Genomic DNA, 115,343 nt, shown 5'->3' with positions numbered 1-115,343 from the left:
AGCGTGATCGCTTCCACCAGATCCTCATTCAGGCAAAGATTGCGCGCGATCGAACGACCGATTTGCGCGACCTCCAGGCTGTGTGTCAGGCGCGTGCGGAACAGGTCTCCTTCATGGTTCACGAATACCTGGGTTTTATATTCCAGGCGGCGGAATGCTTTTGAATGGATAATGCGGTCACGATCACGCTGAAACTCTCCACGGCCCGTCGGCGGCGGTTCTTTAAATATGCGACCGCGGGAATTTTTTTCAGATACCGCGTAGGACGCCAGCTCATTCATGCGTCATACAGGCGTTCAGTGTCTCGGTGATAAGCTCAGGCGGGATATCCGCGCGCATGACGGCCTCGCCGATACGATTCAACACAATAAAACGTGTCTTTCCGGCGGAAACTTTTTTGTCCAGCGCCATCAGTTCAAGATATTTTTCCGGCTCGAGCCTGGGAGCACTGACCGGCAAACCGGCCTGCTGAAAAATCGCATGAATACGCGCAACGTCGGTATCGTTAATTAATTTCATCCGCCTGGATAAGTCGGCTGCCAGCACCGTACCGGCAGCCACAGCCTCACCATGCAACCAGATACCGTATCCCATACCGTTTTCGATGGCATGGCCAAAGGTATGCCCCAGATTCAACAAGGCACGCACGCCACTCTCTTTTTCGTCAGCAGCGACTATTTCCGCCTTATTTTCGCAGCTGCGTTGAATCGCATCGTTAAGTATTGCCGGATCGCGCGACAGCAACCGTTGCATATTTTTTTCCAGCCATTCAAAAAACGCGGGGTCGCGGATTAAACCATATTTTATAATTTCCGCAATACCGGCGCGCAATTCTCTGTCCGGTAAAGAATCCAGCGTTGCGCTGTCGGCGATCACCATTCGCGGTTGATAAAACGCACCAATCATATTCTTTCCTAACGCATGATTGATACCGGTTTTACCGCCGACAGAAGAATCCACCTGCGCCAGTAATGTGGTCGGTATCTGAATAAACGGGACGCCCCGTAAATATGTGGCGGCCGCAAATCCGGTCAGATCGCCGATCACGCCCCCGCCCAGCGCCAGTACGGTTGTAGTGCGTTCGCAATGATTTTTCAGCAGTGCATCAAAGATCTGATTCAGTGTTTCCCAGTTCTTATAAACTTCGCCATCCGGCAGAATAATCGGTATCGACTGCACGCCGTTCTTTTCCAGCGCGGTGCGCAGTTTCTCCAGGTACAGCGGCGCAACTGTCGTATTGCTGACAATGGCTACGCGTTTTTGCTTGAGACACGCGGTAATGCGTTCAGTCTGGTCTAAAATGCCGTTGCCGATATGAATGGGATAACTCCGTGTTTCGGCAGATGATGAGAATTCAACCGTAATGGTTTGCATATGTTTGTAAATATGTGTTGTTGATTGCGTTTGTTTAATCGCCGCCAGTCGCTTGACCAGTTCCCTGACCAGAAGACGGATATTCTGCCGGGTTGTATTCACGATGATGTGCGCTGTTTGCTGATAAAATTTGTCCCGCTGCTGGTACAATTGTGTCAGTTTTTCACGCGGATTATCCGTCTTCAGCAATGGCCGGTTTTTATCATGACGCGTTCGGCGGTACAAATCATTAACCGATGCCCTTAAATAGACAACAATCCCGCTTTGTTTCAGCACAGTGCGGTTTTCATGACTGAGTACTGCGCCACCACCGGTTGCCAGGACAATATTGTTTTTGCTTACAAGTTTTTTTAACGTCTGCGTTTCGCGTCTGCGGAACCCTTCTTCCCCTTCAATTTCAAAAATAACCGGAATTTTTACGCCGGTGCATTTTTGAATTTCATGATCGCAATCAAAAAACTGCTTACCCGTATAACTGGCCAGCGCCTTGCCGATTGTCGTTTTACCCGCGCCCATCATACCAACCAGTATAATATTGCTGTCGCCCAAAAAATGTACGCTTTTTGTATCGGAAACAGCAATTTTTTTACTTCTGTTCATAACCGGATTATAACAAACCCGTTACAGGTAACTGCACAGGACTTGCTCATTGATGTCATACCAAAAAACTTCAGGTCAGTCAGTCTTTGCAGTTTGCACCGCCTTTTGGACAGGTTTATAGTGTAAGCCATCTGTTTTTTTCTGCGCATGTTTTCGCCAGCGCAACGCTGAATGCAGCGGTTTATGTTTCGATACGAACCACGAGAAAAACAATGGAACAAATACAGTGGCGACAAATGCAGCCAGAATCATGCCGCCAAAAACGCCTGTCCCCATGGATTGCCGTGCGGCCGAACCCGCGCCGGTAGCAATCACCAATGGCACCACACCCAGGATAAACGCCATTGATGTCATTACAATGGGGCGAAAACGCAGATACGCAGATTCTACCGCCGCGCGCTTGGCGTCCATACCCGCCTTCATTTTCTGGTTGGCAAATTCAACTAATAATATCGCATTTTTAGCCGCCAATCCGATTAACGTCACCATACCAATCTGAAAATAAATATCATTGGGCATATCCCGCAACAGTACAGCGATCAATGCGCCGGCCATGGCAAATGGCACTGCCATGATCACCGCCAGCGGCAAAGCCCAGGTTTCAAATTGAGCGGCCAGAATTAAAAACACCATGATAATCGCCAGGCTGAACGCAAACACTGCTGCCGCACCGGTTCTTTTTTCCTGAAAATCCTTGCCCGTCCAGGCGACTTGATAACCGTCCGGCAAAACCTGATCAGCTACCTGCTCAATCAGCGTAATCGCCTCGCCCGAACTCAGTCCCGGCACCCCGCTGCCAATAACTTTGGCCGACAGTAAACCGTTGAAGCGTTCCAATTGTTCTGCGCCGACAATATGTTTGATCCGTACCAGCGCAGACAACGGCACCATCAATCCCGTACTCGAACGTACATATACCTTACCGATGTCTTCCGGCTTCATACGGTAAGCGGCTTCAGCCTGCAGTTGCACGCGGTAGGTACGCCCAGAACGGTTAAAATCGTTCACATAAAGCGACCCCATCGTACTTTGCAGTGTCTCGTAGATATGCGCAATGGCAACACCTTGAGAAACCGCTTTGGCCTCATCGACCGACACATAAAACTGCGGCACTTTGGAACGGTAAAACGTATTGGCCGTTGCCAGTTTGGGTTCCTGCTTCAGTGCCCGCATAAAATCATCTACAACCCTGGCAAGCTGCTGCGGATCCGTGTTTGTTCGGCTTTGTACGTAAAGCTCGAAGCCCCCGGTGCTGCCAAGTCCACGGATTGCAGGCGGATTGAATGCAACGGCCATACCGTCGGTTTGCTGCGCGCCCACGGCAAATAATTCATTGACCAGATCATCGGCGGTCGTTTCCCGCTCAGACCAATCTGTCATTCGTGTAAAAACAGTCGCCACATTTGTTTTATTGCCGCCACCGATAAAATCCAGCCCGTTTACAGCGAACTGAAAAGCAACATCCGGGTTTTTTGCAATTTCGACACGGATCGCATCACTCGTGGCGATGGTGCGCGGCAGCGCGGCGCTGTCCGGCAAAATAACCGCCGTAATCACATAACCCTGGTCTTCCGAAGGCACAAGACTGCCCGGTATGATTTTTAACAAAAAGCTCACGCCCCCTATAAAGGCAAGAAACACCAGCACACTGATGAGAACATGGCGTATCGCAGCATCAACCATGCTGACATAAAAATTTCGTAATCGGCTGAATGCGCGATTGAACCAGTCAAAAAATGCAGCATGCCGCTGAGTAGAGTGCAGCAGCATGGCGCACAAAGTCGGCGTCAGTGTCAGCGCGACAATCCCGGAAATCACACCTGCCACAGCGACGCTGACGGCAAACTGGCGGTACAGTTCACCAGCCATGCCGCCAAGAAATGCAACCGGCACAAAAACCGCCACCAACACGAGCGTCATCGCAACCACGGCGCTGGAAACCTGCTGCATGGCCTTGATTGCTGCGTTAACCGGCGCCAGTTTTTCTTCGGAGATCAGCCGTTCGATATTTTCCAGTACGACAATGGCATCATCCACGACAATACCAATTGACAGCACCATGGCAAACAGCGTCATGGTGTTGATTGAATAACCCAACAGCCACAGCCCTGCAAACGTACCGATGAGAGAAATCGGCACGGCTATAATCGGAATAATCGTTGCGCGCCAGCTTTGCAGAAAAACATAGACAACCAGCACAACCAGCACCATTGCCTCCAGCAGCGTCTTGACAACCTCCCATATCGACGCCTTGACAAATTCGCTGGTGTCATACGGCAAAACATACTGCATGCCGTCCGGAAACGTTGGCTGCAGCGCAGCCATTTTGGATTTGATCGCGGCCGCCGTATCCAGCGCATTCGCCCCGGTCTGTAAAAAAATTCCAATACCGACGCCTGGTTCACCGTTCAGAAGGTTTTGAATATTATATTCCTGCGCGCCCAGTTCGATGCGCGCAACGTCTTTGAGATACAACACGCCGCGCTGACCATCGGCGCGCAAAATAATATTGCCGAAATCCTCTGTTTCAGCCAGCCTGCCTTTTGCGGTGACGGTATAAACCAGTTGCTGATCAGCCAGAGCCGGTTCCTGGCCGATTTTTCCGGCAGCATACTGCGCGTTTTGCGCACGGATCGCATCGGCAATATCACTGGTCGTAATATCCAGTTGCGCCATTTTGTCCGGCTGCAGCCAGATACGCATGGAATAGTCCTGCGTTCCAAAAATGCGTGCTTCTCCAACGCCGCCGGTTCGTTTGAGCTCGTCAAGAAAATGATTGGTAATATAATTACCCAGGAATAACGGCGTATGCGCCTCATTCGTTGACGTGACTGCGAACACGAGCAGCAAATCATTGGCACGTTTTTGTATGGTTATGCCGGATCGTCTGACCTCGTCGGGCAGACGCGGCAGAGCGATATTGACCCGGTTGCTGATATTGAACGTCGCAAGGTCGATATCCGTACCGATTTCGAATGTAACGGTAATGGTCAGCTGACCGCTTGAATCGGCGCTTGAATTGAAATACAGCAAATCATCCACGCCGCTCAACTGTTCCTCAATCGGCGCAGCTACCGTTTTAATCAGCGTCTCTGCGCTGGCACCGGGAAACCGTGCTGTTACCTGAACAACGGGCGGTGTGATTTGAGGATACTGCGCTATCGGCAACTGAAACGCCGCAGCGATACCGGCGAGTACGATAATAATTGACAGTACCGACGCAAAGATAGGGCGTGTAATAAAAAACTTGGTCATACTGTCTTAAGGGGTGTCGTCATGTGTTATGTGCACTTATGCGCGTGCGGATTTTGATGAATGTTTGGAAAAACGTGCAGAGTATATTCAAGGCGCAAAAACGACGAGAATTTTGTTCGAAAAACAAACAGAATCGCACATAACAGCATGACGACACTCCCTAAGATCGTTTATGCCGGCGCACAATGACTATACTCATTTGCGTCCGGAAGACAAAACTTCCGAAGCATCGAGTAATTCGGGATTGACAGTCATTCCGGAACTCAACCGGATCAGATTATTGACAACGACCCGATCACCTGCCTGCAGGCCTTCCAGAATAATCCAGTCTTTGCCGACCCATTCGCCAACAGTAATCTGGCGTGTGGTGGTGACATTGTTATTATCGACCACATAGACATACCGGCCCAGGTCGGACGTCATCACAGCCACTTGCGGCAACAGAAATACGTCGTCAGTTTCACCTGAAATCACACGGACACGCACAAACTGTCCCGGCAACAACCTGCGGTCCGGATTATCGAATGTTGCCCTGAGCTGCTGTGTGCCGATCAGCGGATCAATTTCACTTGCGGCAAAATTGATTGCACCGCTGACGGAATATTCAGTACCGTCAGGCAAAATCAGAATAACCTCTTCTACATTACCTTCGTTTAGCCGGCCGTTAAAACGGACAAGTTCGTTATCGGAAAAACTAAAACGCACCCAGATTGGTGATATTTGCGCCATCGTGGTTAATACACTGCTGTTTGCAGCCACCAACGTTCCTTCAGAAATCTGTGAACGCCCTGCGATGCCGTCAATTGGCGCTCTGACCGTGGCATAGGACAAATCCAGTTCAGCCTGTTGCACACGTGCTTTTAACGCATGCAATGCGGCTTCGGCGATCATCAGATCTGCAACCGCGTTATCGTACGACCGTTGACTGACAAAATTTTCAGCAACCAGTTTTTCCTGCCGCTCCTTTTCGGTTTTGGCTTTTTTTGCCTGTATGCTCTGTTCAAGGAATTCTGCCTGAACTTCAGCCAGAACTTTCCGGAATGGCGCCGGATCAATCAAATACATCGGTTCACCGGCTTTGACTGCCATTCCTTCATGATAGTGGCGTTTGAGCACAATGCCCCCTACTCTGGGACGAATTTCAATTTCTTTGGCACCTTCAGTCTGGGCGATTGTTTCCGCGCTCAGGCGCACATTGACCGGCTCTATTTGCAACACGCCAACGCGCAAAACTTCAGAGGACATTTTGCGCTCAGCAGTTTCGCTGCTGCAGGCAAATAATAACAGTGAAACAGCAAACACCGATATTGAAACGGTAATTATTCTCATTATCAATGATTCGTTATTTGATTTATTTCTTTGTGCAACATACACAACATAGATCTATCTATTGCGCCCGGACACTCTAACTATTTGGCAAAAAATACACCGGTGACTGATGACGCTCAAGAAAAGCTTACATGGCCGAATGGGTTATGTATAATAAAAAAATTTGTATCGGCAATACACGCTGACCTTTGCATGTACGGGTGCACACAATATCAAATTTCCGCAACAAAATGATACAAATTAATCATAATTTTTAAAACCTTTTAATAAATAGGGAATCCAAGGATTGGATTAAGAGTAAGAGTCAAGAGAGAGTTCCAAGAAATTTTTAACAATCGACACTTTCTGGTAAAAAGGTACTATTGAATCCAGAATTGTATCGATTAAATAATTATAACCATTGTTAGATAAAATCAACTCAAAAGGTGCGTAAAAAAATGCCGACCCGTTGTTATTTAATGGCCATTCTGGCAGCTTGCAGCATTGCTTTACCATTGAATGCGCAGGCTTCATTGAAATTGCCTGAAACTGTAAAAGTGAACCCTGCAGCATTAAACTCGGAACCCATTTGCGATCCTAAAATTTCCCCATCATGGCGGAAAGCACAAGTCATCGAAGGTGTTAAAATTCGCGAGTCAAAAGTTTGCGATCCTGATAATCCGGCTTTGATTGCCGCTGCCGTGAAAGGGACCAATAATATTTCCATGGCAACGCTGATGGAAACAGATTTATCGCCTGATACGATTATCAAAACCGACGACATCGACGGCGATGGCGATCCGGACCGTATCACAATTAAACTGGAAGTCATTGAGTTGAATGGCCGCACCCCTGACTTCGAAGGCCTGATACCGACATTTGATATTGCACCAGGCATTCAACCCGGCGCGTGGGTGTTCGCGCCCAAGACAAGCGGCATGTCGACAGAAAATTTTGAAAGTATCAGAGCCAATTCATTGTTGCGGCTGCCATCGCCCGTGATACGCGTCGAAGTCGGCGACATTGTACAAATCGTTTTGGAAAACACACATTACCTGCCACACACCATCCATCTGCATGGTGTGGACCATCCTTTTACACATGCTGATGGACATGTAGCCGGTGGCGACGGCGTACCGCAAACCAGCGAGATGTTTTTAATGCCAGGAGAAAGCCGCGTTTATGAATTTCAACCGCGCCAGACCGGCACCATGCTTTATCACTGTCATGTGCAAACGCATACTCACCTTGCCATGGGGTTGGTTGGCATGATTATCATTGAAGAAAACCGCCCTAATAACTGGTTACAAACATTGAATGTTGGCGGTGGGCATGTACGCTATCCATCTGTGGCAATACAGGAAGAATTCGACGAGGAATTTGACTTGCATTTCCATGCGATGGATAAAGAACTGCATGAAATTATCCAAAAATATAATGATCCTCGATTGATTGCAAGGGACATGAATCGTTTATATGACATCACCGATTCAACGGAAGATTATTTCATCCTGAATGGTATGTCGTTTCCATATACTCTAAGGGAATCTATAATTTTTGCTGAACCGGATCAAAAAATCAAACTACGTGTAGCCAATTCGGCAAGTGAAATGCTCGCGTTGCATACCCACGGACATAAAGCAACCATAACGCATTATGATGGCGTAGAACATAACCCGGCGGCACAAATTACACGTGATGTTTATGCTCTGGCTCCTGCGCAGCGGCTTGATCTGACGTTAAACACGACAAATGACGGTCTCCATAGTTATGGAGAGGGCATCTGGCTTTTTCATGACCATAGGGAAAAAGGAATCACCACTGACGGCATGAATCCTGGCGGTAATGTAAGCGCTATCGTGTACAAGAAATATTTGAATGAAATTGGTCTGCCCAAAGGAATGGGTGTTGATGTCAGCAAATATTTCACCCAAGAATTCCACGCACGAAAACTGCCTATCTGGCAGGATCTGGATGAAAGCGGCAGTCTGGGCGCGCCAGGTGTGCGTTCAGGCATTGATCCAGAAACGCAGGAAACCGTTACCAACCTGTTAATCGGGTTCGTTTTTGGTCTTTTGATTTATTTAATCATTGCCAAAAAACAGCAAGTCAGAGGAGCCATGACAGGTGCGCTCACCAAGCTTAGAGGCTCAAAAGGGAGTAAAGCCAATGATTAAGCAGCTCTTTACCATATTAATTTGCATGACTGCATTCGGCTCTCATGCGTTTGCGCAGGATAGTGCCGATCACAGTCAGCATGAAACGATGCAGCATGACGCACATGAACACGACGATGATGCACATGAACACGACGATCATGACCATGATACAGATCACGATGATCATACTGACCATAGCGCACATGATCACAGCGAACATGACATGGATCACAGCGCGCATGATCATAGCAAGCATGAAATGGATCACAGCGACCATGATCATAGCGGCATGACCCATGGCGACGGCCATATGATGGATGCACCCGGCGACCATTCAATGTTGCATGGTGAAGATGACGCACACGCACATCATCACGGCGACCACCATCACCATCATGACGGCCATCTCATGGATCATGAAGGCACCCATATTATGGGACAGAATTTTGACAAGCTGCCGAGCAGTTGTACCAGCATTTCAGAAGAAATTGAGATTACCGTTCGAGGTGGCACCAAATATGCCAAAAAATTTCCGGGAGTTACATTTGCTTTTGACCAGCAGGAATGGCGCGTCAAGCCCTGTTCCAGGATTACCTGGCATTTTATCAATGAAGACAATATCCGTCACCAGTTCATGATGCACGGACTGCCACGCTATTTATACAACCTCGGGATGTTTCATCTCGAAAATACCGGCCCGAGAAAAGTTTCAGGCACAATGATTGTACCTGCAGCGGATGAAACGTATCTGGTACACTGCGATATCTCCCAACATATGGAAAATGGCATGAAGGCGCAACTTGTCGTCGGTAACGGTGGAGAGGATATTCCAAGCATTCCCGGTTTGACGCCTTATGTAATCAACGACAAATACGAAGCTGAAGATCTGCCTCAAGTCCCCGATACGGACAATGGCAAAGAAAAAGATTCATTGACAAAACAAGTCACCGATTTTTTCAACGATAATGTCCCTATTGCGGGCATCTCATTCGTTGGGTTATTGTTTGGTCTGGTTTGTGCACCATTATTTGTCAGAATGATCGCACTTAGAAAAAGAAAACCAGAGGAAGACACAGTTTAATACAAATTTTAATACGCGTTCAGCGAAGGCTGGACTGTTTAGAATCATTTCATACAAGCCCGGCGATATTAAAATTAATATTGCAATATTGCCGGCATTGCCATTCAGTATCTGTCCTTACGATGTCCTTACGATTTAACACCATAGACCTGAAACGGACTAACCCCGGTATCACACCAGTACACTGGATTTTGGTCTGTAATTATGATGCCTGTTGGTTTTCGTGGACTCTAACGGAAGTACGGTTTGTACCCGCAGACTCACTTGCCGGTTTTTAACTTGCCCTGTCTTGAATTGAACGCACATGCGCCCCATGCAGCAAAATAACTACGCCTGCGATCGCGGACACGCTCAATTCAAAACAGTTCAGCGTTTAAATTCCAGCAACTGATGCAATATCCATTGGGTTAAACTCCGGTATGTAAAAAAGGCTGATTGATTGATAATTGTTCCTATCCGTAATATAGTTATACCCATTAATAATCAGCTACCCAATTTCATTTATTGGCAATCATATGCAAATTTCAAGCTTTAAATCAGGTTACGTTACATTATCTTTATTCGCCGCGCTCTCTTTCTTTATGGCTAATCCGGTTCACGCAGAACAGGTCGTTGTTTACTCAGCCAGAATTGAACAGCTTATCAAACCCATGTTTGATTTATTTACTGAAAAAACGGGTATTCAGGTCAAATTCACCACGGATAAAGAAGGCGCTTTGCTTGCCCGGTTGCAAGCGGAAGGCAAAAATACGCCGGCTGACTTGCTGATTACAACAGACGCCGGTAATTTATGGGCCGCCGCGCAAGCCGGATTATTCAGGCCTTATGATTCGCAAGTGCTCAAATCCAATATACCCGAACATTTACGCGATCCCGATAATGAATGGTTCGGGTTATCCATTCGGGCACGCACGATTGTTTACAATACTGACAAAGTCGACCCGGACGATTTGTCCACTTACGAAGATCTTGCCGACCCCAAATGGAAAAACCGGTTATGTCTGCGCACGTCAAAAAAGATCTACAACCAGTCACTGGTCGCAATGATGATTGCCGAGCATGGCGAAGCCGAAACGGAAAATATTGTTAAAGGCTGGGTATCCAATCTGGCAACTGACCCGCTATCCGACGATACGCGCGCGATGGAATTCGTGGCAGCCGGCCGCTGTGACGTGACAATCGTCAACAGTTATTATTACGGGCGTCTAATGCAGAAGAATCCGGACCTGCCGCTGGGGATTTTCTGGCCAAATCAGAAAAGCGAACATATCGGCGGCGTCCATGTCAACATATCCGGAGCCGGCCTGACTCGTTATGGTAAACATCCGCAAGCTGCGGAGCAGCTGCTGGAATTTCTGTCATCCATTCAGGCGCAAAAGCTGTTCACGGATGTCAACATGGAATATCCGGTCAACCCGAATATTGTACCCGACCCCATTGTTTCCTCCTGGGGACGCTTTAAGCAAAGCAGCCTTAACCTGGCTAAAGCCGGAGAGCTGCAGGCAGCAGCAGTCAAGCTTATGGATCGTGCAGGCTATCGATAAACCCCAAAACTGCATTTCTGATTTTTTAAAAAACCAAGGGACATGTGATTGCTGGCTGGCGACTGATTCCCTTTTTAGCCGCAATACTGGTCATGATACCAGTCGGTGCAGTCATGTCGTCATTGCTCGCACCGGCCGGCGACATCTGGGAACATCTGGTAGAGAATACCTTGCCGCTGCTGTTAACGAACACCTTCTGGCTGACGCTGGGTGTTTTGTTCGGAACGGGCCTGCTGGGTGTCAGCCTAGCCTGGATTACCGCAGTATACGAATTTCCCGGACGCGGTTTTTTTACCTGGGCACTGCTTTTGCCACTCGCGATTCCCGCCTATGTCACCGCCTTTGTCGCACTGGGACTGTTTGATTTTACCGGACCCGTTCAAACTTTCCTGCGCGCCTGGCTGGATTCCGAACTGCGCTGGTTTCCGGATATCCGCAGCCGCACGGGGGTCATCGTTGTCATGTCGCTTGCCTTTTATCCTTATGTATACCTGCTCGCACGCAATGCTTTCGTGAGCCAGGGAAAGCGTTCGCTGGAAGTTGCGCAGTCACTGGGCTTTACACGCCGCGCAGGTTTTTATAAAGTCGCGCTGCCGATGGCGCGTCCATGGATTGCCGGTGGTCTGATGCTGGTTTTAATGGAAACACTGGCTGATTTCGGTACGGTCGCGGTGTTCAATTACGACACGTTCACCACAGCAATTTATAAAGCATGGTTCAGTCTGTTTTCGCTAACAGCAGCTTCACAGCTGGCATCACTGCTTATATTAATCGTTTTCGTTATTATCGTGCTTGAACAGCAGTTCCGCTCGCGCATGCGCTATGCTGAAACCAGAAAAAGCCAGCGCGCTAACCGGATTTATTTGACCGCACGTTACCGGTGGAGCATTACCGGTTTTATTGCGGCTGTCTGGTCTTTTGCATTCCTGTTACCGGTCACGCAGCTGATACTCTGGACAATCGAATCTGTCACATCAGAATTTGATGTGCACCGCTACCTTGAATTTCTTTGGCATTCGGTATCGCTTTCCGGCATGGCAGCCATGATTACCTGCCTTATTGTCATCATGATCGTCTATGCTGCACGCCGTTTTCCAGGTCGCGCCATGCAGTTTGCTGTACGTACCGCCACCATCGGTTATGCATTACCCGGCGCAGTACTTGCTATCGGCATTTTTATACCGCTAAGCTGGCTTGATTCCCGGCTCGGTGAACTGGTTTTTACATTATTTGAAGTTGAAACAGGCCTTTTAATCCAGGGCACGCTCATCATTATGCTGCTGGCATATTTGATACGCTTTATGGCCGTCAGTCACTACCCGATTAACGGTGCCATGCAACGGATTACCCCCAGTATAGAAGAAGCGGCTATGTGCATGGGTCTGCACGGCTGGACCATGATCCGTAAGATTCATCTGCCTATGCTCAAATCAGGCATTTTCACCGGCGCGGCACTGGTATTCGTTGATGTAATGAAAGAAATGCCCATCACTTTGATGACCCGTCCTTTCGGATGGGATACGCTTGCAGTGCGCATTTTTGAAATGACCTCAGAGGGGGAATGGGAACAGGCTGCTCTGCCCGCGTTAACGCTGGTGCTGGCCGGCTTAATCCCCATACTGTTTTTTATGCGCCAGACCGAGCAATGAGACCGGCTGTCTTTCCGTTATGTCATCCTCCCGGGATTTGAAAGCAAGCCTCATGATTTCTGTGAAAAAAGGACAGTGCGGACATGCCAGCTAATAATGTCCAACATGGCATGGCCATGCGCGACCTCGCCATGTCGACACACAAAGGAACGCACTCAAGCAAAAAAACAGCAGCGTGCCGGCGATTCCAGAGACGTATTTATCAATATCAATCAAAGTAAGTGCGCCTTACTTCAATAACATTGGCACGCCGGGTATTCAGTGCACTCACATTTGCGACTGTAAATAATTCTGCAGCCCGACTTTTTCAATCAAACCAAGCTGTTTTTCCAGCCAGTATGCGTGATCTTCTTCGGTATCGGCCAGCAACGCTTCAAGGATTTCCCGGGTCTGGTAATCCTGCTCCTGTTCACAAGCCGCAATCGCAGTGCGCAGCGCATCAATGACTTCACGTTCGCGCTCCAGATCGTTCTTTAACATAGCTGGTACAGCTTGGCCAATTTTGAGCGGACTGCGGTTGCCCACGGCAGGCGCGCCTTCCAAAAAAAGAATGCGTTTAATCAACAGGTCCGCATGTTGTTTTTCATCATTCATTTCATGATCGATACGCTCAAAAAGCTTACTGAATCCCCAGTCCTCATACATGCGCGAATGTGTAAAATACTGATCCATAGAGGTCAATTCAGCCGCCAGCAGTTTATTCAATGTATCGATGATTTTAACGTTCCCTTTCATATTGACTCTCCTTAAGAAAATATACATGCAGCCGTTTTTGTTCCCGTCATTTTTGATCAGCGCACCCGTCAGGCGGCACGATATCAACCTGTTTTTCTTTGTTCTACACTTCATGTTTATAGCGCAAAAACGGCGCCGGCAAATGACTAGACGCAGGTTTAAATAGCGAACAACAACTGTATTATAATCGTCATCGGTCACAATGACAAAATAACCTATTGATTAAAAATCATAATTATTATCGTCATTGTTTTTTATTCTATTCGTGTCAGCACCTTGGCGAGTAAGCCAGCAGGTACTTTATTGGAGCGGGTTCTATCTCGTTGTTGTGCGTAGTCGCAGAAATCTGATGATAATCCACTAAATCAAGCTGCAGCAGACACTCGAAACGGCGATTTAAACAAACAATCCATGAGTATTTGATTCATGAAATTCACGCTTAAAGGCTATCATTCCAGCTGCAAACAATCAGAAAATTGCCTGGAGGCTGGCCTGATTCTTGCGTAGAATACGCGGCTGGCAACCTTCCTGGATTGATGCAGGATTTTCAAAACCAGCCATCAAACTTTTTACGATAACTGTATTGAAGCGAGAACACGACGATGTGTGGAATAGTAGGTCTGTTTGATACGCGCGGCAGCAATGAAATCGACCGGCAACAACTGGTAGCAATGAACCAGACCCAGGTGCACCGTGGCCCGGACGAAGGCGAAGTGTACATCGAGCCAGGTCTCGGGCTGGGTCATCGCCGCCTGTCTATCATGGATGTCGCCAGCGGGCAGCAGCCGCTGTTCAATGAGGACGGCAGCGTGGTGGTCGTGTTCAACGGCGAAATCTACAACTTCCGGAAACTTGCCAGTCAGTTGACCGAAGCCGGGCATCAATTCAAAACGCATTGCGACACTGAAGTAATCGTGCACGCCTGGGAGGAGTGGGGCGAACAGTGCGTTAACCACTTCCGCGGCATGTTCGCGTTCGGCCTGTGGGACCGGAATCAGGAAACACTGTTTCTGGCGCGCGACCGCCTCGGCATCAAACCGCTGTACTACGCGCTGCTGGATAACGGCCAGTTTGTTTTTTCTTCCGAACTCAAGGCACTGGTCGCGCACCCAGCATTAAGCCGGGAAATGGATCCCTGCGCGGTTGAAGACTATTTTGCCTATGGCTATATTCCGGAACCGAAAACCATCTTCAAGCAGGCTCGAAAACTGTCGCCGGGGTTCACGCTAAAAGTGCAACGGGGGCAAGCCGACCTGCAACCGCGGCAATACTGGGACGTGCCATTTAACCGGCAGGACGTAATCGATGAATCCGAAGCCCAGGAAGCGCTGATCGCCAAACTGCGCGAATCGGTCGACATCCACCTGATGACGGAAGTACCGCTCGGCGCGTTTCTATCCGGCGGCGTCGATTCAAGTGCGGTAGTGGCAATGATGAGCGGTATCATGAACGGGCCCGTCAACACCTGCTCGATATCGTTCGGCGATCCGGCGTTCAATGAATCGCGTTACGCGCAGGAAGTCGCCGACCGTTACCATACCCGCCACCATGTCAAACAGGTCGAGCACGACGATTTCGATCTCATCGACAAACTGGCGCTGTTGTACGACGAGCCGTATGCCGACAGCTCCGCGCTGCCCACCTACCGCGTCTGTGAACTGGCGCGCGAACGCGTCACCGTGGTGCTGTCCGGCGACGGCGGCGATGAAAACTTTGCCGGCTACCGGCGCTACCGCTGGCATATGATTGAAGAAAGAATGCGCAACAGGTTACCGCTGGCCATTCGCAAACCGTTATTCGGCCTGCTCGGCCATATTTACCCCAAGGCCGACTGGGCGCCGCGCATGTTCCGCGCCAAGGCCACATTCGAAGCGCTCGCGCGCGACGCCGTCGAAGGTTATTTTCACAGCGTCTCGATCATGAGCGACGCCATGCGCCGGCGTCTGTTTGCACCTGCGTTCAGAAGCGATCTGCAGGCGTATCAGGCGGCTGATGTGCTGCGATCCTACGCCGACCAGTGCCCTACAGACGACGCGCTGTCGCGCGTGCAATATCTCGATATGAAAACCTATCTGGTCGGCGATATCCTGACCAAGGTCGACCGCGCCAGCATGGCGCACGCACTCGAAGTCAGGGTGCCGCTGCTCGACCATGAACTGGTCGAATGGGTTTCCACCCTGCCCGCTTCCATCAAACTTAAAGATGGCGAAGGCAAATATATCTTTAAAAAATCGCTCGAGCCGTATCTGTCCGGCAATATTCTTTACCGCAACAAAATGGGATTTTCGGTGCCGCTTGCCGACTGGTTCCGCGGCCCCTTGCGCCAGCGCGTGCGCGACGCCGTTTTAGGCCCGGTGCTGGCGGAAACCGGTATCTTCAACCGCGCTTATCTTGAAGAACTGGTCGACCATCACCAGTCCGGCAGGCGCGACTACAGCGCATCGCTGTGGACGCTGCTGATGTTCGAATCGTTCGTGCGCAACATCGTCAAGGGCGAAGGCAAGTTTGTATATGAGAGAAAACAAACCGCGGCATAATAGACGGTCAATTCATCGATGAACACATCAAAACTTCATACCCGACAAACCCTTCTCAAATCCCGTAGGATGCGCTGACGCAGGAAGCGCATCAACTGATGCACCGATACAGGAAGCGCATCAACCGATGTGCCGGCACATGAGACACACCACCCCGTTATTCAATAACGTCTATCTCGCCATGCGCAACAGTTCCCCAGTCTTCCGGATAAACACCTTGTTTCACGTGCCGGTGAAAACTGGAATACGGCCAATCACGCACCTTTTCGACCCACCCATGCTTAACGGGATTCCAATGAATATAATCCGCATGCCGGTTAAAGTCGTTCTGATCACGCAGCAAATGCTCCCAGAAGCGGCGCTGCCATATGCCTCTTTCGCGCCGGGATTGGCGGCTCGCAGAGATAGACTCGCCTGTTTCGATATGACGTGAGAAATATCCTTTGATCATATTCCACCGGGTGGAAAAATCTGCATCCGATGGCGGCAATGTCCAGATGCAATGCAGATGATCCGGCAAAATCACCACGGCGTCGATACGAAACGCGCGGCGCTGTTTGACAGTATCAAACGCTTCGCGCAATAAATCAATGTTGTCGACCAGCAGCCGGTTGTTTTTTCGCGCAGCAAGATTGACGGTAAAAAACCAGGAAGCACCGGGTGCATGAATACGCCGGTATGCGGTCATGGGTTTATTTCTCCGTCATCATAGGGCTTCTCAATCAGCATCAATGAATACGCTCTCTTTATTGCACATCGGTTGATGCGCTTTCTTTGTCGGCACATCAGTTGATGCGCTTCCTGCGTCAGCACATCCTACACGATGTTCATCCGGCAGGCTTGACCCGTAACATCATTGATATTACGGCATTAGAACCGCATCAATGCTGTTCCGACGCATTGCCGCCATCCGCCATTTGTCCTTCCGCGCGCTCCGACGCACGGTTGCCAAGTGGCGGCTGACGGCAAACCCTGTCTGACTTGCCTGTCTTGAGCTCAATGACCTAGGGCAAGACGGAAACCAAGACCGTTGCCACGCCCGTCAGGGCCGTACCTGCCGCGGAGAGCAGAACGAACGAGCCAGCCGTCGTAGTTCCAGGAACCACCGCGGATAACACGCCCCGCGCCGCTATCGACCGCTTCCCGGCCGTCATCGGCACGGTACGGATAAGCCTGATAGTGACTGTCGGTCCATTCCCAGACGTTGCCCGGCAAATCCGCAATACCGGCCTCTGATGCCGGCGCCGGTGTATCGCCGGCTGGAAAAATACCAACCGGGGTTACGCGCCGCAACCGGGTTTCGATCGTATTGCACATTGTTGCATCGAATGTATCGCCCCACGGATAGCGTCTGCCCGCTTTGCCGCCTGCTGCGGCTTCCCATTCCGCCTCGGCCGGTAAGCGGTAATTTTGTCCTGTTTGCGCACTGAGCCAGTCGCAATACGCACGCGCTTCGAACCAGCAAATCCCGACAACCGGTTGCGCAGGCGCATTATATTTGGGATCGTTCCAAAGCTGTGGCAACATAAAACGCTGGTGGGGCCATTGATCTTCCAACAACGCTTCAAAGGCTTCATCGGTCATGCCAATGTACCCTTTCCATTGCTGGATGCTTTCTTCAGTCCAGGCTTGTTCATCGGCGAGTTGCTTAAAATATGCCGCATCGCTTTTAAACTGGTTACGGAAGTAACGCCAGTTTACCCGGCCTGCTTCACCTGTACTTTCGCCGCGTTGCCAGCGCTGCGCCTGCGGCGTGTCCCACCAGCATTCATCGTCGTAACCACCGGCATCGATAAAACATTTGAATTCCGCGTTGGTGACCGGAAACTGGCCCAGCGCAAACGGCGTTAGCTCGACGTCATGCCGCGGTGATTCATCGTCTTCGATGCCTTCATCGCTGCCAATGCTGTAGATTCCACCTTCGACTTCAACCATCGGCGGCAACAAATAACGGCCATATTTACCCTGACGCGGTTCAAAACGCGGGTCGCCCAACCGGCCGAGCGCGTCACCGGCATGGATGCGTGCGCGCAAATCAACCCCGGAATCGCGGCTGCGCGCAACCAGCCGTTGCTGTAAATCGCGGCGCAACGCATCTGAAATTTTTACATCCGGCTGCGCCGCGCAGCGTCCTGCGAGCGGCAGGTTTACTTGCGCCAGCATATGCAGAAAATCGTCGGGCGCATTAGTCATCGCCGCCGCAAGCATGAATGTTTCCTCCCAGCCGGTTGTCGGCAGAGCGGGCAAAGTGCCCGAGCGCGGCAAGGTTGCAAGCACCTCCCGCACAGTCGGCGAAATATCGCCCTCAAGCCAGGCTGTTTGGACCCAATCGAGGCTTGCGGTCTGTTCCCCGGCATTTCCGGCATTATTAAACTGTTCAGCCAGATGCCGCGCGGCAAAATACTCCTGCAACAACTGATGCACAAACAGCACATCGTCACCCGGCATATCCAGAATCTGCAGATCAACCGCGGCACCGAGCAAGCGTTCCTGTTGCGGCGCATCCGGTATCTGCGCCGATAAACACTTGAGGGCATCGTCAATATCGATACGTACTTGCATTGTGTTACCGGCGTTATCGGTATCGCCATCGTTGCGCTGGGTTTGCAATTGAAACGCAAAATCGGCCAGCGCATTAAACAAAACGCCACGGTTTGGCAGCTCATAAGCATCGCGCCAATGCCCGATCCGTTTCAGATCACGTTCCGTCAACAGCCAATCCGCATTGCACAAACGAGTGTTGTCCATTTCACGCGCGAGCATGGCGCGCACAAAACCGGTAAACAATGCCGCGCGGCCTTCGGGTATCCGGCCGTCGCTGGTCTGATCGATCAGCAACTTGAGATAATACGGCGACCGGTACAATTCAAGCTGTTCAGAATCCTTGAGTTGATCCCACAAATGCACCGCAGTGTCCGGGCTGTACACATGCAGAAATTTCTCTACCTGCGCATCATCCAGTAACGTGACCTCCACCTGCGGCACACGCGGCAGGTCTTTGGTGGTTAATTTAGTGCCGTAATCCAGCGTGCGGCAACTGAAAATGACGCGCACACTCGGATGATTCAACGCCAGATCGTTTAAAAAATTTTTCCAGGCCGCCAGCCGTGCATCATAATCCGCGCGGTCCACGCGCGGCATTTCGTTCAAACCATCGAGCAACAGGATAAGTGGCTGGCGAAGCAAGTCTTGAGAAGACAACCACAATTTTTTATTTTGATCCCAACTTTCCTTAATCCAGTCAGCCGGTTTAGGGAAGCTGTTTTTATCGCCAAAGTCATTCAGCGGCAAGAACATTGTCAGTGGCGCATCCACATCCTCAGAACGCAAAGCGCTGCTGGCAAGGTCTAGCTCCAAACGGCGCAGCAACGTACTTTTACCGCTGCCCGGCCCGCCGGTCACGGCAATAACGGGTTCTGTTGCAGCGTCCACCGCGGTTAAAATATCGCGCAGATCATGGTATGGTCGGCTTCTCCGGTAACGTTCACCCTCATGTTCATCGCCCTGATCAAGCAGCAATGTCAATGGCGTGAACTGCTTGTCAATGGCATACAGGGGTTGCGACCAGCGGGCAATGCACTGTGCGCGGAAAGTGTTCAGGCTTTCAGGAACCGCATTGAGTATTTGCCTGAATTCACGCCGGTCAAGCTGAGCGAGCAGTTTTGAATATTCGGCCAGCACTTCTTCCTCGCTGGCGGCAGGGTTCGATTTTGCGGATTGTTCAATACGATGTAGAACATCCTTGATTTCTTCCGTATCTGTTTTGACCGCCTGAACACCGTTCAGAGTAGTCAGTGCCAGTGCTTCAAGCCGCTCCTGTCCTTCCAGAAGCCGTGGCAACAGTTCGAGGTATGTTTTTGCACCGGTTTGAAAGACAGCCAGCGCATCGGTCTGCACAATCAGTTGATCCACTTTGCCGTCAATGCCCCGGACAGCTGTCAGTATTTCCTCTGAAAGCTTACGCGCGGCATCCAGCGTAGCGATAGTAAACGCCGGATAGGCTTCCGGGTACTGATCCGGGCTTTTCAGTATTTCCGCAAATGCGGCAAAAACTAGTTCGCCAAATGGCCGCTTCTCACCTTGATTTACCGTAGGAAGACCGTCTCGCGCAATCTGTCTGAACATGGCAGGTATTTCATTCGCCGACCTGCCGGTAACCGCCGCGAGCGTATTGTCGAAGTCCAGGGCTGGCGACTGATCCAGCGCAGGATTTTCATCCGGCGCGATGAATTCCGATGTTCCCTCGATGATTGTTTTCAGATGCGCATCAATCGGCGTAGCACCGGGATGGGTGCGCCGGTCAAATGCATCGGATCGAATTTTGATCAAGCTTTGGCGTGCTACCGACTCAAAACGCAGAATATCATTCTTTTGATCAAATTCCTCTCTGCCGCTGGACTGTGCGCTCTCTTTGGCTGCATCCAGCACTTCCAGCGCAGCTTTGATCCACGCCAGCCGCGCCGCGCGCACCAAATCCTGATTGCCTGCGATAACGTTGTAAGGATTAAAATCGCCCAGCCGTTCGTTTACACGGCGCTGCCAGTGTTCAGGTAGCGCTTTGGCCAGCACACTGCCCAGCCCACTGAAAAACACGACATCGATTAATTGTTTTTTCCAACTCATGACAGGCTTTTTTCTTATCAGCCCGTATTATGCATGATCGGATTTATACGTAAAAGTCAAGAGCCGTCTTAAAGTCTTGCTATTACCCGGATATCCCGCCCGATCATCCGTACATCTTCTATGCTTAAAGCAATTTTTTGACCCAGATTGACCATCTCGGATAATTGAAACATGCTTTTTGCCGCATCCCCCAACAGACTGGGCGCCATGTAGATAATCAGTTCATCGACGAGTCCGGCCTGGATCAATGCGCCGCTGAGCCCAGAGCCGGCCTCGACCAGGACTTCGTTTAGCGCCAGTTTTGCCAGTGTTTCCATCATCCGGTTCAGATTTGTCCGGTGACCGGAGCCTTCGAAAACAATGATTTGGGCTGTGCCCATTTTTTCCAGTGTGTCGGTCTTGGAGGTTTCTTCAATAGAGCCCGTAAAGATGAAAACATCTTCACCTTGCAATACCCGGGCATCAACTGGTATCGCCAGACGGTTATCGATAATGACCTTTTTGGGCTGCCGTGACACAGGGATATGGCGCACGGTCAATTGCGCGTTATCGGCGAGTATGGTGCCGATACCGGTCATGACTGCGCAGGAACGCGCACGCCAGCGGTGGCCGTCTATACGCGCCGCTTCAGAGCTGATCCACTGGCTCTGTCCGTTACGCAATGCGGTTTTGCCATCGAGGCTTACAGCAGTTTTCAACCGTACCCAAGGCCTGCCACGCTGCATGCGTTTTACGAAACCGGGATTGAGCGCCAGCGCCTGCTCTTGCAACAACCCTGACTGGACTGCAATGCCGACCTGTTTCAGCGTTTCAATACCGCTGCCGGATACCAGTGGGTTGGGGTCTTCCATGGCAATGACCACACGGGCGACTGCAGCCCTGATTAACGCTTCGACACAGGGTGGCGTGCGTCCGTGATGAGTGCATGGCTCTAAAGTTACATAGGCGGTTGCACCACGCGCCTTATCACCGGCCATCGCCAATGCATTGATTTCCGCATGCGCCTGTCCGGCCTTTTCATGCCAACCGCTGCCGACAATCTGATCATTCCGGGTTATTACGCACCCGACGCGCGGGTTCGGCGTCGCCGTATACAACCCTTTTTCCGCAAGCCGCACGGCATGCGCCATGAACATATAATCTTTGGAGGAAAACATGACGGCTTCCCGGTTCAACCGCGTTCCGTATAACGTTTGTCGCTATTCGTCATAAAAAGACTGCTGTTGGTTTTATTCTGGCTTGTTGCCATTGGTATTTGCCTTGGCTGAATTGACTTTGTTTACCTCACGGATTGCATCGCGGAAATCGTCAACATCCTGAAAACTTTTGTAGACCGATGCAAATCGGATGTAAGCGACTTTATCCAGTTTATAGAGTTCGTGCATGACGCTTTCGCCAATGCTACGGGAAGATATTTCACGCTCTCCCAGGCTCAGAAACTTCTGTACGATGCGGTCAATCGCCGCATCTACATAATCAGTTGGCACCGGACGCTTGTGCAGCGCACGTTTAAACCCTGTAAGTAATTTATTGCGGTCGAACTCTGCCCGTGTACCATCATGTTTGACTACTTGGGGCAAACGCAATTCGACTGTTTCGTATGTGGTAAAACGCTTGCCGCAGGCAGGACAGCGCCGTCTGCGGCGAATACGGTTGCCTTCTTCGCTCACCCGCGAATCGATGACATTAGTGTCCTCCGCGTTACAGAACGGACATTTCATAAGCGACTGCTCGTCTCACCCAATTTCTTCGATTTCAAATCACTTAGGGGGTCAGAAAATGCTTTTGCTCTTATTTACCGTAAACCGGAAATTTGGCGCAGAGTGCTTTTGCTTCCTTAGCGATGCGTGATATAACCGTTGAATCATCCGGTGCCTCGAGCACACTGGCTATCATGTTCGCAAGTTGTTCCGACTCAATTTCCGTGAACCCGCGTGTGGTCATTGCGGGTGTGCCGATACGGATACCGCTGGTGACAAACGGTTTTTGCGGATCATTGGGAATCGCATTTTTGTTCACTGTGATATGCGCATGCTCGAGTGCAGCTTCCGCTTCTTTACCGGTAAGCTGAATCGTCTGCAAATCTACCAGAAACATATGGCAATCCGTATTGCCCGATACAATGCGCAAACCGCGTTGTTTCAGTACTTTTGCCATGACGCGCGCATTTTCAATCACCTGTTCCTGATATTTTTTAAACTCTTTGCCCGCTGCTTCTTTGAAAGCAACTGCCTTGGCCGCGATCACGTGCATCAGCGGGCCGCCTTGTGTTTGCGGGAAGATTGCCGAATTGAGCGCTTTTTCATGCTCGGGTCTGGCCATAATAATCCCGCCGCGCGGACCACGCAGGGTTTTGTGTGTGGTACTGGTCACAAAATCTGCAATGCCAACCGGATTCGGATAAAAGCCGGCGGCGATCAAACCGGCATAGTGCGCCATATCGACGAACAAATATGCGTCTATGGAATCCGCAATTTTGCGAAACCGTTTCCAGTCAATAACCCGTGCATATGCTGATGCTCCGGCCACGATCATTTTGGGCTTATGTTCATGGGCCAGTTCTTCAACCTGATCGTAATCCAGTTCTTCAGTCTCAGGGTGCAATCCATAGGAAACTGAATGAAAAATTTTACCGCTCATATTGACGGTCGCGCCATGCGTCAGATGTCCACCATGCGCCAGCGACATCCCCAGCAGCGTATCGCCCGGTTTAAGCGCAGACAGGTACACCGCCGCATTGGCCTGAGAACCAGAATGCGGCTGCACATTGACATACTCGGCGCCAAACAGTGCTTTTAGCCGATCTATCGCCAATTGTTCTACAACATCTACATAACTACAACCACCATAATAACGCTTACCGGGATAGCCTTCGGCGTATTTATTAGTCAGCACGGATCCTTGTGCCTGCATAACCGCAGGACTGGCATAGTTTTCAGATGCAATTAATTCAATATATTCTTCTTGCCGTTTTACCTCGCCTTGCATGGCTTGCCATAAATCCGGATCCTTGCGCTCTATCGTTTGATTCTGCGAAAACATGGTGTCGTCAGACCTTCTAAATTAGAATAACCGTTAAACCGTATATATTACCACTATTAATGATGCGCGCAGAATATAAGATTTAAGGTTGCAACTGTGTTGACGGTATTGGTCGCTATTAATGAATTTAAGGAAAGGAAAATTGAACAAATTGGCTGAAATGATTTATCTTAAACGCAAATAATCGGCATCGGTAATAGTCGTCCAGCTTCTCGCTTTGTTAAGAAATTCGCGCTGACTGTTAATGACCTCGCCGGCCAGTTGTGATTTCTCCGCCACCTCATCGAGCAAGTCGGCATTCGCCTGTTTGAACAACTCCAGCACATCATCCGGCAGTGTTCGGACCATTATGTTACTGCGCTGTTTCATTTCTTCCCAGGCCAGCGCATTACGATAAAACGATTCCGACAGTATATCGAACGATACTTCTTTAGCCGCTACGGCAATGATTGCTTTCAGATCGTCTGGCAGCGCATCGAATTCCTGTTTGTTGATGAATACATGTAATTCTGCACCCGGTTCATGCCAGCCCGTATAATAAAAAGGCGCGATTTTATGAAAACCCATTTTGATATCGTTGGCCGGTCCCGCCCATTCGACTGCGTCAATTGTGCCGCGTTCCAATGCTGTATAAAGTTCGCCGGGCGGAATGCTGACCGGCTTCATACCCGCTCTGCCGACCACTTCCCCTGCATGGCCCGGCATGCGGATTTTCAAACCTTTCAAGTCCTGCACCGATTTGATTTCTTTTCTGAACCAGCCGCCCATCTGGATATGCGTGTTACCGGCCGGGAAAGCAACAACGTTATGACGCGCATACACCTTTTTTAACAACTCAAGTCCACCACCATAGTAATACCAGGCATTCATTTCCGTCGGTGTCATGCCGAAAGGTGTGGTGGTAAAAAAAGTTGTGGCAGGATCCTTACCTTTATAGTAATACGATGCACTATGACCCATTTCGTATGCACCGGAGCGAACCATACCCAAGATATCCAGCGGTGCCTTGTGTCTGCCGGGCGCATCAACAATAATACTGAAACGTCCACCGGACATTGTCTCAACATTTTTGGCAAAGCGCGCAGCCGCATTATGCAGCATTGGCGTTCCTGCCGGCCAGGACATGGCCAGGCGCCATTGATAAGTTGCTGACTGCGCCTGAGCAGACTGCAGACTGACTCCCAGCCATAACACAACTAAAAACCCGGTAAACAACGCCGAATGCACGACTTCGGAATGCTGGACAGTTGAATGGGAAATTATCGGGTTCACATTAGAAGGAATTGAAAAAGGAATCAGGAAACAGCACATTGCCCTTCGTGGCGTCAAAATGCCGCTCAAGAACATTGTCGAGACCGGCACAAAGAGCAAAAAAAGTGGCAAAAGCAAGCCACAACACAGATTGTCACGGATATGTTGAACGTGCCATTCTATGCTTCTACAGCTTCTTCCTCAAAAACAAGTTGAATCTTATCGCTATGATCAATGTCTACGGTCACCTTGCCGCCATTTATCAGACGGCCAAACAGTAGTTCATCCGCCAGCGCCCTGCGTATGGTATCCTGAATAAGGCGTTCCATTGGCCGGGCACCCATAAGCGGGTCAAAACCGTTTTTTGCAAGAAATTTACACAAACGTTCAGTGAATGTTGTTTCCACCTTTTTCTCTTGTAACTGTGCTTCCAGCTGCATCAGGAATTTATCGGTAACCTGCAAGATGACATCTTCATTCAACGCCAAGAATGAAATGATGGCGTCAATACGATTTCTGAATTCCGGTGTGAACAGGCGTTTGATTTCTGCCATTTCATCGCCGGCATGTGCCGGTTTGGTAAAACCAATCGTTGTTTTCGTCAGTGACTCGGCACCGGCATTTGTTGTCATGATAATGATGACATTGCGGAAATCCGCTTTACGGCCATTGTTATCCGTCAGCGTGCCATAATCCAGAACTTGCAACAGAATATTGAATATGTCCGTATGCGCTTTTTCAATTTCGTCGAGCAGCAACACGGAATACGGATGCTTGACCACCGTTTCGGTTAATAACCCGCCCTGATCAAAGCCGACATAGCCTGGCGGCGCGCCGATCAAGCGGGACACGGCATGCCGCTCCATATATTCTGACATGTCGAAACGATGCAATTGAATACCCAACGTATAAGCAAGCTGCCGTGCAACTTCTGTTTTACCGACACCGGTCGGGCCTGAAAACAGAAACGAACCTACCGGTTTGCGCGGATTGCCTAAACCGCTTCTGGACATTTTAATTGCAGCGCACAACGAACTGATCGCCTTATCCTGACCGAACACGACTGCTTTCATATCGCGCTCCAGCGTCTTCAGCCGGTTGCGATCATTTGCCGAAATATTCTGAGGCGGAATACGTGCAATTTTGGCCACAACGTTTTCAATCTCGGTCTTGCCGATGACCTTGCGTTTTTTCGATTTCGGCATGATCCGCTGAACGGCGCCAGCCTCATCTATTACATCAATTGCTTTATCCGGCAAATGTCTGTCGTTAATATAGCGTTCAGACAATTCCGCCGCCAAACTAAGCGCACTGTTGGTATATTTGACGTCATGATGCAATTCATAACGCGACTTTAAGCCGCGCAGAATTGCTACCGTTTCATTTACACTGGGCTCATTAACGTCAATCGGCTGAAAACGCCGCGACAGTGCGTGATCTTTCTCAAAGATACCGCGAAACTCTGTATATGTTGTTGCTCCGATGCAACGCAGTTGCCCTGAACTCAGTACCGGTTTCAGCAGATTTGATGCATCCAGAACACCTCCGGAAGCGGCACCAGCACCAATTAAAGTATGAATTTCATCGACAAAAAGTATCGTATCGTTATTGTCTGTCAACTGCTTGAGCACTGCTTTCAACCGTTGCTCGAAATCACCGCGATATTTAGTGCCAGCAAGTAATGAACCCATATCAAGTGCGTAGATTTGGTGGTTAGCCAGCAGACCGGGTACATCACCCTCGACTATTCGCTTGGCCAGCCCTTCTGCTATGGCTGTCTTACCGACGCCCGCTTCACCAACCAGCAGCGGGTTATTTTTACGTCTGCGGCATAATGTCTGAATAACGCGTTCAATTTCCTGATCACGGCCAATCAAAGGATCGATTTTATTCGTCAGTGCAAGTACATTCAGGTTCACCGTATAATTTTCCAGCATGTTATTATTACCAGCTGGTCCCTGATCCTGCTGACCTTGCTCCTGTTCATTCTCTACCGCAGTTTTGTTTTCGCTCTCCAGCGGTGTTTTTCGAATATTGTGAGAAATATAATTCACCACATCGAGCCGGGTAACGCCACGTTGTTGCAGATAATAAACAGCATGTGAGTCTTTTTCGCCAAAAATTGCAACAAGAACATTCGCACCCGTTACTTCTTTTTTGCCGGAAGACTGAACATGTAAAATAGCCCTTTGAATTACGCGCTGAAATCCCAAGGTAGGTTGTGTATCTACTTCAGAATCACTGCTGATAATGGGAGTATGCCGCGAAATATGATCGATTAATATTGCACGCAAATCTTCCAGATCAACCAAACAGGCATTCAATACCTCTGCTGCACTGGCGTTGTCCAGCATTGCCAGTAACAAATGCTCCACTGTAATAAATTCATGTCGCTTTTGTCTGGATTCAACAAAAGCCATGTGTAAGCTCACTTCTAAATCCGGAGCAATCATCTTAATTTTCCTCCATCACACATCTTAGCGGATGTTGATTACTACGTGCAAATTCAATAACCTGATTAACCTTAGTGCTGGCAATATCGCTTGGATACACACCGCAAACAGCCGCACCCTCGGTATGAATCTCTAGCATAACTTGAGTAGCCTGTTCCAGATCCATCGAAAAAAACAATCTTAATACCTCAACTACAAAATCCATTGGTGTAAAGTCATCATTTAACAACAAAATCTTATACATCGGAGGAACTTTGATTTCATTCTCTCCCTTAGTATTTATAACGGTTTCCAGATCCTTTTCCGTCATGACAAGCTCCCTAACAATTTCCTGACAATTTTAATCAGTAATCGTTAAACAGCCAATATCCTCTTTCCCCTCACTTCATAATAGTTGACGATTACGACATTTTTTTCAAGTGGCTTAGATAAATAATCTTGCGTAAATTTATAAAAATGCTGTAACCGCTTGACTTAAGCCTCCGTTTTGCGTAAAACTCTATCTCGTGTTTGGCTTCAAGTTCTCGGCGGTACCCCAGTTAGCCGTTTGCGGCCTTGAAATTCAAATAGTATTAGGGTTTCCGGCCCAGTTTTTCTTAAACGTATTATAGGAAGTAGAAATGGCAACAGGTACAGTAAAATGGTTTAATGATTCTAAAGGTTTTGGCTTTATTACTCCTGACGATGGCAGTGAGGATTTGTTTGCCCACTTCTCGGCCATTAACATGTCTGGATTTAAAACGCTCAAAGAAGGCCAGAAAGTAAGTTTTGACGTTACTCAGGGGCCTAAAGGAAAACAAGCAGCAAATATTCAATCAACATAAACTATAAACTGTTCATTTGTATAAATTATTGGCACCGCGTCGCAAGCCAGGCCACAATAAGATCAGATACAAAATTAATTAATGATAAATGCATCTCCCCTTGACTGATTCATTCAGCAAGGGGTTTTTTGATGCATTATTTTTAATGCTCCCGATCACTATATCTAATCTTTTCATCTGCAGGAAAGGGTAATGCCCTTTTAAATACTGTAACGCAAGTTGCAGGACACCATGGTAGCCCACTGCTGTGGTGAACTTGTCAGCGCCCATAGTCTGCGTTAGCGCTACGCCTTTTGACAATAAGAACGGCGACTTCCTGCAAGCACGCCTTGCCAAACATTCTGACTGACAGCTTACTGCATCCGGCAGTATCATATGGATAGAGAGACTAGCACAATCGTTCTATCAACGCTTCGCCAAATCTTGAGCAAGACACTTTTTGCGCATCGGGCATTGACCTGGCAAAATCATAGGTCACAATTTTGTCTTTGACGGCACCTTCCATTGCACGAATAATCATATCAGCCGCTTCAGCCCATCCCAGATGTCTTAACATCATTTCTGCCGACAAAATAATGGATCCTGGATTAACCTGATCCTTACCCGCATATTTTGGAGCAGTACCATGTGTTGCTTCGAAAATGGCCACTGAATCGCTTAAATTCGCCCCGGGCGCAATACCAATGCCGCCAACCTGCGCTGCCAGCGCATCCGAAATATAATCGCCATTCAGGTTCATCGTCGTTACGACATCATATTCTTCTGGACGCAGCAGAATCTGCTGCAAAAAAGCATCGGCAATAACATCCTTGATGATGACATTGCCTCTTTCCTGAGGCAATTGCATCCAGGGACCGCCATCTAATGGCGCCGCACCAAATTCTTGCTCAGCCAGCGCATAACCCCAGCTTTTAAATGCACCTTCGGTAAATTTCATAATATTGCCTTTGTGCACGAAGGTTACAGATTTTCTTTGATTGTCGATGGCATATTGAATTGCTTTTCTTACAAAACGCTCCGTACCTTCTTTCGATATCGGTTTAATACCGATAGCCGATGTATTTGGAAAACGAATTTTCTTAACCTCCATTTCCTGGGTCAGAAAATTGATGACTTTTTTGGCCTCAGCGGACTCAGCCTCCCACTCGACGCCGGCATAAATATCCTCTGAATTCTCCCTGAAAATTATCATATCTGTTTTTTCGGGATTTTTAAGCGGACTTGGAACACCTTTAAAATATCTGACGGGCCTCAGACAGACATAAAGATCCAGTTCCTGGCGTAACGCGACATTAATGGAACGGATACCGCCTCCCACCGGTGTTGTCAATGGCCCCTTGATCGAAACCACATATTCTTTTGCAGCAGCCAGTGTTTCATCCGGCAACCAGACATCCTGGCCATATATCCGCGTTGATTTCTCGCCGGCGTAAATCTCCATCCAGGCTATTTTTCGTTGGTTATTGTAGGCTTTCGCGACGGCAGCATTGACCACTTTCTGCATCACGGGTGTGATATCCATGCCAATTCCGTCGCCTTCAATATAGGGGATAATGGGGTTATCTGGCACGTGCAGCGTCTGATCATCTTTATTTATTTGTATTTTTTCGCCATCATCAGGCGTTTTGATATGCTGATACATCGTATCTCCAAAATAGCCATTTATATTCAAATTAAACAATTCATGTATATGCGCTAAGATACAACCGCTTACTTCATTCGATTTTATTGTAACCGCATTTTGATAATTCAATCATTTTAACAAGTTGTCATCAACGGAATTTTTATCAATTACATAACAAAAACTCTCTATCTATATAATTTACATATACATTTAAACATATGGCCTGAAACCAAAAAATTATTCAGTCCTGACCCGCAGTATCATTGTGTCGTTGGACTGGATTACATCTATTCTGCGTAGAAAATTTTGGCCAAGCAATGCTACATCACCGTGTAATCCAACAGAGACTTGCAAACCATTTATCACTATACCGCCGGCCTCTATGATTTGATTAAAAACCATTTCTCCCTGCACAACTCCACCGGCTGTAGCAAAACTTGCAGGCCTTCCTTTTGGCAAATCTGCCAGCTGAGCAAATTGTTTGCCCACGGATACAACACTTGCGCCGGTATCAATCATGAATTTAATTGGAAAACCATTTATAGAGCCCTGTACGTAGTAATGCCCGTCCCATGATCTGGGAATAATCACTGCCCCATTTTCCTGATACTCTCTGGCAACTGAAACTCTATGTTCAAGCCTAGTATCAAAGTAAATATAAGCGACAGCAAAAATAATTACCCAGATTACCAGTACACTGATAAACCCTTTTACCATATATTACATTCATCATTTTTGAATTAATTCTATACATTCATAAATGTTCAAGAACCGGATTGATATTCAATTTCCTTTTAAACAATTATAAAGCATTATAGTACCCGCATTCTTTCTCATTTCATTTTGAATACGCTATGAATTTACACCTTTACATTCCATCCTTATTCTGGTCGGACACAACCCTTCCCGAAGTTTATCAAGATCTTCATCTGCCATCACTTGAAAAGCTTTTAGCAAAAAGCAAAAACAGTGCGGCGCAAGCAACGGACTTCAGCGCATGGCTGTGTCAGTCATTCAATATTGAGAAACAACTTGACTGGCCTGTCGCGCCGATCATGCTACAGGCTGAAAACCATAGTCAGACTGCAACCTTAAACGAATATTACTGGTTGCGCGCCGACCCGGTTCACTTACGCGTTGAGCAAAATCATATTATGCTGGCCGATAGCCATGTCCTTGAACTCTCCCAAGATGAGGCGGAGCGATATACCAACGCAATTAATCAATGCCTAAATGATGAATTGTTTACATTTTTTCCGTACCACCCGTTTCGATGGTATATCCGGTTAAAAAAAAGGCCCGATTTACACACACACACACTCAGTTCCGTAACATGTCAAAACATCAACAATCTTTTGCCAACCGGAAAAGACAGTCTTCAATGGCGCAAACTATTTAATGAAATTCAAATGTTATTACATGATCATCCGCTTAATCAGAAACGTGCAGCACGTAATCAAATAGTCATTAATAGCGTTTGGTTTTGGGGCGGCGGTCATCTGCCACAGTTTATACGTTCTTCTTATTCAAAAATATGGAGTAATGAAACTTTTTCACATGCCCTGGCCGATTTCAGCCATACACCGCACGAGCGACTGCCAGACAATTCTACACAATGGCTAGAAGAACGTAGTCACAGAGATCAGCATCTTGTTATTCTCGACTCTTTATTAAATAATGACAAATACAATAATGTTTTGGCATGGCGCGAAAACTTAATAAAGCTGGAGAAAACCTGGTTTACGCCGTTATATACAGCACTGAAAAATAATCAGATCAATACGCTTAAAATTTCAACGACAAATGAAAATACTACTCACAATTTTGAAGTCACACGCAACAATCTGTGGAAATTCTGGGCAACTACAAAACCATTGTCGTTTTATGCCGTTAATCAGACATGATTTTGTACTGAGTTTAATCACATCTGTATATAACACGAAAACTACCTAATCTATGCTAAATTTTTTCAAACCATTTGTATCCGCCGGTATTGCGTTATTTATGGCGACACTACTGATTACCATCGACCTTTATTTCGATGATATCGCCATAACCTGGACTGTTATATTATGGATTTTTTTATTTTCTGCTATTTTAATGATGCTTGGACAATTCATACATGCGGAAAAAGAAATCCATAGCTATTCTCATCAGTTAACAGCTAACAAAGAAAGACTGACCAATGAAATCAAACATCGCTTATGGGCAGAAAAATCAACAACAGAAGCTAAAACAAAATCGCAAATAATCGATGAAAATATCCCTGTTCTACTGGCATATTTCAACTCAGACCAACGCTGCAAATACCATAATCGGATTTTTCGCAAATGGTTCGGTTTAAAGGCGGATCAAATTGACGGCAAGCTACTGGAAGAATTTGCAGATGATGCGTTTACATCCTGTATCAAAAAACATTTCAAAGACATTCTTTCCGGAAAAACGGTTCATGAAGAGCGCATTTTGAAATCGACAAAAGGGTTTCCTTATATTTTTACTGAACAATACGTTCCTCATATAGACAGTAAAGGCAGAACGATTGGTTTTTACACGCTACACACGCCCTGCGCACAGGACAAAAATCGTTTATCTTTCAAGAAGAATGGTCAGCCCGGTAAGCCAGCGGCAGAAAACAGCAGTAAGGATAAAATACAGCTGGGAACAAAAAAGCATGCACAATCAGGGATTTCTCCGGATCGGATTATTCAGGCGATAAAAGGCGGAGAATTCTATCTTTACTGCCAGAAGATTATTCCTCTCGATGCAAATTCCTTGTCTCCGACCCAATATGAAATTTTGATCCGCATGGCAGAAGAGGAAAACAATCTAATGCCACCGGGTTCATTCCTGCCGCTCGTCGATCAACTTAAAATGATGCCGCAACTTGATCGATGGGTTGCAAGTTATATCGTCAAAACGCTGTCAGAGAATGCACAAAAATGCAGAACAGTATTTAGCTTGAATGTAGCCAAGGATACTTTATGTGATAAAACGTTTATCGAGTTCATTCAAGATAAAATACAAAAATCAAAAATTCCGCCAAATCAGTTGTGTTTTGAAATTGAAGAGTTAGACGCGAAGTCTAATTTGATCGAAACAATGTTCTTTACAGAAAAAATTCGCGAATTAGGATGCCTGGTTACCTTATGCGGTTTTAGTCAAGATTCTCAGTCGGTAGAATTATTGAAAAAAATAAAAATAGATTTCTTGAAAATTGACGGCATCATTGTCTGCAATATGATTTACGAGCACGACGACCTCGCAAAGGTAAAAAATATTAACCAGATTGCGCGTCAATTAAACATAAAAACAATTGCAGAGCTTGTAGAAAATAAAGAAACAATATCCAAATTACGTGAAATTGGAATCCATTATGTGCAAGGGCTTGGTGTTGAAAAACCTTATCCGTTAAATAATTTGATGGCAGTACTGCAAAAAACCGCTAACGCTTCTTCGATTTCAACATCGCCGGTTTCACCAGACAAATAAAGCCAAAAGCGACAGTCACCATGGATTTTCCATGAATACTGTCGCATCAAACAGTTCATTTGAAAAAGTGTGAAAGAGAATCAGATCGTTTTGACCATGTTTTCTACCACTTTTTTCGCATCACCAAAGATCATCATTGTTTTATCCATATAAAACAGATCATTATCCAATCCAGCATAACCAACACCCATACTCCGTTTGACAACCATAACAGTACGCGCCTTGTGTGCTTCAAGGATCGGCATGCCATAAATCGGACTACCTGGCACATTGGCAGCCGGATTCACCACGTCATTGGCACCGAGCACCAATACCACATCCGTATTGGAAAAATCACTATTGATTTCTTCCATTTCAAATACCTGTTCATAGGGTATTTCCGCTTCTGCCAACAGTACATTCATGTGTCCCGGCATACGTCCGGCAACTGGATGAATGGCAAAGCGCACAGTTACACCCTTTTCGTGCAGTATTTCAGCCAATTCCTTAACAGCATGCTGCGCCCTCGCAACAGCCAATCCATAACCCGGAATGATGACCACACTATCAGCATTGCCCATCAGGAATGCTGCATCGTCAGCACTGCCGCTTCGATAGGTTTTTTGAGTTCCGTCATCGACAACCGCCGCTCCACCGTCACTTCCAAAGCCACCTAATATTACTGACAAAAACGGCCGGTTCATCGCCTTACACATAATGTATGAAAGTATTGCGCCGGAACTGCCTACCAACGAACCGGCGATAATCAGCATCGGGTTCCCAAGTGAAAAGCCGATACCTGCCGCCGCCCAGCCAGAATATGAATTGAGCATGGAAATAACAACGGGCATATCCGCACCACCAATTGGAATGATGATCAGGAAGCCCAGCAGGAAAGCAATTGCTGTCATCATGATAAACGCAGTCCAATTGGTTGTTTCACTGAAGAAAAACCAAAGTCCAAATCCTACCATCACGATTGCCAGTAACAGATTCAGCATATGCTGCCCGCTAAAGATAATAGGCGTACCACCCATACGGCCAGATAACTTCAAGAATGCTATGACCGAGCCAGACCAAGTCATCGCACCGATAAATGTACCCAGAAACAATTCCAGCTTACTGCCTGCGGGCAATACTGCCGGCAAACCAAAAGAAACGGGATTATTAACCGCCGCAATCGCAATGAATACAGCCGCCAAACCTACCAGTGAGTGCATAAAAGCAACCAGTTCTGGCATCGCTGTCATTTGCACCCGTTTGGCGATTATGGTGCCGATAACGGCGCCGGTGGCGATACAACCAATGATCAACATCCAGTTTTCGGTGAGTGTCATCGTCGTTGCAACGGCGATTAACATGCCGAGCATACCGAATACATTACCGCGACGCGCAGATTCCGGCGAGCTTAGACCCTTCAGCGCCAGTATAAAAAATACCGAAGCTATCAGATATGCGAGTGCTACCATATTTGCTGACATTTATTCGCTTCCTTTTTTATCTTTTTTCTTGAACATTTCAAGCATGCGCTGACTGACCAAAAATCCGCCAAATACATTAATAGCTGCAAGCGTTACGGCGACCGCGCCAAGCCATACTCCCCAGTCCGTATCAGCAGGTCCTGCCGCCAGCATAGCGCCAACAATGATAATACTTGAAATTGCATTAGTTACAGACATCAACGGTGTGTGCAGGGCGGGTGTAACATTCCATACCACATGGTAGCCGACAAATATTGCCAGCACAAAAATTGTTAGATTGATAATAAGCGGGTCGATGTCACCGATCATATTCACTCCTTTTAAATTCGTTAACTGTATTGCTTTAGCTATTTATTATGCTTGGCTCATAACATTGCCACCACTGCAAACCAATGTCCCGGCGACGATTTCATCTTCTCGATCAATAGTTAGTTTACCGCTTTCAGCGTCAACAATCAGATTCAGGAAATTCATCAGGTTCCGTGCATACAATGTGCTTGAATCTGCAGCAACCAAACCGGGTATATTGGCGATACCGACAAGGTGTACATCATGTTTGACAACCGTCTGATCCAATACAGACAAAGGACAATTACCGCCAGCCTCAACGGCCATATCAACTATCACTGAGCCCGGTTTCATCGCCTTTACAGTTTCTTCTTTAATTAAAACAGGCGCCGGGCGACCAGGAATCAAAGCGGTAGTAATCACGATATCAGCGGCAACAGCTCTCTCGTGAACCAGTTCACCCTGACGGCGTTTGTAATCTTCTGACATTTCTGCAGCATAACCACCTGAAGTTTCGGCGTTTGCTTTTTCTTCATCGCTGAGCGGCACCTCTACAAATTTAGCGCCCAGACTTTCAACCTGCTCCTTTGCTGCCGGTCTTACATCGAACGCTTCAACAACTGCGCCAAGCCTTTTTGCAGTAGCAATTGCCTGCAATCCTGCTACGCCTGCCCCTAGAATCAACACGCGGGCAGCCTTGACTGTTCCCGCCGCAGTCATCAACATCGGAAAAAAACGCTGATAAATGCTGGCAGCAATGATCACCGCCTTATAACCGGCAATATTTGCTTGGGACGACAGTACGTCCATGTTCTGGGCGCGTGTAATTCTCGGCAGTTTTTCCATCGCAAATGCCGTAATGCCATGCCGGGCCATAGCTTCTATGCCTTCAGTTTTATTTGGCGCCAGCAATCCAATCAACACGGCATCCTTACGCATCATAGCCAGTTCTTCCGCTTCCGGACCGCGGACCTTTAGCACAATTTCCGACTGACTGTACAAAGTTGCAGCATCTGCAACAATTTTTGCGCCAGCCGCTTCAAACTCCGAATCAGGAATACTGGCGCCTGCGCCCGCGCCTGATTGAACAGACACGACATGGACTCCTTTTGCAGTATATTTTTTAATAGTTTCTGGTGTAGCAGCTACACGCGTTTCTTCCCCGCGAGTCTCTGCGGGTATGCCTATATGCATTGCCGATCTCTCCTATCTCCCTTATTTTGCCAACAAACTTGCAAAAATTTTCTTTTAACTTTTCAAACAATATGAAATTATTCTTCTTTTCTTCTAAAAACTGACGGGCGAATTATAAATCAATTTACGCTTCGCGTAACGGACTACTGGAACAGATTATGAAATTGATTCACATTTACAACAGCTTCCGGATAGCCGGAAAAAATTATAATTCAACTAACTGCCCTAATGAGCTGTCGCATGCACACCGGTAAGCCAGCGCTGAAACTGCCAGATCTGTCATGGTAACAAATGCACCTGGTTTTAGCCATTGCGCACCAATAAAAGGCTTTAACCCGGGCGAAATTGTGACCGATGTAACAATGATATCAGCTTCCGATAGCGCATCCTGAACTGTTGCGTATGCAGTCGCTTTCAACCCAAAATCCTTTGCTCACTGACAAAGTTTATCCCGATTCTCAGCACCACGACCAAATGCGCGAATTTCAGTCAGTGGAAACAAATCAGCAAAAACTTTTAAATGACTGCGCGCCTGAACACCGCAACCGATAAATGCCGCAACGGATGAATCAATTTTTGCGAGACGCTTCGCCGCAACCGCACTTAAACCGGCTGTTCGTGCCGCTGTAACCCAGCCGCCATCCAACATGCCAGCGGCACGCCGATATCACTGTCTAACAATGTAGACAGAGCATAAATACTTTGCAGCCTCCGATAATGAGTTCTTCGGATTCAGCAACAATGCTTTGACGGCCAAAATTTGCGGACTGTCGGCGGCCGCAAGTGTCGTCATCATATATCTGCCATCAGGTGCTGTTACCACCGGTTTTGGAGCATTCCAGACTTGCGAACAATCTCTTCCTTGTACAAATGTTCAATACTTTCCACTATGTCTTGCGTCGACAGTGACAACTCACCAAGTACAGACAAGTACAGACAAGTACAGATTGTGACAGGAAACGAATAGATCGCGACATATTCCCTCGTATACATTTTAAGCAACTTACAAAGACAAACAACACCATTCAAAAAACATAACAGATGGGTAAATTGTGTTTATCCTGATCTTTCAGAAAGCTTATAGCATTATTAAGTAGTTTTGAATACAGCAACGGATCTGACTATATATTTATGTGGCCAGGTAAACACAACCGTTCTCGGTTTAAACCTTAATGATACCGAAACCGGTGCTAGTAAAATGCAATTAACCCCTTAGCGAACTCCGCTTCCTTGCCCTGGCAAGCAAGGTTTCGAAATCGACTTCAGACTGAACAATCCAATGTAAGGTATACTTTCGCAAGACACTCTTTCTAAGGGTTATAAACAAATCACGCTACTTTAAAGGCGCTCTGGGCGCAGCAACTCGATAATGACATAAGATACGAAGTATTCTCCAATTAAAGGTGTGTTCATCAGTGTGCGGCCTATCGCACGTCGTACGTGAGAGCCACCGAAACTATGCTGTTCTTTACGTGAAAGCGCGAACCCCGCCCCGCGTGCTAACGTTTGAAACGTTGGAATATCCAATTTGTTTATATACCCTTGTTCCTCAAATGTTGACCATGCGCTCCATTTGTTTGGTTTCTTTTTTCCATTTTCATCGAGATCCCAATGCCGAGGTGTAAACTCTGAAAGGTCGTAAATTTTTTCGGCGGTACGAAACATTGCGCGTTCACCAAAAACAATGTGCGCCCAGGGAATTGGGATTAATGCTTCCATATGCGGTCCCCACGGTCCTTTATAAGGAAACCATTCGATAAGGCATCGCCCACCGGGGCGAAGCACTCGATACCAGTCATTCAGAATGGATTTAGGTGACATCACATGCTCCATACAATCAAAAGCCAGAACCGTATCAAACGATTGGTCAGGAACAGGTAATTTATCTGTATTGCCTACTAAAAATTCGATGGACATATCATTTGCATACGGGGTCTGAGCAAGCGTTTCATTGGCCCGCTCTATGGCCATTTCGTTTATATCTACGCCAACGATTCGCCGAGGACGTTTCTCTTTCGCGAGAAAAAAACTTAAATGACCGTCGCCACAACCAAAATCCAGTACATCTTTATCAGTGACATTTGTATCAGAAAATGCGGCCCAACTCTTAGAGAGGGAATCATTACGCCAGTCTCCATAAGCCCCGTAATCAATCGTTCGCTCAGCGGGCGGACGCATCAGCTTTCTGCTGAGCGAGAAACATAATTGAGTGCGAATATCCATAAACAATTCCTAAGGCATTTTTGTTCAAAAACCAATTGCAGCAAATTAGTGCTCTATCAATATGATATTGCCTGGTTTGATCATGGGGTTATCATTAAGCACTAACCTCCAAAGTTAAACAAGTGAAATTTAATATAAGGCAACAGCTGACCTTTCCCAACGGGCAACCATTCGCATAATGAATAACCCGGCTGCTAAAATAGCGACGGTTTAAAAACCACCAACATCACAACAGCGAACAAAATTAATACCGGAAACTCATTAAACCAGCGGTAAAAAACATGGCCGTGTGTATTATTATCCTGTTTAAAAGCTTTGACATACAAGCCGCAGTAATAATGATAAACAACCAATATCAGAACCAACGCAAGCTTGGCATAAAGCCAGTCACCAGTAAAGCCGTAACCGATCCATAACCAAACGCCAAAAACTATTGTCAAAACAGCACCTGGCGTCATAATACCGTAATATAGTTTACGTTCCATAACTTTGAATCGCTCTTTACCGGATGTATCCTCACACATGGCATGGTACACAAACAGCCGCGGCAGATAAAACAATCCGGCAAACCAGGTAACCATAAAAATAATATGAAATGACTTTATCCAGAGCATAACTGGGAGTAATTATCTAAAGCAATAACCGAAAAAGCTGGACTGACAGCAGCCCTAAGTGCCAGTGACCGCTCAGAGATCAAACTAAATATCATTCATTTAATGTAAAGCCAACTTTTATTGTCACCTGCCAGTGCTTGATAGCGCCTTGTTCGATATGGCCACGTGTTTCAACAACCTCAAACCAGCGCATATCCCGGACTGTTTTTGCTGCCCGAGAAATTGCATTTTCAATTGCATCTTGCATACTAGTTGAAGATGAACCGGTTAACTCCATGAGTTTATAAATATGATCCGACATCATGCGCTCCTTTTTACGTTGATTTCCAGTACTGATGAAATTTGCGTAGCAGCAAAACCACTTTTAATCCTTGTATTTCTACAGCTTTACAAAAGTATACCGAAATTATCTGCACAATAAAGTAGTTTACAGCATGAGTCAGTGATTAATCTGCGCTTCTATCGCTCTACATCAAAAAAATTTCATAATTGTTTCCAGGGGGGGGTGTCGTCATGTGCTTTAAAATGTATTACGCAATCATTGCAACCCTGCTGTTCTTCATGTATTTTAAAAAACGGGCAAAAATCCTTTGTATTCTTATTCACTCATTCATTGAAAATAGAAATATACACTATTCATACAGCCCAATCTGAACTTCGACAGACTGTGCTGTTTATTCTGGTTTGCTTATTCAAAGTTTAAAATCTACTTTTACTTTGTGTCTAAATAACAACTGATTTTACAACCCAAGACTACTTAAATTGTTATGAAATCACAAATTATCAAATTCCGTTACAGTACTGTTATATTGATTGCAACTGTTCTTTTATTGATTGCAACGTCGGCTATGGCCAATAAATCCGTTTATGGTTATCTCGAACCGGTCCAATTATCACCTGACGATGTCACACTGACAGCTAAACTGGATACTGGCGCAGAAACAGCATCCATATCAGCACAAGATATTCAGCTATATAAAAGAGAAGGTGAAGAATATGTGAAATTTACGGTTTCCCATCCTGACCTTGAGCATTCGCTTCGCTATGATCTGCCAATTGTCCGGCATGCGCGGATAAAAAAGCGCGCATCCGAGGGCGGCAGAACCCAAACGCATCATTCACGCCCCGTCGTCAGCATGAAAATTTACTTCGACGGTCAACCGCACAGCATTATGGTCAATTTGATTGACCGCTCGCACTTTTCAACGCCTATGCTGCTTGGAAGGAGCGCGCTCGAGAAAGTAGGCGCCATCGTTGACAGTACCGTTAAAAATACACTACTGACAAAGAACGACGATTATTAGATTATTAGTCGACCCGGAGACGGAGCATTGCTTATTCCCCGTCAATCTGTACCTATATTGAAAATTCAATTATCGTTTACCAAGACAGCGGTCAATCCAACGGCTGGTTAGTTTTTCCTGAACACTGTTTTGCCGCAGGCGCGATGCCAGACTGACAAAATCCACCTGATCAAGTGGCTGGTCCTGATTAAAACAGGAAAAGACATATGTAATTTCGCCGGTTTCAGGGTCTTTATGCGGCTGCAGGCATTGCGCACATATTTCTTTCATCATGCACTGCATCGGCGAATTGATCGATCCGATTGCAAAATGATCAGCTTTCAAATATGGTTTTAGCTGTTTGTATCGCGCCGCCCCTACAGCAGCCATCATACGATCGGAACCAATCGCGATAATGCGATCGACATCCATCAGCGGCACAGGTTGTTCTCCCAGCTGGCCACTGCCATACGCAACCATTGCTTCAACAATATTACCAACGAATTGTTTATCACCCGGTCTGGTCGCTTCAAACCCCGGTGTTTCATCACAACACCAGACCACTGTATCTGCAGCTGCTTCAATTTCAGCCACTTTATACCGGTCAACAAGCTTCTTATATCCAGCAAAGTAAAGCACCTTGGATCCCGCCGCACGCGCCGCGGCACCAATGGAAAACAATACTGCGTTGCCTAATCCACCGCCAACAAGTACAACCGTTTCACCCGGCTCAATTTCAGTCGGTGTGCCTGTAGGTCCCATTAGTATCACCGGCTCACCAGGTTTCAATGAAGCACACAAATCCGCCGAACCACCCATTTCCAGTGCAATCAACGAGACCAGACCACGATCAACATCCACCGAGGCACCAGTTAACGCAATACCCTCCATTGCCATCCGGGTATCGCCAGCAACCGGTGCGAGTGATGCATAATTCTGAAAGCGGTAAAATTGTCCCGGACGGAAACGGCTGACAGCCAGCGGCGCATGCACAACAACTTCGATAATATTCGGCGTCAGCCTTTCAACTTTGTGTACAACCGGGCGTAGCTGATTGTTAAATTCAGCGAAAAACTGTTCGGTTGCTTTATCAGAAGACGGTGCAATTTGGTTCAACACTTTGCTGACGACAGGATAGCCCTGCTTGGCACTCGACATTGCTTTAACCACATTACCTGAATAAGATGGATGCAGGTCGCCGAAAAAACTGATGAAACGCCCGTCCGCAGAATCTTTATAACGGCCCAGCAAGACCGAAGCTCCAGATTTTGGATTGCCGTATTCGGGCGTAACTGTGTTGCCCATCTCGTCACATGATGCAAAATAACGGCCATCCAGTTTATAGATTTCCGCATCCTCCCGTGCCAGCACCGTATTAGGCTGCGTGCCTGCAGCAACCAGTAATGCGTGCGCGGGCAGTTCTATTTCACCAGCCGCCTGCCACTGCCCGGTCTCATCACGTTTTTGTATGGAGAACCGTACAGATTGTACATGTTCCCATTGATTGACATTGATGCGTATCGGCGTTAATCCCTCTGCGAACGCGATCCCTTCTTCAAGCGCTTTTTCGACTTCTTCGTGATTCAGCGTATAAGATGGACTGTCAACCAAGCGTTTACGGTAAGCGATGGTTGCACCGCCCCATGACTGCAATAAAGACAGAACGTCCGGTTCACGCCCCTCGCGTTTTGCCATTTCACGTTCAGCACGGATGGCGCGTCCGTGCCGTAAAAACTCATCTGCAATCTCAGTTTCTTCAGCATCCCAGACCGAGCGCAATACTTCTTCTCCCTGAACGGCACACAGAATTTCAAAGCGTTGCAAAAATTTCTCCACTTGAACCGGATAATAGGCCAGCGCTTCCGTTGCCGTATCGATTGCAGTCAAACCACCTCCAATCACGATTACAGGCAGTCGCAGCTGCATATTGGCAATTGAATCGCTCTGAGATGCGCCGCTTAATTGCAGCGCCATCAAAAAATCCGAGGCTGCCCGCACGCCGCGCGCCAAACCATTCGGCAAATTCAATATTGTCGGTTTTCCAGCGCCCGCAGCCAGAGCAATATGGTCAAAACCCATAGCGAAAGCATCATCGGTTGTCAACGTGCCGCCAAAACGGACACCGCCAAATAATGCAAACTGATTCCTGCGTTCAAGCAACAGGCGAATCAGCTTAAGAAAATTCTTGTTCCAGCGTACGGTAATGCCATATTCCGCCACGCCGCCAAATCCAACCGGTATGCGTTCGTTTAGATCCTCGTCAAGCTCGCTGGCATCATAAACGGCATCAAACGGAACACGTTCACCGTGCATGTTGACACCAGAAATGTGCTTCGGCAACGGTTCGATTTTCAGGCCATCAATGCCGACAACCGTATGTCCGTCGTTCATCAAGTGATGCGCCAATGTATACCCGGCCGGTCCCATGCCCACGACCAGGACCTTTTTCCCTGTTGGCGCCTTGGGAACAGGCCGGCGCAGATTTAACGGGTTCCAGCGCGTCAATAAACTGTAGATTTCATAACCCCACGGCAGCGCAAGCACATCTTTCAGAGTCCGTGTTTCTGCCTGAGGAATATCGACCGGGTCCTGTTTCTGATAAATACAGGACTTCATACAATCATTGCATATTCTATGTCCGGTGCCCGCGCACATTGGATTATCCAGCGCAATCATGGCCAGGCTGCCGATGGCAACACCCTGCGTTTTAAGTTTGTGAAATTCCGAAATACGCTCTTCAAGCGGGCACCCTGCCAGTAACGCGCCAAGCTCGCTTTTTTTAAATGCAGGCGTTTCCTCCGGAGTCTTGGCTTTTTCTTTCAGTCCCTTGGAACATGAATCTTTACCCTGTTCATGACACCAGATACAATAATTGGCTTCATCCAGCGCCCCTGCCAAATCGGTACCTTCATCGGTCAACGCAAAACCATTGCGGTGTCTTAGGTGGTCAACCGTATGCAGCGGGAAACCCTGTGTATCGTCAGTCTTTAGAGACAACAAATTCTGGAAGTCCAGCTTCGCCGGCGATTTAAACAAAATGCCAGCATGTGTATGCGCCTGTCCTTCCGGTGTTCGTAATGCCCAGGCCGCATAGTGCAACGCCATTTTCAGGCGTTCTGCATGAGCGGCCTCATCTTCCATCCACAGCGCCACATGCTTAGCAAAAACCAATTCTGAGAATGATTCTCCAAATTCAGTTTCGAGCGCTTTTTCTAATGCAGGACCATCGATTCCGCCCAACTCTTCGACACTGACTTTACCCTTCGCCCGGCGTTGCACAAACTGTCGTTTGCAAAAATAAAGTGGCGCCAGTTCGTGGTGTTCTTCAGCTAACGACTTAACTTCGGTCTCAATGCCGAATAACTTCGCGATATAATCTTCAACCCAAGGCGCAATTTCAATCAGTAACGCGGACTCATCCTTTGGCTGGAGTGAATCGGGCGTCTGGCGGGCGCTCAACAGTTTCTCATAGAGCACCGCATCGCCCTCATGCAAATAATCCTGAAACGCGCGATCTATCTTGAGTAAACCTTCCCGCAAATACAGGTCCGCAATTGTAATATCCAATTGAAAATTAGGCATTGAAGCCGTTGCCCGCGTCTGGGATGCTAAATCCGAAGTTCTCATAAATTTAATTCAAAATCTCAATATCGAAAATAAAATTCAGTTAATTACAAGCAATGTGTTACGAACAAGGTAATTTGACAGTGGCAAAACTGTAAGCTCAAGAAAATTGCGCCAGCTGCGTAGCTGGCGCAATTATGCGCAAAATGTTTATCCCATCATGTTCAAACTACCGCACATATCATGCCTGCGCCAACAGTGTTATTACTGCTTTCATCAATCACGATAAAACAACCTGTTGCACGATTTCGCTGATAGTCATCGCATACCAGTGGCTGCTGGACTTTGATATTCACGTGCGCAATATCATTCATTGTTAAATTGTCCGACGCTTGATGATCCATCGTATTTACATCAACGCGATAATCGATGCGGCTAACGACAGCCTTGACGACACGGGTTGCATGCTTGATCAGATACTTTCTGGCCGGATCAAGCGGTTGCTCCGAAAGCCAGCACAACATCGCATCAAAAACTTTGGTAACCTGAGGCAGGTCGCCTGTTTTGACCAGAACATCACCGCGGGAAATATCAAGGTGATCTTCAATCGTTAATGTAATCGATTGCGGTGCTTCGGCTTCATTGACAAGACCTTCATACAGCACGATTTCCTTTATCCGGGAATTCAACCCGGACGGCAACACCGTAACGGCGTCGCCGGTCTGTATAGCGCCTGATTCAATACGTCCCATATAACCTCTGAAATCATGCAGTTTTTCGGTATGCGGCCGGCACACCCATTGCACAGGAAAACGAAAATCCTGACGGTTAATATCATGGCTGATGGAAACGTTTTCCAGTAAATCCATTAACGTTATGCCCTTGTACCAGTTCAGCCGGTCACCACGCTCAACCACCATGTCGCCCTGTAATGCAGATATGGGAATAAAATCGACATGTTGCAAATTGAGTCTTTCAGCGAATACCGAGAAATCCCTGCAGATTTCGTCAAATACCGATTGCGAATAATCGACGAGATCCATCTTGTTCACGGCTACCACCAGATGCGGAATACCGACCAGGCTGGCAAGGTAGGCATGACGGCGCGATTGCGTCAGCACTCCTTTGCGCGCATCAATCAAAATAACAGCCAGATTGGCCGTTGAAGCACCAGTCACCATGTTACGGGTATACTGTTCATGACCGGGTGTATCAGCAATGATGAATTTGCGTTTGGGCGTGGCAAAATATCGATAGGCGACATCGATAGTTATCCCCTGCTCACGTTCAGCCTGCAGTCCATCTGTCAGCAGGGACAAATCGACACCTTCCATGCCACGACGATGCGTGGTGTTGGTAATTGAACTGAGCTGGTCCTCAAAAATTGATTTGGAATCATGCAGCAGGCGGCCGATCAAAGTGCTTTTGCCATCGTCTACACTACCAGCGGTTATAAAACGTAATAATTCGGTCTGATCAAGCAGAATTTTCTCAATTGCAGCCATCGATATCCTTTCTGGAATTTTTCCACCGCACTGAAACATAACTTCCGGGTCTGGTTTGACTTTGGAACAGTTTACATTGACCCGCCGCGGTGTTTGCGCAGTCAACGAAACTATATTCCAAGTACATCCGGATTTTTAAAAATAGCCTTCTTTCTTGCGCAACTCCATAGATGCTTCGGAAGTTTGATCATCCATGCGCGTAGCACCCCGTTCCGTAATACGCGTCATTGCGGTTTCAGCAATAATTGCTTCAACCGTGGCAGCATTCGAAGCCACAGGACAGGTACAGCTCATGTCACCAACTGTACGAAATCGTACGGTCATTTTTTCCGCCCGCTCGTTTGATCCAGGTTGCACCAGATGCGATACCGGCAACAAACCGGTTTCACGCCGGACCACGTCGCGTTCATGCGCAAAATAAATCGATGGCACCTCCAGTTTTTCACGTGCAATGTATTCCCACACATCCAGTTCCGTCCAGTTACTTATCGGAAAAACACGAATATTCTCGCCTGGATGGGTTCGCGTATTATATAAATCCCATAACTCCGGACGCTGATTTTTTGGATCCCATTGACCGAATTCATCACGAAAGGAAAAAATTCGTTCCTTGGCACGGGCTTTTTCTTCATCCCGGCGGGCGCCGCCGATACAGGCGTCAAAACTGAATTCGGCGATTGCGTCTAGCAGTGTAACTGATTGAAAAGGATTGCGGCTTTGAGTTTCTGAACGCAATACCACTCTGCCCTTTTTAATTGAATCTTCCATACTGCGTACAATCAGGCGTTCGCCCAGTTCTCTGGCGCGATGATCACGAAACTCAATCACTTCAGGAAAGTTATGTTCCGTATCGATGTGCATCAGGGGAAACGGAAAACGGCAGGGCCGAAAAGCTTTTTCCGCCAGCCTAAGCAATACAATGGAATCCTTGCCACCCGAAAACAGCAACACAGGATTGGCACATTCGGCCGCCACTTCTCGCATGATATGGATGGACTCACTCTCCAATGCATCAAGATGGGTAAAAGGGCGATTACTCATATATTTTCTCTCTACTTACTAAAAACATCAGCACAGATTCAGATCTGTTGACAATATTGACATGATCATTGTGTATTTATGTTACTTAAGCGGAATCACATTATTTGTATGTAATCCACATTCCTTATTTTCCGGCGCTTCCCACCACCATCGTCCCGACCGGATGTCTTCACCCGGGGTAACTGCGCGTGTACAGGGTGCGCAACCGATACTTGGGTAGAATTGGTCATGCAACGCGTTATAGGGCACTTCATATTGTTTGATATAGGCCCAGACGTCATCAGTCGTCCACTCAAGCAGCGGATTCACTTTTTGCATACGGGTACTGATATCATAAGCCGAGACCTTCAAATCCACACGCGTTGTCGCCTGTTCGCTACGAATGCCGGTAATCCAGGCGCGCTTTCCTACCAAAGCACGCCGCAAAGGCTCTACTTTTCGCATATGACAGCACGCCTTGCGTAATTCTATGCTCTGATAAAACCCGTTCACACCGTTTTTAGCAACATACGCCTCGACCTGCTTAACATTCGGAAAATAAATTCGCAGCGGTGTTTGATAGCGATCACGCACAGTCTGCATCAGATCATATGTTTCCTCGGGCAGTCGCCCGGTGTCCAGACTGAACATTTCAATGTCCAACTTGTAACGGTCGATCAGGTCGGTTAAAACCATGTCTTCAGCACCCAAGCTGTTGGCAAAAGCAACCGGCGCATAATCATGGACAGTATCCGCCAGAACCGTCACAACCTGTTCAATTTTTTGCGTCAAATCAGTCATTTTTAATGGCTTCTACCGTTAACCGTTTCGTTAGCGGATTTACCTTTGCGATGAACGCGTTTGAACAAAGGCAACTTCTGATCAAATGATGATTGATAAACCTCTGAAAAATCCTCAAGCCCTTTTAATGCTTCGTGAATATCACGATCCGGTCGCGGCGCAAACGCGTCAAAACCAACACGCCGCATATAGAATAGCTGGTCACGCAGCACGTCCCCAATTGCACGCAGTTCACCGGAAAATCCTAACCGCACCCTCAGATTATAGGCAATAGAATAGCCGCGCCCATCGGAAAATACCGGAAAATCAACAGCTATTACAGGAAAATTCTGCACATCTTGCTTCAAATCTTTGGGGCGGTCGTCACTGGCAAACCAGACGCCGATTTCACCCCGCTGTTGTCGCGGCAGCAGCCGGTCGCGCTGCGCTTGCCAGACTTTTAGCGGCACAATTACTTTACCTTCCGACACCGTAACCGTTTCAGCCGTTTCTTGCTCGTTGAAACGTAATACCTGCCAGTCGTCTTCCACGAGTATATTATTTTTGATAATCATAGCGGTTAAAACCTGGGAGAATAAAAGGGAACGTCATATTGCGCAGAAATCACAGCCTTATCATCCGGTGAATCCAATACGGGTTCATCGCCAAATTCTGCAGCATAAACATGTTCTTTAAACGGTTGATGGCCGATTCTCCGCACTGTTTCAATAAAACGCTCATTTTCGTCAACACGCTCAAGCAAATAAACGTGTAGAATCCGGTCAATTGCTTCCGGGACCTGATGGAATTTAAACGATGGGCCCAGAATTTTACCCATTGAGCAATCATTGCCTTCCGCGCCGCCAATAGCTATCTGATACCATTCCTCGTGGTTTTTCTTTTCAACACCGGTTATACCAATATTTCCGATATGATTTTGTCCGCAAGCATTCATACATCCGGAAATATTGAGCGTAATTTCGCCGATGTCATGCTGAAAATCTATACTTTCGAAGCGCTCAGCGATCGACTTGGCCAACGGTATCGAACGGGCATTGGCCAACGTACAGAATTCCGCTCCCGGGCAACTGATCATATCCGTCAATAACCCAATATTGGGTGATGCAAGTTCCAGTTTTGTCAATTGCTGCCACAGTTCAATCAAGTCCGATTGTTTGACATCCGCAAATACGATATTCTGCTGATGCGTAATACGCATCTCACCGAAACAGTACCGATCCGCCAAATCGGCTATAGCATCCATTTGCGCGTCAGTTGCATCACCAGGTGCTTCACCTGGTTTTTTCAGAGACAAGACCACAATGGCATAACCCGGCATTCGATGCGGTTTTACATTGCTAAGCATCCAGTTGGAAAATCGCCGGTTATCAGCTTTGAATTCATTCAGTTTGGAATCATGTTCGGGCAAGGTTTCATAGTCAGGACCGGTGAAAAAACCGGAAACACGTTCAACTTCCTCAGCCGTCAACGTGCCTGATCCGTCTTTGATATGCGTCCAGTCTTCTTCAACCAAACGTCTGAATTCATCGATGCCAAGTGCTTTTACAAGGATTTTAATACGTGCTTTAAACTTGTTATCGCGGCGGCCAAACTGGTTGTATATGCGCAGAATTGATTCGACATATGTCAGAATATGTTGCCACGGTACAAATTCACAAATTTCGCTGCCGACTATCGGCGTACGTCCGAGACCTCCGCCCACAAAAACGCGAAAACCAACCTCGCCTTTAGCGTTTTTGATTATAGACAGACCGATATCATGCGCTTGAACAGCAGCACGGTCCTGTACGGCACCACTCACGGCAATTTTAAATTTACGCGGCAAGTAGGCAAATTCCGGATGAAAAGTGCTCCACTGGCGCAAAATTTCAGCATAAGGCCGTGGGTCAACTATTTCATCTTGCGCCACACCCGCAAATTCGTCTGAAGTAATATTCCGAATACAATTGCCGGAAGTCTGAATAGCATGCATCTGAACAGACGCCAGATCAGCCAGCACATCCGGCGTATCTTCCAGTTTTAGCCAGTTGAACTGTATATTCTGACGCGTAGTGAAATGACCGTAACCACGATCGTATTTGCGCGCAATGTGTGCGAGCACACGCACCTGCCTTGAAGAAACCAGGCCATAAGGTATGGCAATGCGCAGCATGTAACCGTGTACCTGCATATACAAACCGTTTTGCAGTCTCAATGGCAAAAATTCAGTTTCCGTTAACTCATTTGCCAAACGCCGGCGCACCTGGTCACGAAACTGCGCGACACGCTCATCAATCATTATTTGATCATATTCATCGTAACAATACATTTTCTATCCCTCCGTTTGTCCGTTCGATGTCTATGTTTAGACGGACTCAGCACTAACAATTCATTTGTTGTGAATTTTGCAGACATCGGCAAAACTAAGCTGCTTGATCCTCAGGATTCGGCTTTGGTGTAATTTTTGGAAACAGGTAATAACATTGCCGCGTCCAGCGGAAATTTGGCGCCATACTTCATAATATGATCAACATCATCGTCTTCATCATGCCTCAATGCCATACCGATATAGGCAAAATCACCCTTCTCGCCAACAACGACACCAATACGCCCGCCGCATCCATTAAACCAGGTAACCTGTTTTGGTTTATTTTCAACATTTGTACTCATATGAAATCAGCCCCTTATTACATCCGTATATTTTTTCTTTGATTATAAAACAATTAATTCCCGTATCGTGCCGCCAACCGAAGCTATGCAACCAGTTTGACACCAATGACAATCAGAATAGTCGCTAACACCGGACGCAAAAAACGGTCCGGTATACGTTTGCTGACGTGACTGCCAAGATATATTCCAGGCAAGGAGCCAACCAGCAAACTTACCAGCAGGCTGTAATCGACTGAGCCCATATAAGCATGCCCCAAACCAGCAACCAATGTCAGCGGCACTGCATGGGCAATATCACTACCCACCAGAGTGACAGCAGGCAGACGCGGATATAGCATGAACAACACGACCATACCCAGCGCACCCGCGCCGACAGATGAAATTGTTACAAGTATGCCCAGGATCACACCTGTCATTACTGTAGCCAATACAATATGCCGATCACGCCATTCTACCAAAAAACCGAAGTGCGACTTGCCCAGTCGCGTTAATTGCTGCCGGAATAACAGCGCCATCGCGGTCAGGATCAATGCCAGTCCCAGTGTGCTCGTAATCAGCTTAGAAAAAAATTCATGATCGACGCTGACTACATTTAATACAATCACCGTACAAACAGCCGCAGGCACACTCCCCATAGCCAGATGGCCAACCAACTTCCAATGCACAGTTTTTTGTCGGCTATGTACCCAAGCGCCACCTGCTTTTGTTAATGCCGCATAAAGCAAATCAGTACCCACGGCAATTGCCGGCTGAATACCGAATACCATTATCAGCAATGGCGTCATCAGGGAACCGCCGCCAACGCCTGTGACGCCAACAATAAAACCGACTAGCAGCCCGGATAACGTATAACCCATTTCCATTTACATTTATTTTCCTATTTTAATTTTTTGGTTTTTTTGGAAAAGGCGGCATAGTATCAAGTTCTTTATATAATTCAAAATAATATTATGTTACATTATTATAACTTTTTATTACTAAAATTAAACTTCAAATGAAACTCCGGCAATTACGCTACCTGTGCGAAGCGGCGAATCATCAACTTAACCTGTCTAAAACCGCACAAAAACTGCATACGTCGCAACCGGCTATCAGCAAGCAAATACAACTGCTCGAGGAAGAGCTCGGAGTACAGATTTTTATCCGTAACGGCAAACGTATAGTACAAATCACGCCACCCGGCCTCACCATTCTTCACATTGCACGCAAGGTGCTGCAAGAAGCTGAAAATCTGAAAAAGGCCGCGCAGGAATTTACACACGAAGACAAGGGGACATTAACCATTGCAACGACCCACACACAGGCACGTTACGCTCTTCCTCCCGTAATCAAGCGGTTTACCGCGATTCACCCCAAAGTTCGGCTTATTTTGCGCCAGGGCAGTCCTACTCAAATATCCGCGCTGGTCACCTCAGGTGAAGCGGATATCGCCATCGCCACTGAAGCCATTGAGCATTTTCACGAACTGATAATGTTGCCATGCTATCAGTGGAATCGTTGCATCGTCGTACCACCCGGACATTCCCTGTTACAGAAAAAAAAACTGACACTCGAAGCAATCAGCCAGCACCCCATAATCACGTATGATTTTGCATTTACCGGTCGCTCCAAAATCAATCAGGCATTCGAAAGCAAAGGTCTGACCCCAAACGTTGTATTAACCGCAATTGATTCAGATGTCATTAAAACTTATGTGGAACTGGGTCTGGGTATCGGCATCCTGGCCAAAATGGCTTTTGATCCCTTACGCGACAAGCACCTTGAAGCAATTGATGCAAGTCACCTGTTTGAATCCAGCACAACGCGGATTGGCATCAGCCGCAACAGTTATTTACAAGGCTTTGTTTTTGATTTTATTGAAATGTTTGCGCCGCATCTGAACAAAAACAGCATTCAGGAAAAACTAAAGCAAGGCGCAGTTTGACTGGCTGAGTCGGCAATTACAAATTAGTAATTCGGCAAAGAAAAGTGTAAAATCTTGCGTTTTTTATCGGGGATTCATTACGAAAGAATGGATCAGTAATCTGTGGCATTTTACGTTCAAAAATATGGTGGCACTTCTGTTGGAAGCACCGAGCGCGTCAGGAATGTTGCCCGCAGGGTGGCTAAATTCCATGCACAGGGACACCGGATCATAGTTGTTGTTTCGGCTATGAGTGGCGAAACAAACAGGTTGATCGCTTTGGCCCGGGAAGTTCAGAACAATCCGGATCCACGTGAAATGGATGTCATGGTATCGACTGGAGAGCAGGTTTCGATTGCGTTACTTTCAATGGCTTTAATGGCATTGAAAGTCAAGGCTAAAAGCTACACCGGCGCACAGGTAAGAATACTGACAGACTGCGCCCACACCAAAGCCCGCATTTTGAACATAGACCAGGACAAAATCCGCACTGATCTCGACAATGGACATGTTGTCATCGTCGCCGGATTTCAGGGTGTTGATCAGCATGGAAATATAACCACATTAGGGCGCGGCGGATCTGACACCACGGGTGTTGCGCTTGCTGCCGCATTGAAAGCGGACGAATGCCAGATTTATACGGATGTAGACGGCATCTACACTACCGACCCGCGTGTTGTACCTGAAGCAAGACGTCTTGATCGTATTACATTCGAAGAAATGCTGGAAATGGCCAGCCTTGGCTCAAAAGTATTGCAGTTACGAGCGGTTGAATTTGCGGGTAAATATAAAGTTAAGTTGAGAGTTTTATCCAGCTTTGAAGAAGAAGGGCCAGGCACACTGATAACTTTTGAGGAAAATGAGCATATGGAACAGCCGGTAATTTCGGGTATCGCATTTAACCGGGACGAAGCAAAAATCACTGTTTTAGGTGTTCCCGATCATCCTGGCATCGCCTACCAGATACTTGGGCCGGTTGCGGATGCCAATATTGATGTGGACATGATTATTCAAAACGTCAGTCATGATGACTTAACCGATTTCTCGTTCACTGTTCACCGTAATGACTTTAACAACACAATGAATATCATTCGTGAAAAAATTCAACCGCATATCGGTGCCCGCGATGTCATCGGCGGCGACAGGATTGCAAAAGTTTCCGTTGTCGGTGTAGGCATGCGATCGCATGCAGGCATTGCCAGCAAAATGTTTCGTGTTTTGGCTGAGGAAGGAATCAATATCCAGATGATCGCCACTTCTGAGATCAAAGTATCTGTCGTCGTTGATGAAAAATATATGGAACTTGCTGTACGCGTACTACATAAAGCATTTGACCTGGAACAAGTACTGTAATTTCTATACAATAGAGCCACTGAGCAAGATTTGACCGTAATAACGCAACCCGTTATCCTGCTTCAGCTCTAATTTGGAGAGATGGCCGAGTGGTCGAAGGCGCTCCCCTGCTAAGGGAGTATGGGGTTTATAGCCTCATCGAGGGTTCGAATCCCTCTCTCTCCGCCAGTTCAATCCGGTTCCCTGAAAAACAGCCTAACACCTTGAAAGGCAATGGTGTTTTTTCGGCTCGAAGCCCTCAACTCCGGCAATATTGAAAACCTGAGTAAAATACGGGTCTTAGCGCTGCCATGCGGTTGCCCAACCGTTCAAATCACCGTAGTCTATGCGGGTTGATTAACAGGGAAAACCATATTTTCTTGTATTTAACTCTGATAAAAGCGCGCCCGAGAGCGGCATCCGGATCGATTATCCTGAAATCAGGAAAACAGACTGACTGCCGCTCATTCCAGCCAACAAACTCGTCCAGCTCAATCACTATCTAACAAACCGCTGTTTCTAGGCTCATAGTTTCGATCTTGTTTGCGCCTTTTGTTAACAGATTCGTCGATTGTTTCGTTTCCATACTGAGTGGTATTGACCGCCCGATAATTCCGGGCATATTTGTGCGAATAGATGCCCCCTAGAAATTCCTTGTATGAATCCGTTAGCCTACCAAGGTAGTTCTCATTTCCAACATGCGCATAATCAAGGTCTAGTCCGGCTGCGCCTGCCTTATCCTGCATCCAGCGTAACGATAAATCCGATAATGCACGATCTTTGTGACCGCCGCCAACATCACTATGAGATCCAACAAACCAGCGTTGTTCAATCTTCTGCTGCGGCATTTTATCCGGGCTCCACAATGACACGTCATAATGTTTCCGGTGCTCGTCGAGCGCCACCGCGTGATAGGCGTTTTCGACAATACTGCTGAGCTTGGTATCATGGAATTCATAAAATTCCAGGTTAAATTCCTGGATAATATCAAGCGGAATACCCAATGCGCCGACAGTATCCCAGACACCCAGAAACTTTATTTTAATCTGACGTGAGAATTTTGAACGAAAAAACGCTGCAGTGCGGGAATCGGGTTTATCTCCTCTGGTTCGATAAATACCGTACGCAATTGCAGCATTGACAGGAAGATATTTCGGATCAATCAAACCACAGTTCCTAATCAGGCCAACCAGGCTTCGCGCCGTATAAGCACCGCGGCTGAAACCAGCGATATAAATTTCGTCACCATCTTGATACTCCCTGGCAAGGAATTCATAACCTTGAAAGATATTGAATTCAAGACCGGTTCCAAATGCGCCCCCCCAGGAATTTGTCATACCAGTTCGTACCAACACCTTCGTCATACCACTTGACCTGCTTAACATGATCAGATGCCAGTTCTTTGACGGATTTATAAAACCTGCTTACATTGGTTTCAATCTGTTCTTCAGCAGGAAAGCCTTCATCGGCAGGCTTGCTCCAGGTGCCGTCAAAACAGATTACGATTCGTTTCATTTTTTGCTCCTTCAAAACATATGACACATTTACTCTGGATCGCCCAGACGGCAGAATCGAAATCCCTGTTGGCATGAAGAAGCGGCAGACGACGTTCAATGCAAAATGCCGCAATAATGACATCTACCGCCTTTCTGACGGTAATTCTTTTTTTCTCAAAGTACGTAAGTATTCTGCGCTTTTGATCGCTATGAACGTGCCAAGCACATTTATAATAGCCAGAGCAGTTAATAACCTCTGGTTGCACTGAAGTCCCGGCTGTTTTTGAAACCTTGCAATACTTCCGTCAAAACGATGCCGCCAACGTAAATCGGAAAAGCACCCGGGAGTGTATCCAGTTTTTTTGGTTTCCGGCGTATCCTTCCCATTGAAAAAATCAATCCAGACACTGGAACCGGCGAAAATCAATGATCAGTCCTCAGCGCTTCCAGATTGCCTTCCCACTTTAATTTCCCGCGGAAATGCTTAATCTTCTTTTGGCTTTCAAGCAGAATTAATGATTTGAGCGCAAGCTCGACCGCCTCGCGTTTGGTTTTCGCGCCGTCAAACGCATGGCGTCATTCATCAATTCATCGTCAATAACAATATTGGTGCGCATTCGAAAAAGCCTCATTTCATGTGCATTCTGTTGCACAAGTATACACATAAATCTATCAAACCTGGATCCAGAGGCTATCTGAATTGCCCGTTCAGCAATCAACCGAACTGGAAACTGCGTCTGATTCAGTTTACTATCGCGTGATTGATTCAACTGATCTTAACTTTATTCACTCAAAAAATCCGCCTATGTCCATCACAAATCCCGCGCCCGAATCCACTGCTTCAGCAGTTTCTCCCTTCCAGCAGCGCAGTCTGCAATCCGTCTGGCATCCGTGTACGCAGATGAAGTCGCATGAAACGTTTCCATTAGTGCCGATTGTGCGCGGCAGCGGCGTGTGGCTGTACGATGCGGACGGCAACGGCTACCTGGACGCGATCGGCTCCTGGTGGGTGAACCTGTTCGGGCACGCCAATCCGCGCATAAACGCAGCGATTAACGACCAGCTGGAAAAAGTCGAGCATGTCATGCTCGCCGGGTTCACGCATGAACCAGTAATCGCGCTGTCCGAACGGTTGAAAGCTATTACGCCCGGCGATCTCGGTCACTGTTTTTACGCCAGCGACGGCGCTTCGGCAACCGAAATTGCGTTGAAAATGAGCTTTCACTATTGGCAGCTGGCCGGAAAACCCGACAAGACGCAATTTGTCAGTCTGCAAAACGATTATCACGGCGAGACGCTGGGCGCGCTGTCGGTCACCGATGTGGCGATTTTCAAAAAAACCTATGCGCCATTGCTGCGTCCGTGCGCACACGTGATGACGCCGGACTGGCGTTTTGCCGATGAAGGCGAATCGGCCGAAGATTACGCGCTGCGCGCCGCCGACGCGCTCCAAGCGCATCTGGCGCAACACCATGCCAAAACCGCTGCGCTGATTATCGAACCGCTGATTCAGGGTGCGATGGGTATGGGCATGTATCACCCAGTCTATCTCAAACGCGCGCGGGAAATCTGCGACAAATATCAGGTGCATCTAATTGCCGATGAGATCGCGGTCGGTTTCGGCCGTACCGGCACCATGTTTGCGTGCGAACAGGCCGGTATCACACCCGATTTTCTGTGCCTGGCAAAAGGGCTCAGCAGTGGTTATCTGCCGATTTCCGTGGTGCTGACGACTGACACCATTTACCAGAACTTCTACGGCGACACGCCTGCGCATGCGTTCCTGCACTCGCACACGCATACCGGCAATGCGCTGGCCTGCCGCGCGGCGTTGGCGGTGCTCGACATTTTTGAACAGGACAATATACTTGCAGCCAACAAAGCCAGGGCAACCCATCTCAACAATGCCGCCACAACACTGTCTTCGCATCCAAAAGTCAGCAATTTCCGCAATTGCGGCATGATCTGGGCGTTTGAAGTGGAAACAGATGACTTGCAGTTTTCACAGCAGTTTTTCCAGGCCGGCCTGAAGCAGCGCCTGCTGTTGCGCCCGCTGGGCAATACGGTGTATTTCATGCCGCCGTATATTATCACCGAAGATGAAATCGACCTGCTCGTCACCGGTACGCTAAAGATACTGGATACCGTATGCAATTGACATTTCTTGGCGCTGCGGGAAAAGTTACCGGCTCCTGCTACCTGTTGGAAACGAAGATTGGCGCATACTCGTCGATTGCGGCATGTTTCAGGACGGACGCGAAGCGGACAAAAAATCCGCACAGCGTTTAATTTTGACCCGGAAACTATTGATTGCGTATTGCTCGCGCACGCGCACATCGATCACTCCGGTCTACTGCCGCGATTGAGCGCTTGGGGATTCAGTGGGCCTGTTTACACCACCTCGGCGACCATCGATTTACTGCATGCAATACTCAAGGGCAGCGCCCATATTCAGGAGAAGGAAACCGAATAGCGCAACAAAACCCGGCGCAGCCGGAATCGCTCGAACAGCGCGTTGCAGGAATACGCACCGTTGTACACCGTGGCGCAAACTGAGAATTTTCTCAAACAATTGCGCAGCGTCAATTACAATACCGCGTATCCGGTTTATTCAGGATGCCGAGGAATCGATGCGGCTGAACACGATCCAGCAGGTGCGATTATCATCTCCGCAAGCGGCATGTGCGATGCCAGCCGCATCAAGCATCATCTCAAATATAATTTTAACCGGCCGGAATGCAGCATCATCATTACCGGATTCCAGGCCGCCAGAACACTCGGCCGAAGGCTCGTTGACGGCGCCCGGGTTGTCAAAATTTTTGGCCGGGACATCGTCGTCAGGGCAGAAATCTACACCATCGGCGGATTGTCCGCGCACGCTGACCAGAAAGCGCTGCTGGACTGGCTAGGCCATTTTAAAAACACCAGCCCGAACATTCGTGGTGCATGGTGAACCAGGCAACGCAACCTCATTAGCAACGGCCATTCAGGACACGCTGCACTGGCAGAATGTTGCCATACCCGAACAAAAGCCGGTTGTCACGCTGTACAGCCGGGCAAGCCTACAAACCAGCCAGCGCGCTTTCCAGCGCTGCCTTGCATTCGCCTTTCTTGCCGCCGAGATCTAGCATGCCCGTCGACCGCATGCACTCGCTATATTCGAACAGAATATCATTTTTTTTCTGCGCAGTTTCCAGCTTGGCGGAAAGCTGTACAATCTGATTGATCACAGCCTGCAGATCGATATTACCGATCGCTGCGCCAATACCGTCAAGGCTGACCTGGGTTTCATCCAGCCTTTGCAGGGATTCCTGGTTGATCCGTTTGACATGACGGGCGATTGACTGACTGGCCTTGCTGGAATAATCCCTGAGTTCCTCGACGTTCTGTTGAGTAATTTCGGCAAGCTTTTCTTTATAGGTTTCCAATTCGGTGTGGATAAAGGTATTGATGCCGCTCTCGAAACTGTCTAGTGTGTTATCAATTTCCTGCTTGAATCCATTCATTTTTTCTTCCAGTAAATGATTGACATCCGTTTCAAGCCGCTTGACAACGTCACTGGAAATCTTCTCCACGGGCGCTCTGGAATCGATAATCTCGCTTTTCGCTGTGCTCACACTCGTTTTAATTGCATCGGCCAGCAGTCTCTGTTTGTCATCAATCTGGCCGAGCGCCTGTTTCTCGTTTTCCGCCATGAGCCAGGAAATCACGATTAATTCTTTCTTTTCACGCGCACCCAGGCCGTCGACCAGTTCATCGAGCACCTCGGCGGCCACCGCCTCGTTGTTCAGACTGCTCATATAGCCCAGATTGGCCGTGTCGAGAAATTCCTGCAGCGTGCTATGCATTTCATCCACATTCGCCTGCGCCCTGGACATTTCCGTCGACTGCCGCATTAACTCATAAGGCATGTAAATCACGGCAAGCACCAGGCAGGCTGTATAGATCGTCCATTGTAAAAACTTGGTTTTGACAAAAGAAATATAGCCGAACAATACAAAAATCAGGAGAATCGTCGGCGTCACAATTAGCGCAATTTCCAGCCAGCTTCTTTCAACCAGCGCACCTACGGAAAACAAATCCGGTAACTCCGCAATATATTCATTCATTGTATGACTCTCCCATCTAATTCATGATATGTAATTTTTAGCCCAGAAACAGCTTATACGCCGGGTTTTTACTCTCGTCCCAGTAACGGTAACCAAGTTGATCAAGAAATGCCTTGAAATCGGATTTTTCTTCTGGCGGCACCTGGATGCCGATCAGTACACGCCCGTAATCGGCGCCGTGATTACGGTAATGAAACAGGCTGATGTTCCAGTTATGACTCATGGCATCCAAAAAATCCATCAGCGCGCCGGGCCGGTCCGGAAACTCGAACCGGTACAGTATCTCATTTTCGATTTCAGGCGCATGACCGCCAACCAGATGGCGGATATGCAGCTTTGCCATTTCGTTGTTGCTCATATCTTCAGTGTTCAGCCCGCTTTTCTGCAAATCCGCAATCAATTTCTCGGTTTCCTCGCGGTTACGTACCGAAACGCCGACAAACACATGCGCTTCAATGGCATCGGCGTAACGGTAATTAAATTCGGTAATGCTTTTTGCGCCCAGTAAATTGCAAAATTTCTTAAAACTTCCCGGCTTTTCCGGAATGGTGACCGCCATCACGGCTTCGCGATGCTCACCGATTTCCGCACGCTCGGATATGTGGCGCAAGCGGTCGAAATTCATATTGGCACCCGTTGCAATGCCAATCAGAGTTTCATGCAAAATATTTTCGCGTTCGACATACGCCTTCAAACCGGCGATCGACAACGCACCGGACGGCTCGAGAATACTGCGCGTATCCTCGAACACATCCTTGATCGCTGCACAGATTGCATCGGTATCGACCAGTATCACCTCGTCGACAAATTCACGGCACAAACGGAACGTTTCTTTGCCAATCTGTTTGACAGCAACACCGTCGGCAAACAATCCGACCTGTGTGAGCCTGACGCGGCGCCCACTTTGCAAGGAACGATACAACGCATTGGCATCGACCGGCTCCACACCGATGATTTTGGTTTCCGGATACAGCCTTTTGGCATAGGCTGCAATACCTGCTATCAATCCGCCGCCGCCCACCGGTACAAAAATCGCATGAATTCTTCCGGTATGCTGGCGCAGGATTTCCATGCCGATAGTGCCTTGGCCGGCGATCACATCCGGATCGTCGTACGGATGAATAAACGTCGCCTGTTGCGATTCAGTCAATTTTACTGCATGATCATAGGCATCGTTGTAAGAATCGCCATACAGCACCACTGTGGCGCCGCGCATCATTACGGCCTGCACTTTTATCTGCGGCGTCGTCACCGGCATCACAATGGTTGCGCTGCAACCGAGTTTTTTCGCCGCCAACGCTACACCTTGCGCATGATTGCCCGCGGAAGCCGCCACTACGCCGCGGTTACGCACTTCCGGTGATAATTTGAGCATTTTGTTGTAAGCGCCACGCAGTTTGAATGAAAACACCTGCTGCAGGTCTTCGCGCTTGAGCAGCACCTGATTGTGAATGCGCCCAGACAGATTGGGAATATTTTCCAACGGCGTTTCATTCGCTACATCATACACTTGTGCTGTCAGAATGCTTTCTAGATAATTTTTTTTCATAACCGCCTGGAACAATCGCAAGGAATCAGGTTTATTTATTTTAACAACGCGTAAATTTTAAGTTACAGATTTTAGCATGACACGGCATGATCAAAAATTCATCAGGTCGTTACCCCAGCGCGACAATGCATCGAGTATTTCCAGCGCTTTCACATTATCAGCATTGTCATGACGTAAACTGGCTATCTGCGCGCGGTACGCATCCAGCGTCAAATCATTGCCCGGCGTCTGCAGCAATCGCTGGCGGCGTAGTCGTTGCCACCGTTGCGTATCTTCGAGTGACAATGTAGCGGGCCAGTTGCGGGCACGGTAACGAAACAGCAATTCCGGCAACCGCCGGTCATGAAAATCGAACCGCGCCTGGGCCAGCTCCTGCGGCGAGGAACGCCGGATTTGTGCAAGCAGCGGCACGTCGGCCTGATCGATGAATCCGTCATACAGCGCCAAATCGACATCACCAGTTAATTCATATGTTTTGCTGCCATAGGCAAGCGCGATCCGCTGCGCAAAATCGGTTTGCGCACAGTGGCCGGCAAGTTTTTGCCAATGCCGCTGACAGCTGCCGAGATCGATTTCAATATGTTCAGCCGCCTGTGCATTCAGCGTATTGCGCGGTGCCAGCGCTGGACATTTATTGACTTTTACCGACTTGACCGGTAGGCGCCTGGCACCATCGGGAAGATCTCCCGTGCGTGTAAACAGCAGCTGGCTCAATGCTGCAATATCGAGATCCAGAAATTCTTCAGGATCGTGGCGTAAATCGTAAACCAGAAAGCTGTTCTGATTGTCCGTTTCAACGGCGAGCGGCATAACCAGCGTAGTGCAGCCGGTTTTTGCCGGATACATGCGTGAACTGTGAACCACCGGCGTATGCCGCGCCACATCGAGCAATTCAACTGCACGGCGTTTGTAGCGCAACTGGAAAAGCCAGTGATACAGACGCGGCTGACGGTTATGCAGCAATCTGGCCAGACCGATTGTGGCGCGCACATCGGATAAGGCGTCATGTGCGGCGCCATGCATAATGCCATTTGCCGCTGTCAGATCTTCAAGCCGAAAACTCGGCACCAGGTTCACTACATCATGTTCAGTCTGTTTTTCCTGTTGCGCTTCGCGTTGCGGCCACTCTATTCCTGACGGACGCAGCGCATATGTCATGCGCACCAGGTCGATAATGTCCCAGCGCGTATTGCCATTCTGCCATTCACGCGCGTACGGATCGAAAAAGTTCCGGTAGAGCGTATGCCGCGTAACTTCATCGTCGAAACGCAAGGTATTGTATCCGCTACCGCAGGTACCGGGCCGCACCAGTTCGGTGTGAATTTTATCAATGAATTCGGACTCGGGCAGGCCCTGCGTATCAGTCAGCTGCGGTGTAATACCGGTAATCAGACAGGCGGCGGGCTGCGGCAGAATATCGCGTGGCGGCTTGCAATAAATCACCAGCGGTTTACCTATTTCATTGAGCGCTTCATCGGTGCGCACGCCGGCAAACTGAGCAGGCCGATCAGCTCTGGGATTTGCACCGAATGTCTCGTAATCATGCCAGTACAGCGTTGTCGTCATTGACAGGTCTTTCCGTTTGTTACTCATCGAAACTGTTTTGAAATCCTGCGCCAATCACATTATAGTGACACTTTCCAAAACGTATTAAAGGAGAAGCTTATTATGGCGCGTCAACGCATCAGTTCCGGCTCCACGTTCGAACAGGAAATCGGTTACTCCCGGGCCGTGCGGGCCGGCGACTGGGTCATGGTATCCGGCACCACAGGGTTTGACTACAGCACAATGACCATATCCGGCGACTTGCTGGAGCAAACCGAGCAGTGCTTCCAAAATATCGATGCCGCTTTGCGCGAGGCCGGGAGCAGTATAAAGGATGTCGTGCGCGTAACTTATGTGTTACCGAATGTCGAGGACTTTCCCAAATGCTTTCCAGTTACGCGCAAATATTTTGGTGATGTCCGGCCTTCGGCAATGATGCTGACAGCGGGTTTGTCCGACCCCAGAATGAAAATCGAAATCCAGGTTACCGCGTATTGTGGCGATTAATCTGGCAGAACCGCTGACCGTACCGGAATAAGAACCAACCTGACTGGTTGGCTAGTCAGCACGCCATTTACGATCATGGATATTAATCGACTCAACTCAACCAACGTTCCGGCAGCGGCGTGCGGCTCCTTCCGGACTAGTGCAACAGTTTTACCTGACTATCATTAGAAGTATTTGATCATCAAGTAAATGTAACCCGGAATAAAAATACACAACGCAATAATTACTAATTTTTTCATAATGTTTTCTCCCCTCGACGTTTGCTTAAAACATTTTTTTATTAAAACTCCAAGTAAAACCCATCCTGTCCGTTTCCGTCAAGCATTATCTACAGGATATCCTGTGTCTTTTACACGCCGAACTCACTCGGCCATTCACCCATTCGCGAAGACGCAATGGCGGCAATCTGTTAATCTTGCACGTTGTGACAGATTGTTGACTGATAGCCGGACACCATTACAACCGATTCACATAAAAACCGATCTGATCCAGATCTTGAATACCGGGTCATATCGATCACTGACATGCCATCTCTATCGCAAAAGAGGAGTGTAAAATGAGCGCAGTCAAAATTTCTGTAAACGACTCGGTCGAACTGAATGGCGAATTGGTGTTACCGCACGCCGCCAGAAGCGTTGTGTTATTTGCGCACGGCAGCGGCAGCAGCCGATTGAGTCCGCGTAACCGGTTCGTTGCGCAGATACTGCAACAACATGGTATCGGCACGCTGTTGTTCGACTTGCTGACGCACGATGAAGATCAGCAATATTCAATGCGTTTCGATATCGAACTTTTAACGCGGCGCTTGCTCGTCGCTACGAAGTGGTTGCAGACCCATCAAGACACAAAGGCACTGCCGCCGGGATACTTCGGTGCAAGCACCGGCGCTGCCGCTGCGTTACAGGCCGCGGCCGATATGGGTACACAGATCTTCGCAGTGGTCTCGCGTGGCGGCCGCCCGGATCTGGCCAGCGAGGCCGCCTTAAACAGCGTCGCGGCACCAACGCTGCTGATCGTTGGCGGGGCGGATTACGGTGTCATTGAGTTGAATCAGCAGGCCTTCGCTTCACTGCAATGGGAAAAAGAATTAACACTGATTCCTGGCGCAACACATTTGTTTGAAGAACCCGGCACGCTCGAACAAGCGGCGCAACATGCAGCCGACTGGTTTTTGAAACACCTGAAATAATCATTTTTAACTACTAAATTTGCAAAGGATTGTTTGATGGCCGCAGTTTTTCTCGATTTCGGTTCTGTGACTCGAGGCGACATGGATTGCACTGCGCTGGAGCAGGCCATATCACCCTGGCAGTTTTACGATGAAACCGATCCCGATCAGGTTGCTGAACGCATCAAAGATGCGGAAGTCGTGGTTTGTAATAAATTTTCGATGACTCGCGATATCATCACTTACGCAAACCGGCTTAAGTTAATCTGTATTGCAGCGACCGGTTATAACAATATTGACCTGGCGACAGCAGCCGAACGCAACGTCCCGGTCTGCAATGTGAGAGGCTATGCTACGCCGTCCGTAGTACAGCATGTTTTCATGCTGATGTTGAATCTATCATGTAATTTTGAATCGTACCGGCAACTGGTAAAAGACGGACGCTGGCAGACCAGCAGGCATTTCTGCCCGCTTGATTTCAATATCGAGGAACTGTCCGGCAAAGTGCTCGGCATTATCGGATACGGCGAATTAGGACGAGCGGTTTCTATGGTTGCGGCCGCTTTCGGGATGCAGGTGCTTGTCGCCGAACATAAAGGACAGCCTTTACGCCCCGGCAGAATGCCATTCGACGCTGCGCTTCAACAGGCTGACTTTATAACTCTGCACTGTCCCCTTCTGAACGATACGCGCGATCTGATCGGCCAGCGTGAGCTGAACCTGATGAAACCGACGGCTTTTCTTATTAACACGGCACGCGGCGCCATCGTGAATGAAGCCGATTTGCTCGATGCGTTGACTAACGGCCGTATTGCCGGGGCTGGTCTTGATGTTTTATGGAAAGAACCGCCCATGCATGACAATCTATTGCTGCAATACCGGCAACCGAATCTGATCATCACACCGCATGTTGCCTGGGCCAGCAAAGAATCCCGACAACGCCTGCTCAACCAGATTGCGCAAAATATTCATAACTTTTTTCATCACAAACCGTTCAATCAGGTCATGGATGATATGCTTGATATGTAAGGGAATATTTTTTATAGCACTATCGACTTTATCAACACAACAAAATTATCGTCATTCTCACGCCTTGAATATGCTTTGGCATGTCCTGCGGCACAAAAATTTGATCCTTTTATCCGAAAAACAAACAGAATTGCACATAACACATGACGACACCCTTTAATTCGTCAGATTTAAGTCTGTACCAATAACTGTTCAATGGCAGACTGTTTATGTGCCGCCTGACCAAAAGAAACATCTTGCAGCACGCCTTTGCGATCGAACAAAATAGCCGACGGTGTTCCTTGTAAGGAAAAACGCTCGAATGTTTCGGCTTTCATGATTTTTTGTTCAAAAAAAGCCCGAATCTGGTTCTTAATCGTTTGTTGCTGATCCTCACGAAACTGGTCAAACTGTGCCAGCAGCTGACGCGCATAAGCCAGCACCCGATCCTCTGTCACCGGCTCATTATCCGGCGCTATTCGGTCCATTCCAACTGCAAAAGGGAACGTCCATGGCAATCTGGACTGGTCAACCAACAATCCGCGTTGATTGAGTGCTTTGAATGTTTCTCCGATCACTTCCCCGCTCTTGATAAGCAATTGAAGATTTTCCAGCGTATTTTTATCATAATCCTCAAATGCAGTTGCCAAACCTATGATCACAAGACCACGATCTCGATATTTTTCATGAAGCTGAATTGCATTCGGTAACGCGTACAAAAAACAACCAGGACAATTTACCTGAAAAACTTCAATAAGCACTACAGAACCCAGCAAATCTTCCATCTTAGCCGGACCACCCTGCACCCAGGTATCTATAGCCACATCAGTAAGATATAAATTATTCATGCATGCTCGCCCTTCAATATTGGATTTTGATAAAAATCTTGCCTGAATTTGTTTTAATTCATACGTAAACGGGTTGTACGATACCTATCGAACCCGTGAGCAATGCCGATACATGCAATCCATGAATTAATTGCACTCTGTCTACAAACTGTATACTTAGGAGCCGTTCATAAATAACTGTAACACTTATTTATGGACGACTCCTTATAATAAGCTGGATAAAGATTGTACTGTCATATTTCAGATAATTTACCACGCCACCACATATCCTATCTAAAGATATACGTAAATCCATCAGAATGCTGCACAAATAACAACCATAAGTGACCATGGTTGTGCTACCTCACAAAATCTCGTTATTTAAACGGATGACGCAAAACTATTGTATCTTCGCGGTCTGGACCGGTAGAAATCATGTCTATTGGAGTCTCGCAAATCTCTTCAATTTTTTTTAAATAATTCTGGGCGGTTTTGGGCAGTTGTTCAAAATTCTGAATACCAACCGTACAATCCGACCATCCCGGGATCTCTTCATAGATCGGCTTGCAATCAATCAAGTCATCCGCACCCGCTGGTAACACATCAGAACGCTCGCCATTACTCAACCGGTAACCGACACAAATATTCAGTGCTTCGACGCCATCCAGCACGTCGAGTTTTGTTATACACAACCCTGTCACCCCGTTAATCTGGATTGAACGTTTCATTGCAACGGCATCAAACCAGCCGCAACGCCGTGGACGCCCTGTTGTCGAACCAAACTCATGACCCCGTTCTGCCAAATGATGACCGGTCTCATCGGTCAGCTCCGTTGGAAACGGACCGGAACCCACACGAGTTGTATACGCTTTGGTAATACCCAGCACATAGTGCAACATCTGTGGCCCAACCCCACTTCCGGAAGCAGCCGCTCCTGCTATACAGTTACTCGAAGTTACATAGGGGTATGTCCCATGATCAATATCCAGCAGTGTGCCTTGCGCACCTTCAAATAACAGATTGTCACCCGCTTTATGTGCATCAAATAATAATCGAGGTATGTCTGCAACCCATGACCTGATACGTTCTGATTGCATAACCGCATCATCGAGTGTTTTCTGAAAATCGATGATTGGCGCATTGAAGTAATTTTTCAAAACGAAATTATGATAATCCAGTATTTCACCTAGCTTCGAAGCCAGGCGGTCTCTATGAAACAAATCCTGCAACCGTATAGCGCGGCGCGCTACTTTATCCTCATAGGCCGGACCGATGCCACGCCCGGTCGTTCCAATTTTACCGACACCTCTGGCGCGTTCACGCGCATGATCAAGTGCGGTATGACAAGGAAGTATAAGCGGACAAGCCTCACTGATTCGCAAACGTTCATTGACACCCACATCCATCTGCTCGAGCATGTCAATTTCTTTCAGTAGCGCTTCAGGAGAGACGACTACGCCATTTCCGATGTAGCAAATAACATTATTGCGTAAAATTCCGGATGGTATCAGATGTAAAACGGTTTTGTTATCACCAATCACCAGCGTATGACCTGCATTATGGCCACCTTGAAAACGTACAACACCTTGTGCGTGGTCTGTCAACCAGTCAACAACTTTTCCCTTACCTTCATCTCCCCACTGCGTGCCGATTACGACAACATTCTTAGTCACCATACAGAATCTTCTAGATACATCTTTTAACCGTCCACGAATCAAATCTGTTCAACTTTCCACTCACCGTTACGCATTACAAGCCGCCTGTCGCAGTTCAATGTAACTTCTGGCTGCCCTGGTAATTCCATAATAACAATATGCCCTTGTTGGCGTAACCGCGCCATTATTGAATCCAGTTCTTTGTTTTTTTTATCATACGGTGCGCTTATTCCCTTTGGATAAGGCGCCTGTTCAACCAACCTGGACAATTCACGCAAATCCATGCTGAAGCCCGTAGCAGGCCTGGATCTTCCGAATGCCTTGCCAATCTCATCATATCGCCCACCCAGTGCAATGGCATTCGAGCAATCGCGCGCGTATGCCGCAAACACCATTCCAGTATGATAGTGATAACCACGTAAATCAGCCAAATCAAATGCAATAGTTTCAACTATTGGTTGCAACTCATCGCTGATCCACTCGAGTTGATCAAGAGCCGAAGCAATTTGTTTTTGAACCGGCAATCGTTTCTTTGCCACCTTTAAAACTTCCTTACCTCCATATAGCTCGGGTAACAAAAGCAATGCACTCCGGATATTTTGCTGAAGCCCACTGCAAATTTCCTTTAAAGTAGAGATATCTTTCGCTTGCAGTACGGCAAACAACTCCGCCTCCATTTCTAGTGAAATATTGGCATTATTGATGATCCCTCTGAAAACGGCCACATGCCCAAGATCCAAATGCACTTGATTCAAGCCAGCCATTGCAAGGCATGCCAGCATCAACCGCTGAATTTCGATATCGCTCTCCATACCCGCATGGCCGTAAAGCTCCGCGCCGATCTGTAACGGTTCCCGCGTTTGCGTTAGACTAGCAGGTACAGTATGCAGTACGCTGTTCGCATAACAAAGCCGCGTGATACCGTCGCAGTTCAGCAAATGCGCATCAATCCGCGCCACCTGCGGTGTCATATCAGCGCGCAGCCCCATCATTCTGCCGCTGAGCTGGTCTATAACCTTAAACATCTGCAGGCTCATATCTCTTCCACTGCCGGTCAACAACGATTCTTCATACTCGAGTAAAGGCGGAAAAACCTGCTGATAACCATGTACCATAAGGAGATCAATAATGCGCCGCCGCATTATTTCAATGCGCAACGCTTCAGCAGGCAAGATATCTTCAATGTATTCAGGCAATAACCAATTACGCATGGTTAAAACGATAGAAATGGATCAAATAGCAAGTAACAATCAACTCACTATCAGAAACAGTGCCAGCCCAATCAGCATCGATGTCAAACCAACAAAACGAATCTGGCCATCATGAATCTCAGTCAACTTCTTAAATGTTTCACGCCAAACACGCGGTGATATGAATGGTAACAAGCCTTCCAAAATCAACATGAGTGCAAATGCCATTAGAAAAGTCTCAAACATATAACACTTCTCCTCGCCAAATTCTGTACTTGAAATTTATTTTGATTAATACCGGCATAAAAACAAAAGCGCCGCATCTGGAAGCTATAATACCTTCTCTAGCGAGCGCCTATTGTTTTATGGATAAACTGATATGAGGCAAACAAATTAAACAAATAATCAGTTTCGCTATTTTGATACGGTAACAAGTAATACCATCTGAACAACAATATTGTTACGTTATCGAATAATTAAGGATTTGCTAAAATCGTCTCCCAACAGTTATTGCGCCGTCATGGCTGGATCCTTAAGATACTTGAAGAAGTCCGAGTTCGGTTCTAACACCAGCATATCTTTTTTATCTTTAAAGGAATTCTTGTAGGCATCCATACTACGCCAGAACGCATAGAACTCAGGATCTTCCTTAAACGCGCCGGCATAGATTGCCGCAGCTTCCTGGTCTCCCTCACCCATTGTCGTCTGAGCTTCGCGATAAGCTTCAGCTAATATGACCTCGCGTTGCCGGTCCGCGTCCGCACGAATCTTTTCTGACTCAGCCGCACCGGTAGAACGCAGTTCATTCGCCACACGCTTACGCTCGGCTTCCATTCTGCGATAGACAGATTCGCTCACTTCCTGCGGTAAATCTACACGCTTAAGGCGTACGTCAATCACCTCGACACCAATCGTCCGCGCATCCACGTCTGCTTTCTGACGCATAATTTCCATAATGATATCCCGTTCACCGGATACCACGTCGTGAACCGTACGATTACCAAATTCGTCACGCAAGCTTGCGTTAATTGTTTGCGCCAAACGAATCTGCGCCAGACTCTCATCACCCCGGACACTGATAAAGTATTGCTTAACATCCACAATACGCCATTTCACAAACAAATCCACAAGAACGTTCTTTTTCTCCGACGTAATAAAACGCTCCGGTTCTTCCGCATCCATCGTTAAAATGCGTTTTTCAAAAAAACGAACGTTTTGCGCGATGGGAATTTTGAAATACAGACCCGGTTCGGTTTTCACATCCACAACCTCACCCAATTGAAACAAAATAGCCTGTTGACGTTCATCGACAATATAAACCGCGGAGGTGGCCAGCAAAACAACCGCCACTACAATACCCATTAAAACTGACGTAAACTTTTTCATTTATCTCATCTCCCTTTCCCGCCCACGAAACGATTCCCGCGACCGTATGCTGTTATCTGGCATCGTCTCAGGCGCCATAGATGGTTGCGTGTTCTTTGCAGGTGACGACGCAGACGTTGAACCACCCATACCGATCAACTTATCCAGAGGCAGGTACAGCAGATTACTGCCACTTTGCTGGTCGATCATGATTTTACTGGTACTGGATAAAACCTGCTGCATCATATCCAGATAAAGACGTTCACGTGTCACACCCGGCGCCTTGCTATATTCCTGAAAAATTTGCTCAAAACGGCTTGCATCACCTTGCGCACTCGCAACCACACGCGCCTTGTAACCTTGTGATTCTTCTAATAAGCGCGCCGCATTACCACGCGCTCTCGGTATTACGTCATTCGCGTACGCCTGACCCTCATTTTTCTGACGTTCTCTATCCTGACCTGCTTTAACGGCATCATCAAATGCGGCCTGCACCTGTTCAGGCGGCTGCGCATTCTGCATGGTCACCCGGCTGATTGCGATACCGATCTGGTAGCGGTCAAGAATTTCCTGCATTAAAACTGTGGCAGCCGACGCAACTTGTTCCCTGCCTTCATAAAGTACGTAGTCCATTTTACTTTTGCCGATGATCTCTCTGATCGCGGTTTCTGCGGCCTGTAACACGGCACCATCCGGATTCCTGTTATTGAACAGAAACTTTTCCGGATCATTCAGGATATACTGCACTGCAAACTGGATATCAATAATATTCTCGTCATCCGTCAGCATCAATGATTCCCGTAACACTTTACTTCTGACATTGTTACGATAACCTATCTCAACCGTACGAACCTGGCTGACATTCACGAGTTCCACCTGCTCAATCGGATAAGGCAAGTGCCAACGCAAACCTGCTGGCGTGGTATCTACATACGCGCCAAAACGTAATACTACGCCCCGGTGACCTTCATTAACAATATAGAATCCACTGGCAATCCACACAACAAGCAACAAGCCCAAGATCAGAATGATACTGCCGCGGTTGTGCTGCCTTGGACCTTTACCACGAGAACCCCCGCCGCCTTTTTCTTCTTTTGAACCAAAAATATTATTGATTTTTTTATTGACGTTACGTAAGACCTCGTCCAGATCCGGCGGCCCGGAGTCACCTTTGTTTTTTCCCCATTGAGGATCATTTAAACCCATAATTCTTCCTGTTTTATTTGTTTAAAATTAACTTAAACCACTGCACTTCTGCGCTTAATTTTATTATACTCCGCTTGTTTTCCACTCATTGATTCAACTTTTTCCGAAAAAACCTCAGACAAAGCTTGTCTAATAAATTCCAAACCCTCTCCCGTTTTTGCACTAAGACGGATGCGGGATATTCTATCATATTCATCCCGCATAAAACCTACGCCCTTTGTTGGCGAATCACACAGATCAGTCTTGTTGAACACCAGAATTTGAGGAATCTTGTCTGCACCTATCTCGGCCAGCAATTTGTTAACTTCTGCAATCTGCTCATCTTTATTTGGACTGCAAGTGTCTACTACATGCAGTAATATATCCGCCTCTACAGTCTCTTCTAGCGTAGCCCGAAATGCCGCAACCAGTGTATGAGGCAATTCTCGTATAAACCCAACTGTATCAGAAATAACAACCGGGCCGCACTCGGAAATAAATAATTTTCTCGTCGTCGTATCCAGTGTCGCAAACAGCTGATCCGCCGCATAGGTCTGTGACCGGGTCAATCGATTAAACAACGTTGATTTACCCGCATTGGTATAACCTACAATTGAAACTGACAAAACTTTTGAACGCCTTCTAGAACGACGCTGCACCTTGCGTTGACGTTCCAGATGTACTAATTTCTCCTTTAACAGCTTAACCCGTTTTTTTAATAATCTACGATCAGTCTCTAACTGCGTTTCACCTGGTCCTCGCAAGCCAATGCCACCTTTTTGGCGCTCCAGATGCGTCCAACCACGAACCAGCCGCGTTGCCAGATGCTCCAGCTGCGCAAGCTCTACCTGTAGCTTGCCTTCATGGCTTTTAGCCCGTTGCGCAAAAATGTCCAAGATCAGACTGGTCCGATCTACTACGGGGCAATCCAGCTGCAACATCAGGTTTCGTTGCTGAGCCGGACTAAGATCGTGATTAAAAATCACCATATTTGCCTCGGAATTTGCAAGCAACCGTTGAATTTCCGTAACTTTTCCACTGCCTATGTAAGTTTTCGGATCAGGACAAGCGCGTTTTCCTTCAACCACGAATTGCACGCTGATCTGGTCACTGACAGCAAGTTGCTGTAATTCTTGCAAGCGATCACAATGCATGCCATCACCAAAGTCAAGATTGACCAAGATCGCGGCATTCATGTCCCGGGCGCTTTGAATACCCGAACTCTCAGGCATTAAGTATCTCTCGTTTCAGGTACTTCAATGGGTATGGCAACTGCCCTTGCAGGAACGACAGTAGATATCGCATGTTTATATACCATTTGCGTCACAGAATTTTTTAACAGCACAACATATTGGTCAAAAGAGTCAATATGCCCTTGCAACTTTATTCCGTTCACCAAATAAATTGATACAGGAATATGTTCTTTGCGCAATATATTGAGAAACGGATCCTGCAGTAACTGCCCCTTGGTACCCATGCGTGGCTCCCTGTTTTAATTATCAATTATAGGAATAATGACTCTACTTGATTTTGATATGCAAATCCAGTATCCCTTAAATTTTTTAGGATACCAACCTTCCTTAGCAAATCATGCACCTCAAAATAATTAAAAATGTTCAATTAAAAACAATTTTCAAATCGGTTAAATATGGCAATTGTAACCAATCCCGAAATTTTACCCAGACCGACTGTGCGGCCCGGGCAATGCCACTAGCACTCTATCCATATGATATTGCCGGGTACAGCGAGCTTGTCAGTGACCATGGCAAGGCGTGCCTTGCAGGCAATAGCCGTTCTATTGTCAAAAGGCGCAACGCAGACCATGGACGCTGGCAAGCTCACCCACAGGGCGCTACCGTGGTGTTATGCAACTGCGTTACAGTACTGGAAAGGGAACAACCCTTTCCAGCGTGCTGCGCCTTGTTGCATAACACCACGGTAGCGCTGTACCCGGCAATATCATATGGATAGAGTGCTAGGGGGTGTTAACATACTGATAAAATAGTTTACTTCCTTTTTTGAGACAAACCAAGCCATTTAACTCCTAAAAAGGTTGTGGTCTTGGTGTATCGTTATTAGACGGAGGAAGAATGGGCAATTGAATATCGGGCTGTTCTCCCGTGAGGGTTCTCAGGAAAGCGACAATACTATCGATCTCTTTTTTATTGAAATCACGGTCAAGCTGTAATTTACCCATAATTCTGACAGCTTCTTCAAGCGTCCAAACTGCACCGTCATGAAAGTAAGGGTAAGTCAATTCGATATTGCGCAATATCGGTACTTTGAAGACATGCAAATCTGTATCCTTGCCTGTTACAGCCTTACGGCCCTCAATTTTGCTATCGGTTTTGTATGAATGATGAACGCCAAATTTTTGGTAGAGTGCTCCTCCTACGCCCGGACCATTATGGCATCCTGTACAACCACTGCTTTTAAACAACTTGTAGCCTTCAAGTTCCTGCTTATTAAGCGCGCTCTTATCCCCTTCCAGCCACTTGTCAAAACGGGATCCAGGTGTAACCAGTGTCTCTTCAAATGCAGCAATTGCAGTCGTCACGCGATCTATGTCCACTTTATCGGAACCGAATGCTTTCTCAAATTTTGCTCGATACTGCGGTATTGAATTTAAAATACTGACAGCCAATTCATGCGTTGAAGCCATCTCACCAGGGTTAGCAACAGGCCCGCCCGCCTGTTCTTTCAGATCTTTTGCGCGTCCATCCCAAAATTGCGCTAAATTCATACTTGCGTTCAGAACTGTCGGCGCATTAACTGGCCCCTGTTGCCAGGCATGGCCTATCGATGTTGGAATATTATCCGTTCCCCCCATGCTCAAGTTATGACATGAGTTACAGGATATCCAGCCAGACTTAGACAGTCGCGGATCAAAAAACAGCATCTCGCCTAACTCAACCAGTTCAGGATTCTCTGGCGTAACAGCCTTGATCGGCTGTATCGGCTCATTGACAGCAGACGCATTAAACGCGGCGACAAGCGTGCCGATTGATAGCAGCGACACCACCAGTGTACGCATCATCATGGATAATCCCCTTAAAAACAAACGGCTAAAAAGCGCAGCCGATTACGCCAGATAAAATACACCACAGAAACTCAATAAAAAAGGAGCGGTTGCCCCTGTCCCTTTTCTATTATTCTGCGCACCAATTTTAGGGCGGCTGTTCGATTCATACACCCAAATCCAGCGATACTGAATTACAGTGACTTGCCAGACGCGCTCTCTGCACTGACAGCCAGCAGGCGCGACAGCTCGGTCAACGCCTGTTTGTACACGTTACGTTTGAATTCTACAACTGTATCCAGTTCCACCCAGTATTGGTTCCAACGCCATGCATCAAATTCAGGATGAGCGCTTCTGCGTAAAGACACATCGCTGTCTCTACCTATCAGGCGCAACAAGTACCAAATCTGCTTTTGCCCTTTATAATTTCCTCGCCACTCACGCCTGATCCATTTTTCCGGCACTTCATAACGCAACCAGTCCCGGGTTCGCCCCATAATCTTAACATGACTGGGAAGCAGGCCTACTTCTTCCGCTAATTCCCGATACATGGCCTGCTCAGGACTTTCTCCGGATTTGATGCCGCCTTGCGGAAACTGCCAGGAATTTTGCCTAATTCGCTTTCCCCAGAACACTTCATTTTTTGAATTGAGCAAAATAATACCGACATTTGGGCGATATCCATTACGGTCAATCATGCGAACAATCCATTTGACCCATTAAAATAGTGTGGATTTTTTCATACTTTGTTGTAGATTAAAAGCATCATGCAAACAGCGTTGAATAAAACTGTCAGCTCACACAAATATTTTATTCGATTGCAAGAATTATTTCATTGTTATAAGCAAGACTAAATCACACTTGAAAAAAGAATTCAAGGTAGAATTGCTTCCCTTTTAATCATAATGGAATCTGGCATGCGCGTCTCGCAATTTTTTATTTCTACGCTTAAAGAGGCACCTGCGGAAGCTGAACTCATCAGTCACAAGCTGATGCTGCGCGCAGGATTGATTAAACGGCTGGGCAGTGGTTTATATACTTGGTTGCCTATCGGTTTAAGAGTTTTACGAAAAATTGAATCGATTGTCCGCGAGGAAATGAACCGGAGTGGCGCTATTGAACTGCTCATGCCGGCAATACAGCCAGCCGAATTGTGGCAAGAGACGGGAAGATGGGATGTTTTCGGTCCGCAAATGCTGAAGATCAAGGACCGCCATGACCATGATTTCTGTTTTGGCCCAACCCATGAAGAAATTATAACCGATATTGCCCGCCGTGAAATCAGCAGCTACCGCCAACTGCCGCTCAACTTTTACCAAATACAAACAAAATTCCGCGATGAAATCCGGCCGCGTTTTGGCGTCATGCGCGCGCGCGAATTCTTGATGAAAGACGCTTATTCTTTTCATGCTGATGCCGACAGTCTGGATGAAACCTATCAATTAATGCATGAAACCTACAACCGGATATTTACCCGTCTGGGGTTGGATTTTCGCTCAGTATCCGCCGATCCGGGTGCTATTGGAGGCAGCGGCTCACACGAATTTCACGTGTTGGCCGAATCGGGTGAAGATGCCATTGTATTCTGCCCGGAATCGGACTATGCGGCCAATATAGAACTCGCCACATCCCGATTACCGGCCGCTCCACCTGAAGGTCCCGCCGGCGAGCTACAGAAAGTATCCACACCGAATCAAAAGACTTGCGCCGAAGTGGCTGGTTTTCTCGGCATCCCGTTACAAAAAACGGTTAAAACGCTCGCCGTCACAGCCAATAACACGCTGTACTTATTGTTGCTGCGCGGCGATCATCAGCTCAATGAACTCAAAGTCCGTAAAATCCCTTTTTTAGCCGATTTTTCAATGGCCAGTGAACAGACTATCCTGGATGAAACCGGCACAATGCCGGGCTACATCGGTCCTGTGGGATTAAAAACTGTAGTTATCGCAGATGCGGCGGTCATGCAGATGAATAATTTCGTCTGCGGCGCCAATGAGGAAGGTTATCATTTCACGCACGCCAATTTTGGCCGGGATCTTGAAAAACCGGAGTTTGTATTCGACATCCGCAATGTAACTGCGGGCGAGCTATCACCTGACGGCAAAGGTATTCTGGAAATATGCCGGGGAATCGAGGTTGGACATATTTTCAAACTGCGCACAAAGTATTCGGCGATGATGAAAGCACACTATCTAAATGAGCACGGACAGACCCAAAATCTTGAAATGGGTTGTTATGGCATTGGTATTTCCCGCATCGTCGCCGCGGCAATAGAGCAAAATTACGATGATCACGGTATTATTTTTCCAGTATCCATGGCACCGTTTCAACTGGTTATCATTCCAATCGGCATGCATAAAAATGAGCAGGTACGGTCCGAAACCGAAAGACTCTACACTTTTTTTTCAGACGCAAAAATAGATGTGTTGCTGGATGACCGCAATGAGCGGCCGGGCGTCATGTTCGCCGACATGGAGCTAATCGGCATACCTCATCGCATCGTCGTCAGCGATCGCGGATTAAAACAGTCATGCGTTGAATACAAAGGACGCACTGATCGAGATGCGCAAACGGTGGCCCTGGATGAAATCAACACGTTTATCGAGGCAAAACTATGTATCAATTGACAGCTGTTCTCTTATTTTTACTGCTTCCAATTACGGCATATTCAAACGTTCAGCGTTATGAACACCTGATCATCAGCACGCAAATATTTACACAAGCGGATATCAATGACATTGCGGTGACCCATCAGGAATATGCCAGGCTGGTAACTGATAATGCGTGGTTGTCAGTTATGAGTGAACGTCTCAAACGTTTTAAGCCGGATCAAAGCGAACGTGAATCGTTTTTACGAACAGTTTACTATGAAGCAGCGCGTGCAGGGCTTGATCCTCAGCTCGTTCTCAGTGTCATTCAAGTTGAAAGCGGTTTTAGAAAATACGCCATATCCCATGCCGGTGCACGGGGATATATGCAGATCATGCCATTCTGGATTGAAACCATCGGAGACGAAAAGCATAATTTGTTTCATCTGCGCGTCAACTTAAGATACGGCTGCATGATTCTCAGGCATTATCTCAACAAAGAAAACGGTGACTATTTCCGCGCCCTTGGACGCTACAATGGCAGCCTAGGACAAGCCACCTACCCGCAGCTTGTATTTGATATACTACACGGCACCTGGCATTATTCTCAACCCGCCGTGTAACGCCCGCCATTTTCGGCAAGCACATTATCTTGTGCTGATAAACGCCTCAATACTCTCGCGCGTTACAATGCCCTGTTGCCGCGCAGCCGGTTTACCTTCCGGATCAAAAAAATACGTGCTCGGCAACAGCGAAATCTCATCAAGCTGCGAAGCTATTCGCCTGTTGCCGAGCACTGTTGGATAGGTAATCGACATGGATTGCGCGAACGCCGTCACCACATCCGGATCCGTAAATTCCATGGCAACACCTATCACCATGACATCGTCACGGCTCTCATACAATGCGATTAAGTCGGGAATTTCCTCCAGACAGGGAGGACACCAAGTTGCCCAAAAATTGACGATAACCCATCGCCCCTTGTAGTCCGCCAGCGTATGTATTTTTCCATCTGTATCCTGGAACCGGAATGCCTGCGCCCCCACCGTAATTACCAGTAACAGGATACCGGTGGAAAAGCGTAATTTTTGCTTTGATATTAATCGAAACAATCCATTAAAATTCATGTGCTTATCAGACCTGCGGATGCGCGCGCTCCAGTTGACCGTGCAATTTATTCAGGGCGCTCAAATAAGCCTTTGCAGACGCCACAACAATATCGGTATCCGCACCATGCCCATTGACGATACGGCCGGATTTTTGCAGACGCACAGTCACTTCCCCCTGCGCATCGGTTCCACTGGTAATATTGTTAACTGAAAACAGTTGAAGCTGTGCTCCGCTTTTCAACAGCTTTTCTACAGCACAAAACGTTGCATCGACCGGACCGCTGCCTTCCGATTCAGCCTGCATTTCATTGCCATGATCGGAGATCACAATACATGCATAGGGAACTTCACCCGTTTCACACCGTATCTTTAAAGACAGTAAACGATAACGCTCCTGCAATACAAGTACTTCGTCCGACACCAATGCTTGCAGATCTTCATCGAATATCTCATGCTTTTTATCCGCCAATTCCTTGAACCGCATAAAGGTATTATTCAGTACTTCCTCGGATTCGAGTTCGATACCAAGTTCTTTTAAACGGCTGCGGAATGCGTTGCGGCCAGAATGTTTACCCAGCAGCAATTTATTGGCGCCCCAGCCCACATCTTCCGCCCGCATAATTTCATAGGTTTCGCGGTGTTTCAATACACCATCCTGATGGATACCGGATTCATGCGCAAATGCGTTGGCACCAACAATCGCCTTATTAGGCTGAACTGGAAAGCCCGTAATACCTGAAACCAGCTTGCTGGCAGGCACAATATGCTTGGCATCAATTTTTGTATCGCAAGGAAAGTAATCCTGCCGCGTTCGCACAGCCATCACAATTTCTTCCAATGATGCGTTACCTGCCCGCTCACCAAGTCCATTGATGGTACATTCAACCTGGCGCGCTCCATTCATGACAGCTGACAAAGAATTTGCCACAGCGAGTCCAAGATCATTATGACAATGTACAGAAAATACAGCTTGGTCAGAATTAGGTATCCGTTCTCGCAGGGTGCGGATCAATTTACCGAATTGCTCCGGCATGGTATAGCCGACAGTGTCCGGAATATTAACCGTTTTAGCGCCTGCCCCAATGACTTTTTCAATTATCCTACATAAAAAATCAATCTCGGAGCGTCCCGCGTCTTCCGGAGAAAATTCAATATTGTCGGTATATTCACTAGCCCATTTGATTGCTTTAACCGCTTGCTCAATCACCTGATCCGGCGACATGCGCAATTTATTTTTCATATGAATGGGCGACGTTGCTATAAAGGTATGGATACGCGAAGGACCGGTATTGTCAAGCGCATCACCCGTTCGTCTGATATCCGCTTCTACAGCACGCGCCAGACCGCAAACAGTACTCTCCCTGACCGATTCGGCAACAGCCTTTACAGCCTCAAAATCACCGTTAGACGCTGCGGGAAAGCCCGCCTCAATCACATCTACCCCCATGCGCTCCAACTGCCAGGCGATGCGCACCTTTTCCTCTTTGGTCATTGAAGCGCCAGGACTCTGCTCACCATCACGCAGGGTCGTATCAAAAATAATTAATTGTTCTTGCATCTATCACTCCACTTCTGGAAGAAACATCGTATCGGAATATAAAACCTGTGTCGGGTTTTATAACTTGGAAACTAAAAAGGGATGAGATTCTAGATATTCAGCGCGCAAGGCGCAGCAGTCGCCCCGTTTCCATTGAACATGGCAACGCAGCAAGAAAATAATAAGGAAAAGCATATGATATGGTCAACATAATGCCATAATATAAATAGTTTTTTTATTTTGTGCAATAGTTAGGGGTGTCTTGCAGGCAATAGTCGTTCTATTGTCAAAAGACGCAACGCAGGCCATGGACGCTGACAAGCTCACCCACAGGGCGCTACCGTGGTGTTCTGCAACTGCGTTACAGTATTTGAAAAGGGAGCAGCCCTTCCCTGCTGCGTGCTGTGCATAACGCCACGGTAACGCCGCACCTGGCAATATCATACTGATAGCGTACTAGGATTTTCTGTTCTTGCCAAACCGCCACACTTTTATTAAATAACCTGACAGCGCATAACCTGCGAACAGGCAGAATAACACCAAGGGCGGATGACTCGGAATTAACACAAAAAAGAACAGCATCAACAATAAAATCGTGACAAAAGGCACTCTTTTCTTCAGGTTGATATCCTTGCCACTGTGAAATGGTATGTTACTGACCATGGTCAAGCCGGCAAAAAGTGTTACGATCAATACAAGCCACTTGATATCCGTTCCTGCAATTTGAAAATCCAGCATTACCCATACCAAACCAGCCATCAATGCAGCAGCTGCCGGACTTGGCAGTCCCTGAAAAAAACGTTTGTCGATAACGTGAATATTGGCATTAAAGCGAGCCAGTCTCAATGCCGCACAGGCACAGTAAATGAATGCCGCAATCCAGCCCAGCTGCCCCGTCTCCTTTAACGCCCATTCGTACATAATCAGCGCCGGCGCAACACCGAACGAAACCATGTCGGATATACTGTCGTATTCGGCGCCAAACTCAGTTTGCGTATGTGTCATTCTTGCGACCCGGCCATCCAAACCATCAAGTATTATCGCGATAAAAACGGCAATTGCAGAATGCTCGAAATTTCCGTTAATTGCCTGAATAATTGCATAAAAGCCTGCAAATAACGCTGCTGTTGTAAACAGATTTGGTAGCAGATAAATCCCACGGCGGCGTAAACGTGATTGCGTCAAGGCAGACTCCGGCTGAGATTCAGACATGGGTGCGATTTTCCAGAAAAATAAAATAAAATTGTTCCACCAGTTATCACGCAGATCAAAATCAAAACCGTACGATTTAAAAAACCAGCACTTTACCCATATGATATTGCCTTATTTTTTATTTTCTCAATTCAGCCAGCACTGTCGTCGTCGCGTATACCTTATCTCCAATATTGACATTTATTCTGGTACCGGGCGGAAGATAAACATCCACACGAGAACCAAAGCGGATAAAACCAAACCGTTGACCGCGTGCGAGATGGTCTCCCGGCGCCACATTGCATAAAATTCGTTTGGCAATGAGTCCCGCCACCTGAACGCAGGTTACATCCGAACCGTCACCAGTCTTAATCCATAATGCATTACGCTCATTTTCCAGAGAAGCCTTGGGTAAATCGGCGTTTATAAATTTACCCGGAAAATACCATTTATCGCGCACATCGCCATCGACCGGGCTGCGGTTGGAATGCACATTGAAAACATTCATAAACACACTGACCTTAACAGCGTCTCGTTTTAAATACGGATCATGCACGGACTCTACCGCCACTATCCTGCCATCAGCCGGTGATAAAACGGCGTTGGGAATCGTGGGCACATCGCGTGGCGGATCACGAAAAAATTGCAGAACAAAAACGGCTGCTAGCCAAAAAAACACCGCCCAGATAAAACCGGCGTAGATGTTTACCAGCAGAGCAATTAAAAATGCAATCGCAATAAAAAACCAGCCCTCTCTGGCAATCAGTGGATGCGGATAGTTTGGCATGTTATTAAATTAAGAAAGAATAGAAAAACATGGATAATCGTTAATGATCGCAACACACTGAATCAGTTCTTGCCCTGATCGACCAGCTGATTTTTTTTGATCCAGGGCATCATGCCGCGCAATTGAGCCCCCACTTGTTCAATTTGATGTTCTGACGCAAGACGTCTGCTGGATTTCAGCATCGGCGCACCGGATTGGTTTTCGAGGATAAATTCGCGGGCATACTCGCCGGTCTGAATCTGACGCAGAATATCGCGCATTTCGGCACGCGTTTCATCGGTAATGATACGCGGTCCTCTAGAAATATCGCCATACTCCGCATTGTTCGAAATCGAATAGCGCATATTGGCAATTCCACCCTCGTAAATCAGATCCACAATTAATTTTACTTCGTGCAGACACTCGAAATAAGCCATTTCTGGCGCATAACCTGCTTCTACCAGCGTCTCGAAACCGGTTTGAATCAGCGCTGTCAATCCACCACATAACACAACCTGCTCACCGAACAAATCCGTTTCTGTTTCTTCACGGAAACTTGTTTCAATAACACCGCCCCGGGTACCGCCATTTGCGGCGGCATAAGACAGTGCAACATCACGCGCTTGGCCGGATTTATCCTGATGTACCGCAATGAGCGACGGAACACCGCCGCCTTGCAGATACGTCGAACGCACCAGATGACCCGGACCTTTTGGAGCGATCATGATCACATCCAGATCATCGCGCGGCGCTATTTGACCATAATGAATGTTAAACCCGTGCGCAAAAGCCAATGTCGCATTATGTTTTAATCCGGGTTCAATTTCATTGACATAAACGGAGGCCATCTGTTCGTCGGGCAATAACACCATGACCACATCCGCATCGTTAACTGACTCAGCCACCTCCCTGACGTTAAGCCCGGCGTTTTCAGCCTTGCCCCAGGATGCTCCGCCTTTACGCAAGCCGACGGTTACCTGGACACCGGATTCACTCAGGTTATTTGCATGTGCATGTCCTTGCGAGCCATATCCGACAATGGTTACTTTTTTCTGTTTAATCAAAGATAAATCCGCATCTTTATCGTAAAAAACTTTCATTATTTCCCTTTAGATAATTAATTGTAACCAGAAAAAGCAAGACAAACCGTTTCTGATCGCGAATACCAAACCATCAATTGTTATGGATAAACCCGGATTATACCTTTAAAACCCAATCTCCGCGCCCGATGCCTGATGCGCCCGTTCTGACCGTTTCCAAAACAGCGCTATTGTCGATAGCTCCCAGAAATGCATCCAGTTTGGAACTCGTCCCCGTTAGCTCAATCGTATACGACTTATCCGTTACATCGATGATACAACCGCGAAAAATATCGGCCAGCCGTTTAATTTCATCGCGATCGGCGCCGGTCGCCCTTATTTTCACCAGCATCAGTTCCCGCTCGATATGATTGCCATCAATTAAATCAATCACCTTTACAACTTCGATCAATTTGTTTAACTGCTTCGTTACCTGTTCGATTACTTCGTCCGAACCCGACGTCACCAGTGTCATTCGTGATAATGTCGGGTCTTCGGTAGGCGCCACCGAAAGCGATTCAATATTGTATCCACGGGCGGAAAACAGGCCCGCCACGCGGGATAAAGCACCCGCTTCATTTTCCATTAACAGTGAAATAATATGTCGCATTTCTTTTATACCAGAATCATTTCTGAAAGACCTTTGCCACCCGGCACCATTGGAAAAACATTTTCAGTCTGGTCAGTAATAAAGTCTAAAAACACTAACTGATCTTTCAGCTTGAATGCTTCCCGCAACGCGCCCTCCACATCTTCGGGCCGTTCTATTCTCATGCCAACGTGACCGTAGCTTTCTGCAAGTTTGATAAAGTCGGGTAATGCATCCATATAGGACTCGGCATAACGGTTACCGTGAAAAAATTCCTGCCACTGCCTGACCATACCCATATAACGATTATTTAAATTAACGATTTTTAAAGGCAGTCTGTATTGTCTGCACGTCGATAATTCCTGTATGCACATTTGAATACTGGCCTCACCCGTTATACACGCAACCTTGCCTTTGGGATTGGCAAACTGCACACCCATTGCGGCAGGCATTCCAAAACCCATGGTACCCAGCCCCCCCGAATTAATCCAGCGCCGCGGCTTGTCAAATTTGTAGAACTGCGCAGCCCACATCTGATGCTGCCCAACATCGGACGTTACAAAAGCATCACCCTTGGTCACTTCGTACAGTTTTTCTACCACCATTTGCGGCTTGATAATGTCGCTCTGCCTGTCAAATTTGAGACAGTCGCGTTCGCGCCATAACTCAATCTGCTTCCACCATTCGTTTAATGCCGTCTGGTCCGGGTCTTCCTTGGTGCTTTTCAGCAGTTTAATCAATTCCTTCAGCACATCCGGCACATTGCCCACAATGGGAATATCGACCTTCACACGTTTTGAGATCGATGACGGATCGATATCAATATGAATAATTTTACGGCTTTCATTAAAAAAATGTTTGGGATTGCCGATGACACGGTCATCGAAACGCGCTCCGATAGCGATTAACACATCACAATACTGCATCGCCATATTGGCTTCATAAGTGCCGTGCATGCCCAGCATGCCGATGAATTGCCTGTCTGTCGCCGGATAACCACCCAATCCCATCAGTGTATTGGTGCAGGGAAAGTTCAGCATTTTAGTCAGCTCGGTCAACTGTTTCGCCGCATCACTGAGAATAATGCCGCCACCGGTATAAATGACCGGTCTTTGTGAACCCAATATCAGCTCGACCGCTTTCTTGATTTGTTTGGGATTACCCCGGATGACTGGGTTATATGAGCGCATCGCGATTTTTTCCGGATATGTAAAGACCATTTTTTGCTGCGTCACATCCTTGGGTATATCAACCAGCACCGGCCCCGGCCGGCCAGTTGCCGCAATATAAAAGGCTTTTTTCATGGTTATCGCCAATTCGCTGATATCGCTGACCAGAAAATTATGCTTCACACAAGGACGTGTAATGCCCACGGTATCCACTTCCTGAAATGCATCCAGTCCGATTGCATTGGTTGGCACCTGTCCGCTGATCACAACCATGGGTATCGAATCCATATAGGCTGTTGCGATGCCGGTAACAGCATTGGTTACGCCCGGCCCCGATGTCACCAGCGCCACGCCCACTTTATTGCTGGAACGCGCATAACCATCGGCCGCATGCACTGCAGCCTGCTCATGCCTGACGAGAATGTGCCTTACTTTATTCTGCTTGAATAATTCATCATAAATAAACAGTACCGCCCCGCCCGGATAGCCGAAAATACAGTCAACACCCTCCGCTTGCAGGCAGCGAATCGTAATTTCCGCTCCGGTTAATTCCTCACTCATGCTGTTTGCATCCCAAAATCAAATTCAGTTAACTATCAAAAATTTTTAATTGTTTTATTGGCAGTCACCCATTTCCTGTACCGCCTCCTGTACCGCCCACCGTAAGCCCATCAACCCGCAATGTCGGCTGTCCCACGCCGACAGGGACACTCTGCCCGTCTTTTCCGCACGTGCCGACACCGGGATCCAGCGCCAGATCATTGCCGATCATGGACACGCGGGTCAACACATCGGGCCCGTTGCCTATCAGCGTTGCGCCTTTCACAGGGTAAGTAATCTTACCATTTTCTATCCGGTAAGCTTCTGCGGCGGAAAAAACAAATTTGCCGCTGGTAATATCGACCTGTCCGCCACCGAAGTTGACGGCATAGAGTCCGTCTTTAACGGACGCAATAATCTCTTCCGCTTCCAGGTCGCCATTATGCATATAGGTATTCGTCATACGCGGCATTGGAAGATGGGCAAACGATTCGCGGCGTCCGTTTCCCGTAACCGGCAGATTCATCAGACGTGCATTCAGACTGTCCTGTAAATAGCCCCGGAGTATACCGTCCTCGATGAGGGTCGTGCATTGCGTAGGATTACCTTCGTCATCAATGTTCAACGAACCTCTTCTGCGCGGAATCGTTCCATCGTCCACCACTGTAACGCCCGGCGCGGCAACGCGCTGGCCAATCCTTCCGGAAAATGCCGAACTCCCCTTGCGATTGAAATCGCCCTCCAGGCCGTGTCCGATCGCCTCATGCAGCAATATCCCTGGCCAGCCGCTACCCAGCACAACTGTCATGGTACCCGCCGGCGCCGCGCGCGCTTCGAGATTCATTACTGCCTGATGCACCGCTTTTGCCGCATATTCACGCAACATTGCATCTGAAAAATAATCATACTCGAAGCGACCGCCGCCACCGGCCGCGCCCTGTTCCCTGCGTCCATTCTCCTCGGCAATCACTTGTAGCGACAAACGCACAAGCGGCCTGACATCGGCTGCAAGCATGCCATCACTTCTGGTCACCAAAATGACTTCGTATTCACCTGCCAGCGCCGCCATCACCTGAACCACACGTGCATCCTGCGCGCGCGCATATCTTTCCAGCCTCTCAAGTACCGAAACCTTGTCTGAATCGTTCAGACTGGCCAAAGGATCTTCTGGCAAATAGAGCAAGGACCGGTCTTGGACGCCGCTGCTTCGGCTCACCTTTACCGATTGCTCGCCACCCTGGCTGGCAATGGCCCGCGTCGCCCTGGCAGCCGACTCCAACGCTGCCATACTGATATCATCCGAGTACGCAAAAGCTGTTTTGTCGCCGCTGATTGCCCGCACGCCGACACCCTGCTCGATATTAAAACTGCCGGACTTGACGATACCTTCCTCCAGCACCCAGCTTTCCGAACGGCTGTATTGAAAGTAGAGATCTGCATAATCTATCTCATGTTTCAATATCTGACCGAAAACCTGCTGCAGCCTATTGGTATCGATATTATAGGGTGATAACAGGCAGTTATCCGCTATGGCAAAAAAATCAGATGTTCCAGTCATGATCTCACTATTTGGTTTTGTTTGAATTCAACATGTACCTGTTATATGCGCAGACATGTCTACATATAACTAAGCTTGCGATGTTTGAGCGCGGGCAGGCTTTTGCGTATCCGGGCCCGATACTCCGGATCCAGCTTCGCCACAACTGCACCTGATCCGCGCGGCAGGCGCTTCATAACGACTCCCCAGGGATCTACAATCATACTGTCCCCATTGGTTTCCCGTCCGTTGACATGATAACCGCCTTGCGCAGGCGCAATCACGTAAGCCAGGTTTTCAATCGCCCGCGCGCGCAACAGTATTTCCCAGTGCGCTTTACCGGTAACTGCGGTAAACGCTGCGGGCGCAAGGACAATGTCCACATCCGCCATCTTGCGGTAGAGTTCCGGAAACCGCAGATCATAACAGATTGACAACCCGATCCTGCCAAAAGGCGAATCCAGCGTTACAACTTTATCCCCCGCCATGATGGTTTTATCTTCTGCATAATTTTCCTGTCCCATGCTCAACCCAAACAAATGAATTTTGTCGTACCGGGCCGCCAGATTGCCGTCATCTGCATATACCAGACAGCTATTGTAGATTTTATCCGGGTCAGGAGAAACCAGCGGCACAGATCCACCGACCAGCCATATGCCCAGACGCTTTGCCGTTTCGCTGAGAAAATTCTGAATCGGCCCATTGCCGAACTCTTCCATCACCAGCAGTTTATCCGTGTCCTTCATCCCCATAACGCAAAAATATTCGGGCAGAACAACAAGCCTTGCCTGCTGCGAAACCGCATCTTCGATATGGCGCGCCGCTTCCTCCAGGTTCGCATCAACACTGGGTCCAGACGCCATCTGTATAGCCGCGGCAAAGAAACCGTCATCATACGCAGATGCACTTTGGCTGTGACTGTAATTCGCTGGATCGTTCACCATGGTCAAACAATTTCTATCGTTATCTTTTTTATACGCAATTCCGGTATCGTCTTTTCGGGCGTTTTTCCACGCCAAACGCTGATTCTAACACTTACTCCGGCGTGATTCTATTTTCAATTACCTTATCGTCATGCGATGCAGGCACGCAAGCCAATGCCGCTGTTTTACCGGAAATCATCCTGAAGCGTTACAATAGCGCCATGAATGCAAGCGACCCGACATTTTCCATTCGTTTTGAACAAGCGGTTTCGTTTAGCCGCTATGTGCAACGTATTATCAACAGCGATCCGTCGCAAAAAGATATTTTGCTCGCCGGTGCGTCCCGCCCTTTCCAAAGAACCGAAATGCTGGATTTCTTGCAGCGCGACACCGGAATTGCAGTTCAGGACGAAGCCGGGTTAAACGGCATTTTGCGCAAACTGCGCAGGCTGGTCATAGCGCGCCTGGCCATCCGTGATATCAGCGGCTGCGCCGATCTGCCCGAAGTCATGTCAACCATGACCGATCTGGCGGAACTCAGTATCAATTATGCGCTTCAACATCACGAACAATGGCTTTCCGTTCCCGAACGTTTCGGCACGCCAAAAAGAAAAAACAGCAGCCGGTCGCAACAACTACTGGTTGTCGCCATGGGCAAACTCGGCGGCCGTGAGCTTAATGTTTCATCCGATGTCGATCTGATCTTTGTATACCCGGAAGATGGGGAAACCGACGGCAAAAAATCCATTTCCAATCATGAATTTTTTGCGCGCCTTGGCCGCAAGCTAATCGCCAGCCTGAACGATTATACCGTTGACGGCTATGTATTCAGAGTCGATATGCGCCTGCGGCCGCATGGCGAATGCAGCCCGCTGGCCATCAGTTTCGACATGCTGAACGAGTATCTTCAGACACAGGGGCGCGAATGGGAACGCCATGCCTGGATCAAAGGCCGCGTCATTTCCGAAAATACAGCCGCTGACGATGAATCGAAGCTCATGGAGCAGATTGTCAAACCATTTGTATTCCGCAAATACCTTGACTTCGGCGCTTACGCATCGATGCGCAGCCTGCACCGGCAACTTCGCAAAGAAGTGGAGCGGCGTGAAATGCACGACAACATCAAGCTGGGCCCGGGCGGCATTCGCGAAATTGAGTTCATCACGCAGGTTTTTCAACTGATACGCGGCGGCCATGACGTCGGCCTGTGCATCCGTCCGACACTGGACGTTTTGCAGCAGCTGCAGCGAAAACAGCAACTGCCCGTCCAGACCGTAACGGAACTGATTGATGCTTACCGGTTTCTGCGCAAACTGGAGCACCGTCTGCAATTTCTTGACGACCAGCAAACGCAGACGCTGCCGCAAAACCCGGAAGACCGGCAGCTGATCGCAACGGCAATGGGGTTTGCGCATTACGAAGATTTCCTGCAGCAACTGGATGTGCACCGCATGCATGTTTCCCGTCATTTCGAACTGATTTTTTCGGCGCCGAAAAAATCGCCTGCGCATGATATTTTGTCGCAGCTGTGGCACCCCCAACCGGAAAATGCGGCGCAAAAAGAGGCTGCCACATCGCAACTGAGCACGCTGGGGTTTGACGAGCCCACAAAAATCTCCGAACGCGTCCAGCAATTCCATCAAAGCCACTTCTACCAGCAACTGCCCGAGACCAGCCAGCAAAAAATCCGCATGCTGATGCCGGCCCTGATCGAGACGATAGCGCGGCTCGCGCCCGTGGAGACCACGCTCGAGCGCATGCTCAAACTGCTGGAAGCCATCAGTTCGCAAAAATCATCGCCGGCGTCCTACCTGACACTGCTGCTGGAACACCCGGACACATTGCCGCGCCTGGCCAAGCTTGTCAGCATCAGTCAATGGGCCAGCGATTATTTGAGCAGGCATCCGATTCTGCTCGATGAACTGCTGCGGCACCGGGAGCCCAATCCGTTGCCGGACTGGGAAAAGCTGAAAAACGAACTGGCCGGCCAGCTCAATCATATCAATAAACCCAAAAGTGACGTAATTGGTTGGCAAATGGACCATTTACGTCACTTTCAGCATGCGCAGGTGTTCCGGCTGCTGGTTACCGACCTGGAAGGCGCGCTCAAACTGGAAACACTCAGCGATCATCTGACAGCGCTGGCGGATCTGGTTCTGGAAGCCGTGCTGACCCTGGCCTGGGACGGCCTCAGAAAGCGGCACCGGGACACGCCGCGCTTCGCCGTCATCGGCTACGGCAAGCTGGGCGGCAAGGAGCTCGGCTATGCCTCCGACCTCGATATCGTTTTTTTATATGAGGACGACCACCCCGATGCCGCGGAAACGTATACAAAACTGGCGCACAGCATCAATACCTGGCTCAACAGCCAGACATCGGCCGGACTGCTGTATGCCACCGATTTGCGGCTCAGGCCCAACGGCAACAGCGGCTTATGGGTGCATTCCATCGAAGCCTTCTCGCAGTACCAGCACACCCAGGCATGGGTCTGGGAGCATCAGGCGCTGACCCGCGCACGTTGCGTCGCCGGCGAAAAAAATGTCGCACAGGCCTTTGAATCCACACGCAAAGAAATACTTTGCCAGCGCCGCGGCAGTCAGCAGCTGAAACAGGAAATCCTGTCCATGCGCGAAAAAATGCGCGACGCGCACCCGAACCAGACCGACCTGTTCGATATCAAGCACGACCGCGGTGGCATTATCGACGTGGAATTTATCGTGCAGTTTCTCGTTCTGAATTACGCCCACCAATACCCCGAACTGACCGGCAACATCGGCAACATCGCGTTATTGAAACTGGCTGCAAAACTGGGCCTGATCTCGGCCGGAAACGCGGAAAAATCCCGCGCCGCCTACCGCGAATTCCGCCGCATCCAGCACCGCCAGCGGCTCAACAGCGACGGCAGCCTGACCGGCGCATCCGCGGCCGGCGACGCGCCGCAGGCGCTCAACCGCATCGAAACCGCGCAGCTGAACGACGACCGTCTGGCCGTCACCGCACTGTGGAACGAAGTCTTCGGCAATTAAACCTAAGATCAGTTGATCGCTACAACAACTGAAGATTCCAGGTTAAAAAACCGCGGTGACAAAAAACTGGCACGGTTCCTGCTTTAAATAAAGCACACACACCGTGTGGAATGAAAAAAACCAACTTTTAGGAGACTTAAACATGCATACAGCACAAAAAGGTTTTACATTGATTGAATTGATGATCGTCGTGGCAATTATCGGTATTCTGGCAGCAATTGCGGTGCCTGCTTATCAGAACTACACGTTGAAAGCGCGCTTTACTGAAGTGATCAACGGACTCACCCCTTACAAAGTAGCCGTAGAAGTATGTGCGCAAGATGGTACTTGTAATGCTGCCGGTGCTTTTGATGGTAATGTAAGCGTTGCTGCGGGCGTACCAAGTCAACAAGCTATTGACGCAGGCTTTCCTCAAGTCGGTGTTAATGTCGCAACAAGTCCATTTAACCCAACTCAAGTAACCGTTGCACTTGCCGCTCAACAAGCAACACTCACCGCAACACCCAATGTAGTTAATGGTATTACAGCCGCTGATACCATGCAATATATTGGAACACTTGCAGCTAATGGGAGGATTACCTGGGTTGTTGACAACGCAAATGCGGGTTGCCGTACGCGCGCAGCCGGCCCAATCTGCTAAAAACAAAATTCTACAAAACACTCCTTTCGGGGTGTTTTTTTATGGTATTAAAATGCAACAGCTTGCGTAGGCCCGATTAGCTTCCGTAATCGGGCCTACGCTTTTCCGCCATTCTTGCATTCCGAGTAATTTCCACATTCCCCGGAATTTCGTACACACAATTCCATTGTTTCACTCAAATCCCGGCTATTGTTATATCGTGATTGCGTTTTAACGTTGGGTTACACTTCGTCAACCCGGCCTGCTCCAGTCCACCTCCGGCCTTTCTGGTTGCCTCCGCCGGGATTGTTACATTTCGCGGGGTTTCGTATTTTAATCTCCGGTGATTCGCGTGAATCATTTCAACCCGGTTGACGCGGTTGCAGTCAGACGCCGTTCTAGTACAAGTACAATATGTTTAGCATAGCAATCATGCCGGCAACCCCGATGTTGTACGGTATCATGCCGTACGTACTGTGCACCGGGTGAACGGAAAAAACACGGGTACAACTGCATCGGGATAAATGAACGGCTGGCGGGAGCTGGCCGTGAGCGGCGAAGAACCGTTCAGGATTCAACCGCGGCAGGCAATACAGCGCCGGCTCTGTTCTCATCAAACAGTCGCAACCCTTCTTCACCGCTTGCCGCTTTTAGAATATTCAGACCGATTGTCTGCAGTTTACTGCCGCGATTAGCCGGGTCAGCGGATCGTCATCGATTACGATGACGGATGATGATGCTTTCAGATTAATGCGCCTTTGGAAAAGGACCAGTACTCTTTCAACTTGATATTGCCGTGTTCAGTGAACTTGTCAGCGTTCATGGCAAAGCGTGTCTTGCAGGAAATAGCCGTTCTATTGCCAAAAGACACAACGCAGTCCATGGATGCTGACAAGCTCACCCACAGGGCGTTACCGTGGTGTCCTGCAACCGCGTTGCAGTACTTGAAAAGGGAATAGCTCTTCCCTGTGTGCTTCGCCTTGTTGCATAACACCACGGTAACGCTGTACATGGCAATATCAAGTTGAAAGAGTACTAAGGCTGCTCAAGATAAGCCGTTAATGATGAACACGTTTGGGTAAATTGGTCCTGAATACTTGCCAGCGTCCTGCCTGAAGCATCATAACGCTGGCTGCGCGCTTCGTTCTCCACGTTGCGAAAAAGTTCTGCCAAATCATCGGCACCGATCTGTCCGCTACTGGATTTAAGTGTATGAGACGTCATCTGAATTGCTTCCAGATCACCCATGTTCCAGGCTTTCTCAAGTGCCTGCATTAATTTACCGGCATTTGCGAGGTACGTTTTAATCACCTGTCTGAGCAGTTCTTTACCATAATCCGCTTCAAGTAGCTGAATAGACAACAGCGCTTTAGAAAAAACAATGGATTCATCGACCTGTATCTGTATATCTTCTGCTTCCGAATTGGCTGCGTCAGGATGTTGCAGCCATTTTTTAAGTATGCTGTGCAAATCCCCCGGCTTGAAAGGCTTGGTTAAATAATCATCCATTCCGGCAGCCAGGCACATCTCACGGTCACCTTCGATAGCATTAGCGGTTAACGCAATGACAGGAAATGCGGATAACCGACCTGCCGCCTGCCGCTGCCTGATTTCACCGGTGGCGCTGTATCCATCCATTTCCGGCATCATACAATCCATGAACACCAGGTCATATTCTCTGTGTTTTAATGTTTCAAGCGCTTCCAGGCCATTGCCGGCAACATCAGCTTCGCAACCAAAACTTTTCAGCATTGAAAGCGCGACTTCCTGATTGACAGGGTTATCTTCAACCAGTAATACACGGCAATCAAGTTTTGACAATGCCTTCGACTGCGCACCGGATTTACTTTCAGTCCGCGCAGCATTGCTATCACTGCCTCCCAGCGCAAGCTTGAAGCATTGAAACAATTCGGTCTTCCGGATAGGTTTTGTCACATATGTCACGAATCCTATTTCTTTTGCATATACAGACTCGCCTTTGAAAACCGTTGAAGTGAGCATGATTAGCGGTATCTGAGCCAATACTGGATCAGCCTTGATCTGCTTCCCCAGTTCAAGTCCGCTCATGCCGGGCATTTTCATGTCGATAAGTACTAATTCGTAAGATTGCCGGATTGCCGCAGCTTTTCTTAAAGCCGCCAGTGCATTGGTTCCGTTGGATGCCGTTTCTACTTGCATACCCCACGACCGGGCGTAATTTCGCAGAATGTCCCGATTGGTATCGTTGTCTTCGACAATCAATAACCGGATATCGTGTAATGCCGGAATTTCTTTCTCCGACTCCGCGCACTCCATACTGTGCGCAGCTTGAAACGGCAGCGCAAAGGAAAACTCGCTGCCTGCCCCGGCACGGCTATTGACCTGGATGCAACCTCCCCCCATCAACTCTACCAGTTGTTTAGAGATCGCAAGTCCCAACCCCGTTCCGCCGTATTTACGCGTCGTAGAATCATCGGCCTGCGAGAAAGCCTGAAACAGGCATGGCACGATATCTTCACTGATACCGATACCGGTATCGCGCACATTAAAACGTATATAAAAAGAACCGGCATTATTTGTTTGCACCGGATCGGCCGCAGTTGCTTTCCGGCTGATATCAATTATGATTTCCCCTTCTTCTGTAAATTTAATTGCGTTCCCAACAAGATTACTCAGCACTTGCTTTATTCTTGTCGGGTCGCCCCTGACCCACGCAGGAATTTCCGGCGCAATCCGGTAGTTCAGTTCGAGTTTCTTGCTGTAAGCCCGTTCAGAAAAAAGATCGACCACTTCTTCGGCCAACTTGTATAAATTGAAATCCAAAGCCTCCAGCTCGAACCGCCCGGCCTCGATTTTGGAAAAATCGAGAATATCATTAATAATGGAAAGCAATGATTCGCCAGAATTATGCAGCGTATTTACAAAACGAAGCTGTTTTTCGTTCAGCGGGGTTTCCAATAGTAATTCGGCCATACCCAGCACGCCATTCATCGGGGTACGGATCTCATGGCTCATATTAGCCAGAAACTGAGATTTGGCTTTGTTTGCCGCTTCCGCAGCTTCTTTCGCCAGACGTAATTCCAAGGTGCGCTCTTCGATTTTACGCTCGAGATGGAGTTGATGCTGTGCGAGCTCATTATCTCTTTTTTGTATTTGATCAAGCATCTTGTTGAAGGTATCCACCAAAACGCTCACTTCATCCGTATTGGTCTGCCTTATCACGCGAAATGAGTATTGCCTTGAACCGGCAACCTTTTTTGCTATCTCCGACAAATTGGTAATCGGCCGTATGACATTAGATGTCATACGTCGCACCATGAAGCCAGCCAGCAAGAAAACCGCCAGCACGATGGAAGTAAATATAGCCAGGTTCTCGCCTAATTGCGACCACATCCTTCCCAGCCCATATCGCAATTGCAGATTTCCTATGCGTTCCTGCCCGAAGATTACCGGCTGATCGAAATTTATCTCATGAACAGGAAGCCAGTCAGGAAGCCCGTCTTCCTCGTTGTTTTCAAATTGCGCAATTACCTGGTCGTCCTGATTAGTAACGGTAGCTTTCAGAATAGAAGATATTTGCTTTAGGGACTCAATAATACCCTGAGCGCTCTCGTGATCGTTAAAAGCCAGCGATGCCTGCAAATTATTTGCCGTTACTCTTGCAAGGCCGGCAAGCTGGTCCTCCGAGGTACGCAGCGAACTTTTTATTTCGTTGTTCGCAACCAGGATAAAAACAAGCAGTATCAGAAGCAGCAGACTAATAAAAATAATCTGCAGCAACTTGCCTGCAACTGAATGTTTGTTCAATAGATTCATTTTTCAATTTCTGCAAATTTATTCACTGGGGGATCGTCTGCCTCGATGCTGCTATCAGGTATTACCGGCGACCCGCAATCAGGCCGCATTCATTTTGAGCATTTACTGTTTTTATGGAAACGGTTCCGAATTGACACCTGACTGACATATTCAACTAATTCGATACAGATCATTTAAGCGAAAACATTTTAAATACAACCTCCGGAATTCTTGAGTCCCGCAGTTCAATATCGGCATACCTGGTTAAACATTAAGTGGTGAAGCGGCTCTGGATAGATGCCGCAAAGCTGAGCTAATGACCCGGCATATGCATGCCGGCTGGTCACCAGAAAAACTGGCGAACAAGTAAACAGATGTTTACAGCTTATTTGTTCGCCCCTTTCTTATTTATACCGATCTCAGATCAATCGTGCAGATCGTCCGCCAATACCGCCCTGTCATGCGCCCATGCGCGCAGTTTGCCGATCCGTTCGGCCATCACCACGGACAACGGGCGCGTGCGTTCAAGCTCATGCAAAACATCGGTTGAAGTCAGCGCATGCTCTCCATCGCGCGCTGCCGCTTCAAAAATAGCGGCAATCACCGCCTGTTCGATTTCGGCGCCTGAAAAGCTGCTGGCATTTGCGGCCAGTGCAGCCAGATCGAATGCTGCCGGATCAAAACCCCGCTTTTTCAAATGAATGGTAAAAATCTGTTCGCGTGCCGCGGTGTTTGGAAAATCGACAAAAAAGATTTCATCAAAACGCCCTTTGCGAATAAGTTCAGGCGGCAGTGTCGAAATATCGTTCGCTGTTGCCACGATGAACACCGGCTTTGCCGCATTACTGCGTTCGGACAGCCAGGTCAGGAATGTACCCAGTATGCGGCGCGACACGCCGCCGTCCTGCTCGCCTCCGTTTCCACCCAGCCCCTTTTCAAGTTCGTCGATCCACAGCACGCACGGCGCCATGCCCTCTGCAGCAGCCAGCGCGGCGCGCAGATTGCGTTCGCTCTCGCCGTAAAACTTGTTATACATCGCGCCGAAATCCAGACGCATCAGCGGTATGTTCCACTCGCCCGCAACCGCACGTGCGGCAAGACTTTTGCCGCCACCCATCACGCCAAGCAGTAAAATTCCCCTGGGCCGGTCAAGCGCTGCGGTCTTTGGATCCAGAAACGGTTTCTGACGCAATGCCACCCAGTGTTTCATGCGCACCAGCCCGCCGATGGCGTCAAACTTGAATGAAGACTCCTCGAAACCCAGTACGCCTTCCCCTCCCAATGCCCTGTGTTTGATCGTAAGAATGCGCCGAATATCGTCCTGATTAATTTCTCCATCCGCGCGCAGCGCCTGACGCACCAGACGGCGCACGTCTTCAAATTCAAGCCCGAGCAAATGCATAATCAGCAAATCAACCGTGCGGCGGTCACCGCGCACTTTATCGCCGTTTTGGGTGTGATACAACTGTGCTTCGCTGACAACGACCGACCGGATATCGTCACGTGTCGGCAATTTCGGCTTGAAATGTCCGGCCAGCCGCAGCAGCTCCGAAGGCACATCTTCCAGCACCGGGCTGACGAACACCAGTGTACGCGCACAGCTTGCATGGTCCATGGCGATCTCGCGAATCAGACGTACCGCTACGGCATCCTTGAATCCGGGGTGTGCGTCGCACAGGACATAAACGCCATTCTGAGACGACTTATCGATATGCCTCAGACAGTCAATCAATTCATTTGTCTGATAAATAGCCTTACCGTGATCGCCATTTGCACTGGCGGCAAACTGACCGGTACCGCCGCCTGTTCCAGCAACGCGGCCGAGCCCGTCTACGATACTCCACCGCATCATCAATTGATTTTCCAGACTGGATGCCTGTGTCAGCAGTTTCAGAATACGCGGCTCTTCATGTGTCTCGATCAGGATCAACGGCACCCTGGCGCGCAGCAAGGCTGAAAATTCGTTGATTTCGGCGGGTTCGTTCATCATTATTTACCGTAAAGTCAATCATACCCATGCAACGACTCTGGCCCGTTAAATCTTGAACGATTATGTAATAAAAGCGAACCATCAGTGAAATAACCGCAGCTTGCGCAGACCCTGCACTGTTTATTATTCACAGGATTAACCCGGTGGGATGGACTCCTCTTCCTAAACCGTCATCGATGCGGCAGACTAGCCCGGGCTAGCCTTATCTGATTGACGCTGACTCCGGGCAGGAATAGAAAAACGCCCGCAATTTATATGCGGGCGTTTTACAGTATATGCTTCAGGCAAATAACGAAAAAGCGCTACGCTATGCACTGAGCCTGATCCAGCGTCCTTCTGAAGGTATGCGGTTGGCGTCTAAAATAAACAGTATCCACCATCCCGGAGGCGCTATATTTCCGTCAGGCGGCGCAACAACGTCGATGCTGGCGATTCCCGCAGCGTCTATGACGCATTCCACGCCGCGCTGTGTCATGTTAAAGCCATGTGTGACAGCGCCTGCGGCCATCAGAATAACCTCGCTTATATCGGCAGCATTGGGCGTATCGATGGTAAATCCCGTACCGTAATTAATCATAGCCGGGCTGCTGGTGATTGCCGGTCGGGCCACCTCAAAATATCCGGGATAGAATCGCTCATGGTTAGTCGGCGCACCACCAACCTGCGGGTCGCCACCGAAAATCAGGCTGCCATCGGGCATCATCACCATCGAACTGTGATATCCGCGGGCATGCTGCATGACAGGCCCTAATGTCCAGCCATCACCGGGATTCAACGGGTCGTAAATTTCTGACGGACCGCCATCTACACCGTTACTGATCCCGCCCGCAACAAAAATCCGGCCATCCGGCAACAATATACTGTTCACTTGAAACGGTCTTGGTTCATTAAGGTTTGGTAAAGACTGCCAAGCAGGAACAGCTTGCGACAGATCGATAATTTCTGCCGTCTGTTCGGTCGTTGGCGTGTTGCCACCAATAATGACTACTTCCGGCTTATAGCTGGGCGGCCGCAGCATGAGCATGACTGCCGTGCCTTTTTCGCCGCCAGTGCTGCGATTACCGTTGATGGTCGGAAAGGTTTCCAGGGTGGCCGCCGCATTGTTCCAGTCAAAACGGTTTGATGGATCGTGCGGTCCGGCAATGAACAGCTTTCCATCCGGTTGCAAGAAAGTCCATGGATAGTAAACATGGTGATTCATTGCAACCGGCATGGCCAGCGGTGCGCTCCAGGTAGCGGCGACAGGGTCGTAGACTTCAATTGATTTTGACGCCGATCCGTACAGGGTCAATATCTTGCCGTCAGCCAGTGTCAGGGTGGTTGAATAAAAACGGGCGTCGGCCGTATCGGCTGTCGCTGACCAGGTTTCGGTTGCAGGATCGAAAAGAAAGCTCTTTTGTTGTCCTGCCGTCAATCCGCCGTGTGCGATGAGCGTGCCCGCAGCATCATCAAAAAAAGCATGCTCTCCTGACCAGAGATTGGAAGAATTAAGATTATGCCCCGGCAGATCGGCCGGTTGATTTGCCGGTTGACTGTATGCACCGGTCGCCCAGTCAAAGAGCCTGCTTTGATCTGCATCGGTGTATCCCCAATACAGCATTTTGGTTGTATTCGGCAAAGGCATTGAATGCATCATGGTAACTTCCGGTGCGCCGGGAATTTCGATCCACTCGCCTTCTCCGCCTTTCATGCAGCGCTGCAGATCAACATCCGGGCAAGCGTTGGCGCCATTATAGGGAAGTAAATTTGTGGTTTGCTTCAGTTCATTTGCCAATTCTTCGGTTAACCACAAAAACTGACGCGCGCGCACGATTCCAATCATGCCGTTCATCATATGATGATGCACATGACAATGGAAAACGAAGTCGCCTTTAACCAGATAAAGACGGGCATCCTTTGGCTTCGGCCATTTTTCCTGCAGTGCTTTGAATTTTCCCGTGAGCAGCATCACCTGTGGGATTGTCGTTTCCACCACAAAAGATTCGGCCGGACTGAGCGCCCGGGTATCCTGGTTTTCATGACCGACGAATTTCCAGCGCATCGCGTGGGTATGGAAGTTGTGGAATTCATGGCCGAAATCCAGATTAAACACATACCAGCGAATACGCTGACCCGAAAAACCGAGAATTGTCGGCGTGTTTCCGGAGAAAGCGCGTCCGTTAAGGCAGTGGCTTTGCACCGCGCCACCATCAACCGACGTGACCGTGTGATGCTGAACACTGTGGTTTTCCCAGCGCACGGTGCCGCCTACTCCTACAGTAATTTCTTTGGGACTGAAGTCCATTGGCGGACCGTCGACGATGTTTACCGTCACACTTGCCGGACCGCCAGCTACGACGTGAACGGTGCCGGTCATAACCGGATGAAATTGACAAAAATAATCAAAATCTCCAGCCACCTCAAAAGTAAACTCGAAAACCCCGACCAGTTCCTCAAGGTCGCCGCTGTCGAAAACAGGGTCGGCATCCGGATTCATCATTATATGAAGAAACAAAGGCGCATGAATGGGACCGAATAACGGAAACAAGTGCCTGAATGAAAGCGCATCATTATTTATCAGCGCTTCACTGACGGAAGCAGATTTTATTTTTGCATCAGAAGAAAACTGTTTAATACTGTCATCGACCGCTTCAATACCCGATATATAGGACTGCGAGAAACAGCCGTTATCCGCATTTTCCAACTTGCGGCCCAATTCAAGCATAACATCTTCATTCTGCGCCAGATTATTCTCAGAAAACAACACCGATTCGATCCATTCCTTGAGAAAATCAAGCTGATTTTCAATATGCATTCTGGAATTTTCCGGTAAAGCGTCTAAACGCGCTTTTTTCCGGTTAACCCGTTTTAACACTTCCTCGGGAAGCGCGGCGAGTTTCGGTGGAATCACAAAACTTCCCGGTGGCCTGATACCTTTCGGCAGTACAACGATGCCGCCAAAAAGCCCCCGATTAACGCTCACCGACACTTTCCGCCAGTGATCGTGGAACGGCCATGCACCGATGGAATCATCGGCCACAGAGAATGTATATGTCCAAGTATCGCCCGGGCAGATTTCATCGGAACGGCGGCCATCCTCTGCATGAACGCCGAATGGGTAGGCGCCATCCGAATCTATGCCATAATCAAGGCCGTGGACGTGAAAAGCATGCGGCGCGTTATCACAGTTCCACACATGAATTTTAAGAATCTCGCCGGGGTAAGTATAGATAACGGTGCCGGGCACACGGTGATCATATACCGGCTCGTTGATGTCATTTCGAATTAGTTTATCGACCTTTGGCAAAACATATCCGGCGTCGAGATATTCCCGGTAGGTTAATGCAGTAAGCGAGCGGGCTTTGACTTCGGATGCCGGAATCGTTCCGTCCAAGTGTCCTTCACCGCGCATGCAATCACGTCTGTATTCGATCGGAGGCGGCGCCTTTTCATCAGGCTCCACAGGACTGTAGCCTTCGATCTGTTCGATTTTCAAATAAATGTTACGTTCTGTCATGACAATCTCCTCCTGCCGGTCAATCAGTTTGTCAGCAACATCGTTTTTTGACCGGCTCATACTATTGAAGCCGTTCTGGCTTATCGTGTTCAATCTATCATTTGCAGCAATTCATCCATATGAAACGGATAGACTCGGTGCAACGGCAGGGGCCGTGGATTTGAATGTATTTGATGATAACGTGGCAGATTTCCGCAAGCATAATCTTCGTCGTTGCGGCGATCCGGATAGTGTCGGTTATCTGGAAAATCCAAGCTATCGTACCTGCGGTTCTTATGCGCACTATCTGTTTCATAATAAAGTTTGTGTTTGCTTTTAAACATGTTGACTACTCCTTTTCCAACAAGGCTGTCTATACCTGTTCTTTTTATTCCCCTTCTAAAATAAGTATTGAACCCTGTCGAATCACAAAATTTTTCTCATGGCTAAGGGTAGCAGCGTATTGCGTCACAACGATGTGAGAATCCTCACTTGACACGCAAATTTGAACAGGAAATATAGATTCTCCAGCAGCACAACGTGGAACTGTTCGCCAGCATGTCCGGGTGTACAAAGCGGGTACCTGCAGCGAGCGGAAATTGGAGTGTTTTGTCAATTGCCCTCAATAGTGATTGAGGCTTTTATTCGCAATAAAAAGGACTCTTGAGCATGAATCTTCAAAAAAGAAATTCTGTATGGCGAACACTCTGAAACTTACGCTCCGTTCAAGCAAGCCCGCGATGATTTTGCCGCTTATAAGTGCTGTAAGTAAGCATTGTTTTCTTTGTTGGCCGATAATTTTCGGATTATCGATTGTGTTTGAATGCCAAAGTTTGAAGTGTAGTGGATATAAATACGCATAGGTCGAGTAAGCCGGAGGATTTCACAATTATACAGTTTAATTTACAGTCCCTTACAGTCCCATTTCACCCCCAGCTTCTCACAGACTCCGTACGTGAACCTCTCGATTCATACGGCTCCTGCCGGTCATCCCATTAGCGCCTCTCAATGCTAATACTACATGCAAAGCATACATACACTCCTCCCCGAACCGGGCTGGCAAGTGCTTTGCCCGAGCCAACACATCCCCTTCACTCCATTTCCATTACAGAAATTTCATCGCTAATATGGGATGACCCGCCCCTCATACATGCATTGATATTTTCCCCCTTCGCGGGTTCCGCTTATAAGGCCAAACCAAATTTTCATTCACGATTAGTATAATTCAGCACCAACTTGCAGGCGATGAGTCATACCGGACTGAAAACTTGTCTTCAAATCCGCGATGACACAACCATCCACAGCTCATTAACAGCAAAATGCTTGTTAATTTATATTCAGTAATGATTCAGTTTAATCACCATACAATTCAATCATGAAAATCGAAAGTATGTGACTTACTTTCGGCTGACGCGCGGAGCAGGCAAGATCAAACAGACAAAAACTTTCCTGCTGCGTGTATTTCAAAGATCAGGCTGAAAAAACAATTCAAATACCTGATACATTTTTGGAGGCGCATCATGAATGCAAAAAAATTTTTAATCGCGTCTGCTCTAGTCGCCACGCTGTTTCTCAGCGGATGTGCAACCCCTCCCTACTACAGTGGAGGGGGTTACTATGGAAGTGTCGGCAGCGGCCACAGCGGCCACAGCTACCAACCAGCATTCTACGGCGGGACGCGATACTTCGGCGGCTCCGGTCGTTTTTATCGTCCTCATAAACACTATGGTGCTGGACACGGACACATCCGCGGCGGCCATAAGCATTTTCGAGGCAGTCACGGATACATCGGACGTGGACACTCACATTTCAGAGGAGGGCGCAGAGGCGGCAGTTTTCGGGGCGGGCATAAACAATTCCGCGGTAGTCAAGCACATGCCGGACGCGGGCACTCACACTTCAGAGGAAGGCACAAGGGTGGTGGTCACAGAGGCGGCGGCCACCACCGTCACTGATTGATACGACATCCATTCCTGTCCAACAAATAACTTGCTATTACGTCAGAATGGTTATTCATGCAATAATTGGGAGATGAGCAAGCTATATTTGCTGTAAAATACCCGGTCAAGATCTTCACTCAGTAAGTGTAAAAGAATACCGTGACCACGCACTATTCCGACGACGACAATTCACCAAACAAATCAACAACCTCACTTTCCTATCGCGATGCCGGCGTCAATATTGACGCCGGCAACGGCCTGATACAGACAATTAAACCGCTTGCCAAACGTACGTTACGCCCGGAAGTATTGACTGGCATAGGCGGGTTTGGCGCATTATTTGAAATTTCCAGAGAATACCAAAATCCTGTACTGGTATCAGGCACTGACGGTGTCGGCACCAAGCTAAAACTGGCTTTCGAATTGCGCCGGCACGACACTATTGGCATTGATCTGGTAGCCATGAGCGTAAATGACATTTTGGTATCTGGTGCAGAACCACTGTTTTTCCTCGATTATTACGCTTGCGGCAAACTCGATGCTGATACAGCGGCGGCTGTTGTCAGTGGTATCGCTACCGGTTGTGAGCTGGCCGGCTGCGCATTAATTGGCGGTGAAACTGCGGAGATGCCGGGTATGTATCCTGCGGGTGAATATGACCTGGCAGGTTTCGCGGTGGGAATGGTCGAAAAAGAACAGATCATCAACGGTGCTTCCATACAAACTGGTGACGCAGTAATCGGTTTGGCTTCGAGCGGCGCACATGCAAACGGCTATTCATTGATTCGTAAAATCATCAGTACAAACCACATTGATTTATCGCAGGATTTTTACGGCAAACCGCTCAGTGATATTATCATGGCGCCGACGAGGATTTATGTAAAACCACTGTTGGCATTGATGAAACAACTGCCTGTTAAAGGTCTTGCGCATATTACCGGCGGTGGTTTAATTGAGAACCTGCCACGCATCCTCCCAGCTCACGCTGCTGTAAAACTGCGCACAAACACCTGGGATTTACCGGTACTCTTCAAATGGTTGCAAAAACAAGGGCAAGTAAGCGATGATGAAATGTTCCGTGTTTTTAACTGCGGTATTGGTATGGTCGTAATAGTCGGTGCCGATCAGGCAGATACCGCCATGCAAAGTCTTCAAGAGGCCGGTGAGACGGTTTACTTAATTGGAGAAATAAAGCAACGTATGTCAGACCAACCTGCAGTCGTGCTGAACTAAACACCTCTAGGTACGGTTTTCATGAAAACCCTGGTCATTTTAATTTCCGGCCGTGGCAGCAATATGCAAGCTTTGCTTGATGCCAAACTGCCTGTTGATCGTATCATCGTAATCAGCAGCAATCCTGCCGCCGTAGGACTCGAGACCGCAGCTAATAACCGTGTGCAAACGGTATGCATTAATCACCAGACTTTTTCTGATCGCTCAGCATTCGATACTGCACTGGCTGATGAAATTGACCGTTATCAACCAGACCTGATTGCGCTTGCCGGCTTTATGCGTATACTCACAGACGATTTTGTTCTTCATTATCATCAACGGCTTATGAACATTCATCCATCCCTGTTACCGGCATTTCCAGGATTGCACACACACAGGCGCGCGTTACGCGATGGTGTAAAAATTCATGGCTGCACGGTTCATTTCGTAACGCGGGAACTCGATCATGGTCCTATCGTAATCCAAGCGGCCGTTCCAGTGTTTTCCGATGATACTGAAGAATCATTGGCCAAACGTGTGTTAGAACAAGAACACCAAATCTATCCCCAAGCGGTACGCTGGTTTCTGCAAGGCCGAGTCAGACTTTCTGCCAACGCTGTAACGATAGCCGATAGCCGCGTTCACAATTCGGTGATCTACTCACCCGGGTTGCAGGAATGAAGGTCTCTCGGGTCTTTATTGGTTTCTGGTGGATAAGTTTTTCAGTCTTGTCAGCAGAAAACAATCCGGGCACTGAAAACAGCACTGCGGCTGATTCATCGGCACATATTCATATCAGTTACATCGTTAAAACCGGTATCGGCCACGGTGAATTGAATGAAACAGTTGATATCAACCAGGAAAGCGATGTACACACATTTAGCATCACCAGTAACGCGCAAGCGACCGGCATTTTCAAGATAATCAACCCCGGCAGTATTATCAGGAGCAGTCAAGGCATTGTAACCGAAAAGGGCCTGAAACCCACCCGTTACTCTGATCAGAGAACAAACAGTAATTCAAGTTTGGCGCTGTTTGACTGGGAAAAGGAGATCTTAACGCTTAAACACGGTACTGAAGAAAAACAGACGCCTTTGCAAGCTGGCACATTGGATCGATTGAGCCTATCGTACCATTTTATTTTCTCCTGTACACATGAACTACAGGCGGGAAATCTTCTGGGTATCCATGTGACTGACGGACGCAGTCTGCAGTTGATGCAATTTAAAATCAGCAGTGAGAAACTCAGTACACCGCTTGGCGAGTTGGACACGATAGTATTGACAAAACTGCGTAACAGCGACGACAAAATACAGAGAAAAATATGGCTCGCGCCGGACTATCACATGATACCAGTGCATATTCAATCCGTAGAAAAAGATGGCCTGGACGTTGATAAAATGATCGCCGAACTACATATCGACTACGCAACTGACATAACCTGCTGTACACAATAATTCTGCTACACGAATGCATATAACACCTGCGCAACTGAACAAAGCAGTTACTGCCATCCAAATGCTGTTGCCCCTCGAATATCCTGCAGATGCCATTTTAAGGCGTTTTTTTCAGCACAATCCAAAACTCGGCGTGCATGATCGTGCTTTTATTGCTGAAACAGCATTTGGCATGCTGCGCCATCGATTTTTTCTGGAGCGGTGTATTAATCCGGTCACACCCCGCTCGTTGCTGCTTGCATACCTGGTCCGGTTTCGAAACGTTGATATACGCAAATTCAAAAGCTGGGCTCAGGATTCTGAAATGAAATGGTTACAGACTCTCCATACGATCGAACTGAAATCTCAACCGCTGACTGTCCAGGCAGAATTGCCCGAATGGCTGATTGAGAAACTGAGGCGATTCATGTCAAATGATGCCATACTCAGGCTCGGGCTTTCGCTACAAAACGCCGCGCCGCTGGACGTACGTGTAAATACATTGCTGACCAAACGCGAGCATGTTCTCGAGACACTCATAAATGAGTGCTTTTCCGCAGAAGCAACATCCTTTTCTCCCTGCGGTATCCGCTTGCACAGCAAGCCTGCAATCAATCGTCACCCACTTTTTTTATCCGGCAAAATTGAAGTACAAGACGAAGGCAGTCAATTACTAGGTTACCTAATGGCGCCAAAGCGTGGCGAAATGATAGTGGATTTTTGCGCTGGCGCTGGTGGAAAAACGTTACTGCTCGGTGCACTCATGCATTCGAAAGGCCGTGTATACGCTTTTGATATTAATGAAAAAAGATTAAATAATCTGAAACCGCGCCTCAAACGTTCAGGATTATCCAATGTGCATATTCAACGCATTGCCAACGAACACGATCTTAAAATAAAGCGTCTTGCAAAAAAAATCGACCGGGTGCTGGTTGATGCACCATGCAGCGGTTTGGGAACACTACGCCGCAACCCTGATTTAAAGTGGCGCCTGACACCACAAAGCATTGAAGAATTAAAGGCTAAACAGTCCTCAATTCTGTCAGCAGCGGCTACCATGGTAAAACCGGGAGGACGATTGGTGTACGCAACCTGCAGTTTTTTGCCTGAAGAAAACCAGCGCATAATTGAGAATTTTCAATCAAGCAATGCAGAATTCGATTTGCTAGACTGCTCCGAACTGTTGGCAGAGCAGAAAATTATGGTTAATACCGGAAAATTCCTACAGCTATCGCCCGACACACATAAGACTGATGGTTTTTTTGCAGCTGCGCTAGAGCATAAAAAACGATAGCATCAAGCTCTACATTCTGACCGTGATAACGAAAATATTTTAAGCCGCCCTTTTGTTATCGGCAGTATGTAACAATACGGGCAAAATGACTAATACGCACACCAGCGTCAACACAACACCGACCAGCAACAGCAGTCCCATACTGGCGGTGCCCTGATGTTGCGAAAAAATTAGACTGCCAAAGCCGGCCATCGTCGTTAATGCACTATAATAAATCGCGCGCGTTGTACTGGTATGCAGTAAATTTTCATACGCCTCCCCATTATTGCGACTTCTGTGAACCATATGAACGCTGCAATCGATTCCGATACCCAAAATCAGCGGCAAAGCAATTACATTGGCGAAATTAAATGGCAAACCCAAAAATACGGTTACCGCACCTGTAAACAGTGCTGCAAGCAGTAGCGGCAACAAAACGAGCACGGTCGATTTTATATTTCTGAGTAGTATTAGCAATGCGACTATAACCCCGATAAATGCCAGTGAGAAGGCATGTATAAACGCGTCCACCACTGCTTTACCGGCCTCGAGGCTGATGACGGGCACACCCGTTGCGCCAGGCGTTATATGCTGAACCGCACGCACAAACTGTTTCAATGCATCGTTGTCATCGATATTCTCAGTTGGATAGACCGCAATGCGGTAGACGCCATTTCCGCTCAGCCAGTGCATTCTGACTGACTCCGGGATATCCCGCAGTGTGAACGGCAAAGCATTTAAAGCAAGCTGCAGGCGCTGAATGGACACAGGCAGTAAATGCAGCAAGTCGTGTTCAACCGCGGACAGCAGCTTTTGCTGTGCTAAATCTTCAGTAGGTGTATCCAACTGTGATAGCAGGTTAAGTATTGATGTATGCAGGTTTTTTGCCGCACGGGCGGAGGTGTGCGCAGGCTGCTCGTCAAGAAAGCGTGCCAGTGCGCTTTGTAAATTCAGTAGTGCTGCTCGCTGCAAATCCACATCTATGCGTTCTTGGGTAGTCGACGCAAATGAAATCGGCCCGAGTGTCATCGCCATCTCTGCGATCAAGTGAAGTTTTTCTTCCTGATCATCGGGTACAAAATCCAGTATGGAGATGACTTTATCCACTTCCGGTAACTCGGATAGCTGTTGAACGAGTTGTTCGGTCTCGCTACGGCTATTCGCCAGGGCAATAATATGCCACGGCGAGTCCTCTGCATTCTCCAATAAATCACGGAAAGTCATCACAGATTCCGCTCGCGGATCGTTCAGATTGAGCAGATTATAATCAAATCGTATCTTCGGTAACGCGAATACCGAAAGCAACACAGCCAATACCGTCAAAAGATAAACGCTTTTTCGGGCATGTATCGGCCATTCCAGGGCTGTATGCAGCGGCTGAACAGAAATCAGCGGTTTGATGGGCCGGATCGGGAAGAATCGTTGTAAAGCAGGCACAATCGTCAATGTTACCAACAGACTGATAATCATGCCTGAGCCGGAGATCAAGCCAAGCTCCGCAACACCATCGTAGGATGTCGGTATAAATGCATAAAAACCGATTGCCGTGGTTATCGCGCAGATTGTCAAAGCTTTTCCGATATCACTACCTGCTGTGGGCAGCGTTTGAATAACCGGAGCACCGGTTTTTCTGATTTCTTCGTGTCGCAACAAAAAATGTATTGCATAATCCACGCCCAGTCCAATGTACAACACTGCAAAGGCAATTGAAATCAGATTCAAATGACCCACGGCAAACGTCGCAAAGGCAGCCGTTAAAATAAGTCCAAGCACGAGACTGAACATGACCGTCATGATTGCGCCGGCAGTGCGTAATGCCATCAGCAAAACTGCAATAACCAGAACCAGCGCCAGTATTCCGGCATCTTGTGCGCCGCGCATGGCGCTGTGCAGTTCATCATACGCGAGCGCCGCTTCGCCTGTAATACGCAATTGCTCAGGCGCATCGCGTGTTAAACCGATGTCCAAGGCCGCCTCACGCACGGCATTCAACGAGTGCTCGGCGGCGAATAACTGCGTATAGTCATGTTTGGGCCTGGTCAGGACCAGCTCCTGATACAAACCGGTTTGTTGTTCTGCATCTAACAGTATTTGCCACGATAGCGCACGTGGCGCTCCCGCAAGCCGGGCATCCAACGTTGCACTGATACTGTTGAACACGGTATCAAGTTCCAGATTTCTGCCTTTGCTGACCTCATTTACCGCCTCGGTCAATACCGAAGCAAACGTATTCAGTGTCAGATTCTCAGCCAAACGCGCAATCAACGGTTGAGCTGTGGCAAGCTGATCGGTAATGGCCTCCAGTTCGGGAATGCTTTTAAAAAGCAGACCGTTTTGTTCAAAGAATGAATCGCCACTCAAATAACTGGCTTCGTAGAAATGCGTTCTGTCATTCTGAAGGTAGCGGGTTAACCGTTTAGCGGCCGCATGTGCTTGCTCTGGTGTAGGCGCATCCACTACCAGCAGCAGCGCATCTTCGTATTGTGGAAAAGCTTCTTTGTAACGTTTGTGGTTAACACGAAAAGGTACATCTTCTGACAGCATGTCCGTTGTATCAGTATGCACCCCAAGATTATTAGCGGTATACAGCAGACTGAGTCCAGCCACGACAACCGCCAAGACAATGAACCAAATGGCTTTTTGATAGGAAAAGATTGTCCAGCGTGTAAAAAAACGGTTACCTGCGCCATTTGAAATCTTCACAAAAAATCCTTTTAAGCACGCACATTCCTACAACTTAATAGTGATAAGTTGACAGCGTCATCAGGCATTGGTTGATTCGATTATTCGCTGTGCTCAGCCTCTGCGATTTTGACATTTAGCATATCTATTAATGACTGAAACCCTTCACGCTGCAGGATTGACCGATATTCACTACGTTTAATTGCCAGATCACTCACGCCATCAAATAGAATGTTGATAATCAGCCATTGCTTTGCAGGTTGATGCAGCACATAATCAAAACTGACAGCACCACCATCGCTCTTGATAAGCTGACTACGCACCAGTTCTTGATCTCGCGGCAAATCACGTTGCTCAATAAACTCAAATTGTTCACCATTGTATTGTTTAAACCGGCCAGCATATGTCGCGATACTGAGTTGACGGAATGTTTCTATGATTAGATTCTGTTCAGATGCATCCAGTTCATGCCAGAGAGTTGCACCAAGAATTGTTTTGATAATCAATTCAATATCATGTGTCTGGTTGATCACCTGCGTTAAGAATTTCACACGTTCCGAATAGCGCATTTGCTCGCCCTCACGCATAGCTTGCAATACGGACTGCTGCAAATAAGATACCACAGCGCGTGCACTATCCGGTTCGGGTTCATTTGCGCGCAAGACACCAGCAAAGGCAATCAAAAATAACGACAGCATCACAACAACGTTTGAACCCAGCACCCAGCTTTTTTTTCTAATAGTCTGTTTTGCTTTCATATTGACGGTCTTTCCAGCGTGCGCGTTCGCCACGCCAATAACGTATTGCAGAAGCCCATGTCATGGCAAGATAAAGTGTGCCAATAACTGGCAACGTCAATACCCAGAGTGGTGAACGATGATAATAAATCAGAGTTGGTCTGTATGCCAAGTACATGGCCGACCATGCGATTGCACTGATCATATAAGTTTTCAGATCCGGCAGCAACAAAAATACGAATGGCGCAAACCAGAACATCGATACCATCATCGCGGTACAAAATATCAGTAATAGCAACGAATAATTCAACTGGGTGTACGCTGTTCGCGATACCATTTCCCAGATCGTATCCAGTTTATGATAACCACGATGAATGCGGGCTGAATGACTTAACCCTATCCAAATTTTGTTACCCGCATGTTTGATACGTGCAGCCAGCGTACAATCGTCTATCAGTGCATTATGTAGACTGCCGAAAGCGCCTACCAAGCGCAGTGCCCGCGTTTCTATCAGTATGCAGCCGCCCGCAGCGGCAGCCATTCGGGAAGCAGGTTTGTTAGCCAGACCAAAAGGATATAGCTGTTTGAAGAAAAAAATAAATGCAGGCATGAGCAAGCGTTCCATACTGTTGTTTAGAGGCGGCGCAGCCATCAACGACACCAGAACACATTGCTCATTTTTTGCTTTTTTTAGCAGGGTCGCAATAATACCGGGCGATAAAGCAATATCCGCATCAAGTAATAATGTATAAGCGGTACGCACTTCCCGCAAACCTTGCTCAAGCGCCCAAAGCTTGCCGCTCCAGCCCGCTGGCGGGGCGGTCCCAGTTATAACCTGTGCACCGATCTTCCGGGCCAGCTGTGCAGTAGCGTCCGTAGATTGATCATCAATAACAATGATCTTTATACCGGTTCCCTGAATCTTGACAGTTTCAAGCGTATAGTCAATAAACTGTGCTTCATTGCGCGCGGGAATCAACACGGTAACATCGCCAAGATTCTGCGGCAATGACATTTGTGATTCAGGCTCTATTTGCTCACCAGTGCCTGCCGGGCGCCAAGGAAACAGCAGTATCGACCACCAGCCAATAACACCCAGCGCAGCACTCAACAACCCGACCAACAACGGATCAACCATAAAAAGATTATTATCCCGGAAGAAACTCAGTGCACTGATGCTATTTACTGATCACACCGCACGACGATACTGCCTGCGGGCATTGGCACCATCTTTCAAAGTTGATGGCTGCTTAATTATTTATTTGTAATCGTAACGGCAATGTCCCTCAGCTTTTTGTCTTTCTTCCCCGCCTCAGTAGCCCACTGCGGTATGGGTTCCGCAACCATTTCACCGGTCGTTTTTGGACCCTTAACAGAAGTTACAAAAGCTTTCCAAGGATGGCGTAATGTATCTTCAACTGCAGTGGCTTCATAACCACAATGCGCCATACACTGGGCGCATTTCGGATTGTTGGCGTTGCCGTATTTCTCCCACGGCGTAGTATCAAGCAATTCCTGAAATGTAGCGACATAACCTTCATCAGCCAGAAGGTAACAAGGTTTTTGCCAGCCAAAAACATTGCGCGTCGGATTGCCCCAAGGTGTACACTTATAATCCTGATTGCCCGCCAGAAAATCAAGATAAAGCGCTGAATGATTGAGCCGCCATTTACGTTTCAGTTTTTTACCTAATGCAAAAATACCGCGAAATAATTTTTTCGTATCGGCACCCTTAATAAATACATCTTGCTTCGGTGCATGCTCATAACTAAATCCAGGCGCAATTGTTGCACCTTCTACACCGAGTTCCATGGCATAATCAAGGAATTCGACAACATCTTCCGGCGTTTCGCCCTGAAATAAAGTACAGTTAACTGTAACTCTAAATCCTTTTTCAAGTGCAATTTTGATAGCCTCAACCGCGCGGTCAAACACACCCTCCTGACATACTGAGGCATCATGCCTTTCTCGCATGCCATCCAGGTGTACCGAAAATGTTAAATAAGGCGATGGAGTATAGTCATCAATCCTTTTTTTCAGCAGCAACGCATTGGTACATAAATAAACATATTTTTTTCGTTCAATGATACCCGCAACAATTTGCGGCATTTCTTTATGCAGCAAAGGCTCGCCGCCAGGTATGGAAACCATAGGTGCGCCACATTCATCAACAGCCTGCATACACTCATCATACGACAGCCGTTTGTCCAGAATTTCTTCCGGGTGTGCAATTTTTCCGCAACCCGCACATGCCAAATTACAACGAAATAGCGGTTCCAACATTAATACCAGTGGATATTTTTTAACTCCCAAAATCTTTTGCTTCATCAAATAAGTGCCTACAGTGATTTGTTGGCGTAAGGGTACTCCCATGGGAAAAACCTCCAAGATCTTGAATCGATTGCAGTAAATAGTTGCAAATAACGCTAAGCTTTATGCGTCAGAAAGAAAGATACTAAACGTATCAATCTATGACAAATGCATACAATCGATTAATAAATGTATTTATACACACCCGGATTCGAAAACACCAAAATTTAAGTATTAACTATCCTGATAATGAATGCCGGGATTATATCGCATTCCTATATTGAAGCAGAAATACCAGCCCATGTTATTCTTATTCGCTGTCAATACAGTTTTCTCAAAACAAACAACGAAACAGTTAATTGCTGAAATTTAGCGTATGATAGTAGCCTCTTGTATGATTTGTATAAATACAACACATACCTGGGTAATGCCATTTTTAATGGCGTTCATAGCTGCAGCCTTCTACTATTTAGAATGGGCTTTATTTTTAGCTCATATTCTTTTTCCTTGAAATATTCCGGCTAGCACCCCAATATTTTAGTTACTGATGGAGTGCCATCGACAGGTTAATACAACCGCTTAAAAATCTACACCAAGCATTCGCAAAGTTTCCTTGGTGAGCTCACCCGTTGCAAGATTATTGTCTTGTTGAAAGTTTTCGATGGCAGCTAGTGTTTTTGGTCCACTGATACCATCGACTGGCCCTGGGTTATAACCGGCGTTGGCCAATGCTTGTTGAACACGACGTATCAGATCAGGTGTTGCTGTCACAACTTCTTGAGAGTCTTCAAATACTTCAGCAGCCGGATCTACAATTGTCGCTTCAAGTGTTTCTGCCGCATCCTCTTGCATTCCACTGACGGTTTTTTCAGCTTCAGTAGCCATTTCTTCCGCAGCACCCATCATCATATCGGCCGCTTCGCTCGTTTTTTCCGTTACAGCTTCCATCGATTCGTTTGCTGTTTCTGCAGTTGCATCAAAGGTATCGCTTGTAGCATCGGATAAGTCATTAAGAATTCCTTCCATGGAATTCATTTCCTCTTCCAGATCGATATTACCAAACGGCTCGGTATCCTCCGCATTTTCATTGTCGACTACCCGTTCAGGCTCAATGATTGTTTCTAAACTTTGAACTGGCTCATCTGCCGCCATTCCCTGATTTTGATTTGTCGCATCTTCAGGCTCGTTACCGCAGCCGGATAACAATCCAGCAGTAAACAAAAAAACCACACTGACTGATAGAACTTTGATTTCGCTTAATTTCATTGGCACCCTCCGTACTTATGGAACATAAACAACAAACGATAACGTTCATATTGTTGCACTTATAATTAAAAATATTTCATTGGATTAGTTTGTTATCAAGCCACTGAAAACGACTATGTTGTCACGCTGCTTTGCTGCGTAACGAATAATTTCAAGCATAAATTCAGAATTTTCAGCTTTTTCCTAACTTACTGTTTGTCACGGAAACATTTTTCAGCAGCTCGTTTACTATTAACGAAAAATCTTCAAATTCGCCTACTGCTCGGCAATAGACTAATTTATATTGCAGCAAATTACCAATTTTTTTATTCTTATCAACTCACAATCTATAAATTGTACTGTGTTCGGTAATGAAAACATATTTATCCAGCAAAAACCATTTGTGTTTAATTGGCGGTGGTCACACTCATGTGATGGTGATCAGGCAATTACTAGCAAAACCACTGCGCAACACAGATATTACATTAATCAGCCCGGATGCACATACAGCCTACTCCGGTATGTTGCCGGGCCTGATCGCGGGTCACTATTCATTTGAAGAATGTCATATAAATTTACACCGTCTTTGCCAATGGGCGGGAATAAAATTTGTTCGCAGCTCTGTCGAGAGGATCAATCTTGATCTGCAGATCATTAATTGCTCAAGAATTCCGCCAATTAAATATGACCTGTTATCAATTAATATAGGCTCACATCCTGCTATACATGGCATTCGAGGCGCAGAAACTTACGGCCATGCAATCAAACCCGTTGGTAATTTCTTACTACATTGGTCTCTTTGGCTTAAATCTCATGCCGGATCAAGACGAAAACGACATATTGTCGTGATCGGTGGTGGTGCCGGAGGCATTGAAGTATTGCTCGCCATGCATTATCGTTTGCAAAACACAACAACTTTAGATGCCTCATACACACTTATTAACGCGGACTCGACTATTCTCGCCGCGCATAATAGCGCAGTACAAAATTTTTTTATAAGGCATTTGCAGTCTCTGAACATTACAGTAAAAAATGGCCGTGTCGCTTCAATTGATCGGCATCTGCTGCATTTACAGGATGGCTCGTCCCTGGAATATGATTTTGCTGTATGGGCGACACATGCCGGCGCATATTCATGGCCAGCAGAAAGTGGTTTAAGATGTAACACTCAGGGCTTTATAATGATCAATCAATATTTGCAAAGCATCGAACATCACAATATATTTGCCGCAGGTGATTGCGCCGCATTTTTACCAAAAGCACTACCAAAAGCAGGCGTATTTGCAGTGCGACAAGGAACCGTGCTCTCAAACAATATTATCGCAACATTCACACAAAAAAAGCTTATTCCATTCGAACCACAGCAACGATTTTTGAGTTTATTAACCACGGGCAGAAAGCATGCAGTGGTGTCACGAGGTTTGATTTTCTTGCAGGGAAAATGGGTCTGGCATTGGAAAAATTACATTGACCGAAAGTTTATGCAGCATTTTCACCCATAACCGTTAACCGCACCAAATTATTGCACCTCATTTTTGCACATTAACAAATGGAGATATCTCTTGCAACCACGCAATTTATTTTCACCGCCAGTATAATACGTTGCACACACTCACTTGAATTAAAGCCTGTTACCAACAGACACTATTCCTGCATGCACAGTTAAATTACTTCCGGCAGAGCCGGAGGCTTATCGCCTGAATCCATCAAAGATGGCAGTTTGTTAGCTGCCTAAAGTTTCACGCTTTTTTAGCGCATTAATCCGCAGGCACCGGCAAGGCGTGCTGAAGAAACGAGCAGCGTTAGAAGTTTGGAGGAAAGTTGGGACTTAATCTCGCTCCTGCTTCCGATGCAATTTGAAATTTACTGTAAGAACACAGCATTAAATTTGTTTCCTGAAAGAACATGTGATTGAGTTTAATAATTTCAGGAATTGTGGCGGTGTTGGCTGTCGGCCATGGTGAAATAGCACCAGCTATGACCCCGCCATCAATAGGGCAGAATCGAAATTTATCCTTTGGATACAGCTGGATATGGTTGCGACAACGCGTAATTTTTGTTATCATTCCGGTGTTTAAGCAATTGAAATCAATAATCAATCTGGTTTGTCTATACACTCCTGGCCATTATCGCGCATTTTACCTTTCACGTACCGTCAATCTGCTGCGGTGCCTGCAAACACTGTTTAGGCTATCGCATAGCCAGCGTCGATACACATTCATGGCTTCATCAAAACTTCCCTGGTCAGTCCTGTGGGCTGCGTTATGATCTTTAATACCGTTAACTGATAAATGAAAAGGCCTGGCTTAACCAAAATTGTCACAATAGGCTTTTCTCTAACTTATTGAGTAATACTGGAGAATAAGGCAACGGTCCATTGTAATTTTATCATCTTGGCAGCGCGAAACTGACACGCTCCAGCTCCAGGCTTTGTCCGTATGAATGAAGACAAGCCTTATGCGCACCAGGACCGGATTCGCGGATCTGTAACAATACCTAATGGTTTCACTTAACCAAGATTAATAGTAACCCCAATAGTCAAGACCCGCTGTTGTGTTTAAACTTGTTTTCAAGATGAACAAGTTTATT

General features: G+C 47.7%; 91 protein-coding genes, 1 tRNA gene and 2 pseudogenes (1 of these 94 running past the window's edge). 30 read left to right on the top strand and 64 right to left on the bottom strand.

From position 1 onward, the window contains the following. From BMY60_RS01505 to BMY60_RS01490, 5 genes and pseudogenes are all read right to left on the bottom strand, one after another. Nucleotides 1–281 carry the beginning of a deoxyguanosinetriphosphate triphosphohydrolase gene (locus tag BMY60_RS01505; RefSeq protein ID WP_090330654.1) on the bottom strand. Its footprint begins 841 nt before the window's first position, so the window shows 281 of its 1,122 coding nt (coding positions 1–281); its start codon is at nt 279–281; its stop codon lies beyond the left edge, outside the window. After that, nucleotides 274–1,374, bottom strand: a complete 1,101-nt coding sequence (aroB, locus tag BMY60_RS01500) for a 3-dehydroquinate synthase (protein ID WP_305728765.1) — start codon at nt 1,372–1,374, stop codon at nt 274–276. The genes BMY60_RS01505 and aroB overlap by 8 nt, the downstream gene beginning before the upstream one ends. A gap of 105 nt (nt 1,375–1,479) precedes the next feature. After that, nucleotides 1,480–1,890 (bottom strand): annotated as a pseudogene (locus BMY60_RS16485) (shikimate kinase); the annotation flags it as partial. A 159-nt stretch (nt 1,891–2,049) separates the two neighbouring features. After that, nucleotides 2,050–5,229: an efflux RND transporter permease subunit gene (locus BMY60_RS01495; RefSeq protein WP_090330652.1), complete on the bottom strand. Its 3,180-nt coding sequence runs from the start codon at nt 5,227–5,229 to the stop codon at nt 2,050–2,052. A gap of 195 nt (nt 5,230–5,424) precedes the next feature. Next, nucleotides 5,425–6,474 carry an efflux RND transporter periplasmic adaptor subunit gene (locus BMY60_RS01490; protein ID WP_256250618.1) on the bottom strand — a complete coding sequence of 350 codons (1,050 nt, stop codon included), beginning with the start codon at nt 6,472–6,474 and terminating at the stop codon, nt 5,425–5,427. Nucleotides 6,475–6,995: 521 nt separating this feature from the next. Here BMY60_RS01490 and BMY60_RS01485 point away from each other — a divergent pair. The 4 genes from BMY60_RS01485 to BMY60_RS01470 all read left to right on the top strand — a co-directional run bounded on the left by BMY60_RS01485 (nt 6,996) and on the right by BMY60_RS01470 (nt 12,970). After that, nucleotides 6,996–8,714: a multicopper oxidase domain-containing protein gene (locus BMY60_RS01485; protein WP_090330764.1), complete on the top strand. Its 1,719-nt coding sequence runs from the start codon at nt 6,996–6,998 to the stop codon at nt 8,712–8,714. Further along, nucleotides 8,707–9,777 carry a cupredoxin domain-containing protein gene (locus BMY60_RS01480; RefSeq protein ID WP_090330648.1) on the top strand — a complete coding sequence of 357 codons (1,071 nt, stop codon included), beginning with the start codon at nt 8,707–8,709 and terminating at the stop codon, nt 9,775–9,777. Before BMY60_RS01485 ends, BMY60_RS01480 begins: the two co-directional genes overlap by 8 nt. Nucleotides 9,778–10,292: 515 nt before the next feature. Next, nucleotides 10,293–11,321 carry a Fe(3+) ABC transporter substrate-binding protein gene (locus tag BMY60_RS01475; RefSeq protein ID WP_090330647.1) on the top strand — a complete coding sequence of 343 codons (1,029 nt, stop codon included), beginning with the start codon at nt 10,293–10,295 and terminating at the stop codon, nt 11,319–11,321. Nucleotides 11,322–11,413: 92 nt separating this feature from the next. Next, nucleotides 11,414–12,970, top strand: a complete 1,557-nt coding sequence (locus BMY60_RS01470) for an ABC transporter permease (protein WP_090330762.1) — start codon at nt 11,414–11,416, stop codon at nt 12,968–12,970. A gap of 267 nt (nt 12,971–13,237) precedes the next feature. On the opposite strand, the gene bfr is transcribed toward BMY60_RS01470, so the two are convergent. After that, nucleotides 13,238–13,705, bottom strand: a complete 468-nt coding sequence (bfr, locus tag BMY60_RS01465) for a bacterioferritin (protein ID WP_090330646.1) — start codon at nt 13,703–13,705, stop codon at nt 13,238–13,240. Between the two features lie 602 nt (nt 13,706–14,307). Here bfr and BMY60_RS01460 point away from each other — a divergent pair. Then, a complete protein-coding gene (locus BMY60_RS01460; RefSeq protein WP_090330644.1) occupies nt 14,308–16,242 on the top strand; it encodes an XrtA/PEP-CTERM system amidotransferase in 1,935 nt (644 codons plus the stop codon). Between the two features lie 157 nt (nt 16,243–16,399). Here the strand turns inward: BMY60_RS01460 and BMY60_RS01455 are convergent, their stop codons facing one another. The 8 genes from BMY60_RS01455 to clpS all read right to left on the bottom strand — a co-directional run bounded on the left by BMY60_RS01455 (nt 16,400) and on the right by clpS (nt 27,921). Further along, nucleotides 16,400–16,930 carry an REP-associated tyrosine transposase gene (locus BMY60_RS01455; RefSeq protein ID WP_090330643.1) on the bottom strand — a complete coding sequence of 177 codons (531 nt, stop codon included), beginning with the start codon at nt 16,928–16,930 and terminating at the stop codon, nt 16,400–16,402. Between the two features lie 308 nt (nt 16,931–17,238). Further along, a complete protein-coding gene (locus BMY60_RS01445; protein ID WP_090330640.1) occupies nt 17,239–20,865 on the bottom strand; it encodes an SUMF1/EgtB/PvdO family nonheme iron enzyme in 3,627 nt (1,208 codons plus the stop codon). A 68-nt stretch (nt 20,866–20,933) separates the two neighbouring features. Next, a complete protein-coding gene (ribD, locus tag BMY60_RS01440; protein ID WP_090330638.1) occupies nt 20,934–22,022 on the bottom strand; it encodes a bifunctional diaminohydroxyphosphoribosylaminopyrimidine deaminase/5-amino-6-(5-phosphoribosylamino)uracil reductase RibD in 1,089 nt (362 codons plus the stop codon). Nucleotides 22,023–22,094: 72 nt separating this feature from the next. Further along, nucleotides 22,095–22,586 (bottom strand): transcriptional regulator NrdR, encoded by a 492-nt coding sequence (gene nrdR / locus BMY60_RS01435; protein ID WP_090330637.1) that lies wholly within the window; start codon nt 22,584–22,586, stop codon nt 22,095–22,097. A 70-nt stretch (nt 22,587–22,656) separates the two neighbouring features. Next, nucleotides 22,657–23,907, bottom strand: a complete 1,251-nt coding sequence (glyA, locus tag BMY60_RS01430) for a serine hydroxymethyltransferase (protein WP_090330636.1) — start codon at nt 23,905–23,907, stop codon at nt 22,657–22,659. Nucleotides 23,908–24,072: 165 nt separating this feature from the next. Continuing rightward, nucleotides 24,073–25,179 (bottom strand): TRAP transporter substrate-binding protein, encoded by a 1,107-nt coding sequence (locus BMY60_RS01425; RefSeq protein ID WP_256250617.1) that lies wholly within the window; start codon nt 25,177–25,179, stop codon nt 24,073–24,075. 158 nt (nt 25,180–25,337) lie between these two features. Continuing rightward, nucleotides 25,338–27,611, bottom strand: coding sequence for an ATP-dependent Clp protease ATP-binding subunit ClpA (gene clpA, locus BMY60_RS01420; RefSeq protein ID WP_090330633.1), 2,274 nt, complete (start codon nt 27,609–27,611; stop codon nt 25,338–25,340). A 1-nt stretch (nt 27,612) separates the two neighbouring features. Next, nucleotides 27,613–27,921 carry an ATP-dependent Clp protease adapter ClpS gene (gene clpS, locus BMY60_RS01415; protein ID WP_090330632.1) on the bottom strand — a complete coding sequence of 103 codons (309 nt, stop codon included), beginning with the start codon at nt 27,919–27,921 and terminating at the stop codon, nt 27,613–27,615. 310 nt (nt 27,922–28,231) lie between these two features. Here clpS and BMY60_RS01410 point away from each other — a divergent pair, with 310 nt between their 5' ends. Next, the gene (locus tag BMY60_RS01410; RefSeq protein ID WP_090330630.1) at nt 28,232–28,435 is read left to right on the top strand and encodes a cold-shock protein; all 204 of its coding nucleotides are present in this window, start codon (nt 28,232–28,234) and stop codon (nt 28,433–28,435) included. 388 nt (nt 28,436–28,823) lie between these two features. Here BMY60_RS01410 and icd read toward each other — a convergent pair whose 3' ends face one another. Beyond that, nucleotides 28,824–30,077: an NADP-dependent isocitrate dehydrogenase gene (icd, locus tag BMY60_RS01400; RefSeq protein WP_090330626.1), complete on the bottom strand. Its 1,254-nt coding sequence runs from the start codon at nt 30,075–30,077 to the stop codon at nt 28,824–28,826. A gap of 219 nt (nt 30,078–30,296) precedes the next feature. Next, entirely contained in the window at nt 30,297–30,776 is a 480-nt protein-coding gene (locus tag BMY60_RS01395; RefSeq protein WP_090330625.1) for a retropepsin-like aspartic protease family protein, read from the bottom strand. 137 nt (nt 30,777–30,913) lie between these two features. On the opposite strand from BMY60_RS01395, the gene BMY60_RS01390 reads away from it, so the two are divergent. Together BMY60_RS01390 and BMY60_RS01385 are read left to right on the top strand one after the other, a co-directional pair. Continuing rightward, the gene (locus BMY60_RS01390) at nt 30,914–31,963 is read left to right on the top strand and encodes a phosphoglycerate mutase (protein WP_090330623.1); all 1,050 of its coding nucleotides are present in this window, start codon (nt 30,914–30,916) and stop codon (nt 31,961–31,963) included. Between the two features lie 100 nt (nt 31,964–32,063). Next, complete coding sequence (locus BMY60_RS01385; protein WP_256250616.1) at nt 32,064–33,548, top strand: sensor domain-containing phosphodiesterase; 1,485 nt, start codon at nt 32,064–32,066, stop codon at nt 33,546–33,548. A gap of 80 nt (nt 33,549–33,628) precedes the next feature. On the opposite strand, the gene BMY60_RS01380 is transcribed toward BMY60_RS01385, so the two are convergent. The 8 genes from BMY60_RS01380 to BMY60_RS01345 form a co-directional block, all read right to left on the bottom strand. Continuing rightward, nucleotides 33,629–35,008 carry an NAD(P)(+) transhydrogenase (Re/Si-specific) subunit beta gene (locus BMY60_RS01380; protein WP_090330620.1) on the bottom strand — a complete coding sequence of 460 codons (1,380 nt, stop codon included), beginning with the start codon at nt 35,006–35,008 and terminating at the stop codon, nt 33,629–33,631. Then, on the bottom strand, nt 35,009–35,317 hold the full coding sequence (locus BMY60_RS01375) for an NAD(P) transhydrogenase subunit alpha part 2 (RefSeq protein WP_090330618.1): 309 nt from the start codon (nt 35,315–35,317) through the stop codon (nt 35,009–35,011). Between the two features lie 45 nt (nt 35,318–35,362). Continuing rightward, nucleotides 35,363–36,490 (bottom strand): Re/Si-specific NAD(P)(+) transhydrogenase subunit alpha, encoded by a 1,128-nt coding sequence (locus BMY60_RS01370; RefSeq protein WP_090330616.1) that lies wholly within the window; start codon nt 36,488–36,490, stop codon nt 35,363–35,365. Between the two features lie 205 nt (nt 36,491–36,695). Further along, the gene (locus tag BMY60_RS01365) at nt 36,696–36,908 is read right to left on the bottom strand and encodes a hypothetical protein (protein ID WP_090330614.1); all 213 of its coding nucleotides are present in this window, start codon (nt 36,906–36,908) and stop codon (nt 36,696–36,698) included. A 15-nt stretch (nt 36,909–36,923) separates the two neighbouring features. Then, nucleotides 36,924–37,139, bottom strand: a complete 216-nt coding sequence (locus BMY60_RS01360; RefSeq protein WP_090330613.1) for a hypothetical protein — start codon at nt 37,137–37,139, stop codon at nt 36,924–36,926. 689 nt (nt 37,140–37,828) lie between these two features. After that, on the bottom strand, nt 37,829–38,713 hold the full coding sequence (locus BMY60_RS01355) for a class I SAM-dependent methyltransferase (RefSeq protein WP_090330611.1): 885 nt from the start codon (nt 38,711–38,713) through the stop codon (nt 37,829–37,831). 194 nt (nt 38,714–38,907) lie between these two features. Continuing rightward, a complete protein-coding gene (locus tag BMY60_RS01350; protein WP_090330609.1) occupies nt 38,908–39,327 on the bottom strand; it encodes a CopD family protein in 420 nt (139 codons plus the stop codon). A 91-nt stretch (nt 39,328–39,418) separates the two neighbouring features. After that, nucleotides 39,419–39,631 (bottom strand): dodecin, encoded by a 213-nt coding sequence (locus tag BMY60_RS01345; protein ID WP_371264177.1) that lies wholly within the window; start codon nt 39,629–39,631, stop codon nt 39,419–39,421. A 463-nt stretch (nt 39,632–40,094) separates the two neighbouring features. Between BMY60_RS01345 and BMY60_RS01340 the strand changes: the two genes are divergently transcribed. Further along, complete coding sequence (locus tag BMY60_RS01340; protein ID WP_090330607.1) at nt 40,095–40,631, top strand: ATP-dependent zinc protease family protein; 537 nt, start codon at nt 40,095–40,097, stop codon at nt 40,629–40,631. Between the two features lie 69 nt (nt 40,632–40,700). Here BMY60_RS01340 and BMY60_RS01335 read toward each other — a convergent pair whose 3' ends face one another. From BMY60_RS01335 to BMY60_RS01300, 8 genes are all read right to left on the bottom strand, one after another. Then, complete coding sequence (locus BMY60_RS01335) at nt 40,701–44,237, bottom strand: FAD-dependent oxidoreductase (RefSeq protein ID WP_090330605.1); 3,537 nt, start codon at nt 44,235–44,237, stop codon at nt 40,701–40,703. Between the two features lie 161 nt (nt 44,238–44,398). Then, nucleotides 44,399–45,679, bottom strand: a complete 1,281-nt coding sequence (cysN, locus tag BMY60_RS01330) for a sulfate adenylyltransferase subunit CysN (protein ID WP_090330760.1) — start codon at nt 45,677–45,679, stop codon at nt 44,399–44,401. A 135-nt stretch (nt 45,680–45,814) separates the two neighbouring features. After that, nucleotides 45,815–46,720 carry a sulfate adenylyltransferase subunit CysD gene (gene cysD, locus BMY60_RS01325; protein ID WP_090330604.1) on the bottom strand — a complete coding sequence of 302 codons (906 nt, stop codon included), beginning with the start codon at nt 46,718–46,720 and terminating at the stop codon, nt 45,815–45,817. Nucleotides 46,721–46,801: 81 nt separating this feature from the next. Continuing rightward, a complete protein-coding gene (locus BMY60_RS01320; protein WP_090330602.1) occupies nt 46,802–47,500 on the bottom strand; it encodes a phosphoadenylyl-sulfate reductase in 699 nt (232 codons plus the stop codon). Nucleotides 47,501–47,502: 2 nt separating this feature from the next. After that, nucleotides 47,503–48,054 (bottom strand): DUF934 domain-containing protein, encoded by a 552-nt coding sequence (locus BMY60_RS01315; RefSeq protein ID WP_090330601.1) that lies wholly within the window; start codon nt 48,052–48,054, stop codon nt 47,503–47,505. Nucleotides 48,055–48,059: 5 nt separating this feature from the next. Then, nucleotides 48,060–49,808: a nitrite/sulfite reductase gene (locus BMY60_RS01310; RefSeq protein ID WP_090330599.1), complete on the bottom strand. Its 1,749-nt coding sequence runs from the start codon at nt 49,806–49,808 to the stop codon at nt 48,060–48,062. A 110-nt stretch (nt 49,809–49,918) separates the two neighbouring features. Then, on the bottom strand, nt 49,919–50,149 hold the full coding sequence (locus BMY60_RS01305; RefSeq protein WP_090330598.1) for a hypothetical protein: 231 nt from the start codon (nt 50,147–50,149) through the stop codon (nt 49,919–49,921). A gap of 83 nt (nt 50,150–50,232) precedes the next feature. Next, on the bottom strand, nt 50,233–51,012 hold the full coding sequence (locus BMY60_RS01300; RefSeq protein WP_090330596.1) for a sulfite exporter TauE/SafE family protein: 780 nt from the start codon (nt 51,010–51,012) through the stop codon (nt 50,233–50,235). 131 nt (nt 51,013–51,143) lie between these two features. Between BMY60_RS01300 and cysB the strand changes: the two genes are divergently transcribed. The 3 genes from cysB (at nt 51,144) to BMY60_RS01285 (ending at nt 53,573) form a co-directional block, all read left to right on the top strand. After that, nucleotides 51,144–52,073: an HTH-type transcriptional regulator CysB gene (gene cysB, locus BMY60_RS01295; RefSeq protein WP_090330594.1), complete on the top strand. Its 930-nt coding sequence runs from the start codon at nt 51,144–51,146 to the stop codon at nt 52,071–52,073. A 102-nt stretch (nt 52,074–52,175) separates the two neighbouring features. Further along, on the top strand, nt 52,176–53,405 hold the full coding sequence (locus tag BMY60_RS01290) for an aspartate kinase (protein WP_090330593.1): 1,230 nt from the start codon (nt 52,176–52,178) through the stop codon (nt 53,403–53,405). Nucleotides 53,406–53,480: 75 nt separating this feature from the next. Then, nucleotides 53,481–53,573: transfer RNA gene (locus BMY60_RS01285), tRNA-Ser, on the top strand. Between the two features lie 302 nt (nt 53,574–53,875). On the opposite strand, the pseudogene BMY60_RS01280 reads toward BMY60_RS01285, so the two are convergent. Together BMY60_RS01280 and BMY60_RS16540 are read right to left on the bottom strand one after the other, a co-directional pair. Continuing rightward, nucleotides 53,876–54,899: pseudogene (locus BMY60_RS01280) on the bottom strand (DUF2235 domain-containing protein). Nucleotides 54,900–55,392: 493 nt separating this feature from the next. Further along, nucleotides 55,393–55,497 (bottom strand): type II toxin-antitoxin system VapB family antitoxin, encoded by a 105-nt coding sequence (locus BMY60_RS16540; protein ID WP_371264176.1) that lies wholly within the window; start codon nt 55,495–55,497, stop codon nt 55,393–55,395. A gap of 188 nt (nt 55,498–55,685) precedes the next feature. Between BMY60_RS16540 and bioA the strand changes: the two genes are divergently transcribed. From bioA to BMY60_RS16530, 3 genes are all read left to right on the top strand, one after another. Next, entirely contained in the window at nt 55,686–57,038 is a 1,353-nt protein-coding gene (gene bioA / locus BMY60_RS01265; protein WP_090330758.1) for an adenosylmethionine--8-amino-7-oxononanoate transaminase, read from the top strand. A gap of 57 nt (nt 57,039–57,095) precedes the next feature. Next, on the top strand, nt 57,096–57,353 hold the full coding sequence (locus BMY60_RS16535; RefSeq protein ID WP_371264175.1) for an MBL fold metallo-hydrolase: 258 nt from the start codon (nt 57,096–57,098) through the stop codon (nt 57,351–57,353). A 69-nt stretch (nt 57,354–57,422) separates the two neighbouring features. Then, entirely contained in the window at nt 57,423–57,833 is a 411-nt protein-coding gene (locus tag BMY60_RS16530) for an MBL fold metallo-hydrolase RNA specificity domain-containing protein (RefSeq protein WP_371264174.1), read from the top strand. Between the two features lie 109 nt (nt 57,834–57,942). On the opposite strand, the gene BMY60_RS01255 is transcribed toward BMY60_RS16530, so the two are convergent. The 3 genes from BMY60_RS01255 to sbcB form a co-directional block, all read right to left on the bottom strand. Next, nucleotides 57,943–58,989, bottom strand: a complete 1,047-nt coding sequence (locus BMY60_RS01255; protein ID WP_090330591.1) for a hypothetical protein — start codon at nt 58,987–58,989, stop codon at nt 57,943–57,945. A gap of 37 nt (nt 58,990–59,026) precedes the next feature. Further along, nucleotides 59,027–60,538 (bottom strand): threonine ammonia-lyase, biosynthetic, encoded by a 1,512-nt coding sequence (ilvA, locus tag BMY60_RS01250; RefSeq protein ID WP_090330589.1) that lies wholly within the window; start codon nt 60,536–60,538, stop codon nt 59,027–59,029. Between the two features lie 90 nt (nt 60,539–60,628). Then, nucleotides 60,629–62,131 (bottom strand): exodeoxyribonuclease I, encoded by a 1,503-nt coding sequence (gene sbcB, locus BMY60_RS01245; protein ID WP_256250615.1) that lies wholly within the window; start codon nt 62,129–62,131, stop codon nt 60,629–60,631. Nucleotides 62,132–62,206: 75 nt separating this feature from the next. On the opposite strand from sbcB, the gene BMY60_RS01240 reads away from it, so the two are divergent. From BMY60_RS01240 to BMY60_RS01230, 3 genes are all read left to right on the top strand, one after another. Then, a complete protein-coding gene (locus BMY60_RS01240; protein ID WP_090330587.1) occupies nt 62,207–62,590 on the top strand; it encodes a RidA family protein in 384 nt (127 codons plus the stop codon). 556 nt (nt 62,591–63,146) lie between these two features. After that, entirely contained in the window at nt 63,147–63,779 is a 633-nt protein-coding gene (locus tag BMY60_RS01235) for a dienelactone hydrolase family protein (RefSeq protein ID WP_090330586.1), read from the top strand. 36 nt (nt 63,780–63,815) lie between these two features. After that, nucleotides 63,816–64,787 carry a 2-hydroxyacid dehydrogenase gene (locus tag BMY60_RS01230; protein WP_090330584.1) on the top strand — a complete coding sequence of 324 codons (972 nt, stop codon included), beginning with the start codon at nt 63,816–63,818 and terminating at the stop codon, nt 64,785–64,787. A 170-nt stretch (nt 64,788–64,957) separates the two neighbouring features. On the opposite strand, the gene BMY60_RS01225 is transcribed toward BMY60_RS01230, so the two are convergent. The 8 genes from BMY60_RS01225 to hfq form a co-directional block, all read right to left on the bottom strand. Beyond that, complete coding sequence (locus BMY60_RS01225) at nt 64,958–65,614, bottom strand: thioredoxin domain-containing protein (RefSeq protein WP_090330583.1); 657 nt, start codon at nt 65,612–65,614, stop codon at nt 64,958–64,960. A gap of 356 nt (nt 65,615–65,970) precedes the next feature. After that, a complete protein-coding gene (locus tag BMY60_RS01220) occupies nt 65,971–67,266 on the bottom strand; it encodes an adenylosuccinate synthase (protein WP_177166537.1) in 1,296 nt (431 codons plus the stop codon). A gap of 41 nt (nt 67,267–67,307) precedes the next feature. Next, nucleotides 67,308–68,459: an ATP phosphoribosyltransferase regulatory subunit gene (locus BMY60_RS01215; protein ID WP_090330580.1), complete on the bottom strand. Its 1,152-nt coding sequence runs from the start codon at nt 68,457–68,459 to the stop codon at nt 67,308–67,310. Nucleotides 68,460–68,498: 39 nt separating this feature from the next. Further along, nucleotides 68,499–68,684, bottom strand: a complete 186-nt coding sequence (locus tag BMY60_RS01210; protein WP_090330578.1) for a DUF2065 domain-containing protein — start codon at nt 68,682–68,684, stop codon at nt 68,499–68,501. A gap of 261 nt (nt 68,685–68,945) precedes the next feature. Further along, nucleotides 68,946–69,824: a protease modulator HflC gene (gene hflC / locus BMY60_RS01205; protein WP_090330577.1), complete on the bottom strand. Its 879-nt coding sequence runs from the start codon at nt 69,822–69,824 to the stop codon at nt 68,946–68,948. Then, nucleotides 69,825–71,009 (bottom strand): FtsH protease activity modulator HflK, encoded by a 1,185-nt coding sequence (hflK, locus tag BMY60_RS01200; RefSeq protein ID WP_090330575.1) that lies wholly within the window; start codon nt 71,007–71,009, stop codon nt 69,825–69,827. 32 nt (nt 71,010–71,041) lie between these two features. After that, nucleotides 71,042–72,220 carry a GTPase HflX gene (hflX, locus tag BMY60_RS01195; protein ID WP_090330574.1) on the bottom strand — a complete coding sequence of 393 codons (1,179 nt, stop codon included), beginning with the start codon at nt 72,218–72,220 and terminating at the stop codon, nt 71,042–71,044. Further along, nucleotides 72,220–72,465 (bottom strand): RNA chaperone Hfq, encoded by a 246-nt coding sequence (hfq, locus tag BMY60_RS01190; RefSeq protein ID WP_090330572.1) that lies wholly within the window; start codon nt 72,463–72,465, stop codon nt 72,220–72,222. Before hfq ends, hflX begins: the two co-directional genes overlap by 1 nt. Nucleotides 72,466–72,692: 227 nt before the next feature. On the opposite strand from hfq, the gene BMY60_RS01185 reads away from it, so the two are divergent. After that, on the top strand, nt 72,693–72,959 hold the full coding sequence (locus BMY60_RS01185; RefSeq protein WP_143057320.1) for a hypothetical protein: 267 nt from the start codon (nt 72,693–72,695) through the stop codon (nt 72,957–72,959). 73 nt (nt 72,960–73,032) lie between these two features. Here BMY60_RS01185 and BMY60_RS01180 read toward each other — a convergent pair whose 3' ends face one another. Further along, complete coding sequence (locus BMY60_RS01180; RefSeq protein ID WP_090330568.1) at nt 73,033–74,028, bottom strand: cytochrome-c peroxidase; 996 nt, start codon at nt 74,026–74,028, stop codon at nt 73,033–73,035. 173 nt (nt 74,029–74,201) lie between these two features. After that, on the bottom strand, nt 74,202–74,705 hold the full coding sequence (locus tag BMY60_RS01175; RefSeq protein ID WP_090330567.1) for an RNA pyrophosphohydrolase: 504 nt from the start codon (nt 74,703–74,705) through the stop codon (nt 74,202–74,204). 219 nt (nt 74,706–74,924) lie between these two features. Between BMY60_RS01175 and BMY60_RS01170 the strand changes: the two genes are divergently transcribed. Beyond that, complete coding sequence (locus BMY60_RS01170; RefSeq protein WP_090330565.1) at nt 74,925–76,634, top strand: proline--tRNA ligase; 1,710 nt, start codon at nt 74,925–74,927, stop codon at nt 76,632–76,634. Continuing rightward, nucleotides 76,622–77,218: a lytic transglycosylase domain-containing protein gene (locus BMY60_RS01165; protein WP_090330564.1), complete on the top strand. Its 597-nt coding sequence runs from the start codon at nt 76,622–76,624 to the stop codon at nt 77,216–77,218. Before BMY60_RS01170 ends, BMY60_RS01165 begins: the two co-directional genes overlap by 13 nt. Nucleotides 77,219–77,242: 24 nt before the next feature. On the opposite strand, the gene BMY60_RS01160 is transcribed toward BMY60_RS01165, so the two are convergent. The 9 genes from BMY60_RS01160 to BMY60_RS01120 form a co-directional block, all read right to left on the bottom strand. Then, nucleotides 77,243–77,722 (bottom strand): TlpA family protein disulfide reductase, encoded by a 480-nt coding sequence (locus tag BMY60_RS01160; RefSeq protein WP_090330562.1) that lies wholly within the window; start codon nt 77,720–77,722, stop codon nt 77,243–77,245. A gap of 7 nt (nt 77,723–77,729) precedes the next feature. Next, the gene (locus BMY60_RS01155; RefSeq protein ID WP_090330560.1) at nt 77,730–79,262 is read right to left on the bottom strand and encodes a 2-isopropylmalate synthase; all 1,533 of its coding nucleotides are present in this window, start codon (nt 79,260–79,262) and stop codon (nt 77,730–77,732) included. Nucleotides 79,263–79,697: 435 nt separating this feature from the next. After that, the gene (gene pssA, locus BMY60_RS01150) at nt 79,698–80,453 is read right to left on the bottom strand and encodes a CDP-diacylglycerol--serine O-phosphatidyltransferase (protein WP_090330559.1); all 756 of its coding nucleotides are present in this window, start codon (nt 80,451–80,453) and stop codon (nt 79,698–79,700) included. A 118-nt stretch (nt 80,454–80,571) separates the two neighbouring features. After that, entirely contained in the window at nt 80,572–81,219 is a 648-nt protein-coding gene (locus BMY60_RS01145; protein WP_090330557.1) for a phosphatidylserine decarboxylase, read from the bottom strand. Nucleotides 81,220–81,281: 62 nt separating this feature from the next. Further along, nucleotides 81,282–82,298, bottom strand: coding sequence for a ketol-acid reductoisomerase (gene ilvC, locus BMY60_RS01140; RefSeq protein ID WP_090330556.1), 1,017 nt, complete (start codon nt 82,296–82,298; stop codon nt 81,282–81,284). 97 nt (nt 82,299–82,395) lie between these two features. Further along, the gene (ilvN, locus tag BMY60_RS01135; protein ID WP_090330554.1) at nt 82,396–82,887 is read right to left on the bottom strand and encodes an acetolactate synthase small subunit; all 492 of its coding nucleotides are present in this window, start codon (nt 82,885–82,887) and stop codon (nt 82,396–82,398) included. A gap of 5 nt (nt 82,888–82,892) precedes the next feature. Continuing rightward, on the bottom strand, nt 82,893–84,596 hold the full coding sequence (locus BMY60_RS01130; RefSeq protein ID WP_090330553.1) for an acetolactate synthase 3 catalytic subunit: 1,704 nt from the start codon (nt 84,594–84,596) through the stop codon (nt 82,893–82,895). A 64-nt stretch (nt 84,597–84,660) separates the two neighbouring features. Beyond that, nucleotides 84,661–86,133 (bottom strand): metalloprotease TldD, encoded by a 1,473-nt coding sequence (gene tldD / locus BMY60_RS01125; RefSeq protein WP_090330551.1) that lies wholly within the window; start codon nt 86,131–86,133, stop codon nt 84,661–84,663. 59 nt (nt 86,134–86,192) lie between these two features. Beyond that, on the bottom strand, nt 86,193–87,131 hold the full coding sequence (locus BMY60_RS01120; protein ID WP_256250613.1) for a carbon-nitrogen hydrolase family protein: 939 nt from the start codon (nt 87,129–87,131) through the stop codon (nt 86,193–86,195). A gap of 125 nt (nt 87,132–87,256) precedes the next feature. Between BMY60_RS01120 and glnE the strand changes: the two genes are divergently transcribed. Both glnE and BMY60_RS01110 read left to right on the top strand, forming a co-directional pair. Next, nucleotides 87,257–90,061 (top strand): bifunctional [glutamate--ammonia ligase]-adenylyl-L-tyrosine phosphorylase/[glutamate--ammonia-ligase] adenylyltransferase, encoded by a 2,805-nt coding sequence (gene glnE, locus BMY60_RS01115; protein ID WP_090330754.1) that lies wholly within the window; start codon nt 87,257–87,259, stop codon nt 90,059–90,061. A 142-nt stretch (nt 90,062–90,203) separates the two neighbouring features. Then, nucleotides 90,204–90,701 carry a pilin gene (locus BMY60_RS01110; protein ID WP_090330550.1) on the top strand — a complete coding sequence of 166 codons (498 nt, stop codon included), beginning with the start codon at nt 90,204–90,206 and terminating at the stop codon, nt 90,699–90,701. Nucleotides 90,702–91,715: 1,014 nt separating this feature from the next. On the opposite strand, the gene BMY60_RS01100 is transcribed toward BMY60_RS01110, so the two are convergent. The 3 genes from BMY60_RS01100 to BMY60_RS01090 form a co-directional block, all read right to left on the bottom strand. Then, a complete protein-coding gene (locus tag BMY60_RS01100; protein WP_090330547.1) occupies nt 91,716–94,475 on the bottom strand; it encodes a response regulator in 2,760 nt (919 codons plus the stop codon). 403 nt (nt 94,476–94,878) lie between these two features. After that, nucleotides 94,879–96,441 (bottom strand): AAA family ATPase, encoded by a 1,563-nt coding sequence (locus tag BMY60_RS01095; RefSeq protein ID WP_218141593.1) that lies wholly within the window; start codon nt 96,439–96,441, stop codon nt 94,879–94,881. Between the two features lie 310 nt (nt 96,442–96,751). Continuing rightward, the gene (locus BMY60_RS01090; protein WP_177166532.1) at nt 96,752–99,940 is read right to left on the bottom strand and encodes a galactose oxidase-like domain-containing protein; all 3,189 of its coding nucleotides are present in this window, start codon (nt 99,938–99,940) and stop codon (nt 96,752–96,754) included. Between BMY60_RS01090 and BMY60_RS15595 the strand changes: the two genes are divergently transcribed. The 6 genes from BMY60_RS15595 (at nt 99,939) to BMY60_RS01060 (ending at nt 105,801) form a co-directional block, all read left to right on the top strand. Beyond that, nucleotides 99,939–100,259: a hypothetical protein gene (locus BMY60_RS15595; protein WP_177166531.1), complete on the top strand. Its 321-nt coding sequence runs from the start codon at nt 99,939–99,941 to the stop codon at nt 100,257–100,259. The two genes, BMY60_RS01090 and BMY60_RS15595, sit on opposite strands and share 2 nt — an antisense overlap. A 1,180-nt stretch (nt 100,260–101,439) precedes the next feature. Beyond that, complete coding sequence (locus BMY60_RS01080) at nt 101,440–101,874, top strand: hypothetical protein (RefSeq protein WP_143057319.1); 435 nt, start codon at nt 101,440–101,442, stop codon at nt 101,872–101,874. 144 nt (nt 101,875–102,018) lie between these two features. Next, nucleotides 102,019–103,092 carry a phosphoribosylformylglycinamidine cyclo-ligase gene (gene purM / locus BMY60_RS01075; RefSeq protein ID WP_090330540.1) on the top strand — a complete coding sequence of 358 codons (1,074 nt, stop codon included), beginning with the start codon at nt 102,019–102,021 and terminating at the stop codon, nt 103,090–103,092. 21 nt (nt 103,093–103,113) lie between these two features. Then, on the top strand, nt 103,114–103,752 hold the full coding sequence (gene purN / locus BMY60_RS01070; protein WP_090330539.1) for a phosphoribosylglycinamide formyltransferase: 639 nt from the start codon (nt 103,114–103,116) through the stop codon (nt 103,750–103,752). A gap of 47 nt (nt 103,753–103,799) precedes the next feature. After that, nucleotides 103,800–104,528, top strand: coding sequence for a DUF3108 domain-containing protein (locus BMY60_RS01065; RefSeq protein ID WP_177166530.1), 729 nt, complete (start codon nt 103,800–103,802; stop codon nt 104,526–104,528). 13 nt (nt 104,529–104,541) lie between these two features. Continuing rightward, a complete protein-coding gene (locus BMY60_RS01060; RefSeq protein WP_090330537.1) occupies nt 104,542–105,801 on the top strand; it encodes an RsmB/NOP family class I SAM-dependent RNA methyltransferase in 1,260 nt (419 codons plus the stop codon). 39 nt (nt 105,802–105,840) lie between these two features. On the opposite strand, the gene BMY60_RS01055 is transcribed toward BMY60_RS01060, so the two are convergent. The 5 genes from BMY60_RS01055 to BMY60_RS01035 form a co-directional block, all read right to left on the bottom strand. Then, nucleotides 105,841–108,483 carry an MMPL family transporter gene (locus BMY60_RS01055; protein WP_090330535.1) on the bottom strand — a complete coding sequence of 881 codons (2,643 nt, stop codon included), beginning with the start codon at nt 108,481–108,483 and terminating at the stop codon, nt 105,841–105,843. An 80-nt stretch (nt 108,484–108,563) separates the two neighbouring features. Beyond that, nucleotides 108,564–109,220, bottom strand: coding sequence for an ABC transporter substrate-binding protein (locus BMY60_RS01050; RefSeq protein ID WP_256250611.1), 657 nt, complete (start codon nt 109,218–109,220; stop codon nt 108,564–108,566). After that, the gene (locus tag BMY60_RS01045; protein WP_090330534.1) at nt 109,198–110,337 is read right to left on the bottom strand and encodes a glycosyltransferase; all 1,140 of its coding nucleotides are present in this window, start codon (nt 110,335–110,337) and stop codon (nt 109,198–109,200) included. The genes BMY60_RS01050 and BMY60_RS01045 overlap by 23 nt, the downstream gene beginning before the upstream one ends. 116 nt (nt 110,338–110,453) lie before the next feature. Then, complete coding sequence (gene hpnH, locus BMY60_RS01040) at nt 110,454–111,572, bottom strand: adenosyl-hopene transferase HpnH (protein WP_090330532.1); 1,119 nt, start codon at nt 111,570–111,572, stop codon at nt 110,454–110,456. A gap of 516 nt (nt 111,573–112,088) precedes the next feature. Beyond that, complete coding sequence (locus BMY60_RS01035) at nt 112,089–112,775, bottom strand: peptidoglycan-binding domain-containing protein (RefSeq protein ID WP_256250610.1); 687 nt, start codon at nt 112,773–112,775, stop codon at nt 112,089–112,091. 350 nt (nt 112,776–113,125) lie between these two features. Here BMY60_RS01035 and BMY60_RS01030 point away from each other — a divergent pair, with 350 nt between their 5' ends. Then, the gene (locus BMY60_RS01030; RefSeq protein ID WP_090330531.1) at nt 113,126–114,256 is read left to right on the top strand and encodes an FAD-dependent oxidoreductase; all 1,131 of its coding nucleotides are present in this window, start codon (nt 113,126–113,128) and stop codon (nt 114,254–114,256) included. Nucleotides 114,257–115,343: the final 1,087 nt, after the last annotated feature.

Source organism: Nitrosomonas sp. Nm51, assembly GCF_900111165.1.
Classification (GTDB): domain Bacteria; phylum Pseudomonadota; class Gammaproteobacteria; order Burkholderiales; family Nitrosomonadaceae; genus Nitrosomonas.
This window is presented reverse-complemented; position numbering and strand designations above follow the sequence as displayed.

What these genes read in the sequence shown, in the direction of transcription:
- tldD (WP_090330551.1), bottom strand. Translation starts at nt 86,133, where the DNA reads ATGACTGGAACATCTGATTTTTTTGCCATAGCGGATAACTGCCTGTTA.
- BMY60_RS01445 (WP_090330640.1), bottom strand. Translation starts at nt 20,865, where the DNA reads ATGAGTTGGAAAAAACAATTAATCGATGTCGTGTTTTTCAGTGGGCTG.
- BMY60_RS01110 (WP_090330550.1), top strand. Translation starts at nt 90,204, where the DNA reads ATGCATACAGCACAAAAAGGTTTTACATTGATTGAATTGATGATCGTC.
- hflC (WP_090330577.1), bottom strand. Translation starts at nt 69,824, where the DNA reads ATGAAAAAGTTTACGTCAGTTTTAATGGGTATTGTAGTGGCGGTTGTT.
- BMY60_RS01370 (WP_090330616.1), bottom strand. Translation starts at nt 36,490, where the DNA reads ATGCATATAGGCATACCCGCAGAGACTCGCGGGGAAGAAACGCGTGTA.
- BMY60_RS01170 (WP_090330565.1), top strand. Translation starts at nt 74,925, where the DNA reads ATGCGCGTCTCGCAATTTTTTATTTCTACGCTTAAAGAGGCACCTGCG.
- BMY60_RS01175 (WP_090330567.1), bottom strand. Translation starts at nt 74,705, where the DNA reads ATGATTGACCGTAATGGATATCGCCCAAATGTCGGTATTATTTTGCTC.
- BMY60_RS01385 (WP_256250616.1), top strand. Translation starts at nt 32,064, where the DNA reads ATGGCGACACTACTGATTACCATCGACCTTTATTTCGATGATATCGCC.
- clpS (WP_090330632.1), bottom strand. Translation starts at nt 27,921, where the DNA reads ATGACGGAAAAGGATCTGGAAACCGTTATAAATACTAAGGGAGAGAAT.
- hflX (WP_090330574.1), bottom strand. Translation starts at nt 72,220, where the DNA reads ATGCCTGAGAGTTCGGGTATTCAAAGCGCCCGGGACATGAATGCCGCG.
- glyA (WP_090330636.1), bottom strand. Translation starts at nt 23,907, where the DNA reads ATGTTTTCGCAGAATCAAACGATAGAGCGCAAGGATCCGGATTTATGG.
- BMY60_RS01160 (WP_090330562.1), bottom strand. Translation starts at nt 77,722, where the DNA reads ATGAATTTTAATGGATTGTTTCGATTAATATCAAAGCAAAAATTACGC.
- BMY60_RS15595 (WP_177166531.1), top strand. Translation starts at nt 99,939, where the DNA reads ATGACAATCTCCTCCTGCCGGTCAATCAGTTTGTCAGCAACATCGTTT.
- bfr (WP_090330646.1), bottom strand. Translation starts at nt 13,705, where the DNA reads ATGAAAGGGAACGTTAAAATCATCGATACATTGAATAAACTGCTGGCG.
- BMY60_RS01255 (WP_090330591.1), bottom strand. Translation starts at nt 58,989, where the DNA reads ATGAATGAATATATTGCGGAGTTACCGGATTTGTTTTCCGTAGGTGCG.
- BMY60_RS01495 (WP_090330652.1), bottom strand. Translation starts at nt 5,229, where the DNA reads ATGACCAAGTTTTTTATTACACGCCCTATCTTTGCGTCGGTACTGTCA.
- aroB (WP_305728765.1), bottom strand. Translation starts at nt 1,374, where the DNA reads ATGCAAACCATTACGGTTGAATTCTCATCATCTGCCGAAACACGGAGT.
- BMY60_RS01390 (WP_090330623.1), top strand. Translation starts at nt 30,914, where the DNA reads ATGAATTTACACCTTTACATTCCATCCTTATTCTGGTCGGACACAACC.
- BMY60_RS01230 (WP_090330584.1), top strand. Translation starts at nt 63,816, where the DNA reads ATGGCCGCAGTTTTTCTCGATTTCGGTTCTGTGACTCGAGGCGACATG.
- sbcB (WP_256250615.1), bottom strand. Translation starts at nt 62,131, where the DNA reads ATGAGTAACAAACGGAAAGACCTGTCAATGACGACAACGCTGTACTGG.
- cysD (WP_090330604.1), bottom strand. Translation starts at nt 46,720, where the DNA reads ATGAGTAATCGCCCTTTTACCCATCTTGATGCATTGGAGAGTGAGTCC.
- BMY60_RS01475 (WP_090330647.1), top strand. Translation starts at nt 10,293, where the DNA reads ATGCAAATTTCAAGCTTTAAATCAGGTTACGTTACATTATCTTTATTC.
- BMY60_RS01030 (WP_090330531.1), top strand. Translation starts at nt 113,126, where the DNA reads ATGAAAACATATTTATCCAGCAAAAACCATTTGTGTTTAATTGGCGGT.
- BMY60_RS01350 (WP_090330609.1), bottom strand. Translation starts at nt 39,327, where the DNA reads ATGCTCTGGATAAAGTCATTTCATATTATTTTTATGGTTACCTGGTTT.
- BMY60_RS01335 (WP_090330605.1), bottom strand. Translation starts at nt 44,237, where the DNA reads ATGAGAACTTCGGATTTAGCATCCCAGACGCGGGCAACGGCTTCAATG.
- BMY60_RS01470 (WP_090330762.1), top strand. Translation starts at nt 11,414, where the DNA reads ATGATACCAGTCGGTGCAGTCATGTCGTCATTGCTCGCACCGGCCGGC.
- BMY60_RS01300 (WP_090330596.1), bottom strand. Translation starts at nt 51,012, where the DNA reads ATGGAAATGGGTTATACGTTATCCGGGCTGCTAGTCGGTTTTATTGTT.
- bioA (WP_090330758.1), top strand. Translation starts at nt 55,686, where the DNA reads ATGTCCATCACAAATCCCGCGCCCGAATCCACTGCTTCAGCAGTTTCT.
- BMY60_RS01305 (WP_090330598.1), bottom strand. Translation starts at nt 50,149, where the DNA reads ATGAGTACAAATGTTGAAAATAAACCAAAACAGGTTACCTGGTTTAAT.
- glnE (WP_090330754.1), top strand. Translation starts at nt 87,257, where the DNA reads ATGAATGCAAGCGACCCGACATTTTCCATTCGTTTTGAACAAGCGGTT.
- BMY60_RS01130 (WP_090330553.1), bottom strand. Translation starts at nt 84,596, where the DNA reads ATGAGTGAGGAATTAACCGGAGCGGAAATTACGATTCGCTGCCTGCAA.
- ribD (WP_090330638.1), bottom strand. Translation starts at nt 22,022, where the DNA reads ATGTTTTCCTCCAAAGATTATATGTTCATGGCGCATGCCGTGCGGCTT.
- BMY60_RS01145 (WP_090330557.1), bottom strand. Translation starts at nt 81,219, where the DNA reads ATGCCAAACTATCCGCATCCACTGATTGCCAGAGAGGGCTGGTTTTTT.
- purN (WP_090330539.1), top strand. Translation starts at nt 103,114, where the DNA reads ATGAAAACCCTGGTCATTTTAATTTCCGGCCGTGGCAGCAATATGCAA.
- BMY60_RS01060 (WP_090330537.1), top strand. Translation starts at nt 104,542, where the DNA reads ATGCATATAACACCTGCGCAACTGAACAAAGCAGTTACTGCCATCCAA.
- BMY60_RS01240 (WP_090330587.1), top strand. Translation starts at nt 62,207, where the DNA reads ATGGCGCGTCAACGCATCAGTTCCGGCTCCACGTTCGAACAGGAAATC.
- BMY60_RS01235 (WP_090330586.1), top strand. Translation starts at nt 63,147, where the DNA reads ATGAGCGCAGTCAAAATTTCTGTAAACGACTCGGTCGAACTGAATGGC.
- BMY60_RS01375 (WP_090330618.1), bottom strand. Translation starts at nt 35,317, where the DNA reads ATGATCGGTGACATCGACCCGCTTATTATCAATCTAACAATTTTTGTG.
- BMY60_RS01345 (WP_371264177.1), bottom strand. Translation starts at nt 39,631, where the DNA reads ATGATGTCGGATCATATTTATAAACTCATGGAGTTAACCGGTTCATCT.
- ilvN (WP_090330554.1), bottom strand. Translation starts at nt 82,887, where the DNA reads ATGCGACATATTATTTCACTGTTAATGGAAAATGAAGCGGGTGCTTTA.
- BMY60_RS01090 (WP_177166532.1), bottom strand. Translation starts at nt 99,940, where the DNA reads ATGACAGAACGTAACATTTATTTGAAAATCGAACAGATCGAAGGCTAC.
- cysB (WP_090330594.1), top strand. Translation starts at nt 51,144, where the DNA reads ATGAAACTCCGGCAATTACGCTACCTGTGCGAAGCGGCGAATCATCAA.
- BMY60_RS01455 (WP_090330643.1), bottom strand. Translation starts at nt 16,930, where the DNA reads ATGACCGCATACCGGCGTATTCATGCACCCGGTGCTTCCTGGTTTTTT.
- hflK (WP_090330575.1), bottom strand. Translation starts at nt 71,009, where the DNA reads ATGGGTTTAAATGATCCTCAATGGGGAAAAAACAAAGGTGACTCCGGG.
- BMY60_RS01410 (WP_090330630.1), top strand. Translation starts at nt 28,232, where the DNA reads ATGGCAACAGGTACAGTAAAATGGTTTAATGATTCTAAAGGTTTTGGC.
- BMY60_RS01490 (WP_256250618.1), bottom strand. Translation starts at nt 6,474, where the DNA reads ATGTCCTCTGAAGTTTTGCGCGTTGGCGTGTTGCAAATAGAGCCGGTC.
- BMY60_RS01180 (WP_090330568.1), bottom strand. Translation starts at nt 74,028, where the DNA reads ATGATGATGCGTACACTGGTGGTGTCGCTGCTATCAATCGGCACGCTT.
- BMY60_RS01340 (WP_090330607.1), top strand. Translation starts at nt 40,095, where the DNA reads ATGAAATCACAAATTATCAAATTCCGTTACAGTACTGTTATATTGATT.
- BMY60_RS01095 (WP_218141593.1), bottom strand. Translation starts at nt 96,441, where the DNA reads ATGAACGAACCCGCCGAAATCAACGAATTTTCAGCCTTGCTGCGCGCC.
- BMY60_RS01320 (WP_090330602.1), bottom strand. Translation starts at nt 47,500, where the DNA reads ATGACTGATTTGACGCAAAAAATTGAACAGGTTGTGACGGTTCTGGCG.
- ilvA (WP_090330589.1), bottom strand. Translation starts at nt 60,538, where the DNA reads ATGAAAAAAAATTATCTAGAAAGCATTCTGACAGCACAAGTGTATGAT.
- BMY60_RS01315 (WP_090330601.1), bottom strand. Translation starts at nt 48,054, where the DNA reads ATGATTATCAAAAATAATATACTCGTGGAAGACGACTGGCAGGTATTA.
- BMY60_RS01225 (WP_090330583.1), bottom strand. Translation starts at nt 65,614, where the DNA reads ATGAATAATTTATATCTTACTGATGTGGCTATAGATACCTGGGTGCAG.
- BMY60_RS01355 (WP_090330611.1), bottom strand. Translation starts at nt 38,713, where the DNA reads ATGGATATTCGCACTCAATTATGTTTCTCGCTCAGCAGAAAGCTGATG.
- BMY60_RS01360 (WP_090330613.1), bottom strand. Translation starts at nt 37,139, where the DNA reads ATGTTGGATGGCGGCTGGGTTACAGCGGCACGAACAGCCGGTTTAAGT.
- BMY60_RS01080 (WP_143057319.1), top strand. Translation starts at nt 101,440, where the DNA reads ATGAATGCAAAAAAATTTTTAATCGCGTCTGCTCTAGTCGCCACGCTG.
- BMY60_RS01395 (WP_090330625.1), bottom strand. Translation starts at nt 30,776, where the DNA reads ATGGTAAAAGGGTTTATCAGTGTACTGGTAATCTGGGTAATTATTTTT.
- clpA (WP_090330633.1), bottom strand. Translation starts at nt 27,611, where the DNA reads ATGATTGCTCCGGATTTAGAAGTGAGCTTACACATGGCTTTTGTTGAA.
- BMY60_RS01045 (WP_090330534.1), bottom strand. Translation starts at nt 110,337, where the DNA reads ATGGTTGATCCGTTGTTGGTCGGGTTGTTGAGTGCTGCGCTGGGTGTT.
- nrdR (WP_090330637.1), bottom strand. Translation starts at nt 22,586, where the DNA reads ATGAAATGTCCGTTCTGTAACGCGGAGGACACTAATGTCATCGATTCG.
- BMY60_RS16540 (WP_371264176.1), bottom strand. Translation starts at nt 55,497, where the DNA reads ATGCGCACCAATATTGTTATTGACGATGAATTGATGAATGACGCCATG.
- BMY60_RS01050 (WP_256250611.1), bottom strand. Translation starts at nt 109,220, where the DNA reads ATGAAAGCAAAACAGACTATTAGAAAAAAAAGCTGGGTGCTGGGTTCA.
- BMY60_RS01485 (WP_090330764.1), top strand. Translation starts at nt 6,996, where the DNA reads ATGCCGACCCGTTGTTATTTAATGGCCATTCTGGCAGCTTGCAGCATT.
- BMY60_RS01155 (WP_090330560.1), bottom strand. Translation starts at nt 79,262, where the DNA reads ATGCAAGAACAATTAATTATTTTTGATACGACCCTGCGTGATGGTGAG.
- pssA (WP_090330559.1), bottom strand. Translation starts at nt 80,453, where the DNA reads ATGTCTGAATCTCAGCCGGAGTCTGCCTTGACGCAATCACGTTTACGC.
- BMY60_RS01215 (WP_090330580.1), bottom strand. Translation starts at nt 68,459, where the DNA reads ATGCGTAATTGGTTATTGCCTGAATACATTGAAGATATCTTGCCTGCT.
- icd (WP_090330626.1), bottom strand. Translation starts at nt 30,077, where the DNA reads ATGTATCAGCATATCAAAACGCCTGATGATGGCGAAAAAATACAAATA.
- hpnH (WP_090330532.1), bottom strand. Translation starts at nt 111,572, where the DNA reads ATGGGAGTACCCTTACGCCAACAAATCACTGTAGGCACTTATTTGATG.
- cysN (WP_090330760.1), bottom strand. Translation starts at nt 45,679, where the DNA reads ATGGCTGCAATTGAGAAAATTCTGCTTGATCAGACCGAATTATTACGT.
- BMY60_RS01310 (WP_090330599.1), bottom strand. Translation starts at nt 49,808, where the DNA reads ATGTATTGTTACGATGAATATGATCAAATAATGATTGATGAGCGTGTC.
- BMY60_RS01165 (WP_090330564.1), top strand. Translation starts at nt 76,622, where the DNA reads ATGTATCAATTGACAGCTGTTCTCTTATTTTTACTGCTTCCAATTACG.
- BMY60_RS01035 (WP_256250610.1), bottom strand. Translation starts at nt 112,775, where the DNA reads ATGAAATTAAGCGAAATCAAAGTTCTATCAGTCAGTGTGGTTTTTTTG.
- BMY60_RS01210 (WP_090330578.1), bottom strand. Translation starts at nt 68,684, where the DNA reads ATGTTTGAGACTTTTCTAATGGCATTTGCACTCATGTTGATTTTGGAA.
- ilvC (WP_090330556.1), bottom strand. Translation starts at nt 82,298, where the DNA reads ATGAAAGTTTTTTACGATAAAGATGCGGATTTATCTTTGATTAAACAG.
- BMY60_RS01100 (WP_090330547.1), bottom strand. Translation starts at nt 94,475, where the DNA reads ATGAATCTATTGAACAAACATTCAGTTGCAGGCAAGTTGCTGCAGATT.
- BMY60_RS01185 (WP_143057320.1), top strand. Translation starts at nt 72,693, where the DNA reads ATGCCACTAGCACTCTATCCATATGATATTGCCGGGTACAGCGAGCTT.
- hfq (WP_090330572.1), bottom strand. Translation starts at nt 72,465, where the DNA reads ATGGGTACCAAGGGGCAGTTACTGCAGGATCCGTTTCTCAATATATTG.
- BMY60_RS01380 (WP_090330620.1), bottom strand. Translation starts at nt 35,008, where the DNA reads ATGTCAGCAAATATGGTAGCACTCGCATATCTGATAGCTTCGGTATTT.
- BMY60_RS01480 (WP_090330648.1), top strand. Translation starts at nt 8,707, where the DNA reads ATGATTAAGCAGCTCTTTACCATATTAATTTGCATGACTGCATTCGGC.
- BMY60_RS01460 (WP_090330644.1), top strand. Translation starts at nt 14,308, where the DNA reads ATGTGTGGAATAGTAGGTCTGTTTGATACGCGCGGCAGCAATGAAATC.